Source organism: Streptomyces sp. NPDC127098, from assembly GCF_042722465.1.
GTDB classification, from domain to species: Bacteria; Actinomycetota; Actinomycetes; order Streptomycetales; family Streptomycetaceae; genus Streptomyces; species Streptomyces millisiae.
Window position 1 is genome coordinate 1 of record NZ_JBHXFJ010000025.1, and the last position, 99,573, is coordinate 99,573.

A 99,573-nucleotide genomic window follows, 5' to 3' on the forward strand; every position below is an offset into this window, starting at 1 on the left:
GGCCCCCCCACGCCCCCGCCCCCCCCCCCGGGCCGCCGCCCCCCCGGGGGGGGGGGGCGCCGGGGGGGGGGGGGGGGGCCGCCCCCCCCCCCCCCCCGCCCTCGGTGCTACCGGGGGTTGTCCCGCGGCCAGGTCAGGACCTGTTCGGCGTGTGCGTTGGGCGGGAAGACCGGATAGAAGGCGTGCTCGATCATCCCGTCGCCGGCGAGCAGCGCCTGGTGGTGGTCGCGGAATCCGCAGGCTTCGGGCGTGCAGCCGCGCGCCCGGGGATCGCGTCCCACCCCTCGGACAGGTCGGTCGGCAGGCGATCTCCGCCACGAGCCGCACGTCGCGTTCGGCATAGTCCCGGTAGCCGTTGGCCAGCCGCTCGGGTGTCACCAGGTCAAGCGACTCGTCGTAGCGCACCGCCTTGGTCGTCGCGCCCGCCCGGCGGGCCAGCTCGCCGATCCGCATCCGTCTCGCCTCGAAGAAGCTGGACCTTGCCCCCGACGGTAAGGTCAAGCCGATGAGCCGCGCCCGAAGGAGGCCTCACATGCCCATACGGCCCGCCGCCCACCTGGCTGTCCCGGTCGACGGGCACGCGGTGCCGATCCCGCGGGTCTTCGCGCGATGAGGCGGGTGCTCGTCACCGGGGCGTCGCGCGGGATCGGCCGGGCCGTGGCCCTGGCGTTCGCCGAACGCGGGGACCGGGTGGGAGTGCACTATGCCGCGGGCCGCGCCGACGCGGAGGAGACGCTGCGGCGACTGCCCGGCTCAGGACACGCCCTGCTCGCGGGCGATCTCGGCGATCCGCAGGCGGCGCGGGACGTCGTCGACGGCGCCGTTCGGGATCTCGGCGGGATCGACGTCCTGGTCAACAACGCCGCCGCCGCACCGTCCGACGACACCAGGCACCACGTGGCCGAGGTGTCCTACGAGGACTGGCAACGCAACTGGCGGCGCATGGTCGACGTCAACCTGCTCGGCGCGGCGAACGTGACCTACTGCGTCGCCCGGCACCTCATCGACCGTGCCGGCGCGGGCGGCATCGTCAACATCGGTTCACGCGGCGCGTTCCGCGGCGAGCCCGACTTCCCCGCGTACGGCGCGAGCAAGGCCGCGCTGCACGCGTTCGGTCAGTCGATGGCTGTCGCGCTGGCACCGCACGGCATCGCGGTGACCTCGGTGGCGCCCGGCTTCGTCGCGACGGAACGGCAGGCCCGGAAGCTGGCGGGCAGCGGCGGCGAGGCGTTGCGCGGCCAAAGCCCGTTCGGCCGGGTCGGGACGCCCGAGGAGGTCGCGGCCGCGGTGCTCTACCTGGCCTCCCCGGAAGCCGCCTGGTCGTCAGGAACGGTCCTCGACCTCAACGGCGCCTCCTATCTCAGGACCTGAGGTCACCTCCGGACGTCGAGCGCCCGGCGGAGCAGCGCCGCCGCGACCAACGGGGCGGCCAGCCAGCAGGCGCCGAGGGCCAGCGCCTGCCGAGGTCCGAGGTGCCCCGCCGCGACCCCGCCCATCGAGTTGCCCACCGCCGACCCCAGGAGCCAGACACTCACCATCAGGGTGTAGGCCCTGGTGAGCGCGGACCGGGGAGCCAGTGTGTCGAGGAGCGCCGAAGAGGCGATCGCCGCCGGGGCACCACACACGCCGACGAGAAACAGCGCGGGGAACAACAGCACGAGACTGTGCGCGGCCCACGCCACCAGACCGACGGCCACCGCCGAACCCGCCAGTGCCCCGAGCAGCAGCCGGGCCTGCGACCAGCGCCATGAGATCGCCCCGAGGGCGAGCCCCGCGATGATCTCACCGGCCGCGGACGCGGCCAGGAGCACCCCGCCGGCCCCCGGGCTGCCCAGGGACAGAGCGGCGGCCGGCACCGCGACGGCGACGACACCGGCCGAGACGCCCGCGCCCGCCATGATCGACAGCAGGACGGTGAGGCCGGTGCCCCCACGGACACCGGCGCTTCCGGCCCGGTCCGGCGAGGGCCGCCACGACCGCGACGCCCTGGACCGGGCGAAGAGCAACGCCGCGCCGCAGGCCAGGAGCCCACCCACCAGCACGGCCGCACCGGGCCCGGCCGCCGCCAGCAACAGCGATGTCGCCAACGGACCGGTCAGCACCGCCAGCTGGAACAGCACCGCCAGCAGCGCGTACCCAGCGGTCCTGGCCGTTCCTTCCGCGACCAGCTCGGCGAGCAGCACCCTCATACTGCCGGTCGTCGCGGGGATGCTGATCCCCATGCCCGCGCCGGCCACGACGACGAAACCGGGCCAGTCGACGGCCGGCGCGACGGTGACCAGGAAGAAGCCGCAGGCCGCGCAGGCCACACCCGCGGCCGAGACGACCCTCGACTGTCCGTGACGGTCGATCAACCGCCCCTGCGCGCTCAGGCCGGCGGCGTTACCCAGACCGAACGCGGCCGCCGCGAAACCGCCGACGGCGAGCGAACCGGTCAACTCCTCGGCGTACAGCAACAGGCTCAGACCCAGCATGCCCAGGGGGAGCGCACCGATCACGGTGGCCAGAAGGGGGACACGCAGGCCGGGGGTCCTCAGGACGGCAACATAGCCCTGCACGGGACATGCCTTTCGAGCATGCCCACCCACCCGGGAGCCGGACTCCCAACGGACCACCGTCAGACGTGACGGCGGCTGACCCGGCACACACTACGGCCACACCGGCAGCGCGCTCAATGGCGGGCCGGCGACCTCCGGTGGAAGGGGCCCCCGGTGAATCGGCGGGTCCACGTCGACGGGCCGCGCGGGGCTCCCGCGGCGCGAACGTGGCGCGCGACCGGTCGAGCGCCGCGAAGCCCGTCGGGAGCGCCCCGGTCAGCGGGGCTGGGGCGGGGTGTCCGGCCCTCGGCCCGGCCCGTGCGCGTCCCTTCGAACCGCGGAGCCGGCAGGCGTCAGCGCTTGCGGTCGGTGAGGATGACCGCCGCGGTGATGAGGGCGAAGATCGCGATGGGCGCGGCGACGAAGAGGCTCAGCGTCTCGAAGACGCTCAGGCCCGGGCCCGGGTCGTCGCCGTCGTCGCGGATGAGGGCGAAGGCGGCCGGGGAGGACAGCATCGTCAGCAGGCCCGCGCCGACCGCGCCGGCTGCCGCTCGCTTCGCGTTGCGCTTCATGTTCAGGTTGACCACACAGGCCACAGTAGCCAACGGGTTCCGGCGGCCGTTCAGGGGCCCGCCATCTCGGCGCCCAGAGCGTCGAGCAGCGCCGCCACGCGCGGCGAGGCGGCCAGCGCCTCCAGGGTGGTGGGGCGGCCGTCCGCGTCGGCGATCGGCAGGCGCCAGTTGGGGTACTCGCGCCAGGTGCCGGGCACGTTCTGCGGGCGGCGGTCGCCCGTCGCGTCGGGGAGCCAGACGCCGACCATCCGGGCCGGGGTGCGGGCCAGGAAGCGGTAGGCGGCGGCGATCACCTCCGGTTCCCCGGCGTCCGGCGGCAGCAGGCCGAGCCGGTCGAAGTACGCCAGCCACTCGGCGTTCTCGGCGTGCGCGTCCCGCAGTTCGCCCTCGGCGTCGTCGGTGATGTCGAGCAGCTCCCGCAGCCGCACGTGGTCGGCGGCGAGCCGGGCCGCCGTGGGCGGCAGGTCGTGGGTGGTGAGGGTGGCGAGGCAGTCGGCGCGCCACGCCTCCGGCGGCAGCGGCGGGGCGCCGGGCGCCGACCAGTCGCGTTCGAACCACAGCACGGAGGTGCCGGCGATGCCGCGCGCCGCCAGCTCCTCGCGCACCCCGGGCGCCACGGTGCCGAGGTCCTCGCCGATCACCACGGCGCCGGCCCGGTGCGCCTCCAGGGCCAGCACGCCGAGCATGGCGTTCGCGTCGTAGGAGACGTAGGTGCCGTCGGCCGGGTCGGCGCCCTCCGGGATCCACCAGAGCCGGAACTGGCTCATCACGTGGTCGATCCGCACCCCGCCCGCGTGTCGCAGCACCCCGGCGAGCAGCTGGCGGTAGGGCTCGTAGCCGTGTTCCGCGAGCCGGTCGGGGCGCCAGGGCGGCAGGCCCCAGTCCTGGCCGCGGGTGTTGAACGCGTCGGGCGGGGCGCCGGCCGAGACGCCGGCGGCGAGGATCGGCGCCTGCGCCCAGGCGTCGGAGCCGTGCGGGTGCACGCCGAGCGCCAGGTCGTGGACGAGGCCGATGGGCATGCCGGCGGCGCGGGCCGCCCGCTGGGCGCGGGCCAGCTGGGTGTCGGTGAGCCAGGCCAGCCAGCTGTGGAAGTCGATGCGCTCCAGGTGCTCGGCGCGGGCCCTGGCGGTCGCCGGGGAGCGCGGGTCGCGCAGCCCGGCGGGCCAGCCGCGCCAGTCGGGGCCGTGCACTTCGGCGAGCGCGCACCAGGTGGCGTGGTCCTCCAGTGCCTCGCCCTCGGCCGCGAGGAAGGCGCAGTAGGCGGCGCGCCGGCCGGGGCCGAGGGGAACCGCGGCGCGCAGCGTCTCCAGGGCCTGCCGCTTGAGGTCCCAGACGGCGTCCCGGTCGATGTGGGCGCCCCGGTGCAGGACGTCGGCGCGCAGCTCCGCGGCGCGGGCCAGCAGCCGGTCGGTGTGGTGCCGCGCGTCGCCGTCGAGGTAGGCGTACTCGGGGATGTCCTCGATCCGCAGGTGGACGGGGTCGGGGTAGCGGCGGGTGGCGGGCCGGTAGGGGGACGGGTCTGTGGGCTGTCCTGGGCCGCCGGGCACGGCCGCGTGCAGCGGGTTGACCTGGACGAAGCCGGCGCCGTGCGCGTGTCCCGCCCAGCTCGCGAGGTCGCCGAGGTCGACGAGGTCGCCCATGCCCCAGGAGCGCTCGGAGAGCACCGAGTAGAGCTGGACCAGGAGTCCGAAGGCGCGGCCGGGCGGCGCCGGCAGCCGGGGCGGGACGACGATCAGCGTGGCCTCGGCGGTGCGGCCGTCGGGGGCGGTGGCGTGCAGCGTGTGGTACCCGAGGGGCAGTGGGGCGGGGCCGGTGGGGAGCGGCACGGCGACGCCGTCCTCGGTGTGCAGCCGCAGGGTGGTGCCCGGGGGCAGCGGCGGCGGCTGGTCGCCGTCGCGCAGCACGAGCGTGGGTGGGAGCAGCGGGCCGTGGTCGAGGTCGTCGGGGTCACCGGGGATCTCGTCGGCCTCGGGGTCGACGCCGAGGGCGACGAGGACGGCGGCCACGGTCTCCCGGGGGACCTCGGTCGGCCGGCCGGGCACGGGTTCGTGGACCGTGGCGACGCCGTGCGCGGCGGCGAGCCGGCTGAGCCGCGTCGGCCCCTCCATCAGGGGCCGCACGGCTCCGCGGTGGGGGGCGCGGGCTCGGCGGTGAGCGGCGGGTCGAGCGCGAACGGCCGCTCGGCCGTCAGGGGGATCAGCTGGCCGAGGGGCGGCTCGCTGGTGAGGGGAAGCTCGTGGGCCTCGGCGGCCTCGGCCGGCATCGGGATCAGGACCGGGGGTTCCCGGTCCCACTGTTTGTCGGTCTCGATCTCCATCCGGGCGGCGGCTGGGGCCACGACGTTCTCCGTTCACGAGGGCGGGGGCCTGGGGTGGACACCGCTTGCCCTACCCAGTGAACGCCAGCCCATCCGTTCTCGCGACAGGAAAGCGGCACAGCTCACGCTGGGTGCGGCCGAAATTCTGCCGCCGGAGGCGGCGAGAACCGACCGAATTTGCGGCACGACGGCCGCGGCGCGTGCGGCTGGCCGCCGCACCGGCCACGCATCGCTGCGCGGCGGCTTCCCCGCCACGACCGTGCCAGGCGCTGCTGTGTCCCATGCGGCCGAGCCGCACAGGCGCCTGCGGCGGCCCGCCGCGTCAGCGGTCACGCTCGCTCCCCTCAGAGCCGTGCGGCGGGAAGGTCCGGGACGCCGCCCGATGGCAGCGCACGCGGCGAAGCCGCCGAGCCGCTGCGCGGCGGCCAAGCCGCACGACGCTCGGTGGCCCAGCCCGTTGGGCACGGCCCGGCGTGGCCGGCCACGCCGTCAGCCGGCACGCCCCGCGACGCCGTGGCCAAGGCCGTCGCGGCCAGCGACGCCGCGGCCCTCGATTCTGGCGAGGGCGTCGTCGGCGCCGTAGGGGCGGAGATACGGCAGCCACCGCGGGTCGCGGTGGCCGGTTCCGATGATGCGCCAGGCCAGGCCGGACGGCGGGCCCGGCTGATGGCGCAGGCGCCAGCCGAGCTCGGCGACCTGGCGGTCGGCCTTGATGTGGTTGCAGCTGCGGCAGGCGGCCACCACGTTGTCCCAGGCGTGCTGGCCGCCCCTGCTGCGCGGGATGACGTGGTCGACACTGGTGGCGACGCCCCCGCAGTAGGCGCAGCGCCCGCCGTCGCGGGCGAACAGGGCGCGTCTGGTGAGCGGGACGGCGCTGCGGTAGGGGACGCGGACGAAGCGTTTGAGCCGCACCACGCTGGGCGCGGGGATGGCGTGGGTGGCGCTGCGCATGAGGGCGCCTGTGGACTCCAGGCTGACGGCCTTGTCGTTGATGAGCAGGATGAGTGCGCGGCGGACTGATACGACGCCGAGTGGTTCGTACGACGCGTTGAGGACCAAGACGTGTGGCACGGACGCCCTCCGTTTCCGTCGGCGGCACGTGGCTCGCGCCGGGACGATCTACCTCAGTGTGTCCTGGGCACGGCCGGTAGCGCCACCACGATCGGGAAATGAGCTGATTGTGTCGTTCGCCACGTGCGCCCCGCCCGCCCCTTCCGCAGCCCCGCCGGGTGCGGGCAGCGGGGCGGTGAGATGGTGCTGGATGGCGGCCCCCACGGAGGCGACGAGCGTCTCGTAGTCCATGGACACGACCGGCTCGACGCGCAGCACGTAGCGCAGCAGCGCGGCGCCCACGCTCTGGGTGAGCACGAGGCCGGCCCGCGTCTCCACGTCCGGATCGTCGGGGAAGGCGCCGCGCAGGGCGGGGACGAGCCGCCCCGCGACGGTGGCCTGGATGGTCCTGGCGGCCTCCGGGTGGGTGGGGGCGGCGCGCAGCACGGCGGCCTCGGCGCTGTTGGTGCCCCCCTCCCAGGGGTCGAGCAGCAGGCGGGCGACGTGCCGGCCCATCTCCTCGCGCGGCACCCGGGAGAGGTCGGCCGGTTGCTCGCCGGCCCCGACGGTGGCGGAGAACAGGCCGGCCTTGCTGCCGTAGTACCGCATGACCATGGCCGGGTCGACGCCGGCCTCGGCGGCTATGGCGCGGATGGTGGCCTTCTCGTAGCCGTCCGCCGCGAAGCGGGCCCTGGCGGCATCCAGGATGGCCCGGCGCGCCGCGGCGGAGCGTGGCCCGAACCTGCGGGTCGGGCGCAGCGCCGCGCCCTCCCGGACTTCCTCGCTGTGCTGCATTCCGTCAGGCTAACCAGGGGCACTGACACCGTGTGACCACGCGGCGGGAGAGGCGCGACGGACATCGGGACAAACCGCGAACGGCATGGCGTGCGCCACAGAACCGTCATCGCGTGCTCCCGAGCCGTCCCCACCTTGTTTACCGTGGATCGGTGAACCGAGAGGACCGATGAGCGAGACATGAGCGCTAACTGGGAGACCTGGCTGACGGCCGGACTGCGGATCCTGCTGATCGTCGCGATCGCGCTGACCGTGCGGTGGGTCGTGCGGCGTGCCATCACCCGGCTGATCTCGCGGCTCAACCGCGAGGACCCGGAGAACCGGCGGCTGACGCGGAGCGGGCTGCTGCTCAACTCGGAGCGGCGCAGGCAGCGCTCCGAGGCCATCGGCTCGGTGCTGCGCAGCGCGGCCTCGGTGCTGATCCTGGGCACGGCGGGGCTGATGGTGCTGTCCGAGATCGGGGTGCAGCTCGGCCCGCTGATGGCGAGCGCCGGTGTCGCCGGTGTGGCCATCGGCTTCGGGGCGCGCAGCCTGGTGCAGGACGTGATCAGCGGGATGTTCATGCTGCTGGAGGACCAGTACGGGGTCGGCGACACGATCGACGTGGGCGAGGCCACCGGCACCGTGCTGGAGATCGGCCTGCGGGTGACGACGCTGCGCGGCGACGCCGGCGAGGTCTGGTACGTGCGCAACGGCGAGATCAAGCGGGTGGGCAACCTGAGCCAGGGCTGGTCGACGGCGCTGGTGGACGTGGAGGTGCCGGCGGACACCGATGTCGAGGCGTTGAAGAAGATGGTGGCCGAGGTGGGCGCCGAGCTGTCCCGCGTCGAGCCGTGGCACGAGCTGCTGTTGGAGCCGGTGCGGTACCTGGGCGTGGAGTCGGTCTCCGCCGAGTCGATCATGGTGAAGGTCGCCGCCAAGACACAGCCGGGGCGTGGTCCCGAGGTGGAGCGCGAGCTGCGGTGGCGGTTGAAGCGTGCCCTGGACGAGGCGGGTCTTGCGAACCGCGAGCCGCTGCCGCTCGTCGGCCAGGGCGGGCCGCGCCCCGCGGTGGCGGCGCCGGCCGAGCCGGCCGCCGCGGAGTGAGCCGGCCCGCGGTTCAGGCCTCGGCCGTGCCGCTGCCGTCGTGGCGTGGCCAGGGGCGGCCCTCGGTGCGCTCGACGGCCGTGTTGTAGCGAGTGAGCATGGCGGCGAAGGCGGCCAGCTCCTCCCGCGTCCAGTCCCCCAGGGTGGTGCCGAGGCAGTCGACGAGGCCCTGCCGGTCGGCGCGCAGCCGGCGCTCGCCGTCCGGGGTGATGCGGAGCTTGCGGGCCAGGCCGCCCTCCGGGTCGGGGATGCGCTCCAGGAGCCCGGAGCGCAGCATGGCGGCGGTCTGCCGGTTGAGGGTCGAGGTGTCGAGGCAGAAGGCGTCGGCGAGCTCGCCGATGGACATCGGGCCCTCCGCCTCGATCCGGCTCAGCACGACGTACGCGCTGCGCTCCAGGCGGTCGCCGGAGTAGAACTTCCGGAAACTCCCCATGGTGGCGTGCCGGCGCAACAGCATCAGCTCGCGCTCGATCTCCTCGATCTCCGCGCGCCTCTCGCGCTCTGCCCGCACTTCCGACACTCCCTCGCGACTCGTGAAACCGGGTTGGCGCGGTCTCCTTCATGTGTACTCTACATACGGTGTGCATCATGCACATAGCCGCGCCGCGCGCGGCTCGTGCCCCGGAGCGGAGACCACATGAGCAGCCCCTCGCCCGCGCCGCGCGCCGGCATCGTCGTCGGCGTGCTGTCGGGCGCCGGAATCACCGCCTCGCTGATGCAGGCGCTCATCGTGCCCCTCATACCCGAACTGCCCCTGCTGCTCGACACCTCGGCCGCCAACGCCTCGTGGGCCATCACCGCGACGCTGCTGGCGGCCGCCGTCGCGACGCCCGTCGTCGGCCGCCTCGGCGACCTCTACGGCAAGCGGCGGATGCTGCTGGTCAGCATCGGCCTGCTGGTCGTCGGCTCGGTGGTCAGCGCGCTCTCCGACACGCTCGCCCCGATGGTCGCCGGCCGGGCGCTCCAGGGCGCCAGCATGGGCATCATCCCGCTCGGCATCAGCGTCATGCGGGACGTGCTGCCGGCCGAGCGGCTCGGCTCGTCCATCGCGCTGATGAGCGCCTCGCTCGGGATCGGCGGCGCGCTCGGTCTGCCGGCCGCCGCCGCGGTCGCCCAACACGCCGACTGGCACGCGCTGTTCTGGGGTTCCGCGGCGCTCGGCGCGCTGGTCGCCGTGCTGGTGGCGGTGCTGGTGCCGGAGTCGCCGTCCCGGGTGGGCGGCCGGTTCGACGTCGTCGGCGCCCTCGGCCTCTCGGCCGGCCTGGTGGCGCTGCTGCTGCCCGTCTCCAAGGGCGGCGACTGGGGTTGGGGCAGCGCGACGACGCTCGGCCTGTTCGCCGCGGCCGGCGTGCTGCTCCTCGCCTGGGGCGCCTGGGAGCTGCGGTCGTCCGCCCCGCTGGTCGACCTGCGCGCCACCGCCCGCCGGCAGGTGCTGGTCACCAACCTGGCCACCGTCATGGTCGGCCTCGCCATGTACGGCGGGATGCTGGTGCCGGTCCAACTGCTCCAGCTGCCCGAGGCGACCGGCTTCGGGCTCGGCGAGACCATGGTGACGGCCGGCCTGTGGCTCGCCCCGACCGGCCTGGTGATGATGGTCGTCTCGCCGCTCTCCGCCCGGATCTCCGCCGCCCGCGGCCCCAAGGTCTCGCTGCTCGCCGGCACCCTGGTGCTGGCCGTCGGCTACCTGACCGCGTTCGGCCTCGCCGGCTCGTCCCTCGGCGTGCTGGTCTTCAGCTCCGTCATCAGCGCGGGCGTCGCCCTCGCCTACGCCGCGATGCCGGCCCTGATCATGGGCGCGGTGCCGCCGTCCGAGACGGCCGTGGCCAACGGCCTCAACACCCTGATGCGATCCATCGGCACCTCCACCTCCAGCGCGGTCATCGGCATGGTGCTCGCCCACCTGACCACCGAACTGGCCACCCCGGCGGGCCCGGTGACGCTGCCGTCCGAGGCCGGCTTCCGCGCCACCTTCGCCATCGGCGCGGGTGCCTCGCTGCTGGCCGCGCTCGTGGTGCTCGCGATCCCGGGCCGGGCGCGCCCGGCCGACGCGGCGGCCGGGAAGAACGAGCCAGGGAAGAACGAGGCCGGGAACAAGGAGGCCCCCCGCGCCCGGCGCCGGAGGATCATGTCCGCATGACCAACTCACCCGCCAGTCCACCCGCCGACTCACCCGTCACGATCCGCGGCTACCGGCCGACCGACCTCGCGGCGCTGCACGAGATCTGCATACGCACCGGGCACCTCGGCGGGGACGCCAGTGACCACTTCAAGGAGCCGGCGATCCTGCCGGCCATCTTCGCCGAGCCGTACGCCGAGCTGGAGCCCGAGCTGGTGTTCGTGGCGGACGACGGCGAGCGGGTGCTCGGCTACATCGTGGGCACCGCGGACAGCACCCGCTTCTTCGCCGAGTTCCGCGAGCGCTGGCTGCCGACCGTCGCCGAGCGCTTCCCTGCCCCCGTCGGCGAGCCGGCCGACGCGGACGAGCACCTGCGGCACCTGCTGCACCACGCCGAGCTGATGCTGGTCCCCGAGATCGCCGCCGAGTACCCGGCGCACCTGCACATCGACCTGCTGCCGCCGGGGCAGGGCCGCGGCCTGGGCCGCCGCCTGATGACCGCGTTCCTCGACGCGCTCCGGGAGCGCGGCGTCCCCGGCGTCCACCTCGGCATGAACCCGGCCAACACCCGCGCTCGTGCCTTCTACGACCGCCTCGGCTTCGTCCCGCTCCGCCAGATCGACCCCACCCACCACCTGGGCATGCGCCTCGGCTGACCGACGCCCCCGCCCGGCCGAGCGCCGGTCGCCCGGCCCGACCGGCCGGGCGACCGGTCCTGACTGGTGTTCACCGCCGGACGTCGAACGGCTCTGCGACGGACGGCGCGTCGGCCGCCGGCCACCGCCGCGCCCGCGCCCCGTCCCCGGCCGGTGACCGCGCGCCGGCGATCAGCAACTCCGGCCCGCCCGCCAGGGGTTCGGCCGCTCACCCGGGAACCGCGCGACCGCCGGACGCGTGAGCACTGGAGAACCGGGGCGCCCGGCGAAGATCGCGATCACGAAACAAGATCCTGGCAGGGGCTGTCTGGTTGGCCGAGGCGAGCGGCATACTTCTCGCCGTGTGGCCCGTGCCGAATCGTGAGGGGGAGGGCCCGTACACGTGACTCACCCGCCGATCGCTCCGCCGGCGCCGCCCGCGCCCCGGGCCTCGTCGGCGCCGCCGGCGCCCCCCGCGCCCGTGCCGCCGGCCGAGCCGCCGCGGCGCAGGTCGTGGGCGGAGGGCGCGGCCCGGCTGCGCGCGGCGGCCAGGACGGAGCCCGGCCGGCTGCGGATCATCGGTGTGGTCCTCGCCGGCCTGCTGCTGCTGTTCGGCGCGGCGACGTTCTGGCAGGTCGCCGACCGCTACCGGGCCACCGACACGGTGTTGGAGAGCAGCCAGCCGCTGAGCGCGGGCGCGGCCGAGATCTACCGGCTGCTCGCGGACGCCAACACGGCCGCCGCCACGGGCTTCCTGGCCGGCGCCGACGAGGACCCCGCGGTGCGGCAGCGGTACGAGGAGGACATCGCCAACGCGGCCGGCCGGCTGGCCGACGCGGCGGCCGACACCTCCGAGTCCGACGAGGCGCAGGAGTACATCACGCTGCTCAACGAGCGGCTGCCGGTCTACACGGGGCTCGTGGAGACCGCCCGCGCCAACAACCGTCAGGGGTTGCCGCTGGGCGGCGCGTACCTGCGGTACGCCGACGAACAGATGCAGCAAACCCTCCTGGTGGCCGCCGCCGACCTGTACGTGCTGGAGACCGACCGGTTCCAGCACGACATCGCCGAGGCACGGGCCTGGCCCTGGCTCGCGCTCGGCGCCGGCGGCGCGGCCCTAGTGGTGCTCGCCTGGGCCCAGCGACGCCACTACCTGCGCACCAACCGCCTGTTGAGCCCCGGTCTCATCGCGGCCTCGGCCGCCGCGACCGTGCTCCTGCTGTGGCTGACCGGCGCGCACGCCCTGGCGCGCGACGCGCTCCACGAGGCGGACCGGGGCGCGGCGCGTTCGCTCAGCTCGCTCAACGGCGCGTGGACCGAGGCGCTGCGCGCCAGGGGCGACGAGAACATCACGCTGGTCGCGCGGGGCGCCGACGACGCGTCGGAGGAGAGCTTCCAGGCCCGGCTCGAGGCCCTGCTGGGTCGCGACCCGGACCGGCCTGGCGGCCTGCTCGCCGACGCGGCGGAGCGGGCGGCCGGCGATCCGGCCGGCGAGGCGCCGGTCGAGCGGGCCATCGAGGCGAGCCGCGAGTGGTCGGCGCGGCACGCCGACGCCAGGGAGTTGGAGCTCGCCGGGGACTACGACGGCGCCGTCCACCGGGTGATCGGCGGGCGCGCCTCGACCGGCGAGATGTTCGACCGGGTCAACGACTCGCTGGCCGACGCCGTGGCGCACGAGCAGGAACAGTTCGGGGCGGCGGGCGGCCGCGGCCGGGACCGGCTGGACGGCCTGGCGGCCGGCGCGCTGGTGCTCACGGTGCTGGGCGTCGCCGGCACCGCGCTCGGCATCGGCCGCCGGCTCTCGGAGTACCGGTGAGCGCCGGACGGCCTGGCGGCCGGCCCCGAAGGGGCATCGGGGGTGGGGACGACCTGGCGGACGGACGGAACCGGTCCCGTGTGCGGCCGGACGACGGGGCATCGCCCCGGCCCGGGTGTGGCGCCCGTGATCCCGCTGACGGCACTCGGCGGCCGGCCCTCGGCCGCGCGCTCGCCGAGGACGGCCGGCGCCCCGGCGCGAAAGGAGTGCCGACGATGACGCGCGGGAACAGCGAGCGGGCGACCGCCGCGAAGCGGCGCAGGCGCGCCGCGGCGACGGACGACGCGCGGCGCACCGTGGCCGGACACACGACTCGACCGGCTCATCCGGCCAGCGCGGCGACCACGGCCGGTACCGACGTCCGGCCGCAGGCCGCGCGGGCGCCGAAGTCGGCCCGCGTTCGCTCGCCAGGGGGGTGCCGATGAGGCCGGGAACGAACCAGGGGACGGCGGCCGCCCACCGCAGGGCCTCGCTCTGCGGCGTCTTCGCCGCGCTGCTGCTCGCCGTGGCCTGCGGGGCGCCGCCGCCGGACGCCGGCCCCGCCGGGGCCGCGCCCGCGGCGCGGACCGCGAACGGCCCCGCCAGCGGCAGCGACAGCGGCATCGGACCGCTGGCCGAGCCGGAGCGCTGCGCCGACAACCGCGACGCCGCCGAGAGCCTCCCGGCCGCCCGCGTCAGGGGCGACGCGGTGAACGCCATCAGGGAGCGCGGCCAGCTGCGCGTCGGCATCGACCTCAACAGCTACCTGTGGGGCTACCGCCAACCGGACAACACCGAGATCGTCGGCTTCGACATCGACCTCGTGCAGGCGATCGCCGTCGACCTGCTGGCCGACCCCTCCCCCGACATCACCTACCTCGCCATCCCCACCGACCAGCGGATCGAGGCGTTGCGCACCGGGCAGGTCGACATGGTGGTGCGCACCATGTCCATCACCTGCGAGCGGCGCGAGCGGGTGGCGTTCTCCACCGCCTACTTCGAGACCGGCCAGCAGCTCCTCGTCCCCAACGGCTCGGAGATCACCGGCTTCGACGAGTCGCTCGCCGGCGCCCGGCTGTGCCGCGCCGACGGCTCCACCGCGGAGCGGCTGCTCGAACGCCAGGACCACGGGGCCGAGGTGATCCGGGTGCCCAACCACCTCGACTGCCTGGTCCGCATCCAACTCGGCCTGGCCGACGCGCTGATGACGGACAGCGCGCTGGCCGCGGGACACGTCGCGCAGGACCCGTCGATGCACATGGTCGGCGAGCCGCTGACCCGCGAGTCCTACGGCGTCGCGATGAACCTGGCCAACACCGACCTGGTGCGCTGGGTCAACGCGGTCCTGGAGGACTACCGCGCCGGTGGCTGGCTCACCTCGTACAACCAGTGGCTGGCCGACTACCTCTACGACCCGCGGCGCGACCCGCCCCCGGCGCCGCCGGAACCGCTCTACCGCGAGTGAGTGACGGCGCCCCGGCCGACGGGAAGAGATACGGGAGCAGGACGGACGAGTGACGAGTGACGCGTGACGAGAGGAGAGGGGAGAGAACGATGGCCCCGGAATCCACCGGGAAGGTGTTGAGCCGGGAAGAGGTGGACCGCGCGCTGGCCCGGCTCGGCGCCGAGCACGAGGCGATCGAGTCCTCCCTGCTCGCCCTCCAGGACCACGCCGGCTGCCGGCTGCTCGAGGGCGCCGAGCTCTCCGGCGTCACCCGGGAGCGGTGGGAGCGCGCCGAGCGCCTCGTCCCGCTGCTGTGGTCGCACTTCGACGTCCTCACCAGGGCGCTGCACAACGCCAGGCAGTTGCGGGCGCGCAGCCGCTACCCGGGCGAGGACGAGCTGCGGCGGCTGACGGCGCTGCTCGACGGCGCGCACCTGGAGCTCACCGGCGAGCCCGAGGGCGGTCCTGCCGAGTCGGTCGGCTGGCCCGAGCTGCTCGCCAGGATGAACGCCGGCTACGCCAGTGTGCTCGACGTCGTGGTCGCCGCCGACGCGGTCTGGTCGGCGCTGCCCGCCCGGATAGACCTGCTCTCCGCCGAGCTGCGCCGGCTCTCCGCGCTGGCCCACTCGGTCGGCGTCCGCCCCGGCGAGCACCCGGCCGGCGACGAACTGCGCGAGGTCACCGACGAGTTGACGACGCTGCGGGCCGAGGTGATCGCGGACCCGCTGGCCTTCTGGATCCCCGACGGCGGCAGCAGCGCCCCCGGCGGCGGGCGCCCCGACACCGCGCGCTACGACCGCGCCGCCCGCGCCCTCGACGACATCAGGCGCGAGGTCGACGCCGTCATCGGGGTCCGCAAGGACGCCGAGGAGCGGCTGATCCGGCTGCGCGACGTGCTGGCCAGGGCCGACCGCACCCTGGCCGAGGCGCGCACCGCGCGCGGCGAGGTGCTGGCCAAGATCGCGGCCTCCGAGGTGCCCGCGGTCAGCGGCCCGCCGAGCCTGTTGCACGAGGAGCTGGCCACCGCCGCCGACTACCGGCGCCGCGCCCAGTGGCACCGGCTCTCGCCCCTGCTGGAACGCCTCGAGGTGCGCGCCGAGGAGGAGTTGGAGCGGGCGCGCGACTCGCTGTCCGCGGTGACCGTGCCGCTGGCGGTGCGGGCCCAGCTGCGCGGCCTGCTCGACGCCTGCCGGGCGCGGGCCGCCCGGGGCGGCAAGGCCGAGGAGCCGCTGCTCGTGGAGCGGTACGACGCGGCCCGCCGGCTGCTGTGGACCGCGCCCTGCGACCTGCGCGCCGCGGAACACGCGGTGCTCCGCTACCAGGAGGCGGCGGCCGAGGTGCTGATGACGAGGAGCGACTCGTGAACCCGCTGCCGTCCGACGACCTGGAGGTGCCCTGTCAGCGGCCTGGCTGCCAGGGCAGTTACGAGGACGTCGGCGGCGGCGAGCTGTACTGCGGCGACTGCGGCCTGGCGCCCGTGGTCTCGCCGCTCGGCATGCTCGGCGAGAACGCGACCGGCCTCTCCGGCGCGCTGCGGCCCGGCGCGGCCGGTGCCCTGGAGGACGACCCCTCGTCCTCGCGCCCGTCCCGCCCCTCGCGCTCGCAGTCCTCGCGCCGCTCGGTCTCCGGGCGGCTCTCCCGCTCGCTGAGCGGCGGCCTCGCCGTCGACTCGGTCTCGGTGCGCAGCTCCCGGTCGAGCGCCAGCGGCTCGGCGCGCTCGCGGCTCGGCGCGGGTCTGGTGACGATGCCGGGCGTGCCGCGCCCCGACCCGCTGTCCGCGGTGCTCGAGGACCCGGAGGTGCCGGAACGCAAGCGGTTCTGCGGCAACAGCGACTGCGGCGCGCCGGTGGGGCGCGCCCGTGCCGGCCGGCCGGGACGCACCGAGGGCTTCTGCACCAGGTGCGGCCACCCGTACTCGTTCGTGCCGAAGCTCCAGCCGGGCGACGTGGTGCGGGACCAGTACGAGATCGCCGGCTGCCTGGCGCACGGCGGCCTCGGCTGGATCTACCTCGCCATCGACCGGGCCGTCTCCGACCGGTGGGTGGTGCTCAAGGGCCTGCTCGACACGGGTGACGAGGACGCGATGGCCGCCGCGATCTCCGAGCGCCGCTTCCTCGCGGAGATCGAGCACTCCAGCATCGTGCGGATCTACAACTTCGTGGAGCACCTGGACCGCCGCACCGGCAGCATGGACGGCTACATCGTCATGGAGTACGTCGGCGGCAAGTCGCTCAAGGAGATCGCCAACGAGCGCCGCGCCCCCGACGGCCACCGCGACCCGCTGCCGGTCGAGGTGGCCTGCGCGTACGGCATCGAGGCGCTGGACGCGCTCGGCTACCTGCACAGCCGCAACCTGCTCTACTGCGACTTCAAGGTCGACAACGCGATCCAGCAGGACGACCAGCTCAAGCTCATAGACATGGGCGCGGTCCGGCGGATGGACGACCAGGAGAGCGCGATCTACGGAACGGTCGGCTACCAGGCGCCCGAGGTCGCCGAGATCGGGCCCTCCGTGGCCTCCGACCTCTACACGGTGGCCCGCACGCTCGCCGTGCTGACGTTCGACTTCCAGGGCTACACGACGTTCTACGCGGACAGCCTGCCGGACCCGGAGAACATCGAGGTCTTCCAGCAGTACGAGTCCTTCTACCGCTTCCTGGTCCGGGCCACGGACCCCGACCCGTGGCGCAGGTTCGGCTCGGCGCAGGAGATGGCCGAGCAGCTGACGGGCGTGCTGCGCGAGATCGTCGCCGTCAACACCGGCCAGCCGCGCCCCGCGCTCTCCCAGCTCTTCGGCCGCGAACTCGGCGTCGTCGACACGGAGTTGGTCCCCCGCGCCGAGGGCGAGGTCTCCCAACTCGGCGCGGGACGGCGGCGCGGCGTGGGACTACGGCACCGCCTGCGGAAGCCGCTGCGCGGCGCGGAACCGCTGCGCGGGGCGGCCGAGCCGGCGCAGGGCGCCGGTGCGGCTGCGGCTGCGCCGCAGGCGGGGCCGGCCGGCGGGGGCCGGCCCCGGCCGGCCGACGGCGGCAGCCAGCCGTGGCCGGCGGGCGAACCCGTCGAGACCGGCACCGGCGCCCCACACGGCGGCCCCGCGCCGGACGCCCGAGCCTGGACGCCGGCCCAACACACCACCGCGGGCGGCCCACACGGGCCAGGACCCGAGTCCGCCCCACTCACGCCACCGTCCCTGCCGCCACAGGCCACCGGCGACAGCCGGCCGTGGCCGGCGGGCGAACCCGCCGAGGCCGGCACCGGCGCTCCACACGGAGTCTTCGGGCCGGATACGCGGCCGGGCTGGCCGGAGCCCGGGGAGGGCCCACACGGACCGGGGCCCGATCCCGCCACACCGCCCACCCCCCACGCGCCGGCGGCGCAGCCGACCGACGAGAGCCGGCCGTGGTCGGCGGGCGAGGCAGGCCGACCCGGCGCCCGAGCCTGGACGCCGCCTCAGCACGCCGCAGGCGACCCGCACGGACCGGGCGGGCCCGAGGTCCGGGCGGCCCGGGTGCCACAGGCAACCGGCAGTCGGGGGTGGTCGGAGGCCGAGGCCGCCGCCGCGCGGCGTGGGTTGCGGGATCCTGACGTCCCGCCCGAGCCACCGGCCTGGCCCGCCGCAGGCGAACGCGCAGGCGAACCCGCCGAAGGCCCGGCCATGGCCGGGCCCGCCGGAGGCGACCCGCCCAGGACCGTCCGGCTCGACCTGCGCGCCGTCGCGCTGGCGTTGCCAGTGCCGCGGGTCGATCCCGGGGATGCCAACGCCGGGTTCCTCGCCGGGTTGATGGCCACCTCGCCCGCCGATCTGCTGGTGGCGCTCCGCTCCGCGCCCACCGACTCCATCGAGGTCAGGATCCGCGAGTTGCGGGCCTACCTCGAGGTCGGGGACGGCAGGTCGCTCGCCATCGCGCGAGCCTCGGCGGCCGGGCTCGCGGAGCGCCGCGGCAGCGACTGGCGGGTGGTCTGGTACCGGGGTCTGACCGCGCTGGTCACCAGGGACTGGGAGACGGCCGCGCTCGCCTTCGACGCGATCTACGACGCGTTCCCCGGCGAGTTGGCGCCGAAGCTGGCGCTCGCGGTGTGCGCCGAGGTGCTCGGCCAGCTGGACAACGCCGCCGACTACTACGAGTTGGTGTGGAGCACCGATCCCAGCCACGTCAGCGCCGGCTTCGGCCTGGCCAGGGTGCGTCTCGCGGCCGGCGACCGGCGCGGGGCCGTGGCCGCGCTCGAGTCGGTGCCGGAGACCTCGGCGCACTACACGGCGGCCCGGGTGGCGGCCGTGCGGGCCCGGCTGCGGCAGCGGGCGGCCACCCCCGACCTGCTGCCCGACCTGCTGGCCGCGGGCGCGCAGCTCGCCGCGCTGCGTGGCGCGGGACTGGAACCGTGGCTGGCCGAACAACTGTCCTGTGAGGTGCTGGGTTCCGCGCTCGACTGGGTAATCTCCTGCCCCGGACCTTTCCCAGAGCAAACAGACCAGGGGCGTCAGCTACTCGGCGAGTCGCTGAACGAGACCGGGGTCCGGCTGGGCCTCGAACGCTCGTACCGGCGGTTGGCCCGGCTGGCGCCGACCCGAAGTGAACGCATTGAACTGGTGGAGGCGGCCAACCGCTTCCGCCCTAGGACATGGGTGTGACGATGCCGAGGCTCGACCAACTCTCCGCCTGCCCCGGCTGCGGTGAGCCACTGGAGGACGACGACCGATTCTGTGGCGTCTGCGGTACGGACCTGCAAGCGGTCGGCCGCGTCGCCGCGCCGCCCCCGCCTGCCGCCGGCTACGCGCCCACGCCCACCGAGCACGACTTCACCCTGCCTCCCCCGCGACCGCAGGCGCAGCCGCAGCAGCCGGTGGTCGACCCCAGGGCCCAGCAGGCCGCCCCGCCCCCGCCGGCACCCGGCTACGCCCCGCCCGCACCGCCGGCACCCACCGCGCCGCCGGCCGACCCCCGCGCCGCGCACCCGGCTCCGCCCGCAGCCCCGCAGGCCACCAGGTACGACGACCCGCGCGCCGCCGCGTCCGGTGGCGGCGCCTGCCCGGTGTGCGGTAATGGATACGTGGACGCCGAAGGCCACTGCACCGGGTGCGGGCGCGGCCCCGCCGGGACCCGGGACCACGCGGAGCGCGAGCTGGGCGGCGTGGCCGCCGTCAGCGACATCGGCCTGCGCCACCACCGCAACGAGGACGCGTTCGCCGTCGCCGCCACCGCGCTGCCCGACGGCCAGCCGGCCGTGATCGCCGTGGTCTGCGACGGGGTCTCCTCCTCCACCCGGCCCGACGAGGCCTCGGCGGCCGCCGCCGGCACGGCCCGCGAGTTCCTGCTCGGCGCGCTGCCCAGGGGCGTCCCCGGGCCGCAGGCCATGCACGACGCGCTGCTCGCCGCCGGCACCGCGGTCGCCGCGCTCGCGCAGGGCACCGAGCCGGAGCCGGGACGCAACTCCCCGGCCTGCACCATCGTCAGCGCCGTGACCACGGGATCCACCCTCACGGTGGGGTGGATCGGGGACAGCCGCGCCTACTGGGTGCCGGACGAGCCGGGCGCCGCCGCCGCGCGCCTCACCGAGGACGACTCGTGGGCCGCCCAGATGGTGGCCGCCGGGCTGCTCACCGAGGCGGAGGCGATGGCCGACCACCGCGCGCACGCCATCACCGCGTGGCTCGGCGCCGACGCCCAGGAGATCGACCCGCACACGGCGTCGTTCAAGCCGGACCGGCCGGGCGTGGTGATCGTGTGCACCGACGGCCTGTGGAACTACGCAGAGACCGGGCAGCAGATGGCGCACGTGGTACCGGAGCACGCCAGGCGCGCCCCGCTGGCCACGGCACGGCAGTTGGTGCGGCACGCGCTGGACTCGGGCGGTCACGACAACGTGACGGTGGCCGTGATCCCGTTCCCGCCCGCGGCCCGGGCGTGAGGCAGACCCCAGGGCAGGACCTAGACGTACCGGGCACGACGGCGGGTACTGTTCGTCTGAGGAGGAAGGCCCGCAGACCGATGTCGCCATGGCAGGCGGACGACGTGAGTAACTGGAGGCAGTCACATGCCGACATGCCCTAACGGCCACCAGTCGGTGGCCGAGGACTGGTGCGAGGTGTGCGGTCACCGCATGCTCGCGCCCGCCGCCGCCATGCCGCCGCCACCCGTCGGCTACCCGGGCGCCGGCCAAGGCCCCGGCGGTCAGCTGCCGCCCCCGCCGCAGCCCGGCGGCTACGGCTACCCGGCCCCCCAGCAGGCGCCGCCACCGCCGCCGCCCGCGCAGGGCCACGGCGGCTACGGCTTCCCGGACGCCACGGCGCCGATGCAGCAGCTCAACCCCACCGAGCTGTGCCCGCAGTGCCGTACCCCGCGCGAGTCGCAGGCGCCGTTCTGCGAGGAGTGCCGGTACAACTTCCTGACCAACTCCCCCACCACCTACATACCGCCTGCCGCGCCCGGCGGGCAGCAGTACCCGGGGCAGCACGGGCAGCCGGGACCGCCGCCGATGCCCGGGCAGCGCGACATGTACGGCCAGCAGGCCGCCGCGCCGCAGGCCCCGCCGATGCCGCCGCAGCACCAGCAGCCGCCGCAGCACCAGCAACAGCAGGCGCCCGGCACCAACACGGACTGGATGCTGCCGCCGCCCGGCGGCCCCGGCGCGCCCGCCGGCCCCGGCCAGTACCAGCAGCAGCCCCCGCCGCCGCCCTACCCCGGCCAGCAGCAGCCACCACAGCAACAGCAACGGCCGCCGCAGCCGGAGCGCTGGCTGGTGACCATCGGCCCCGACCCCGAGTACTTCCAGGCGATGATGCGCCGCTCGGGCCCCGAGGCCCACGAGCTCAAGCTGCCGGCCTACGCGCCCGAGCAGCAGGTGCCGCTGACCGGCAACGAGATCACCATCGGCCGCCGCCGGCAGTCCACCGGCGAGGCGCCCGACATCGACCTCTCCCGCCCCCCGGAGGACCCGGGCGTCTCCCACCGGCACGCCGTGCTCGTCCAACAGGCCGAGGGCGGCTGGGCGGTCGTCGACCAGGACTCCACCAACGGCACCACCGTCAACATGGCCGAGGACCCGATCCAGCCGTTCGTGCCCGTGCCGCTGCGCGAGGGCGACCGGGTGCACATCGGGGCCTGGACCACCCTCACCCTCTACCGGGGGTGAGGAGCGCCGTTCGGGCGTTCGAGGGCCACCAGTAGCATCGACCGATGTGACAGAGATAACGGCCGCGATCAAGGTCGACGGGATACGCAAGCGATACGGCGATGTCCAGGCCGTCGACGGGGTGACCTTCGAAGTCGGCCGTGGCGAGTTCTACGGCATCCTCGGGCCGAACGGCGCGGGCAAGACCACGACCATGGAGATCGTCGAGGGGCTGCGCGAGCCCGACGAGGGCACCGCGCTGCTGCTCGGTGAGCCGTCCTGGCCGCGCGACCCGAGGCTGCTGGCCCGGATCGGCGTGCAGCTCCAGGCGTCGGCGTTCTTCGAGAAGCTGACGGCCCGCGAGCAGATCCACACCTTCGCGGCCCTGTACGGCGTCTCGACGGAGCGGGCCGACGCGATGCTGGAGAGCGTCGGCCTCACCGAGAAGGCCAACGTCCGCGACGACAAGCTGTCCGGCGGCCAGGCGCAGCGGCTCTCCATCGCCTGCGCGCTGGTCCACGACCCCGAGCTGGTCTTCCTCGACGAGCCGACCACCGGGCTCGACCCGCAGGCCAGGCGCAACCTCTGGGACCTGCTGCGGGAGATCAACTCCAGCGGCCGCACGGTGGTGTTGACCACCCACTACCTGGACGAGGCGGAGATCCTCTGCGACCGGGTCGCCATCATGGACGCCGGCCGCATCCTGAAGATCGGCGCCCCGGCCGACCTGATCGCCGAGACCGGCGTCGACACCCTGGAGGACGTCTTCCTTCACCTGACCGGACGGGAGTTCCGCGAGTGAGCGCGTTCCGAAGCCTCTCGCGGGCCATGGTCCTCGGCCTGCTCCGCGACCGCACCGCGGTGTTCTTCACCCTGGTATTCCCGCTGATGTTCCTGGCTCTCTTCGGCGCGCTGCTGCGCGACTCGGGGGTCGCCAGCAGCACGGTCGTCCAGGTCGGCGCCGTCGACGTCCTCGACGACATGCCGGCCGACCAACGGGCCGCGCTCTCCGACGCCCTCACGATCATCGAGACCGGCGACCGCGACCAGGCGCTCGAGGACGTCCGCGAGGGCGACGTCGACGCCGCCGTCTGGCAGGACGCCGAGGGCCGGATCGAGCTGCGCTACTCGGCCGCCGACGCCACCACGGCCGGCACCGTGCAGGGCCTGATGCAGTCGATCGTGCAGGGCGCCAACGTGGCCGCGACCGGCCAGCCGCCGGCCTTCCAACTCGCCACCGACCAGGTCGAGGACCACTCGATCAAGCCGATCCAGCAGCTGACCCCGGGACTCCTCGGCTGGGCCATCGCCACCGGCGCCGCGTACATGTCGGCGTTCACACTGGTCAACTGGCGCAAGAAGCGGATCCTGCGGCGGCTCTGGCTGGCCCCGATCCGCCCCTCCACGGTGATCAGCGCCCGGATCGGCGTCAGCCTGGCGATGGCCTTCATCCAGTTCGCCATCTTCATCGGCGTCGCCACCATCCCCTACTACGGCCTCACCCTCTCCGGCTCCTGGTGGCTCTCGCTGCCGCTGGTCGCCTGCGGCACGCTGGCCTTCATGTCCATCGGCCTGCTGATAGGCGCCTGGGCCAAGACCGAGGAGGCCGCCAACGGCGCCCTCCAGATCGTCGTCCTGCCGATGGCGTTCCTCTCCGGCTCCTTCTTCCCCACCGACGGCATGCCGTCCTGGCTGCGGGCCGTCTCCAACGTGCTGCCGCTGAAGCACCTCAACGAGTCCATGCAGGACGTCCTCACCCGCGGCCAGAGCTACGGCGCGGCCCTCCCCGCCATGCTGGGCCTCCTGGCCTTCGCCGCGGTCCTGACCCTGATCTCGGCCCGCCTCTTCCGCTGGGACAACGCGTGACCGGCCTGGCGGCCGGAGCGCCCCGAAGGGACCTTTCCCCACCCGCCTCCCCCACCCACCCGCCCTTTCCGGGGCGGGTGGCCGCCCTGGTCGTGCTCACCGCGGCGGCGGCCCGCCAGGCACCGCGCGCGTGAGCGCGTTGGCGTCCGTCGTCCACTCCCATCCGCTGCCATCCACCGGGCGCAGGTGCGCCTCAACGCGGACGACTTGTCCCGTCCGGCCGGTGACGTGTTCAAGTACGGCCTCCAGCCGGCCGACGCGCCCGGTCGCGTCGGTGACCCACTCGCCCATCAGCTCGTGCGTCCCCCATCGCAGCCTGATGTCCTCCTTCATTGCCCCTGCCCCAGCTCGGCCAGCAGGCAGTCCAGGAGCGCTCCGCCGTGCGTGGTGGGCGTACGGTCGAGTTGCAGCCGGGTGAGCCAACTGCGACCGCAGCGGGCTCGTCGCCCGTCGACCAGCGTCAGGTCGGGCGACGGAAGCTTGCTGCTGCCTTGGCCGACGCAGAAGACGTCGCGCAGCTCTCGGCGGCGCGACGGCCACGTCGCGGCCGTGCCGGGCGGCACCAGGAACTCGACCGCGTTCCGGGCCGGCACCTCAAGCACCGGTCCGATCGCGGCGACGCGGTGCGGAAGTTGAGCGAGAACCGCGACACCGACCGAGCGCGGGACCCGGACGGTGTCCCACAACCGACCCGCTGGCACAGGCACCGCGCGTCGCCATGGCCAAGCTGCGAGAACGTCGTCTTCGCACGCCCCTGCCGCCACCACCCAGGCGACGGCCGCTGCCACGTCCGCCCCGACCGGCGCGGCTGCCGGGCACATTCCGCACACTCGCACGGCCCAGCCGAGACATCCCGTGCGAGTGAGGGTGTAGGCGTGACCGCCGGACCGCAGCCCCACCGCAGACCCGCATCGCACGCACTCGAGCCCGTCGAGCCTCCGCTGTATCGCGGCCGTGACGTCGCCCAACGGCGCGAAGAACGACAACAGATCAGGCGCGTTGGTACGCACGGGCACCCCCGGGTGTCATCGGCGATTGCGATGACAGACCGTAGAAGTCCGGTGACCCGCACTTTATGAACGTGCGGAATAATCCAGGTCAGCCTCGGAAATCAGTTCTCAAGGCGGAAGCGGGTCGACATGCGGCGCAGCCGCTCGGACCCGGCGGCGTGCTCCGCTCGGCGAATCCGGCGGAGGGTCGCGCGCGCGATGGGGTGGTTCCGGATCAGCTGAGGTGCCGTCGCTTCCGCCCGCTCCAACTCAGCGAGCGCCCGGTCCCGGTGGCCCGACCACAGATGGGCTCGGGCCAGGTCGAGGAGGTAGTGGCCGCGTCTCGACTTCGGCAGCGCCGCGATGGCGGCCTGATCCACCTGGCTGTGCAGCCGCAGGGCCTCGTCCTGGTTGCTCATCTCCAACTCGACGTTGACCGCGTGGATGGCTACGTTTCCCGGGCTGAAGGTGAGCGAATGACGATCGAACCGAGGAGCCGATCCCCTCGCTCGTTCGGCCACCTCACGAGCCAGGTCGATACGGTGGCGCGCCTCTCCCGCGCGGCTGCCGCGCGCGGCCGAGACCGCCGCGCGAAGATGCAGCGCTCCCCAAACGTGCATGGCCAGCGGTTCACCACGTTCCTGAAACGGCTCGACGCTTCGCAGTGCCTTGTCCGACAAGGACACCGCGTCGTCCCAGTCGGCGGTGGCCCACATGTCCCACACCCGCATCCAGTGGGCCACGGCGGGCATCAACTCGTCGCCGCTCCGCTCGGCGGCCCAGGCCGCTCGCTCACAGGTCATGGTGACCAACTCGGGGTGGCCGAGCGCATGCGCGCTGGTGTGCCCGAACTTGCAAGCGATGGCGTACACACCGAACGCCTCGTCGCGCTCGCGGCCACTGGAGACCTCGGCAAGGGCGCGGGACTCACGGAGCAGGTCGGGGAGGGCGGCCAGAATCGCGGTGTTCTTGGCGTTGTCCCGCAGTGTGTGCAGCTTCGCCGTCTCCGCCCACAGGGTAGCGGCGGGCCGAGGCGGGCCGTCGAACACCGGGGCCAGGTCATAGCGTCGCAGCTCTCTTATGATCGCCGCCGCCGAGATCTGCCACTGGTTGGCGGCGACGGCTCCGTTGTACGGGCGCTCGATGAGTTCGTTGGGATGGACGTGCAGCACCCCGGCCAGCGCGTTGATGACGCTGGTGCGGTCCAGTTCGATGGTGCCCTTCTCCACCTTCGACACCCACCCCTGGGTGCGTCCGAGCCGTGCGGCGACATCGGCCTGGGTGAGCCCGAGCCGCAGCCGAGCGTCACGCATGCGCTGTCCGATCGTCTGGGCCTCGTCCGGCACCTAACCCACCTCCGTGCCGTGCCCAGCGATCGGGCGGGGCGTCGAGTCGGACATGGCAGCTCCGATGTTCGTCCTGCGGTCGCACTCAGGACCGTACCCTCCGCTGCTCAGCGGGAACAGCCGACAGCGCCGCGTGCCTGGCGCCCGCCTGGATCAGCGCCCTGTCACGTTGAACTTCGCGATCAGCTCCGGCAGTTCGGCCAGCGAGTCGATACGCATCGTCGGCAACCGGGCGGCGTCCGGGTCGTGCTGCTGGATGGTCGCCCATGGTCCTCGGCGAATGAGGGCCGTCCGCAGTCCGGCCTCGGCGGCGGGCCGGATGTCGTTGTCGAGCCGGTCTCCGACGTAGAGCGTCTCCGCCGGCGGCACGGGTACGACATCGGCCACCCGCTCGAAGAACGTCGGGTCCGGCTTGCTCGCTCCCCAGTCGTCCGAGGTACCGATCAGGTCCACGTCGTCGGCGAACAGCGCGCGGAGGATGCCGCCGGCGCGGACCGTCTGGTTGCCGGCGATGCCCAGCCACAGGCCGGCCTCCCGAAGCCGGGCGAGGGCCGGCCGGACGTCCGGATAAAGGTCCTCCTCACCGAACCACTCCGGCTGGCCGGCGGCGGCTCGGCGTTCACGCTCCGCGTCGAGATCGAAACCGGGCCGGAACACCTGGAACGTCTCCCGGTAGTCAAGGCCCCGCGCGATCACGGCCCCGAACTGGGCGGCGAAGGTGTGCCGTGGCACGCCCAGCCAGTCGGCCCAGGTGCCGTACTCCCTCGTCTCGTCGACGAGACACTCACCGACGTCGAACACCACGGCGCGAATCACCCGCTCAGCCTACGGGCGGCGCCCCCACCGCAGTCGAGATGGCCTCGGCTCAGCGGCTCAGGGTGGTCCCCCGCTCCAGGTGGGAGAGTTTCTCGGGGTTGCGCACGGCGTGGAGGCCGGTGACGCGGCCGTCGTCGACGCGCAGGGTCAGGACGGTGCCGATCTCGTCGCCCTGCCGCACGAGCAGCGCCGGGGCGCCGCTGACCTGGGTCGGGTGGAGCGCCGTCGTGGCGGCGATCCTGCCCAGCACGTCGGCCACCTGGTTTCGGCCCCCACGATGGGAGGCCAGCGCGGCCTGGACGACTCCGCCGCCGCCGGTCAGCAGGACGACGTCCGGCGCGAGAACGTCGAGCAGGCCCTGGAGGTCGCCCGTCTCGACCGCCCGGCGGAACGCCTCGACGGCGCGGCCGGTCGCGGCGGCGGACGAGGCCGCGCGCGGGGGCGGCGGGCGGCGACGTGGGACCGCGCGTCCCGTCGGAGCACCCGAGCAACGAGCCAGCGGACAGGGCGCGGTGCGGACGCGTGGCCGGTTCAGCGCATGCGGCCGAGGTGGATGACAGTGACGCGGACGCGTCGGTCGCTGATCTCGTACAGCACGCGGTAGCGTCCAACGTGGATGCGGAGCAGATCGGCGCTGCCGAAAGACTCTTTCGGGCGAGGGTCGTTGGAGAGGCGGTCGACGGCGGCGAAGAGCAGCCGCACTCCCTGTGGGTCGCTCTTCGCGAAGCGCTCAGCCTGGACGAGTGCTTCAGGCTCCCAGATGACCTGATACGTCACGCCACATCGGACCCGAACACGCGCCGGAACGCCTCGTCATGCGGAATGCCGGACTCGTCGCCACGGGCCTGGCGCTCTCGGTAGGCGGCCAGGGCGCGCAACTCGTCCAGTTCCAGGGCATCCGCAGGACTGATCAGTATCGCGACGGTCTGCCCGTGGTCGGTGATGGCCACCGGCTCACGGGTGGCACTCACCTCACGAGCGATGGCACCGAGCCGGGCGCGGGCCTCGACGATCGAGTAGCTGATGTCCGTCATGCACACCACCTTACACAAGTGTGCACTTGCTGGCCCATCCAGCTCCGGGCCAGGGCTCGGCGCTCGGTGATCGTGGACGACTCTCGCAGTGCCTCGCCGCCGCCGTCTCCAGCCGCCGTGAGAGGCGCCGGCGGGCGGGGCGCTCTGGCCGCCAGGTCGGTCACGCGTTGATCATCGAGAACGCGGCGAACGTCAGGTACTTCCAGAGCTCCCGCTCCAGGTCCTCCGGCAGGCCGAGGCCGTCGGCGGCCGCCCGCATGTGGCGCAACCACGCGTCGTGGGCGGCCTGGTCGACGCGGAACGGGGCGTGGCGCATCCGCGGACGGGGGTGGCCGCGCTGCTCGCCGTAGGTGCGGGGACCGCCCCAGTACCGCCCGAACGACCTGTCCGGTCCGACGGCCCCGGATCCCGACGGGCCTTCGACACGTCGTCCGGGACACGGCCCCGATGTCGCCGCTCGGCGGCCCGAGGAAGCGCTCCTAATCGGCGGGGAGGCCGAACCAGCGTAGGAGGATCGGGCGTGCGCCGGGGGGAGCCTCCTCAGGGCCGCGGGAGAAGCGGAGCAGCAGTTCCAGGTAGGCGTCGTGAAAGTCGCTCAGCTCCTCTCTGGTGAGGTGGCTGAGGGCGCGTGAACCGCGCATCCAGCCCTCGGACCGGGCCTGTTCGGCGTCGTAGCGCTGGGCGAGCCTGACGTCCTCGGCCATCCGCATCCGATCGAGGGCGGCGGCGGCGACGCGTTCACCCTCGGTCATCTCCCCCTCCGGCGGGCGGCGCACGTCCAGCCCTCGCACACCGCGCCACCAGCGCTCACGGCCAGTCGCGCGCTCCGGGATGTCCTCGATGAAGCCGCCACGGTGGAGCTGGCGCAGGTGGTAGCTGAGGGTGCCGGTGTTCTCCCCCAGGGCGGCGGCGAGCGTCGTCGAGGTGGCCGGACCCGAGGTGCCCAGGTGACGAAGGATCTTCAGCCGCAGCGGGTGCGCCAGCGCCTTCAGAGCCGCCGGGTCACTGATCGTCCGGCGCTCATCGGATTCCGTCATGGACGGGAGTCTAGCCACCGACGGCAGGTTTGCAGACTTTTCTCTGCAGAGAAAAGTCTGTAGACTCTCGGAGACGCGAGCGGGCGCCTTTCGTCCGCTTCGTCCGACCTTCCCACCTACTCCTCTTGGAGCCGCCGTGTTCATCGGACTCCGCACCACCGCCGTTGCCCTGCTCGCCGCCGCAGCCGCCGCCCTGACGGCCGGTCCGGCGCAGGCGACCCCGTCCGACTTCACGGCCTGCCCGGACGTCTCGGAACTCCCGGCGGGCGCCGATCCGGCGGCCTGGCGCTGCGAGGCCATGACCGCCGTCGGCCACCTGGACATCGGCCGCCTCGACCTGCCGATAACCCACCCCATGGCGATCACCTTCGCTGAGGGCACGATCGACGGCGAGTTCCACCAGGTGTTCGGGGACATGACGGCGGCTCCGCTCGCCATCGCCGGCTCGCCGTTCGCGCTGCGCCCGGAGTACGCGGGCTTCTCGGACTTCCAGTCGAACGACGAGCGCCGTGGGGAGTTGGACCTGACCTTCGCACTCTCCGGCCCCGGCCTGCGGAACGGCTGCTCGATAGGCACCGAGGCCGATCCGGTGCACCTGGCCCTGCGGGACACCGAGCCGACGACCGTGGTCTCGCAGGACCCCCTCGTGGTCCGGTTCGGCGTCGTCGACGACGAGTTCACGGCTCCGCGCAGCTCGGGCTGCGGGCCGCTCGGCCCCGTGATCGACCGGCTCCTCGGCCTGCCCGCCGCGCCCGGGGAGAGCCGCATATCCCTGGACGCCCAGGTGGCGCTGCGCTCGTACGACGAGCTGTGACCGGCGAGAACCAGTAGCGCTTCGTCGGACTGCCGGGCGGGATGGCGCAGCCGTGATCGGGCGGCGCCTCGGCTCAGCGGCTCAGGGTGGTCCCTCGCTCCAGGTGGGACAGTTTCTCCGGGTTGCGCACGGCGTAGAGGCCGGTGACCAGGCCGTCGTCGACGCGCAGGGCCAGGACGGTGTCGATCTCGTCGCCCTGGCGGACGATCAGCGCGGGGGCGCCGTTGACCTGGGTCGGGCGCAGCGACATCATGGCGGAGATCCGGCCCAGCACCCGGGCCACCTGCTCGGCCCCCACGACCGGCGCCAGCGCGGCCCGCACGACGCCGCCGCCGTCGGTCAGCAGCACGACGTCGGGGGCGAGGACGTCGAGCAGGCCCTGGAGGTCGCCCGTCTCGACCGCCCGCTGGAACGCCTCGACGGTGCGGTGGTTGTCGGCGGCGGACGCGGCCGCGCGTGGGCGGCGGGCGGCGACATGAGCCCGGGCCCGGTGGGCGATCTGGCGGACGGCGGCCGGGGTCTTGTCGACGGCCGCGGCGATCTCCTCGTAGGCCAGGTCGAAGACCTCGCGCAGCACGAACACCGCCCGCTCGGTCGGGGTGAGGGTCTCCAGCACCAGCAGCATCGCCATCGAGACGCTGTCGGCCAGCTCGACGTCCTCGGCCACGTCGGGCGCGGTCAGCAGCGGCTCCGGCAGCCAGGGGCCGACGTAGGACTCCCGGCGCCGGCCGAGCGCGCGCAGCTGGGCGAGCGCCTGGCGGGTGGCGATCCGGACCAGGTACGCGCGCTGGTCCCGCACGGTGTCGTGGTCGACGCCCACCCACCGCAGCCAGGTCTCCTGCAGGACGTCCTCGGCGTCGGCGGCCGAGCCGAGCAGCTCGTAGGCGACGGTGAAGAGCAGGTTGCGGTGGGTGACGAAGGCCCGCGTGACGCCGGCCATGTGGTCACCGCGGTCGTTCGTGGTTCGGTCGTCCATCGCCGGCTCCTGCCCGTTCGCTCTCGACTGCGCCGTACACCAGATGCCGGTCCCCGCCGCCCTGTGACAACCGGGGCCGGTGACGTACGCCACATCGCCGTGCCGTCACAGGGCTCCGGCCGTCGGCATCTTGTGTTCGTCCGGCGCGGCTGCGCACGACACGACGAGTGAGGACGACATCAATGGAACCCCGTTTCAACCTGTTCGACAGCCCGACCGCCGCGAAGATCGCCAGGCGGTTCTACAACGTCTCGTCGGTCCTGGACGGGTCGACACTGCCGAAGTCCCTGCGGGAGCTGGTGGAGTTGCGGGTCGGCCAGCTCAACGGCTGCGGCTTCTGCGTCGACATCCACACCAAGGAGGCCGCGGCCGCCGGTGAGTCCGCGCTCCGGCTCAACCTGGTCGCCGCCTGGCGGCACAGCACGGTGTTCACCGAGGCCGAGCGGGCCGCGCTGGCGCTCGCCGAGGAGGGCACCCGGCTCGGCGACCACGGCGTGACCGACGCGACCTGGGCCGAGGTGCGCAGGCACTTCGACGACGACCAGGTCGGGGCACTGGTCTGCCTGGTCTCGCTGATCAACGCCGCCACCCGGATGAACGTCATCGTGCACAACCCGGGCGGAACCTACGAGATCGGCATGTTCGCCGGCACGTCGAACTGACCACGGGCGAAACGCAGCCCGTCGCGGGATAGTTCGATCCGAGCGGCCCCGCGCACCCGACAGGAGGTGCGCCGCGCCGGGATCACGGCAGGACGAGCGGCGGCTGGACCATCCTTCGGGGCGCTCAGGCCGCCAGGCCGGTCACGCGTTGATCATCGAGAACGCGGCGAACGTCAGGTACTTCCAGAGCTCCCGCTCCAGGTCCTCCGGCAGGTCGAGGCTGTCGACGGCCGCCCGCATGTGGCGCAACCACGCGTCGTGGGCGGCCTGGTCGACGCGGAACGGGGCGTGGCGCATCCGCAGGCGCGGGTGGCCGCGCTGCTCGCCGTAGGTGCGGGGACCGCCCCAGTACTGGATGAGGAAGAGCCGCAGCCGCTCCTCAGCCGGGCCCAGGTCCTCCTCCGGGTACATGGGGCGCAGCAGCGGGTCGTCCGCCACGCCCTCGTAGAAGCGGTGGACGAGCTTGGTGAAGGTCTCCTCGCCTCCGACCCGCTCATAAAACGACTGCTGTTCCTCGCTCACCCCCCCATCGTCGCAGACCCGGTGACGCGGGGTCCGGGCAGTCCCCCGCGAGATAACGAAACGGCAACCGAGCGTTCGCCGTACGTCCGTACTCTCCCGCGCATGTCCCTGTGTGTACGCGTCACCCTGCTCGCCACCGTCGTGTGGGCGGTCATGTCCGCCGCCCCGGCGGCGGCCGATGCCGAGCCACGGGACACGCCGCCGCCGGAGCGGGCGTTGAGCCAGCCGTTCCGGCACGGCACCGAGGGCTACGCCTGCTACCGGATACCGGCGATCGTCGCCACCACCGCCGGGACGCTGCTGGCGTTCGCCGAGGCCAGGGTCGCGGACTGCGCCGACGTCGGCGACATCGACCTCGTCGTGCGGCGGTCGACCGACGGCGGCCGCACCTGGGAGGAGCCGACGGTGCTGCGCGGCGCCGGGGACGACGGCGGCTACGGCAACCCGGTGCCGGTGGTGGACGCCGAGAGCGGCCGCGTCACCCTGATGTTCGCGTACAACACGTGGACCCCGAAGCCGGACGACGTCCGCTCCCGCGGACCGCGTTCGCTGGCGCTGCTGCACTCCACGGACGACGGCCTGACCTGGCAGGACGGCGGGCGGCTGCCCGGCCTCAAGCCGCCGTCGTGGACCTGGATCTCGGTGGGTCCCGGCCACGGGATACAGCTGCAACGCGGCCCCCGGGCCGGCCGGTTGGTGGTGGCCGGCGACCACGACACGCACGACGACAGGTCGGGCGGGCAGCTGTACTACAGCGACGACGGCGGGCTCAGCTGGCGGCTCGGCGCGGTGTGGGAGACGGTCGAGGAGCTGCCGCACCCGGTCGAACTCTCCCTGGTGGAGCGGGTGGACGGCTCGCTGTACATCAACGCCCGCGGCCTGGACAACGTGCGGCAGGCGGCGTACAGCGAGGACGCGGGCGAGAGCTTCGCCGCCGGGGGCTTCCGTGAGGTGCGGGACCTGGACACGCCACCGGTCTCCGGTTCGCTGCTGCGGCTGACCGCGACCGACCGGGGCGACGACCGCGACCGGGTCCTGCTGTCCGCGCCGACCAGGCCGGGCCAGGAGGCCGGCAGCCGGCGCCGGATCATGACGATCCGCTCCAGCTACGACGAGGGCCGCACCTGGCACACCGTGGGCACCGTGATCACCCCGGCCAGGGCCGGCTACTCGGACCTGACGCTGCTGCCGTCCGGCGAGATCGGGCTGCTCTACGAGACCGGCCGGCACAGCCCGCACGGCACCCTCAACTTCACGGCGTTCACGGAGCTCTCCCTGGACGCCGGCCGGCGCGAGCTGACCCTGCCGGACATCGTCGGCTGCCCGGTCGCCCGCCACCGGCCGACCGAGACCGTCGCCCCCGCCCGCTACGGGCGGCTGACGCCGGCACGGCTCACCAGCCTGGCGTCCACCGTCAACGCGGTGACCATCCGCTACGGGAAGCGGGACCGGCGGTGAGCCGGCAGAGACGAGCCGCTAGAGCGGCGTCACGCTGAGCCCGGGACCGCCGCCGCCGCGGCGCACCGCGATGGAGCCGAGGAAGGTGCGCAGCCGCAGCCACGCCCCCTTGCTGAGCACCGCGACCGGGGTGGTGGCGCGCAGCATGCCGAGCGCGTGCGCGGCGTGCACGGCGCGCAGCGGCAGCGGGGTGCCGGGCAGCGACCGGGACCAGATCTCCTCGGCCAGCGCGTCCAGCGCCTCGCGGGTGGCCTCGCCCGGCGTCAGCGCCTCCCGCCGGGTGCGGAACTCGGCGACGACGGCCGCCGCCTCGTTCCGCACCCGCCCCACGGGCAGCTCGGACTCGGGCCGCCAGACGCCGCGCGGCGGCAGCACCCCGGCCCAGGAGGGGCCGGTCACCGCCGCCGGCACCGTCATCGCGTCGGCGTCGACCGACTCCAGCAGCTCACCGGCGGAGACGGTGACGTCGAGCGTCGCCGGCTCGCGCAGCCGGAAGGCGCGGACGGCGAGCACGTCGAACCTGGCCGGCCTGGTGAAGACGGAGACGACGGTGCCGTCCGCCTGGAGCCGGGCGGCGGCCGCCCGGTCCCAGCGCAGCTGCCGCTCCAAATAGGCGGCGAACTCTCCGGCCTCACCCGGCTCCGCGAGGGCCAGCCGCGCCGATGCGCTCATGCCGCGGTCGAGCCCTCCGCCAGGCCGCCCACCCCGTCGTCCTGGTACTTGCTCAGGAACTCCCGCTCCTCGGCGGTCAGCCGGCGCGGCCGGGAGTCCTCCAGGCGGTACGGGACGACGACGGTCGCGGCGCGGGCGTAGACCGTCTCGGCGTCCCTGATCTCGTAGGCGACGGTGACGGAGGCGCCGCCGAGCCTGGCCACCCAGGTCTCGATGGTGACCGGCTCGTGCCGGTGCACCATCGGCTTCAGGTAGTCGATCTCGTGCCGCGCCACCACCGAACCGCCGGTGAACGCCCCGGAGTCGGCCTGCCGGGCGAGCCGGAACATGAAGTCGATCCTGGCCTCTTCGAGGTAGCGCAGGTAGACCACGTTGTTGATGTGCCCGAACGCGTCCATGTCGGACCAGCGCAGCGGACACAGGTACACATGCCGCACGGCGTCAGCCCCGGGTCAGCTTCTTGTAGGAGGTCCGGTGGGGGCGCGTGGCCTCCGGGCCGAGCCGGGAGATCTTGTTCTTCTCGTACGACTCGAAGTTGCCCTCGTACCAGAACCAGGTGGAGTCGCCCTCGTACGCCAGGATGTGGGTGGCGACGCGGTCGAGGAACCAGCGGTCGTGGGAGACGACGACGGCGCAGCCGGGGAAGTCGAGCAGCGCGTTCTCCAGGGAGGAGAGCGTCTCCACGTCGAGGTCGTTGGTCGGCTCGTCGAGGAGCAACAGGTTCCCGCCCTGCTTGAGGGTGAGCGCCAGGTTGAGCCGGTTGCGCTCGCCGCCGGAGAGCACGCCGGCCGGCTTCTGCTGGTCCGGGCCCTTGAAGCCGAAGGCGCTGACGTAGGCGCGGGACGGCATCTCGACCTGGCCGACGTTGATGTGGTCCAGGCCGTCGGAGACGACCTCCCACAGCGTCTTCTTCGGGTCGATGTTGGCCCGGCTCTGGTCGACGTAGGAGATCTTGACGGTCTCGCCGACCCTGACGTCGCCGGAGTCGACCGACTCCATGCCCAGGATCATCTTGAACAGGGTCGTCTTGCCGGCGCCGTTGGGGCCGATGACGCCCACGATGCCGTTCCGCGGGAGGGTGAAGGAGAGGCCGTCGACCAGCACCTTCTCACCGAACGCCTTGTGCAGGTTCTCGACCTCGACCACCACGTTGCCCAGGCGCGGGCCCGGCGGGATCTGGATCTCCTCGAAGTCCAGCTTCCTGGTCTTCTCGGCCTCCGCCGCCATCTCCTCGTACCGCTGGAGGCGGGCGCGGGACTTCGCCTGCCGGCCCTTGGCGTTGGAGCGCACCCACTCCAGCTCCTCCTTGAGCCGCTTGGCGCGCTTGGCGTCCCGCTGGCCCTCGACCTTGAGGCGGGCCTGCTTGGTCTCCAGGTACTTGGAGTAGTTGCCCTCGTAGCCGAAGGCGCGGCCGCGGTCGAGCTCCATGATCCACTCGGCCACGTTGTCCAGGAAGTACCGGTCGTGGGTGATCGCGACCACGGTGCCCGGGTACTTGGCGAGGTGCTGCTCAAGCCACTGCACGGACTCGGCGTCCAGGTGGTTGGTGGGCTCGTCGAGCAGCAGCAGGTCGGGCTGCTCCAGCAGCAGCTTGCAGAGCGCCACGCGGCGCTTCTCGCCGCCGGAGAGGTTGGTGACCTGCCAGTCGCCGGGCGGGCAGCCCAGGGCGTCCATGGCCTGCTCCAGCTGGGCGTCCAGGTCCCAGGCGTTGGCGTGGTCCAGCTGCTCCTGCAGCTTGCCCATCTCCTCGCCGAGCTCGTCGGTGTACTCGGTCGCCATCTGCTCGGCGATCTCGTTGAACCGGTCGAGCTTGGCCTTGGTCCCGGCCACGCCCTGCTGGACGTTCTCCAGCACGGTCTTCGACTCGTCGAGCGGCGGCTCCTGGAGCAGGATGCCGACGGTGGCGCCGGGCGCGAGGAACGCGTCGCCGTTGGAGGGCTGCTCCAGGCCGGCCATGATCTTCAGGACGGTCGACTTGCCGGCGCCGTTGGGGCCCACGACACCGATCTTCGCCCCGGGCAGGAAGCTCAGGGAGACGTCGTCAAGGATCACCTTGTCGCCGTGCGCCTTGCGCGCCTTGCGCATGGTGTAGATGTACTCAGCCAAGAGAAACCGTCCGGCGGGTCAGATCAGTGGGCAGTGGGTGCGGAGGAGTCCATCCTGCCGCATGTCCCTGCCACGGCGAAAACCGGAATCGGCCCGCCCGGCCGGGACAGCACGAAGGGGCGGGCCCTGACGGGCCCGCCCCTCACGCTCTGTGCGTCGGCGCTACCGCTGTGCTCAGCTGTCCGAGCCGGCGGAGGCGGTGCGACGGCGCATGAAGAACACGCCCGCGCCACCGACGACCAGCAGCGCCACGGCGATGCCGGTGATCATGCCGACGTTGCTGTCGGAACCGGTCGCGGCCAGGTCGGGCTCGTCGGTGTCGCCACCGCCGGTGCTGGCCGGGGCCGGCTCGTTCTCCTCGTCGATCGGGGTCGGGGCCTCGCCGCCACCGGGGGCGCAGTCGAGCACGCCGGTGAAGCGGAAGGGCTGCTGACCCGGAATCGGGTTGGCGATGCTGATGTCGTACTCCTGGCCGTTCTCGACCGGGACCAGGATGTCCTCGGGGGTACCCGGGGCGACCGTCACCGTCTCGCCGTTCAGCTGGAACTCGAACGGCACGTCACCGGTGTTGGTGACGGTGACCTGGACACCACCCTCGGCGCAGATCTCCTCGGCGTCGACCGCGACGGCCGGGGTGCCGGGGGCGGCCCAGTTGGCGCTGGCGCCCGCGCTGACCGAGGACTCCGAGGAGCCGGCCAGGATCATGGTCTGGGTGCGCACGTCGATGCCGGTGAAGGCACGGCCGATCGGCACCTGGGAGGTGGCGGTGGCGGTCAGCGAGGCGCTGCCGTCCTCGGCGTCCGCCGGCACGTCGAAGAAGAGCTCGGTGCCGTCGGTGACCGGGTCGTCCTCGGTGATGACGTTGCCGGCGCCGTCGGTGATGGTCACGCCCTGCTCGGCCGCGGCCGGGTCAGGGGCGACGGAGACCGCGTCGGCGGTGGTGTCGACCGTGATCGGGCCCAGGCGGTTGCCGGGCTGGCCCGACACCTGGTTCGGGGTGAGGGTCAGCGAGGCGCCCGGCTCGGCGGCCTCCTCGGCGTTCTCGGTCAGCCAGTCGGCGAGGGCCGCGGCGTTCTCGCTCTCCGGATCCGCCTCGACGCCGTCGGAGAACTCCCAGATCGCCGCCTGGGTGCCGGCACCGGCCTCCGCGTCGGTCAGCGACTCGACGCCGGCCTGCTCGGCCAGCGCGAGGCTGTCGACGACCGGGTAGGAGTTCTGCAGGATCCACTGGATCCGGCCCGCGTCGGGGTTGTTGTGCAGCCGGGACTCACTCCACCCGACCTCCCGGTACCGGGCGTTGGACGCCGTGGCGGTGGTGAAGTCGATGCAGTACGTCTGGAGCGTGCCACCGTCGTCGGCCCGCAGGGTGAACAGACCACCCCGGTACGTGTCCGTCTCACCCTCGTGGGTGACGGCGATGGGGCCGGACGCGTCCCGGTCAAGACCGCCGAGCGTGGCGGTGGCACCGCCGTTGTGCGGGTTCTCCTCCGCGGCGGCCGTGCCCGCGGTCGCGAGCGCCCCCGCAGCCATCAGGCTGGTGGCGATCGCGGTGGCCGCAAGGCGGGCAGTGGCCCGCTTGCGCGCAAGAATCATGGTGTGTGTCCCCTCCACGAGATCACAGGACGCAGCCGCAACGTGAGGCGGCGCGCACATCAACATCCCCGTGCGTACGGGGATCGTAGAGAGGGGAGTTCGTCAATGTCCCCACGAGAACGAGGAGTTACACATTCCGAGGTCGAATCGTTACCTCGGATCACGGACGGTTGGCGCAGCCGGGGACAACGCGGACAGCGAAGCCAGTGACGGGAGTTCGACGCCTCCGGTGGGTGAGGCGACCACCACGAACCGCTCCCTGACCTCGCGGTAGCGCATCAGCTCCGCGGCCACCGGTTCGAGCACCTGGCTGTGGCCGCGGTCGGCGGCGAGACGGCGCAGCCGCCACTCCTCCTGCTGCCCGTAGGACCTGGCGGGGCCGCGGGCGGAGATCCGGCAGGCCCAGGCGAGCAGCGGGCCGCCGAAGGAGCCGCAGAGCAGCAGCGCGAGCGGCAGCCAGCGGCTCACCACGGGTTGGCCGGCGACGGCGGCCACCACCCAGCTGACGCCGAGGAGTTGGACCGCGAGCAGCACCGCCTGGCCGATGGCGGCGACGGACCACCAGCGGGGCTTGGGCAGCGGCTCGGTCGACTGCCGTTCGAGGGCGCGTTCCAGGTCGTCCGGCAGCCGTTCGGCGCCCCGCCTGGCGGCGTCCTTCACCGCCCTGCTCCACGGCTCCGGCAGCCCCTCGGTCGCCTCGTCGGCCAGCTGCCGCACCGCCTGTTCGACGACGGCCGTCGCCACCGTGCGGGTGCCGGCGGCGCGCAGCCGCTGAGCGGCGAGCGCCGGCGGCTCGCCGCGCCGCTCGGCCTGCCGGGCGGCGAGGCGGCGCAGCAGCTGCGCCCAGGGGGTGCCGCAGGCCCGGTCGGCGCGGCGCAGCCAGCCGCGTTCGGCGGCCTGTCCTGCGGCCGCCGCGCCGACGGCGGCGGCGAGCCGGTCCTCGAACTCCTCCCTGGCGTGCGGGGTGAGGCCGGCCGGGGCCTCGGAGCCGTCCGCGACGTACTTCGGGCCGAGCCGGCGGGCGACGCCGTCCACGTCCGCGGAGAGCCGGCGGGTGGCCGCGGTGCGGGAGGCGGCCAGCTCGCCGACCGTCTGGCGCAGTTCGGCGACGCCGTCGCCGGTGAGCGCGGAGACGGCGAGGACCCCGGCGCCCGGCTCGCCGTGTTCGCCGAGCGCCACCCCGCGCTCGTCGAGCAGTCGGCGCAGGTCGTCGAGGACGGCGTCGACGGCGTCGGTCGGCAGCCGGTCGATCTGGTTGAGGACGATGAGGCTGACGTCGGCGTGGCCGGCGAAGGCCCGCAGGTAGCGCTCGTGCAGCAGGGTGTCGGCGTACTTCTCGGGGTCGACCACCCAGATGACGGCGTCCACCAGGCCGAGCAGCCGGTCCACCTGTTCGCGGTGGCTGACGTCGACGGAGTCGTAGTCGGGGAGGTCGAGCAGGACCAGGCCGCGCAGCCCGGGGTCGAGGACGTGGGCGCGGCGGCGGGCCCTGGGGGGCACGCCGAGCCGTTCGAGGAGCCCGTCGGGGTTCTGCTCGCGCCCGGCCTCCCAGGCGCAGGAGACGGCGGTGGCGGTGGTGGGGCGGCGCACCCCGGTCTCGGAGAGCTGGGCCCCGGCCAGGGCGTTGAACAGGGTGGACTTGCCGGTGCCGGTGGCGCCGGCGATGGCGACCACGGTGTAGGCGCGCGGCAGCTTGCCGCGGGCGGCGGCCTCGTCGAGCAGCCGGCCGGCCTCGGCGAGGTCCGCCTCGGCGAGGCGGGTGCGGGAAAGCCCGATCAGCTCGCGCAGCGCGCCGAGCCGCCGGCGCAGGGTCCCCTCCTCCCCGGGCCCCTCGGGGCCCGCGGGTTCGTTCGGGGGGTTGGGCCGTGGCTCCTCGGTGGTGTCCCGCCGGGTGCGGGTGATGGTCATGCTCTCCGTCACCGGACTTCTCCTGCCTCTCGGGCTGGTTCTGGCCCCGCTCGTCTGGACGCCGCCGTCCCGCTGTGCCAGCCCTGCACCAGGGACAGCGCGGCGACGAGCTCGACCTGGGGGGTCGGGCTGATCTCCAGGTCGTGCAGGGGCGCGCCGCGGCGGTCCCGCTCGCCGTCGAGCACCCGGTCGACGCAGCCCCTGACCTCCCGGTCGCCCTGCTCGGTCAGCCGGGCCGCGACGCGGGTGCCGAGCGAGCTGGAGAGGGCCTGCCGAGCGACCGTGCCGCCCTTGCCGCCGAGCAGCGCGGCGGCGAGCAGCGCGGCGATCTCCGTCTCGGCCCCGACCATCGAGCGGCCGCTGCCGCCCTGGTCGGGGCGGAGCCCGACGGCCGCGCAGGCCTCCTCGGCCAACTCCTCGAGGCAGCGTCGCAGTCGGCGGACCTGGATGCCGATACGTTCCCGCACCGCCTCGGCTCCGTCGACGCCGCCGGCCGGCGCCCCCGGTTCCTGGGCCCAGGCGTCCTCGACGCGCTCGTCGGCGGCCGACACGGCCTCGACGAGCAGCCCGGCCAACGCCCGGGTCAGCGAGTCGAGCAGCTCGTCGGGGCTGGCGTCGTGCGGGAAGGACAGCCAGTGGGCGCGTGCCTGACCGGTGAGCAGCCCGCCGCCGGCCAGGCAGTCGCGGACCCGGCGGCCGGCCTCGGCGTAGGCGCCGGCGAGCCGCTGGTCGAGGCGGACGGCGGTGGCGTGCTGGGCGGCGCAGGCGCCGGCGAGCGCGCCGACGCGGGCGCGCAGTGAGGCGAGGGCGCCGGCGGCGGTGCGGGCAGCGGCCCGCTGCCGCGCGTCGCCGTCGTGGGCGCGGCGGAACAGCCACTCGCGGAGCGCGGCGACGGCGGTGGCGGGCAGTAGTCCTGAACCGCCGCGGGCCGACTCGGGCAGCTCGGGCACGGTGAACCGGGGCACGCCGCCGAGCCCGGCGCGTTCGAGCAGCGCGTCGTAGTGCCGGGAGACCTCGGCGGCGATCTGGTGCGGCACCCGGTCGAGGACGGTGGCCAGCGTGACGTCGTACTCGCGGGCGCTGCGCAGCAGGTTCCAGGGCAGCGCGTCGGCGTAGCGGGAGGCGGTGGTGACGAGCACCCAGACGTCGGCGGCGCAGATCAGCTCGGCGGCGAGGTCGCGGTTCTCGGCGACCAGCGAGTCGATGTCGGGCGCGTCGAGCAGCGCGATGCCGGCGGGCACGGCCCTGGTGGCGTGGACGGCCAGCGCGGCCGACGCCTCGCCCTCCCCCTCCTGACGCTGCGCCACCACCCGGTCGAGGCGCGGCAGCACCCGCTGGTCGCCGAACCAGTGGCGGTCGTCGGGGTGGCAGACGAGCACCGGGGTGCGGGTGGTGGGCCGCAGCACCCCGGCCTCGGTGACGTGGCGCCCGACCAGCGAGTTGACCAGCGTCGACTTCCCGGCCCCGGTCGAGCCCCCGATGACCGCGAGCAGCGGCGCCTTCGGGCTGCGCAGCCGGGGCAGCAGGTATCCGTCGAGCTGGGCGAGCAACTCCCCTCGCGACCGCCGGGCGCGCTCGGCGCCCGGCAACTCCAGTGGGAAGCGCGCGGCAGCGAGACGCTCCCGCAGTACGGTGAGCGCGTCCAGCAGTTCGGGCCGTGCGTCCAAGATCGCCACATGCGCAGAATGCCCAATTTCAAGCTATTTCCAAAGCATATTCCACCGAACGCGCCTCATTCCGGGCAGCAGCCCCCACCCCCCGGCATAACGACTACGCAACACCCCTCCCCAGGGCCCCCAAAAACGGTGCGCGGCTCGCACTCGCCTGCGATTATCAGGGCTGCTTCACTCAATCTCCACACCACGGTGTTGCCGTGAAGCAACAGGGACGAACCCCTCAAGGCCATATCCTGTGCCACGGCGAGGTCACCAGGGGGCTCCGTCCCGCGCCATGACCGAAGACCGGCCCCCGTAGCTCAGTGGATAGAGCAGGCGCCTTCTAAGCGCTTGGCCGCAGGTTCGAGTCCTGCCGGGGGCGCCACACGGACGTGAGGCGCTCGACCGTCGGGGTGAAAAAGCTCCTCTCCTGCCGCCCGGGGACGACACGCGGGCCCAGAGCCCGGCGCGCCCCCGCGCGGCCGCGGAGGTCAGACGCCGAACGCCGCCGGGTAGCGCACGGTGCCGCCGGGCAGCGGGTGGTCGGCGTCCAGGGTGAGGGCCATCAGGGCCTCGTCCGGGACGTCGAAGGTCACGCCGATGCCGTGCTCGGAGGCGCGCGTGAAACCGAACCTGGGGTAGTAGGTCGGGTGTCCGAGGACGACCACGTGGTGCTCGCCGAGGTCCTCGGCGGCCCGCAGCGCGGCGCGGACGGCCGCGGTTCCGGCGCCGGCGTTCTGCTGTCCCGGCCGGACGGCGACCGGGCCCAGGCACAGGGCCGGGGCCTCGTCGATGTGACAGCGGGTCAGCAGGGCGTGGCCGACGAGCTCGCCGCGCTCGTCCGCGACGACGAGGGAGAGCCCTTCGAGCCACGCGCTCCGGTCGGCGCGCAGGGCGTCGACGAGATCGGCCTCGAGCGCCGTGGGAAAGGCTGCGAGGTCGATCTCACGGATGGCGGAGCGGTCGGCGCCGGTCTCGGCGCGGGTGATCCAGGTGTTGCCCATGGCAGGTGAGAGTCCGTTCCGGAGAAGTGTGTCTGGACGCCTCGCGAGCTCACGCTCCCGGCGAGGCGGGACAGGGCGGGTCAGGCCACGCGCCGGGACGTGAGGGAGACCCGGGCGCCGAACGCGGTGGCCCTGAGCGCGGTCATCAACCTCACCTCCCCGATTCTCACTTCCGAGCGAACACGAACGGGGGCAGCATACCTCTCTCCTGTCAGGTACTTTCGTCCGATGAACAACCGTCGCCCCACCATCGAGCAGGTCGCCGCCCGGGCCGGGGTGGGCCGTGGCACCGTCTCCCGGGTGATCAACGACTCGGGCGCGGTGAGCGAGCGGGCGCGAGGGGCGGTGCTCCGGGCGATCGACGAGCTCGGCTACGTGCCGAACCGCGCCGCCAGCGCGTTGGCGGCGCACCGCACCCGGACCGTGGCGCTGGTCATGTGCGAGACGGACGAGCGGCGGTTCGAGCAGCCGTACTTCGGCCAGATCGTGGGCGGCATCGGGGCGGCCGCCGAGGCGGCGGGTCTCGCGCTGACGCTGCGGCTCACGCAGTCGCCGGCCGAGCGCGCCGCCCTGGTCGACCAGCTGCGCGCGCAGCGGGTGGACGGCGTGTTGATGATCTCGCTGGTGTGCGAGGACCCGCTTCCCGCCCTGTTGGAGAGCCACGGGGTGCCCACCGTGCTCGGCGGCCGGCCGTGCGGGCTCGACGTGGTGCCGACGAGCTATGTGGACGCGGACAACCTGGCCGGCGCCCGGCGCGCCACCGAGTACCTGATCGGCCGGGGCCGCCACCGCGTCGCCACCATCGCGGGCCCGCAGGACACCTCCGCGGGCATCGACCGGCTCGCCGGCTACCGGGAGGCGCTGGCCGGCCGTCCCGAGCTGGTGACCTACGGCGACTTCAGCGTCTCGGGCGGCATGGTGGCGATGCGTCGGCTGCTCGACTCCTACCCGATGCTCGACGCGGTGTTCGCCGCCTCGGACAACATGGCCCTCGGTGCCCTGTGGGCGCTCGAGGAGCGGGGCCTGCGGGTGCCGCAGGACGTGGCGGTGGTGGGGTTCGAGGACGCGGTGGTGACCTCGCACGCGCAGCCGGCGCTCACCACGGTGCACCAGCCCACGGCGGCGATGGGCCGGCGGATGATCGAGCTGCTGCTCGACCGGATGACCGGCGCGCCGGCGGCCGACGCGCCGGTCATCTGCGACACCAGCCTGCTGGTGCGCGAGTCGGCCTGACCCGTCAACCGCCGGCGAAGCGGTCCACCAGGAGGTCGAGCCGTCGGTCGGCCGCCGCCCTGGGCAGCCGGCCGGAGCGGGTGAGGGCGACCAGGCCGTGCAGGGCCGCCCAGAAGACCTCCGCGAAGGTCCGCTGGTCGACGTCGTCGCCCGTGACGTCGGCGAGCGGGTCGAGCAGCGCCTGGAACGCCGCGCGCAGCGGCGCGGGTGAGGCGGCGTCGGCGAAGAGCGGCCCGGTGTCCAGGAGGAACAGCGCGTCGTAGAGGGCGGGGTTGCGCTCGGCGAAGTCGACGTAGGCGCGGGCCAGGGCGGCGACCGCGGCCGGGCCCCTGGGGACGTCGGCCACGGCGTGGGTGAGCGCCGCGGCGAGCTCGGTGGCGCCTTCGAGGGCCACGGCCCCGACGATCTCGTGCTTGCCGCTGAAGTGGCTGTAGAGCACGGGCTGGCTGTACTCGATGCGCTCGGCGAGCCGGCGCGTGGTGACGGCCTCCCAGCCCTGAGCCTCGGCGAGCTCGCGCGCGGTGGCGACGATCAGCTGGTGGCGGTGGGCGCGGTCACGTTCCCTGCGTTCCTGTACCGACATGGCACGAGACTAGCGCCGCTAGACAGACGAGCGAAGGCACCCGATCCGCGACCGCCGCCGAACGACGGCGGCCTCGCCGCCTTCGCGCCGCTGGTGGTGAGCCTGGTGTGACGGCGCCGCGTCCCGGGTACCCGGGGCGTCCCCGCCGCCCAGCCCCGAAGGGATGAGAAGGCATGCGCGTCGTGGTGGTGGGCGCGACCGGCAACGTCGGCAGCGCCCTGGTCCGTGCCCTGGCCGGCGATCCGGCCGTGACCTCCGTGTTGGGGCTCGCCAGACGAACGCCCGACTGGACGGTGGCCAAGACCTCCTGGGACTCGGTCGACCTGCGCACCGAGCGGTCCGCCGTCGAGCTGACCGAGTGCTTCCGCGGCGCGGACGCCGTGGTGCACCTGGCCTGGATGCTGCAGCCGGCCCGCGATCCGGCGCTGACCTGGCGGGCCAACGTGCTGGGCACCACCCGGGTGCTCGACGCGGTGGCCGCGGCCGGGGTGCCGACGCTGGTGGTCGCCTCCTCGCTGGCGGCGTACTCACCAGGACCCAAGGACCGGGCCGTGGACGAGAGCTGGCCGACGCACGGCTGGCCGGGATCCGCCTACAGCCGGGAGAAGGCGTACGTCGAGCGGCTGCTCGACACCTTCGAGCTCAGGTCGCCCGACACCCGCGTGGTGCGGATGCGGCCCGGCTTCCTGTTCTCCCGCGAGTCGGCGGCCGAGCAGCGGCGGCTCTTCATCGGCCCACTGCTCTTCGCGCCCATGGCGCGGCCCGAGCTGAGCCCGGTCGTCCCCGACCTGCCGGGACTGCGGTTCCAGGTGCTGCGCACCGGCGACGCCGCGGACGCCTACCGGCGGGCGCTCACCAAGCCGGTGCGCGGCGCGTTCAACCTGGCCGCGGACCCGGTGGTGGACCCGGCCCTGCTCGGTCGGCTGCTCGACGCCCGGCCGGTCCGGCTGCCAAGGACCGTGCTGCGCGGCGCGCTGGCCGCCGCCTACCGCGGCCGGCTGGCCCCGGTGCCGCCACAGCTCCTCGACGCCCTGCTGCGGCTGCCGCTGATGGACTGCTCGCGGGCCGCGGACGAGCTGGGCTGGCGCCCCAGGTTCGGCGCCGAGGAGGCGCTGCGCGACCTGATCAACGGGCTGCGCCACCGGACCGGCGCGCACACCCCGCCGCTCGAACCCGACCTGCCAGGCGGCCGGTTGCAGGAGCTCGCCACCGGCGTCGGCCGCCGCCCCTGAGCGGCCACGCGCGAGTGAGCGACACACCACACGAACAACGAACGGGAACGAGGTGTCCCAGTCATGACCACGTACGGCTACTTCCTGGCCAGCGAGGACCACGGCCCGCGCGAGCTCGTGGAGCAGGCACGGATGGCGGAGCACGCGGGCTTCGACTCGCTGTGGATCTCCGACCACTACCACCCCTGGCTCGACGCCCAGGGCCAGAGCCCGTTCGTCTGGTCCACCATCGGCGCCCTCGCCGAGGCGACCTCGCTGCCGGTGGAGACCGCCGTCACCTGCCCCATCATCAGGACCCACCCGGCCGTCGTCGCCCAGGCCGTGGCCACCAGCGCCGTGCTGCACCAGGGCCGTTTCCGGTTCGGCGTCGGCAGTGGCGAGGCGCTCAACGAGCACATCCTGGGCACCGCCTGGCCCGAGGCGCCGGTGCGGCTCGAGATGCTGGAGGAGTCCCTGGAGATCATCAGGCGGCTGCTGACCGGCGAGCGGGTGAGCCACCGCGGCCGCTACTACACGGTGGAGAACGCCCGCCTCTACACCGTGCCCGACGAGCCGGTGCCGATCGACGTCTCCGGCTTCGCGCCGGCCGCCACCGACCTGGCGGCCCGCGTCGGCGACGGCTTCGTCACCATGGGCCCGGAGGCCGAACTGCTGCGCCGCTTCCGCGAGAACGGCGGCGGCGACAAGCCGGCGTCCTGCGGGATCAAGGTCTGCTACGACACGGACCAGGACAACGCGGCCCGCACCGTGCTCGAGCGCTGGCCCAACATGTTCCTGCCCGGCGAGCTGGCCGCGGTGCTGCCCGAGCCCAGGCACTTCGAGCAGGCCAGCACCCTGGTCACCGAGGAGCACGTGCGGAACGGCCCGATGCCGCTCGGCGACGACCCCGAGGAGCACGTCAGGTCCCTCACCGCCTGCCACGACGCCGGCTTCGACCACGTCCACGTCAACCAGATCGGCCCCGACATGGAGGGCTTCTTCGACCTCTACCGCACCAAGATCCTCCCCCAACTGCCCCGCTGAGAAGGCGATCCGAGAAGGAGGTACACCATGACCGCCGCCGCACACCCGGAAGACGACGTGATCCGCATCCTGCTCGACCAGCACGCGCGCATCCGCGAACTGTTCACCGAGGTCAAGTCCGTCAGCGGCGTCCACCGACAGCAGGCGTTCGACGAGCTGCGGGCGCTGCTGGCGGTGCACGAGACGGCCGAGGAGATGATCCTGCGGCCGGTCGCCGAGGAGACCGCCGGCCCGGTCGAGGCGGACGCGAGGAACCGGGAGGAGGAGGCCGCCAACCGGGTGCTGGTGATGCTGGAACAGCTGGACGTCGACAGCCCCGACTTCGACCGGACCTTCCTGGAGTTCGAGCAGTCGGTGCTGCGGCACGCCGAGCACGAGGAGCGCGAGGAGTTCCCGGCCGTGCGGGCCGGGCGCACCCCCGCGGAGCTGGAGGACATGGGCCTGAAGCTGCGGGCGGCCGAGAAGGTCGCGCCCACCCACCCGCATCCGTCGACGGCCGGCAGGCCGGCGGCGCAGTGGGCGCTCGGGCCCTTCGCCTCGCTGGTCGACCGGACCAGGGACGCCATCGACGCGGCGGCCCACCGGCCAAGCCGGCCCCGCTGAACCCCGGCCCCGCCGCCCCGGGACAGTCCTCGATCAGTCCCTGGGCAGCAGGGAGCCGAGCGGCCCGAGGTCCAGGTTGAGGTCCTCGGGCCGCAGCCCGTACCGCTCGCGCAGCTCCCCCATCGCGCGGTCGAGCAGCATCAGGGTGGTGCCGATCCGCTCGGTCTGCTCCTCCGTCAGCTCGCCCGAGTCGACCCGGCGCACGGCCTGCCGTTCCATCAGCTGGCGCAGCAGCTCCACGACGGTGAGCACCAGGGCGACCAGGTCCCGGCCGACGGTGTCGGCGTCCAGGTCGAGGCGGCCGGCGGTCACAGCGGCCCGCCGTCGGCCCAGGGCGCCGGCACCCGCTCGTTGACGGAGGAGAGCAGGGCGTGCAGCGAGAGCCTGACCAGCGGCACCTCGGCGATGGCGATCACCAGGTCGCCGCTGATCACCACGCCGGTGGCGAGCACCCGGTCGAGCAGGTCGACCAGCGGCACGCCGATGGGCCCGTGGCGGAGGTCCTCGCCATGCCAGGGGACCGGCTCGGTGGTGGCGGTCACCGCTCCCCGCCCTCGTCGAGGCCCGCGAAGGAGTAGGGGGCCCAGGGCCCGGTGAGCTCCACCGTCACCCGGTCGGCGAGGTCGGGGTCGGCGCGCAGCGCGGCGACGGCGGCGGCCAGCTCGCCGGCCCGGTCGTGGTCCACCAGGTAGGTGGCGTTGAGCAGTTGCCGGTGCGGCTGGCCCGGCGCCGGCTCGTGCGGGCGGAGCCGGCGGGCGGCGGCGGCGATGGGGCGGAGCGCCGCGTCCACCCGCTCGGCCGCCTCGGCGGCCGCGTTCCTGCGCTCCTCGCGGTCCTGCTGCAAGCCTCTGATCCGGTCCAGGTAGGCGCGGCCGGTGAGCGGGGCCCCGGTCGGCTCCTCGGCCGGCCGGGCGGCGCCGGTCGAGAGGACCTTGACGCCCCACTCGGCGCGTCCCGCGACCCGGTCGAGGGCGGCGAGGAAGCGCGGGGCCTCGCGGGCGACGGCCTGGCGAGCGCGCTCCTCGCCCTGGTAGAGGGTGGCGAGCGGCAGCGGCACCACCGGGCAGGCCCCGGCCACGGCCGCCACCACCCGGTGGTGGTCGGTGGCGCACCGCTCGACGAAGGCGCGGTCGCCGAGCCGGTCGCGCAGCGCCGCCTCGGCGTAGTCGGCGGCCGGCAGGTCCTGCACCACGGCGGCCAGCGGCCCGGCGGCGACCAGCCGGACCCGGCCGACGGCGTCCCGGTGCCCTGGCAGTCCGTCGAGCGGGGGCCGGGCGTCGCCCCGGCAGACGGCGAAGACGCAGGTGGCGACGGCGGTCTCGACGGCGCTCGGGGGCCGGGTCATCGCTTGTGGTGCTCCTTCTCCTCCAGGGCGGCGAGCTGTTCGCGCAGCAGCCGGTTCTCCTCGGCCAGCGCGTCGTGGGCGGCGCGGGTGGAGAGCGAGGGCTCGGTCTCCCACCAGTTGATACCGGCCCGCTTCGCGGTGTCCACGGAGGAGACGAACAGCCGCAGGCGCACGGTCAGCAGCTCGATGTCCAGCAGGTCGATCTTGATGTCGCCGGCGATGACGATGCCCTTGTCCAGGACGCGTTCCAGGATGTCGGCGAGGTTGGCGGTCCGCGGCGGATAGGGCTCGAGCGGCTCGTAGTTCTCCAGCGGCTGCGGGATCCGGCTCATCGCCGTCTCCTCCCGCCCCGCGGCTTGCCGCCGCCCTCGTCCTCGCCGTCCTCCTCGTCGCCCTCTTCCTCGTCCTCGCCCTCGTCCTCCTCGTCCTCGAACTCCTCGTCCTCGTCCTCGTGCTCCTCGTCGTCGGCCAGCCCGTCCTCGTGGCTGCGCACGACCTCGCCCTCGCGGATCTCGCCGCGCCAGCCCTCGGCCTCCTCCTCGGCCTCCAGCGTGACGTAGCGCTGGAAGTGCTTGAGATCGAGGCGCAGCCGGCGGCCCTGGGCGCGCCAGAGGTTGGCGGTCTTCTCGAAGAAGCCGGCCGGGTAGTACTGGACGACCACCACGATCCTGGTGAGGCTGGGCGCCAGCTCGTGGAAGGAGACCACGCCGCGGGTGCTGCCCCGGGAGCCCTCCGAGGTCCACTCGATGCGGTCGTCGGGCACCTGCTCCTGGACGGTGGCCTTCCAGTCGCGGGTGGAGGGCCCGATCTTGGCCTTCCAGGAGCTGGTGATGTCGTCGTCCTCGCGGTCGACGCTCTGGACGCCCTTCATGAAGCCGGAGAACTCGTCGTACTCGCACCAGTAGTCGTAGCAGGCGCGCAGCGGCACCCCGACGTCCAGGGTCTCGATGATGCTGGTGAACTTGCCGCCCTTGGCGCCCTTCTTGCCGCCGCCCGCCTTGTCGGCCGCCTCCTTGACCCGGTCGCTGGCCTTGCCGACGGCCGAGCCCGCCGCGTCCTTGGCCCGGCCGCCGACGGCCCCGGCCACCATGCCGGCACGGTCCTTGGCGCCGCCGGTGAGCCGGTGGAGCTGGGCGCCGGCGAACCTGCCCAGCTCCTCGCGGAGCCGTTCCAGGCTCTCCGCCATGACGTCCGGCTGCTGCTCCTCGGTGTCCTTGCCCTGGTCCTGTCTGGCCATGTCGTTCACCGCCCTCCGGACGAGCGGGCCGTGCCGGCCTTGGCGCGCTGCTGGGTGGTCTTCTTCTTGCCGCCCTTGCCCGCGGTGCCCTGCCGGGAGTGCTGGGCGCGCCCGGTGTCCCGCTTCTCCTCCTCGGGCTCCTCCTCGCCGCCGTCCTGCTCGTGGTGGCCGTCGAGGAGGACGCTGCGGGCCTGGAGCGCGTCCGCGAGCGCGTCGATGCGGTGGCCGGCGATGTTCCGCCCGGCCTGGAGCAGTTGTCCGCCCATCTGGCCGAGCTGCGGCATGCCGGGCTGCTTCTCGTCCGAGCCCGATCCCGAGCCGTGCCGGCCGCCGCCGAAACCGCGGCTGACCACATAGCTCGCGATCGCCAGGGCGACCTTGGCCTTCTTGGTGCGGCCCATCAGGTAGCCGCTGGCGATGCCCGCCGCGAGGGCGGCTCTGGTGGTTTCCTTCATCGTCGCCCTCCGGCGTGTCGGGTGTGCCATCCTTCGTCGGCCGTCTGGAGTCGCTGGATGCGGTGGAGGATCGGCTCCTCCTCGCGCTCGAACTCCGCCTGGTCGATCTCCCCCTCGTCCAGGGCCCGGTGCAGCGCGGCGAGCCGCGCCATCAGCGGCGCCGGGTCGTAGTACTCCTTCTCGGCGGCCTCGGCCACCTGGTCGGTCAGCCAGCGGACGCCCCGCACGGGGGCCAGCGGGAGGAGCAGCAGCCCGGAGAGCAGTCCCATTCGCGGGTCACCGCCCGCCGGCCGCTGGCGTGTGCGCGGCGGTGCCGGCCGCCTCGGGTCGGGGCGTCACGAAGCTGAAGCAGGGCAGCGGGCCGCTGAGCCGCAGTTCGGCCCGGTCGCGCAGCTCGGCGGCCCGGCGCTCGGCCGTGGCCCTGAACTCCGGTTCGCGGGCGGCCTCGACCAGGAACGAGACGTTGCCGACGCACTCCGGGAGCTCCGGCCCGGGCGCGGTGGCCTCGGCGAGCGAAGCCAGTTCGCGCAGCGTGGTGGCCGCAGCCTCGGCGGCGCGGCGCCGCAGTCCGGCGGCGACGGCCTCGCCGAGGCGCACGCTCGCCTCGTAGCCGGGGCGGCGCCTGGCCGCCTCCCGCAGTCGGCGGACGGTCCGGTCCTCGCGGACGAGGTCGGCCATGGCCTCCTCCACGGGGAACGCCTTGAGGTTCAGCTCCAGGCGGCCGTCGAGCCGTTCGAGGGTGGCGAGGTGTTCGGCCTCGTCCTCCCGCAGTCGCCGGCGGACGGCCTCGGCGTCCGGCGCGACCACGCCGAAGCGCATGGGGATCACCGGTCCTTCGGCGGCGAGTGCCAGCAGGAGGTCCTGGTGGGCCAGCAGGTCGCGCCTCCGGGCGAGCAGCCGTTCGGGCGGCGCGCTGACGACGGCGGCCAGCGGCCCGGCCCGCAGCACCCGCGGCCTGGCCGGTGGGGAGCCGACGCCCCGGCGGTCCGCCGGTGGCGTGCGGCCGGCGTGCACGACGCCGTAGACGTAGACCTTCCCGGTGGCCATGCTCAGCCCCTGCCGGGGCCGTGTCGGCGGGTCTGGCGGCGCAGCCCCTCGGTGGCGCGCTCGCCGGTCTCCTCGACGGCCTCCCCGGCGTGCTTGAGCTTCTTCTTGACGGAGCGGTGGTGGCCGGGGGTCAGGGCCTCCTTGGCCTTGTGCCCCTTGCGTTTCACGGCCTTCTTCAGTCCCTTGCGGGCCGCCGCCTCGGCCGGGTGCCTCGCCCCGGCCATGCCGCCGAAGAGTTCGGGGACGGTGCGGGAGCGGCTGTCCTCCTCGAGGTCTATCCGGTTGCACGCCTCGGCGAAGCGCAGGTAGGTGTCGACGCTGGCGATCACCACCCGGACGTCGATCTTGAGGATCTCGATGCCCACCAGCGAGACCCGCAGGAAGACGTCGATGACCATGCCGCGGTCGAGGATGATGTCGATGACGTCGTAGAGGGTGCCGGTGCGCGGGACGCAGGCGACGTCGTCGCGGTAGGTGGTGGTGACCGTCATGCCGGGTCTCTCCTTACGCTGCGGGCGTCAGTAGACGCCCTCGGGTTCGGTCGGCGCGGCGCGCCGGAAGCGACGCACCCTGCGGTAGCGCAGGAGCTCCCCGTCCTCGTCGAGGTCGACCTGGTAGGTGGCCAACAGGCTCGTCGTGTCCGGGATCCTGGGCACTTCGAGGACGTCGACGTCCACCCGCCAGCCCTCCTCCTCGCGCGAGACGGCCGAGACGCCGTCCACCGGGTGGCCGACCAGTTGTTCGATGCGTCCGCTGGCCCTGCGGGCGGCCCCGAGCGGGCCGCGTACCGGCTTGGGCCGGCGCCTTGCGTGGCGGCCTGGCCGCTCCGAGTCGTCTCCCATGTGACGAGTCTGCGCACGGTCCTGCCGGCCGCGCGCGCGGTGCTGGGCCGTCCGGGCGGCGGGTTACGGCGTTCGGCGGCCGCGGCCCGCGCGGTACCTGGCGGTGGTCGCGAGGGTCGCGGCGAGGGCGGTGGCCGCCGCGGCGGCGGTCGCGGTCGCGGCGGCCAGCCGGCCGTCCGCGTGGTGGAGTTCGGGGCGCGGCGCGGCGACCGTCTCGGGGCGGTCGGCGGGCGCCGGGGTTGAGCCTGGCAGGCCGAGCGCCAGGGCCTCGGCCAGGTGCATGGCGCGGCGGCCCGTGTCGGACTGGTCGATCTGGGTCCGGCAGCTGAAGCCGTCGGCGAGGATCAGCGTGTCGGGCCCGGCGTCCCGGACGGCGGGCAGCAGCACGCGTTCGGCGCACGCCATCGAAACGTCGTGGTGGCCGCGTTCGAAGCCGAAGTTGCCGGCCAGGCCGCAACATCCGGAGTCGGGGATCTCGGCGTCGATGCCGGCCCTGCGCAGCACCTCGCGGTCGGGGTCCTGGCCGAGCACCGCGTGCTGGTGGCAGTGGGTCTGCACGAGGGCGGCGCGGCGCACGGCCGGCGGGTGCCAGCCGTCCGGGGCGTGCCGCAGCAGCGCCTCGGCGAGCGTGACGGTCTGGCCGGCGAGGCGCCGGACGTCCTCGTCGTGGCTGAACATCTCGGGCGCGTCGGCCCGGAAGACGGCGGTGCAGGAGGGTTCGAGGCCGACGATCGGCGTGCCGGCGGTGAGCCAGGGCCGCAGCGTGTCCACGGTGCTGCGCAACACCCGTGCGGCGCGGTCGAGTTGGCCGGTGGAGAGCCAGGTGAGCCCGCAGCAGACCGGCCGCTCGGGGACGGCGACGCGCAGGCCCGCGGCCTCCAGGACCTCGACGGCGGCCTGGGCGACGTGCGGGTGGAAGTAGGTGCTGAAGGTGTCGGGCCACAGCAGCACGGCGCGCGGGTCGCCGGGGATCGGCTCGGGCACGCCGCGTCCGCGCCACCAGTCGAGGAAGGACCGCTCGGCGAAGAGCGGCAGGTCCCGCTCCGGGGTGACGCCCGCGAGCCGCTTGCCGAGCGGTGCGAGCCCGGGGGCGTGCAGGGCGGCGTTGACGGCGCGGGGCGCGGCCTGGGCGATCCTGGCCCACAGCGGCAGCCAGCCGAGCGTGTAGTGGGCCGCCGGGCGGGGCCGGCCGGCGTAGTGGTGGGCGAGGAACTCGGCCTTGTAGGTGGCCATGTCGACGCCGGTGGGGCAGTCGGACTTGCAGCCCTTGCAGGCCAGGCACAGGTCGAGGGCGTCGCGCACCTCGGTGGAGCGCCAGCCGTCGCTGATCGCCGCGTCGGCGTGGCCGCCCATCATCTCGAACAGCAGCCGGGCGCGGCCCCGGGTGGAGTGCTCCTCCTCGCCGGTGGCCCGGTAGGACGGGCACATCACGCCGCCCTCCTGGGAGCGGCAGTTGCCGATGCCGACGCAGCGCATCACGCCGCGGCGGAAGAGGTGGTCGTCCTCGGGGTAGTCGAAGTGGGTGGGGGTGTCGTGCGGGCGCCAGCGCGGGCCGAGCCGCAGTTGGCCGTCGAGCGGGTTGGGGCCGCGTCCTGGCACCGGCGAGACGATCTTGCCCGGGTTCATCCGGTTGTCCGGGTCGAACAGGCCCTTGAGGGTGGCGAACGCCGCCACGAGCCGCTGGCCGAACATCCGGTCGAGCAGTTCGCCGCGCGCCTGGCCGTCGCCGTGCTCGCCGGAGAGCGAACCGCCGTAGGAGACCACGAGGTCGGCGGCGCGCAGCATGAACTCCCGGAAGCCGGCGACCCCCTGCGCGTTCCTGAGGCCGAACGGGATGCGGGTGTGCACGCAGCCCTGGCCGAAGTGCCCGTAGAGCGACGGGTGGTCGTAGCCGAACTCCTCGAACAGCCGCTTGAGGTCCCGCAGGTAGTCGCCGAGCCGCTCCGGCGGCACGGCCGAGTCCTCCCAGCCCTCCCAGGTCTCGCGGCCGTCCGGCGGCCGGGCGGTGACGCCGAGACCGGCCTCCCTGGCCTGGAGGAACTTCTGCTCCCTGAGCGGGTCCTCGGAGATCGCCACCCGGTCGTCGTCCTCGGCCAGGCCGAGTCCGGCCAGCAGCCGCCCGGCCTCCTCCTGGGCCTCCTCGGGGGTGTCGCCGCCGAGTTGCACGAACAGCCAGCTGCCGCCGCGCGGCAGCATCGCGAGCGAGTCGGCGTGCACCCCCTCCTCGCGCATCAGCTGCGCCATCCGGTCGTCGAGTGCCTCCAGTTGGAGCGGCCGGCAGTGTTCGAGCACCCGCGGCACGTCGTCGGCGGCGGCGCAGACATCGGGGTAGCCGAGCACCACGAGGGCGTCGGCCGCCTCGACCGGCACCAGGTCGAGCTCCGCGCGCAACACCGTGACCAGCGTGCTCTCGCTGCCGACCAGCGCCTTGGCCAGGTCGAAGCCGTTCTCCGGCAGCAGCGAGTCGAGGTTGTACCCGGAGACCCGGCGCGGGATGCGGGGGTAGCCGGCGCGGATGTCGTCGGCGTACTCCTCGGCGAGCGCGCGCAGGCCCCGGTAGAGCCGGGCCGGCTCGCCGCCGGCGGCGAGAATCTCCTGGTAGCGGCGCTCGTCGGTGGGCCCGACCCACATGCGGGCCCCGGTGTAGGTGAGGACCTCGAGCGCCCGCACGTTGTCGACGGTCTTGCCGTACGCCTGCGCCGAGGCGCCGCAGGAGTTGTTGCCGATCATGCCGCCGAGCGCGCAGTGCGTGTGGGTGGCCGGCTTGGGGCCGAACTTCAGGTGATGTTCGGCGAGTTGCCGGTTGAGGGCGTCCAGCGTGATGCCGGGCTCCACGACACAGGTCCTGGCCGCCGGGTCGACGGAGACGAGCCGGTCGCAGTACTTCGTCCAGTCGATCACGACGGCGACATTGGTGCACTGGCCGGCCAGGCTGGTGCCGCCGCCCCGGGAGAGCACGGGCGCGCCCTGTTCGGCACAGACGGCGACGGCCGCGGCGGCGTCGTCGACGGTGCGGGGCAGCACCACGGCGAGCGGCACCTGCCGGTAGTTGGAGGCGTCGGTCGCGTAGGCGCCACGACTGCCCGGGTCGAAGCGGACCTCGCCCTCGACCCGGGCGGTCAACTCGGCCTGTAGCCGGCGCATGTCAAGGCCGGCGAAGTCCTCGGGCCCCGGGTCGCGCACCAGGCGCTCGCTCATCGGATCACCGTCCTTCTTCGATGGCCCCCCGGGGTCGCGCCGCCGGTCGCGGGCTCAGCCCCGGCCGCGGCGGCCGGGCAGGAACTCCTGGACCTTCTGCTTGAGGCCGATCTTGACGACGTCGGCGCGGTCCGGGTCGCCCTGCAGCAGGGCGGACACCGTGGACTCGGCCTGTTCCCAGGTGGCGTGCGGCGGGATCGGCGGGACGGCCGGGTCGGTGACGAACTCCAGCACGCTCGGCCGGTCGGCGGCCAGCGCCTCGCGCCAGGCGTCCCGCACCCCTTCCGGGCTGTCGACCCGCACCGCGTGCAGCCCGATGGAGCGGGCGAACTCGGCGTAGGGCACGTCGGGGATGCGCTGCGAGGGCTCGAACTGCGGAGCCCCCGACATGGCCCGCATCTCCCAGGTGACCTGGTTGAGGTCCTGGTTGTTGAGCACCCCGACCACCAGCCGCGGGTCGCGCCACTCCCGCCAGTACTTGCCGGCGGTGATCATCTCGGCGAGGCCGTTCATCTGCATCGCGCCGTCCCCGACCAGGGCGATGGCCGGCCGGTCCGGGTGGGCGAACTTGGCGCCGATCGCGTAGGGCACGCCGGGGCCCATGGTGGCGAGGTTCCCGGAGAGCGAGCCGCGCATCCGGCCGCGGAACCTGACGTGCCGGGCGTACCAGTTGGCCGAGGAGCCGGAGTCGGCGGAGATGATCGCGTCCTCGGGCACCACCTCGGAGAGGGCGTGCGCCACCAGCTCCGGGTTGATCGGGTCGGCCTCGGTGGCGGCGCGGCGGTCCATCGTCTTCCACCAGCGCTCGACGTTCCGCTCGATGTCGCGCCGCCAGACGTCGTGCTTCTTCTGCTCCAGGCGCGGCAGCAGCAGCCGCAGGGTCTCGCGGGCGTCGCCGATGAGGTTGACCTCGAACGGGTAGCGCATGCCCGCCATGTGCGGGTCGAGTTCGATCTGCACGCCCCTGGCCTGACCGAACCCCGGCAGGAACTGCGTGTAGGGGAAGCTGGACCCGATGGCGAGCAGCGTGTCGCAGTCCCGCATCAACTCGTAGGAGGGGCGGGTGCCGAGCAGGCCGATCGCCCCGGTGACGTACGGCAGTTCGTCGGAGAGCACGTCCTTGCCGAGCAGGGCCTTGGCGACGCCGGCGCCCAGCCGGTCGGCGAGTTCCATCACCTCGTCCCTGGCGCCGGCCGCGCCCTGGCCGACCAGCACCGCGACCTTGCCGCCCTCGTTGAGCAGCGTGGCGGCGCGCTCGATGTCCTGTTCCGCGGGCACGGGCGCGCCGGTCGAGGTGTCGAGGCTGGACGGCACCATCTTGAAGGCGTGCGTCGGCGGCTGGTAGTCGAGCTCCTGCACGTCGGCCGGGATGATCACGGCGGTGACCGTGCGGCGGGCCCGGGCGGTGCGGAAGGCGCGGTCGATGACGTTGGGCAGCTGCTGGGGGACGGTGACCATCTCGCAGTAGTCGGAGGCCACGTCCTTGAACAGCGAGAGCAGGTCGACCTCCTGCTGGTAGGAGCCGCCCATGGCGCTCCTGTTGGTCTGTCCGACGATGGCGACGACGGGCACGTGGTCGAGCTTCGCGTCGTACAGCCCGTTCAGCAGGTGGATCGCGCCGGGCCCCGAGGTGGCCGCGCAGACGCCGACCCGGCCGGAGAACTTGGCGTAGCCGACGGCCTCGAAGGCCGCCATCTCCTCGTGCCGCGCCTGGATGAACTGCGGCTTGTCCTCCGCCCGCCCCCAGGCCGCGAGCAGCCCGTTGATGCCGTCCCCGGCGTAGGCGAACACGTGCTCCACTTCCCAGTCGCGCAACCTGCTCAGCACATAGTCCGCCACCTTCTCGGCCATGAGACGGCTCCATTCCTCCGCGTCGGGGACAGCAATCCGGAGCAAGCCGGACCAAGGACCACAAATGGCCCCCTGCCTTGGTAACACAGACGGAGCAGTCCCGCCCCCCGAGGCCGCTCCCCCACGGCCTCGACCGGGCCGGCCGGATCCCGGGGCGCGCCCCCCGTCGCACAGAAGTCTGATCTTGAGACGCGCCGAACAGGTGCGGAACGCTGTCCGGTGCCGTCCCCGACCCAGGAGATCCGGCCATGAGCAACGAACCGGCCCCAGGACCCAGCCGGAGCGGCGACCTGAGATCCGCCACCGCCGCCCTGGGCGTCGCCCTGTGCGCGGCCCTCTCCGGCACCGTCTCCGTCCTCGTCGCCGGTCTCACGCTGTCCCCGACGGTCATCGCCTTCTGGCGGGTGGTGACCGCCGCGGCGGCGCTCGCGATCCTGCTCGCGCCGTCCCGGCACCGCCGGCTGCTGCGCTTCCCAGGACCTGTGGTCCTCGTGCCCGGGGTGCTGATGGGCGTCCAGTGGGTGATGCACTTCGCGGCCCTGCAGCAGACGTCGATCATCAGCGCCGTGCTCATGACCTCGACGGCCCCGGTCCTGGTCGCCCTGCTGGCCCCGCTGCTGCTGCGGGAGCGGCCGACCCCGCTGTCGCTGACGGCGCTGCCGCTGGCCGTCGCCGCCACGGCGGTGGTCGTGACGGGCGGCGAGGGGGGCGCCGAACTCTGCCCCGTCGGCGTGGCGTTCGGGGCGGGCTCCGCGCTGTCCTACGCCCTGTGGATCATCTGTCTCAAGCGGTACGCCGACGACATCGACCCGACCACCCTGGTGTTCTACCAGACGCTGGTGGCCGCCCTGGTGCTGAGCCCGACGTACCTGCTCGCCAGGCCGGCCCTCACCCGGGACGAGCTGGGCCGGCTCGTCCTGCTCGGCGTCCTCCTCACCGCCTGCCTCGGCATCGCCTACCAGAGCCTGATGCGGCGGGTGACGGCCCTGGAGCTCGGCGTCCTCTCCTACGTGGAGCCCGGCACCGCCGCCCTGTTGGCGGTGGCCCTGGAGGGTGAGCCCCTCAGCCTGGAGATCGTGGCCGGGGGCACGGCGATCTTCCTCGCCGGGGGCCTGGTCACCCTCGGAAACCTGCGGAGCCCCCGGGACCGTGCCCCCGCGCTCACGCCGGCAGGTCGTACTCCGTGAGCGATATCAGCGCGTCCTGCTCGGGGTTGGTGAGCTCGGCGACGCGCATGGCCTGGCGTTCCGTCATGTTCTGGAACAGCTGGCGGGCGGTGCGGCCGTTGCCGAAGCCCTCCCCGCGCGGGATGGCGCCCAGGTAGCCGGTGAGCGCCTTGCGGGCGCCCTCCGTGAGCTGGTACCGGTGCCGGCGGGCGTTGTGCTCCACGATGCTGACCAGCTCCTCCGTCGAGTAGTCCGCGAAGGTCAGGCTGCGGGTGAAGCGGGAGGCCAGGCCCGGGTTGGAGTTGATGAAGCGGCTCATCTCGCCCGGGTAGCCGGCGGCGATGACGACGACCTCGTCGCGGTGGTCCTCCATCAGCTTCACCAGGGTGGCGATGGCCTCGCTGCCGAAGTCCTGCGCCACCCCGGCCGGGGTGAGCGCGTACGCCTCGTCGATGAACAGCACCCCGCCCATGGCCTTCTCGAACGCCTCGGTGGTCTTGGGTCCTGTGTGACCGATGTACTCGCCGACCAGGGCGCTGCGGTCGACCTCCACCAGGTGGCCGCGGGAGAGCAGCCCGAGGGCGCTCAGCAGCCGGCCGTAGAGCCTGGCCACCGTGGTCTTGCCGGTGCCCGGGTTGCCGGCGAAGACCAGGTGGCGGCTGAGCGGCGGGGCCGGCAGGCCGGCCTCCTGCCGCATCCGCACGGTCTGCATCAGCTTGACCAGGCCGCTGACGTCCCGCTTGACGCCGTCGAGACCGACCAGCTCGTCCAGTTCGGCGAGGAGTTCCGGCAGCGACTCCTGGGTCGGGCCGTCCTCGTACTCGTCCCCTGGCCGCTCCGCGGTGGTGGCGGTGGCGGTCGGCCTCGGGGCCGCGGCGGCCGGCCCCTGGCCGCGGTTCCGGTCCCGGTCGTGGTCGTGGTCGCGGGGCCTGCGGCGCCGGTCCTGTCCCGGGCTGTGCGTGGGCGGGTGCTCGGGGCCGCCGTGGCCGCGGTCGAGCCCGGGCAGCCGGGGCGAGCCGACGTTGATCGCGACGCAGTTCTCGAAGACGGCGTGGGCGCCCTCGCCGAGGCCCAGGTCGTGCGCGGAGTCGAAGACCCGGCAGCCGCGGAAGCGCGGCGCCGCGTCCCTGGCCACGTGCAGCGCGGGCAGCGCGCTGGCGATCACGTCGCAGTGGTCGAAGGTGCCCCTGGCGCCCTCACCGACGAACACCCCGTGCTTGCCGGAGCGCGCCACCCGCACCCCGCGCAGCCGCGGGTCGGCGCCCGCCGACAACTCGACGCCGTTGCCCTGCTGCCCGGTCACCGTGCAGTAGAACAGCAGCGACTCCTCGGTGGAGCGCAGCCTGACCCCGGTCTCGCCGCCCGTCACCCGCGCCCCGCGGGCCATCACCCGGGCCTGGTCGCGCACCTCGACGCCGGAGAGCCGGGCGCCGGCCAGCGTCGACTCGTTGATCTCGGCCTTCGCCGTGTGGTCGAGACGCACCCCGGAGCGGGCCGCGTTCTCCACCCGGCAGTCGGTGAGCAGCGCCTCGGCCGCGTCCTGCACCAGCACCCCGTTGCGGCCCGCGCCGAACAGGCCGCTGCCGCGCAGCAGCACCCGGGAGGTGTCGCGGGCGCGCAGCGCGGAGCCGGAGCCGCCGTGCACCCGCAGCAGGTCGGCGCGGAGCACGGCGCTGCCGGAGACGGCGACGCCGATGCCCTCCACGCCGTCGATGGCGGTGTCGTCCAGGCGCGCCAGGGCGTCCCCGGTGAGGTGCAGCGCGGTGTGCCTGGCGGCCCGCAGCCGGGTGCGCCTGGTCACCAGCACGCCGCCGGCGGTGGGGTCGGCGAGCTCGGCCGACAGGTCGTTGTCCAGCGGGATGGTGCCCACCGGGACCTCGGGGCGCGCGGTGAGGTTGCGGGAGCCGAGCACCTCGACCCGGCCGTGGCTGACGACGCAGTCCTCCAGGGTGAGCCCCGAGGCGTCCTCCACTCGCAGCAGCGCCTCGGCCGGGTCCGCGCCGCGCAGCACCAGGCCGCGCATCCGGCAGTCGGGCGCGGCCACGGTCAGCGGCCCGGCGGCCAGCGGCACCGCGACGGTCACCGAGCCGTTGCCGTGCTGCGGCAGCAGCGTCACCCGGCGGGCGAGGCGGAACGACTCGGCGTACTCGCCGGGCGCGACGCTGATCACCGCGCCGGCCGGGGCGACGGCCAGGGCCTCGGTGATCGTGCGGTGCGCGCCCCGGGTGCGGGGCGCGACGCGGATCGGCTCGTCGGTCATCGGACTCCTAGCGTGGAGATCCCGGGTTTCGTCCGGGGGTTGGAGAAGCGTCGGGGCGCTGTGCGCCGTGGTACGCGACGAAGGCTTCGGGCTGGTCGGGCCGCGTGGTGTCGCCCCCTGGGGGGCCTCGGAGGCTCACCACGCGGGTTGGCGCTCCTTCCGGTCACGAGGGGGTGAAGTCGAAGGGCTGTTCGTTGGAAGGGTCGGTCCCGGGCGGGACGATGCCGAGGGATTCGCGAATGGCCGGGCCCAGAGCGAACGCGGCCAGGTTCTTGTCGATCAGCTTGCCCAGGACCGGCATCACCAGGAAGTCGATCACACCGGCACGGTGGTAGAGGCGGGCGGCCGCGGTGTTCTGCATCATGCCGCGGACGGCGCCGACGCTGAACGTGCCGGCGAGGCCGCCCACGAGGCCGACGACGCCGTACATCAGCGCGTCGCCGCCGGAGAGCTTGTGCCGGTCGCCCTCGGAGTCCTTGACGCCGAAGATCGCCGCGCCGGCGGCCGCGCCGACGAAGCCGGACAGGCCGCCGACCCCGGCGTTGACGAAGAAGTCGTAGGTGCCGCCACGCCAGCGCAGTACCTTCTCGTTGCCGGCGAACTCGGAGGCCCAGTTGTCGTCGTTCTGGCGGAAGTGGTAGGCGTAGCCCTGGTCCGCGTTGCCGAAGCCGACCTTCCAGGCGGTGCGGTGGGCACCCCAGTTGTGGAGGCCGACCGAGAGGGACTTGAGGCTCGCGCCGATGGCGGCGCCGAAGGCGGCCTGTTGGACGTCGGTGATGGTGAACGGGGTGCCGGTGGCCGCCGAGACGATGCCGAAGACCGCGAGGTTGAGCAGGAAGTCCAGGGTGAACTCCTGCGTGAACGCGACAGCGGCCGAGCCCATGTTGTTGGCGAGGAACGGCGTGTAGAGGGACTCGGCACCCCGCACCGTGCCCGGCCGGTTGGTGACGGCCGGTCCCCAGCTCCAGCGCAGCGACTCGTTCCACTCGCGGGTGAAGCCGCGGAACTCGTTGGAGAAGTCGATGAAGTGCGTCTCGCGGCCCACGAGATGGGTGGTGCCGAAGGTGTCGCGCTGGAAGATGTTGCCCGGGATGGTGCGCTCGGTGACCACGGTGTGGCCGTTGCCGTCGCCGAAGACGTGCCGGCGCCACTGCTTCTGCCAGGTCTCCGTCTCCAGGAAGGAGCCGTCGGACAGCCGCTTCATCTCGCGCACCACGGCGCCGGCGTCGTGTTCCTTCCAGGCGCGGTAGGCGTCGGCGCCCCGCGCCGCGTCCAGGCCGTCCGGCTTCGCGACGTACTCGCGGACCCGGAACGGCTCGATGGTGAGGATGTCGCGCGCCGGGTTGCCGCTCCTCGCGAACGCCGGGATCTCCTGGATCCGCAGGGTGACGCCGCCCTCGTTCAGGTTGTCGACCCAGCGGGCGCCACGCTGCCAGTCGCCCAGCACGTTCCCCCGGGAGTCGAACCACTGGCGGACTCGTGCGTCCTGGTTCCCGAACCCCCGCACGCTGCCGTCGGCGTCGATCTTGTTCCAGCGCCAGGCCGGCGGCTGGCCCGGGGTGTGAGGCAGCTTGAACGCGTCCAGGGTGGTGCCGTCCGCCAGCAGCCGGTGCTCGCGGACCAGTTGGCCGTCCATGAAGTCCTGGAAGGAGTGGCGGTCCCAGCCCCGGTAGTGGATGTCGTTGGTCGCCGCGTACTTGCGGACGCCGCTTGACCCGTCGGCGCCGACCCACCGGCCGTTGCCGTCGCTCCAGACCCGGAAGGCGTTGGTGTCGAGACCGAAGGTGTCCTGGCGGGCGATCACCGCGCCGTGGTGGTCGAGGAGTATCCAGTCGTTGCCGGCGTTGCCCTGGTGGCCCGTGCGGCGGAAGTCGAGCGTGGTGCCGGCCGGGCTCTCAGTGGGGCGCGGCTTGTACTCGAGGATGGTGCCGTCCTTGAACCCGACCCGGGCGATGTTCCAGTCCCCGGCGTTGGCGGTCGGCGTGAACGGGTTGGCGTGGGTCGCGTCGGTGCGGAACCGGTCCACGAAGAGCACGTCGTTGCCGGTCTTGCCGCTGCGCGGCGGCAGCGTGACGCCGTTGAAGTCCGCCGTGTTGAAGCTGCGGTGGCCCTCCAGTTTGCCGGCGCCCTCGGACCACGCCTGGTAGCCGTTGGGCAGGGTCACGCCGTCCGGCAGCTTGACGTTGTCGCCCACGGTGAGCTCGTTGCCGCCTGTGAGCTTGCGCGTCTCGCCGACGAAGTCGCCGGTGTGGCTGATCCGGAACACGCCGTGGCCGTGCTGGCTGGTGAGCTGCACGCCGTGGTTGACGACGCCCGTGTTGTTGCTCTGCTCCCAGCGGGCGACCTGCATCCTGCTGTCCTTGGCCCAACCGGCCTGGTCCGTACCGAAGTCGGTGCCCCGGAACTCCGAGCTGAGCACCGAACGCCAGGCGTTCGGCGGCCGCTGCTCGGCGATCCGCTCGATGGTGAGGATGTCGCCGTTCTTCAGGGCCGCGGAGCCGCCGACCTCCTTGCCGGTGGGCGCGATGGCCTTCCACTCGGCGCTCCAGCTGCCGTTGGCGTTGATGTCGTGCGCGGTGTAGCGGCGGAGGTTGTCAAGACCCGCGATCCGGCCGACCTTCTGGTGCACCAGCTTGGTCTCGCCGGTGGTGGGGTCGGGCATCCGGTCGATCCACGCCCGGCCCGGGCTCCAGGTCCTGGTGCCGGAGGCGACCTGCTGGTAGTCGGCGTCGAACCGGTACCAGGTGCTGGTGCTGCCGGACCAGTAGTGCGCGTTCATGCCGCGCATGTCGGCGATGACGTGGCCGCCCTGCGGGTTCTCCCGGAAGTGGCGGACGGGGTTGCCGGCGTTGTCGTAGTCGACCCAGGCGCGGCCGCTGACGCTCCACTTGCGGCGGCCGAAGTCGCCCAGGTTGCCGTCGGCCCGGATCTCCGACCAGTGGTCCCGGCTGCCGGGGCCGTAGGGCACGCCGTTCCCGCCGCGCAGGCTGGGGGCGGCGACATGGCTGTCGAGCACGGCGCCGTCGGGCAGCACCCGGCGGTCGAAGACCGGGGCACCGGAGTGGGAGAGCAGCGAGACGTGGCCGCGCTCACCGCCCTTGACGTCGACCTTGCCGAAGTCGAACCACCCCGGGTTCTGCGGGGCGGTGGCGCCGGCGACGCCACTGTTCCTGGTCCAGGTGGGGGCGTCGGGGTTGGTCCGGTAGTCGATGAGGAAGTGCTGGTTGCCGACGGCCCGGCCCTGGTGGAAGACGTCGATCCGCTGCGCGGTGATCTTGCCGGTGGTGCTGTACTCCTGCCACTCGTTGGCCCGGGCGCCGTGGCCGTCGACGCGGTAGCCGCCGTTGCTCGGCAGGGTGTGAATGGTGCCGTGGGTGGTGATCGGCGTGAGCTCGCCGCCACGCAGCTGGAGGGCGTTGACGTTGGTGATGTCGAGGTAGCGGGAGTCGACGCCGTCCGACAGTTCGAGGACCCGCAGGTTGGTCGGGGCGCCGCCGTCCGCCGCGTGCAGCGTGACGTCGCGGACCTTGGTGGTGGCGTCGGGCGCGCTGACGGAGACGTCGAGGTGACCGTCCTGCCGGTAGAGCCGGAAGGCGCCGTCCTCGCCGTTGACGCGGAAGCCGGGGTTGGGGTTGGCCGCCGTCCGGGGCCGGGGCAGCACGGTCCGGTCGGGGACGACGGCGCGGTTGTTGTCGAGCAGTTCGTAGGCGCGGTGGTCGACGTGGTTCTCGAACTGGCGCATCCGCACGAACTGGTCGGTGCCGCCCGCGCCGATGCCGGGCAGCCGGGTGTCCTGGAACTGGAACGCGCCGTCGTTGCCGAACCGGGCGACGATGCCGTTGCCCGGGGTGCTGACCTGGAGATCCCCGCTCGGCAGCCGCGTGATGGTGACGTTGGGCGCGGGGGTGCCGTCCGCGTTCCGCAGTCCGACACCGGCCGGGTTGGTGGTGTCGACGAACGCGTAACGCGCCGGCTGTCCCGGCTGGTTGATGGTGAGGACGTCGTGGGTGACGTTGCCGTGGTTGTCGATGGCCAGGCCGCGGCCGTTGATGTCGAGGCGCAGGCCGGTGCTCGTGCCCACCTGGTCGAACTGCTCGACGACCGTGGCGGACGCCGTGGGGCGCTGGGCTCCCACCGGCGTGATCGTGGCGGTGGGGTTGCCCTGCCGGACCACCAGGTCGTGGCCGTTGACGGAGCCGGGACCGCCGTTGACCCGGAAGGTCTCCTCGATCAGTGAACCGTCGTACCGGTGGACCGTGTTGCCGTGCGGGTTGGGCAGGGTGACCATGCCGCCCCGGACGGTGCCGGCGGGGATCGCGCCGCCGTTGCCGGTGTGCAGGACGGGGGTCGCGCTGCCGGGCGGGACCGGCAGGTGGCCGAAGGCGTCGAGGCCGACGCCGTTGCGCCCGACGAACTGGGTGGCGGTGCCGACCAGGTCGCCGGCCTGGTTGACGATGGCGTGCGGCCCGGTCGGCACCGGGATGCGGAAGGTGCCGGTGGTGCCCTGCGCGACGCCCGGGGTGGTCCCGACGCGGGGCGGGGCGCCGTTGGGCACGGTGACGTCCTGACCGACGAGGGGTCCCCTGGTGTGGTGGACGACGTCCTGGATCAGGGTGCCGTTCGGGTGGTAGGTGCTGGTCACGTTGCCGGCGACCTGCTGGAAGTTGCCGCCCGGCTGGTGGGTGAGGCCGGTGGCCGCGGTGCCGTCCGCGCCGCGGAACGTCGGGGCGGCCCCGTCGCCCACCGGGGTGTGGACGAAAACGTTCCGCGTCGCGCCGCCGTGGCCGGTGAGCTCGACGACCCGGGACAGCTGGGTGCCGGTGGAGTCGACGGAGACGTGGACGCCCGCGCCGACCAGGCGGGTGCCGTGGCCCTGTTGGGGGACACGCGTGACACCGGCCAGCTGCTCCCCGTCGAGCCCGCGGATCGTGGCGCCGCTCGCGGCGTCGTTGATGGGCGCGAAGAGGTGGTAGTCGGCCGCGGTCCGGCCGGCGGGAACGGTCGTCGGCGGCGTCGGCAGGCTCAGCACGTGGTGCGTGGCGGTGCCGCTGCCGTCGACGACGAGCCGGTTCTGGTTGAGCGTGACGAGGTGGTGGCCGTTGATGTGGGTGCCGAGCCCGGTGACACCGCCCGGCACCACGGATCCGTCGGCGCGCACCAGGTCGGGTGCGCCGCCGGCCAGTTCGTCGAAGCGGAGCGAGGAGCCGGTGAAGCCCTGGACGCCGCCGAGGTCGACGTTCCGGTGCAGGCCGAGCGGCTGGGCGTCGTTGATCCGGACCGTCAGGTCGCGCGAGACGCCGCCGCCGAAGTCCCGGTGCACGCGCACCGTGCCCGCCGTGTCGCCCGCCGCGAAGGTGACCGGCACGTTGCCGGGCCCGGTGGCGCCGGTCACGGTCGGCCCGCCGGGGGCGAGATCGTCGATCACCAGGTTCACCTGGCCGAACCGGGCGTCCGCGAGGGACGCGGTGCGTTCGACCGTGACCAGGTGGACGCCGTCGCCGTCCACCCGGAAGCTCAGGTCGCGGGTCACGCCGCCGCCGAGGTTCTGCTGCGCCCGGAACAGGCCCCGCGGGTCGCCGGCGGCATGGGTGGCCTGGATCGGCGCGCCGTTGCCGGTGACGAGCTGGACCTGGCTGACGGCGCCGCTCTCGTCGAAGCTGGTCGCGAAGCGGACGCCGTTGACCTCTGCGGCCTCGAAGGTGACGCTGTGGGCACCCTGCGGCGCCAAGGGGCGGGGCGTGTGCGTGAACGTGGAGCCGGAGCCGCCCGAGCCGCTGGCGTCCTCGGCAGAACGGCCGGGGGGTGGCGGGGGCGCGAGCTCGGTGAGGTCGTCCAGGGCGCCCGTCGAGGACGTGCCGCCGAACCCGTGCGTCGTGAAGTGGGAGGAGGACGAGCCGACCGACGGGAGCGGGCCCGGCTGGGAGGTGCCGAGGTGGCTCGTGGATCCGCTCGCCGGCGGCGGCCCGAGCACCTGCGACGGCGAGTTGACCGTCCCCGGCCCGCCCGGCAGCGGCGTGCCCTGGGTGATGGGCGGGCTGACGTTCGCCACGGGCTGCGCGGTGTTGGTCGTGGTGGTGTTGCTCCCCGAGCCCAGGTTCTGCAGCGGGATGTCGTCCGCGCCGTTGAGCGCGCCCGAACCGTTCGAGGTGAAGGCCGTGTTGACCGTCACCGTCTGGAAGTAGGCCGGCGGCGGGGCGTTGTGGGTGATGCCCAGCTCCTCCAACGCCCGCCACATGGCCACGTCCGGATTGATGTCCCAGAGCTTGCCGCTGAACAGGTCGGAGATCGACCTGCCGCCGCCACCGCCGCCACCGACCGCCTTCTCCAGCGTCGGGGCGGGGGCCGGCGGGGTGACCGTGGTCTCGGGGCGCGCGGCGAGCGGCACGGGGACGGGCTGCGGGGCGGCGGTCACGCCCTCCGCGAGGTGGCTGTCGAGCGTCGGCGGCGTGTACCCGGTGCCGGTCGGCCGGGGGCCGTCCGTCGCCTCGGTGAAGCGGCTGACCCCCGCGTCGTTGGCGCCGTTGGCGGGCACGGCGGCGGAGAACTTGGCGTCGGCGGGCGTCGGGATGTCGGCCGCCCTGATGCCGCCCGGCACGTCGATGTCGCCGGCCCTGACGCCGTTCGAGAGCGACAGGTCGTTGCTGGCCGAGAGTCCGACGGGGCGCGCCTCGATGGAGCTGATCTTGATCGGGGCCACGCCGTTCATGTTCAGCGTGATGTCGCCGAGCGCGGCCGTCTCGGCGCCCGTCGCCCGCACCGTGGGCGGGGTGGCGACCACCGGCGGCGGGGTGACGGCGGCGGCCGGCGGGGCCACGGTGACGTCGAGCTGCGGTGACTGGGCGGCGGGCGTGACGGTCGGCGCGTCGTTGAGTGAGTGCTGGAGCCCCTCGCCGAGGTTGATGGAGAAGGAGTTGGTGTTGCCGAGGTTGACGTCCAGCTGGCTCGGGTTGGGCGCGGCGATGGAGACGCCGTCCGGCATCGCGTTGGCGACGGTGACGTTGTCGATCTGCGCGGCGGTCGGCGGGGCGATGCTGACGTTGTCCGCGAGCGCCGGCATCGAGGTGTTGAGCCCCTGCATGTTGGGCATCTCGACGGGCCCGAGGTCCAGCATCGGGCGGCTGGCCCCGGCGAGGTTGACGTCCGGCATGCTCAGCGACATGCCCTGGTCGGCGAAGTTCAGCCGGAGCGACGGCATCGAGGGCAGGTTGAGGTCGAGCGCGAGCCCGTCGCCGTCGAGTCGGGGTGCCGTCGCCGGCAGGTTGCCGAGGCCCTGGCCGACGTTGGCGTCGACGACCCCGGCGCCCGGGTTGAGGTTGGCCGTCGGGATGTGGATGGCGTTCGGCGACACCACGCTCATGTCCCCGAGCTGCGGCATGTTGGCGATCGAGATGGCGGGCATCCGGCCGTCGGCGGTGGCCGGCGTGATGGTGATGCCGTTCTGCCCGTAGGTGACCCTGATCGGGGTGAACGCGTCCATGTTGATGGTCAGCGTCAGGTCGCCCGTCCTGGTGCCGCCCGCGAAGCCCTCGGGGAGCAGCGGGACGGCGACGCCGACCGGCTGGCCGCCGGGGCCCGGCATGTGCACCACGACGGACGGCGGGGTCGCGCCGACCAGGCCGCCGGTGTTCATCGACGGCATGTCGAAGACGTTGCTGCCGAGGGCGGGGCCTGGCATCCCGGAGATGCCGATGTCCAGGCCACGGCCGGCGAAGTGCAGCGAGATCGGCGGCATCGAGGGCAGGTCGGGAAGGGCGAAGCCGCCGGCGCCGTTGGTGACGCCCTGGCCGAACCGGCCCGCGTCGGCGAGGTTGATCACGTGGGCGATGCCGGAGAAGGACTGGGTGCCGGCGAACCCGGCCGGCTGGTACCTGGCCAGCTTGGTGGCGTCGACGATCGGCAGCCCGTCGGCCCCGAAGCCCCTGATGGCGCGGATGTCGATGACGTTGTCGCCCTGGACGAACGCGCCCGTCCTGAACTGGTTGCCGAGGCCGCGGTTGACGAGCGAGATCCGGAACGCCCGGCCGAGGCCGGTCAGGGAGAAGGTGGCGCCCATCTCGGCGGCGTTGACCGGGGCGATGATCGCCAGCGGGCCGAAGCCCTTGAAGTGCGAGACGACGTAGCCGCCGAACCCGGTGGCGTTGCTGATCCGGTAGAGGGCCGTACTGCCGGTCCAACGGGTGATGTTGACGGCCGACTGGCCGAGCCCTGCCAGTCCGTTGGCACCCCAGCCCGCCTTCAGCGTGTCGAACGCGAACCCGGTGAAGTGGCCTGCGCCACGCAGCCCGTTGAAGCCCGAGACGGCCAACCAGGCGATGCCGCGGCCGAACTGCATCGGCACCCAGAGCATCCCCCGGCCCACCAGGTCCGTCAGGTAGATGAACTTGCCGAGGCTGTTCATGTTCTTCATCGGCGCGAAGGTGGTCTTCCCCCAGTTCTTGAAGGTCGAGCCGATCTTCGTGATGTTGATGCCCCGGGTGGTGGGCACCAGCACACCGATGATGGACAGCACCAGTTCGGTGATGCTGGCGTCGCCGTTGGCGAAGTCGATCGCGGTCTTGACGAGCAGCGCGGCGTTGATGGCGAGGGCGGCGAGCGCGACCGGGCCGCCGAGGATGATGGCCGGCAGGATCAGGGCGATCGCGAAGAAGGTCAGGAACTTCCAGAACTCGGCGCACTCGTCGACGGGCGAGGGGATGTCGTAGGCGGCGGCGTTCAGCGCCTCGCCGGCCGTCTGGGCGGCGCTCTCCAGTGCCTCGCGCGCTTCCTCGGCCTTGCTCTTCTGGGTCTCCCGGCCCTCCTCGTCGTCCTCGTCCAGGCCCTGCGCCGCGGTGAGCGCGGCGTCCGCGATGCCCTGCTGCTCGATCATGGCCGAGCGGTAGGTGACCAGCGCGTCCTGGACGGCCTGGTGGGCGTCGCGGAAGCCGTCGACGTAGTTGCGCAGCCGGTTGTCCATGAGGTCGCGCAGCGCGTCGGCCGTCTTGCCCTTGAACGACTCGCTGTGCTCGTTCATCAGGTTGGTGAGGCCGGTGTCGATCTCGTCGGCGATGGTGAGGAGTTCGGCCTGCGAGTCGATCAGCGCCTGGAGTTCGTCCGGGTCGCCGGGCGTCGGGTCCTCGCCCAGGTTGATCGCGCTCCAGTCCGGTGGGCGTGGCATGACCTGGGTCCCTCTCCTTCTCGCTGCCGCGGGCCGCGGGGGTGCCGGTGGCGTCCCTCGCAACCTCCACGCGCGAACGGCCTCCGGGGTTCACTCCCGCGATCGGCCGGAACCTTCCCTGAACCTTCCCCACGGCTGGTGCGTGGAGGGTGAGAAGGCGCTCCCCACGCGGGGAGTCGAGGAACTCCGGGCCAGGGAGGCGCGTATGCCCGACTTCTTGATGGACTACGAGGAGCTCTACGCCATGCAGCGCGGCATGCACTCGCTCGCCGACCAGGCGGGCGACGGCGGCGGCAGCGGCAAGTTCGCGGAGATGGGGAACCGCTCCGCCTCCGAGAACACCGCGGTCTTCGGCTCCAGCTATCTGGCCACCCAGTTCGGCGTGTTCTTCCGGATGTCGAAGAGCCGCACCGAGAAGGCCACCGAGAAGCTGCGGCAGTTCGGCGACACCTTCGAGGGGGTGGCGACGGCGCTGTTCCAGCAGGACTCGGAGATCGCCGCGGGCGCGGCGGCCGCGTCGGCCAGGTCCGAGTTCAACCGCTGGCTGGACGAGAAGGAACGGCACGACAACTGGGTCGAGGCCAACGAGACCTGGAACGAGTACCTGGAGAGCATCGGCGCCGCCGACTACTTCGACGAGCACCCGGACGCGGTGATGGGCGAGGTGTGCGCGGCGGACGACCGGCCGTCCTTCTGCGACCAGTGGGAGCAGGACCTCGACGACGGCAAGGCACCCCAGCAGCCGAGCCCCGAGGAACCGCCGGTCCCGGGCGAGAAGCCGCCCAGCATCATGGAGTTCACCAACGCGGACGGCTCCACGACCGAGGTCACGCTCGAGTACGACGACGAGACCTACGAGATCACGAGCGAGACCTCGGTCACCACCCTGCCGGACGGCGAGACGTTCACCCAGACCACCGAGTTCACCTACGACGACGACGGCAACGTCACGTCGGAGTCGGTGACCGTCAACCTGCCGGACGACTCGGAGACGAAGACCGTCACGGACTACACGTACGACGAGAACGGCGAGGTCGTCACGGAGACCGCGACGACCACGCACGACGACGAGGAGACGACGTCGGTCACCGAGTACGAGGGTGAGCGGACCCCCGGTCTGCGCTACGACGACCGCGACTACACCGTCACCACCGAGGGCCCGGACGGCACCAAGACCGTCGAGGACATCACCGTCAACGAGGACGGCTCGGGGACCCGCACCGTCACCGAAACCGACGAGGACGGGAACGAGACGACCACCACCTACACCCGTGAGGGCCCCGGGAACCGGTGGGTCGAGGACGACTGACGCCCTGGCGACCTCGCAGCGACCTCTCAGGCGACCTCTCAGCGACTTCTCAACACCGAGCATCCGAACCAGCGACCGAGGGAGACCCGGCCATGCCCAACATCAGCATCACCTACCAGGACGTGGACAGCGCCGCCACGGCCATGCGCACCAGCAACGAGACGGTCATCCAGCCGGCCGCCGACGCGGCCAAGGCGGCGGTCGACGACGCGCTGGCGAACCACCTGATCATGCCGAACACCGGCGGCGTGCTCACCCAGAAGTACACCGAGTTCCACACCCAGTTGACCGAGCTGATCGCCAACATCAGCAACTTCGCCGACCAGTTCGTGGCGATCAAGGACGGCATGATCGACCTCGACGAGCAGATGGCGAACAACCTCAACAACCCGCCGGCGCAGTAACGGACCGCCGCGCCCCACCCCACCCCCATCTCCATCCCCGAACGAAGGAGGCGACCATGGCGGACCTCTCCGCCGACTACGCGGGCATCCTCGACACCACGACGAAGCTCAGCACCCAGTGCGGCATCATCATCCCCGAGATCTACAGCCTGATGGCCGAGGTCAGCACGCTGCTGGACAACGGTCTCTACCTGGAGCAGGCCAGCCCGGCCCTGAAGACCGCGTACGAGGAGTTCAGCAGGTCGCTGCAGTCGGCGGCCGGCAACCTCCAGATATTCGCGAACATCTTCACCGGCATCAAGGAGAGCCTGCAGAACAACGACGCGGAGCTCTTCGCCTCCACGCTCTCCAGCCTGGACGGCGAGGGCGGCTACGAGGTCACGGCCGAGGACTTCACCACCACTCCCCCGGACCCGCCGGCGTGGAACGACGCCAACAACATCGGCGGCACGCCGGTCACCTGGAACGAGGACCGCACGCAGCTCACCGGTCACGGCGGCTGACGACCACCGCCGATGTGACGGCGGCCGGGCCCTACGCCGGGCTCGGCCGCCGCGTGTCGAGCTCCGCATGGGCGGGCGGGGCGCGGCATCGGCTGGACGCCGCCGTGATCAGGGCGCCGAACCGCCCCGGATGTCGGCTGCTTCGTGCTCGTCGTCGACGTGCACATGGCCGTAGGTGTTGAGCCTCTCGCCGACGTGGCAGGCCGCGCCGGGTGACCATCGCCCGCACGCCGAGCCCGGCCGCGGCGCGCACCGTGTCCTCGGCGGCCTCTTGGCGAACGTCGCCCGAACCGCTCAGCTTGAGGCGCTGTCCCCCGAGTCCGACTGCTGAGCGGCGCGCAGGTGTTCCCGCGCCCACTCCTCGAGGGTGGTGAGCGGGATGCCGAGCTCCCGCGCGAACTCGGGGCGGGCCGGCTGGCCGGCCGCGTTCAGCCACGCGCCCGAGGCGCCCATCCCCGGCATGCCGGCGGCGACGGCCTCCGCCTCACTCATGTCCGGCGCGGACAACTCCCTCTCCAGCACCCGGGAGAGCACCTCGGCGACCTCCGTCATCGACAGGTAGTCGCTCGCCAGCTCCAACTCGACCCCGTGGAACCGCTCCGGCGCTGTGAGGGCCGCGGCGGCCGCCGCGCCGATGTCCCGGGCCGCCACCAGCGACAGCCGGGTGTCCGGCTTCAGCAGGGTCACGATGCCGCCCTCGATCCCGCGCGGGAAGAGGTAGGCCATGGACGGCAGGAAGTTCTCCATGAAGAAGGCCGGCTTGATGATCGTCCAGTGCGGGAAGCCGGCCTCACGCACCCGGTCCTGGATCGCGCTCTTGGCGCCGAGGGACGGGGCCATGAAGTCCCAACGTCCTTCCGCCCAGCCGGGCACGGTGGTGTGCTGACCGGCGCCCGAGACGGAGGTGTGCACGAACTGCGGCACGCCGGCGGCCTTCGCGCCCTCGACCAGGTTGACGCCCTGGACCACCTCCCCATCGAAGTCGAAGCCGTCGCCGACGAACGCCGGCATCTGCACCGAGAACACGGCGCGAGCACCCTCGGCGGCCCGGACCACGGAACCGCGGTCGCGCAGGTCGCCGGTGACCAGTTCGGCGCCGAGCGCCTCGACGGCCCTGGCCCGGTCGGCGGCCGGGTCCCGGACCAGGGCGCGGACCGGAACGCCGGCCGCGAGCAGGGCCCGGGCGGTGGCACCGCCCTGCCGGCCGGTGGCTCCGGTGACGAGTACGGGTGCGGGATCAGTGGACATGGCTACTCCTCGAATAAATGGCGGGGCCCGCCGTTTCTACCTCGGTAAGATATGGCGGGCCCCGCCACTTAGCAACCCGGAGGTGAACGCCATGCCCGCCAAGCAACGTGCGGACGCCCGGCGCAACCACGCGCGGATCCTCGCCGTGGCCGAGGCGGAGGTCGCCGAGCACGGCGCCGACGCCTCCCTGGAACAGATCGCCCGCACGGCGGGCGTCGGCTCCGCGACCGTGCGCCGCCACTTCCCCACCCGCCGCGCACTGTTGGAGGCGGTCGCCCACACCCGGATCGAGACCCTGTGCGCCCGCGCCCACGCCCTGAAGGACGCCGAGGACGCGCGGGCCGCACTGCTGGAATGGTTGGGCGAGGTCGTCGCCTACTGCGCGTCCGTCCGGGGCTTCGCCGCCGCGATCGCCCACGACGGCGCCGCACCCGGCTCGGTGTACGAGAACAGCTGCACGACGGCGATCGAGACGGCCGGCACCCCCCTGCTGCGCCGTGCCGCCCGCGACGGCGCGGTGGCGCCCGGCGTCACCATCACCGACCTGATCACCCTGATCGTCGGCATCGCCCTGGCCACGGAACACCACCCCGACCCCGCCACCGAGGCCGACCGCCTCTTCCACCTGGCGGTGGCGGGCCTGAGCCCGGGCTCACCCGCGTAGGTTTGTATAGGTCCGCATATAATAAACGGACCTATACAAATATGGAGCGCGCCATGGACAAGCCCGCCGAGATGTTCGATCGTGATTTCGAGTGGGCCGAGCTGACCCGGTTCGCCGCCCTGCCCGGCCCTCAGGCCACCCTGGGCGTCGTCTCCGGCCGCCGCCGCCAGGGCAAGACCTTCCTCCTCGACGCCCTGACCCGAGCCAGCGGCGGCTTCCTGTTCACCGCCACCGAGGCCACCGAGACCGACGCCCTTCGAGAGTTCGGCGCGGCGCTCGCCCACTACCGCGACCAGCCCACGCCTTTCCGCTTCTCCCACTGGGACGAAGCCGTCACCGAGCTCATGCGCATCGCCGACCGCGGCGGCCCCACCACCGCGGTCATCGACGAATTCCCCTTCCTGGCCAAGGCGTCCCCCTCGCTCCCCTCGATCATCCAGCGTGCCCTCGACCCCACCGCCCAGCGCACCAACACCCCCGTCCGACTCCTGCTGTGCGGATCAGCACTGTCCTTCATGGGCGGGCTGCTCGCCGGCAACGCCCCGCTGCGGGGCCGCGCCGGCCTCGAACTCGTCGTCCCCACCCTGGACTTCCGCCTCGCCGCCGAGTTCTGGGAGATCACGGACCCACGCACCGCGCTGCTCACCAACGCCGTCGTCGGCGGCACCCCCGCCTACCGCCGTGAGTTCACCCAGGGCGACGCCCCCGCCGGGCCCGAGGACTTCGACGACTGGGTCGTCCGCGCCGTACTCAACCCGGCCCGCCCTCTCTTCCGCGAAGCCCGCTACCTGCTCGCCGAAGAGCCCGAGCTCCGCGACACCGCGCTCTACCACTCCGTGCTGGCCGCCATCGCCGCGGGCAACTCCGCCCGCGGCGGGATCGCCGACTACCTCGGCCGCAAGTCCACGGACCTCGCCCACCCACTCAGCGTCCTCCAGGACGTCGGCCTGATCACCCACGAAGCCGATGCCTTCCGGCGCAACCGCGCCGCATACCGCATCGCCGAACCGCTCGTCACCTTCTACCACGCCGTGATGCGCCCGGCCTGGGGCAACCTCGAGCGCCCAGGACGCGCCCCGACGGTCTGGCGCCGCGCCCAGCCGACGTTTCGCAGCAAGGTCGTCGGCCCGCACTTCGAGCAGGTCTGCCGCGAGTGGGCCCGCTGGCACGCGGCAACCGAAACCCACGGCGGGCAGGTCGCCGACGTCGTCAGCGGCCTCGTCAACGATCCGGCGGCCAGGACCAGCCACGAGATCGACGTCGCGGTCCGCGGCGAGACCGCCGACGGCCGCGAGGGACTCCTGGCCATCGGCGAGGCCAAGTGGAACGAGGCCATGGGAACGCACCATCTGGAGCGCCTCCGGCACATCCACGCCCTCCTCACCTCCCGCGGGATCGCCACCGAGACCACCCGGCTCCACTGCTACAGCGGGGCGGGGTTCAGCCCCGAGCTGCGCCGCCTCGCCGAAACCGACCCCCTGGTCGAGCTGATCGACCTGGACCGTCTGTACCGCGGCGAATAGGGGCCGCCGGCACCCGGAGGGTGGCCCGCGCCGCGATCACCAGTGGTCGGGGGTCGGGATCGCCCGGCCGAAGTCGCCGGCGCGCAGGGCGTCGGTGGGTATCGACCAGTGCATCCAGCCGCCCTCGCCGCCGATGGACCACTCGTGGTGGTCGGAGAGTTGGAGCAGGTGGTGGTACCGGTTCGGATCCTCGCCCTCCGGCACGGTGGGGTAGGAGCCGGTCGGGAACACCGGCCGGCCGAAGGCCGTGTCGTCGGCGCAGAGCGCCCCGGGCTGTTCCGGCCAGTCGCTGAGCGCGGTCCTGATGTCGTAGCTGTCCAGGTGCTCGGCCCCCGGACTCCGGGCGAGACTGTCCCAGGCCGGGTCGAAGGCGTCCGGGAGGGAGAACCCCGGCGAGGCCGCCCACGGGACCGGCTCGAAGACGCTCGACCGGGCCGGGGCCCTCGTCTCCACGGCGTGCGCGGCACGCGCCGCGATCACCCGGCCCACCCGCGGGTCGGTGCTGTGGTGGGCGAGCGCCACCTCGTGGGCGGCGGGGTCGCCCTGCTCGGAGTCGCTGTCGAGCGCGAAGAAGTTGAGCAGGCCCGTCCCGGCCGGGAGCAGATCACCGAGCCAGGGCGCCAGCACGTCGGCGTCGAGGACGGCGAGCAGGCTCAGCGGGAAGCCGTCGCAGGTCGGCCACGGCGTGCCCGGCTCCAGCAGCGCCCGCCCGCCGAACCGGCTGTGCCCCGCGGCCTGGCCTGGCTCGGCCTCGGTGAGCGCGAACCCGGGCCGGGCCAGGCCCACGAAGCGGGTGGCCACCCGCGGGCCGAGCCGGTCGGCGCAGAAGTCGTGCAACGTGGTGAGGGTGATCTCGGGGTCCACCACGGCATTCAAGCATCCGTCTGAGACAGCCGGATGAGGCCGAACTTGCCCGGGCGTGCTGCTCATCCATGCGGCGTCCTCTCGTGATCAGGCTGTCGTCAGTCGAAGACCGTGACACCACCGTCCCAACTCCCGCCGCTCCCGCGAGGCATTCGCGGCGTGGACGAGCACCGCTTCAACCGTCAGGCGCAGTCGAGCGCCCCCGACTTCGCGGCCTTGATGAACGCTGTCCAGGCAGCGCAGGAGGTCTGAGTCGAGGGAATGGATCGGTCCTTGGTGTCCCGCACGGCGACCACGGCGATGTCGGAGACCACCGCGACCTCGACGCAGTTGCCATTACTCGCCGTGTAGCTGCTCGTACGCCACAGGGCGTTGCCAAAGGCAGCCGCACGCGACTAAGCCGACTTCGTCATCTCAGAGCTCGCTCTCGATTCGTTGGACCAGCTCAAGCGTAGCCTCGGGAGTAAAGGCCGCGGCACTCAGATTCCGGAACATCCTGTTGAGACGCCTCAGCACCGCTGGGTCGTCACGAAGGCTCGTCGTCGCGTCTGCCGCCTCGGTGAACGCTGCCTCGACGTCGCCGTTCTTCTCCGTGGCGAACAGGCTGAAGGCACCGGTACTGGCACCTTTCTCACCCGCTTCGAACGGGATGACACGGAGGTCCACATGCGGAAGTTCGGCGACCTCGGCCAGCTCGCGTAGCTGCGCCTTCATCACCGCCGGCCCATGGACTTCCTCGTTGATCAGGACGGCGACTGGCACCTCGTAGACGTCAACCCCAACGGCCGGTACGGCTTCGTCCCCGACCTCCGCGGCCCCATCACGCGCGCCCTCGCGACCTGTTGGAAGGACCACACCGATGAGCACAGTGACGACATCCCAGGAGGCCAGGAGCCGCCTGGTCGAAGCCCTGACCGACAACGGCGACCTCCGATCACCGGCGTGGCAGGCCGCCTTCGAGGCTGTCCCTCGCGAGACGTTCACGCCGAACTTCGACATCCGCGACGGCGAGATCAGACGGGCCTACGCCCCCGGGGACTCCGGCTATCTGGAGGCCGTCTACACCGACACCTCGCTCGTGACCCGCTGGGACGGCGCCGGCGTGGCCACGAGTTCTTCCACCATGCCCTCGCTCATGGCCCGCATGCTCGAAGCGCTCACCCTGCCCGATGACGCGAACATCCTGGAGATCGGCACGGGGACCGGCTACAACACCGCCCTGCTGTGCTGCCGACTCGGCGCGGACCACGTGACCAGCGTCGATGTCGAGCCCACCCTGACCGCCGTCGCCCGCGAACGGCTCGCGCGGCTCGGCTACCAGCCAACCGTCGTCACCGGCGACGGCACGGCCGGCTGCTCCGAACGCGCCCCGTACCACGCCATCCTGGCCACCTGCGGCGTTCGACGTATCCCCATCCCGTGGTTGCGACAGCTCCGCCCCGGTGGCGTCGTCGTCACCGACATCGGGGCAGGGATCGTCCGTCTGGTCCGACACGAGGACGGCGGCGCGGAAGGCCGGTTCCTGCCGGAGACCGCCGCGTTCATGCTCGCCAGGTCCGGGCCGGAGCAGGACGCCGAGAACGGCGTGCATCACCTGGGCCTCGCCCTCGGCGAGGAGGGGGAAGCACTCACCGACACGATCCCCACCACGTCCGAGGACGCCGACCGGTTCTTCGCCGATCTCGTCCTGTCCGACTCCCTGGACCTGACCCTCCGCCAGCCGGAGGTGCTGGCGGTCACGCTCACCAGGGACGACGGGAGAACCCACCACTGCCTCATGGACCCGGCGACCCGCTCCTGGGCCCGGGTCACGCCGGTGGGTGGCGTGACCGTGTGCGTCGAGCAGGGCGGGTCTCGGGACCTGTGGCGAGAGCGGGCTGACATCCTCAGCCACTGGATCGGGGCCGGGCGCCCCGGGCCCGCCGGGTATGGCCTGCGTGTCGCGGCGGACGGCCACCACACCCTCTGGCGAGACGGCGCGGAGGGCCGGGAGGCCTGGCGCCTCCCGGGCTGAGGGAGCAAACGGGACGGCCCGGCCGTGAGGGCCGGGCCGGCGCGCGGAGCGGAAAGGGTGGGCGGGTGGGGCTACTCCTGGAGGACCGTCAGGGGGATCTGGATGGCGACCGGGCGGCCCTGGCGGTCGGCGAGCCAGGCGCGTCCTGGGGTGGACGGGGGGCGGAGCTGTTCGGGGGCCAGGCGGACGCCGATCAGTTCGCCCTCGCCCAGGTTCTTCGGCGCGAGGAGCATGCCGCGCCGGGCGCGGCGGGCGATGCCGATCCAGCCCATCGCGGTCATGCCGTCCGCCGGTCCGGCGAGCAGCAGGCCGAGGCCGCGGTCCCGGCCCGCCGAGGCGACGCGGCGCAGCGCCTGGTCGGCGCGGCCCGTCATCAGCATGTCGGCGTCGTCGACGACCACCACGGCCGGCCGGCCCTCCAACGACGAGAGCGCCGCCTCCAGTTCGTCGCCGGTCGGGTCGGTCGCGGTCAGCACCCGGGCCAGGCCGTGCGCCGCGAGGCGGCGCAGCGGCGAGTCGCGGGGGGTGAGGACCACGAGGGCGGTGCCGCCCATCAGCAGCGAGACGGACATCGCGGCGAGCGTGTTGGAGCGGCCGCTGCCGGGCGGTCCAGCGACCATGAACGAGCCGACGTCGGCGGTGAAGTCGTAGCCGATCGGCGCCGCCTCGTCGCCGCCGAGGCCGACCAGCGCCCACATCGGGCGGCGGTTCTCCTCGGGGATGAGGTCGGCGGCCTCCTGGAAGCCGACCACGGCGGGCAGTTCGGTGATCGGGAACGGCCGCAGCTCGTCCGCGATGCCGGAGTCACGGGCGGTGGCGCGGCGGCCGATGGCGCGCAGCGCGTCCGCCTGGTCGCCCGAACCCTTGGGCCCCTTGGCCAGCTTGGACTCGGCCGGCGCGGACGCCGGGAGCAGCAGGATCTGCGCCTCGGTGGCGCCCGGTGTGAACCAGCCGCGGCCGGGAGCGATGCGCTCGGGCACCGAACGCCGGTTGATGCCGGCCGCGGCGAAGTCCATCCGGTCGGTCTGGCGCAGCAGCAGCCGGCGGTCGTTGTGCTGGGCGGGGCGTCCGCCGAGCAGGATCCGTTCGGAGGTGGCGATCACGTGGATGCCGGCCGCGGCGCCCTCGCGCAGCAGCCGCAGCAGCTCCTCCAGCAGCCGGCCGCCGTCGTACTTGTCCAGCATGGCGTTGAGGGCGTCCCAGCCGTCGATCAACACCAGCAGGTGGGCGGGGCGTTCGGCCTTCGACACCTTGGCGCGCAGCTCGGTGATGGAGGCCACGTCGTGGCGGGCGATCTGGCTCTGCCGCTCGGTGAGTTCGGCGAGCAGCCGGCGGACCAGGCGGTCCAGCCGCTCCGGGTCGTGGCGGGAGACGACGGCGCCGCAGTGCGGCAGGGCCTCCAGCGCGGCGAGGCCGCCGCCGCCGGCGTCGATGCCGTAGATGTGCAGTTGGTCGGTGGTCAGGTGCATCGCGGCCGAGCCGGCGATGGTGCGCAGTGTCTGGGTGCGTCCCGAGCGGGGCGCGCCGATCACGTAGAGGTGGCCGAAGGTGGCGAAGTCCAGGTGGCCGAGGCGCTGTTCCTGGCGTCCCGGCAGGTCGAAGTAGGCGTAGGGGAAGGGCGGCAGGCGCAGCGCGCCCGGGGTGGGGTCGGTCTCCGGCTCCGCCATCGTGATGCGCTCGTCCAGCGGCGGGAGCCAGGGGCGGGGCTGCGGCGCGAAGTCGGGCAGCGCCTCGGCCGCCGCCCGCACCGCGGCCACCAGCTCGCTGAGGTCGGTGGGCGGGTCCTGGGCCTCGCCCGACTCCCCGTCCACGGGCACGTCGACGAGGGCGTCGGCGTCGGGCTGCACGGTCACCGGCCTGCCGAGCTGCTGCCAGGTCAACTCGGCGCCGCGCACGGCACGGTGGCCGCCGCCCGGGCGGACGCCAGGGGAGCCGTCGGTGACCGGGCGCTCGGCGCCGACCCAGGCGGTCTGGAACGGCAGCGGCGGTCCGTCGCCGCGTCGGATCAGCGCCCGGCCCGGGGTGGCGGGCGAGATGCCGGCGGCGGCCGGCGAGTTGAGGATGTCGGTGGACTCGGTGCGGTCGGTGACGCGCAGCGCGATCCGCAGGTTGGTGTTGGCGCGGATCTCGTTGCTGACGGCGCCGGCCGGGCGTTGGGTGGCGAGCACCAGGTGCAGGCCGAGGGACCGGCCCCGCTGCGCCAGGCTGATCAGGCCGGGCACGAACTCCGTCAGCTCGCGCACCAGGGTGGCGAACTCGTCGATGACGAGGAGGAGTCGGGGCAGCGGCGGCAGCTCGGGCTCGCGGGCGCGCTTGGCCCGGTACTCGCGGTGGTCCTTGACGCCGACGTCGGCCAGCAGCTGTTCGCGGCGCTTCAGTTCTGCGTCGAGCGAGGCCAGGGCGCGCTGCACCAGGTGACCGTCGAGGTCGGTGATCATGCCCAGGGTGTGCGGCAGTTCCGCGCACTCCCGGAACGCGCTGCCGCCCTTGTAGTCGATGAGCACGAACGTCAGTTCGTCGGGCCGGTTGACGGCGGCGAGCGAGGCGATCATGGTCTGCAGCAGCTCGGACTTGCCGGAGCCTGTGGTGCCGCCGATCAGGCCGTGCGGGCCGTCGGTCGCCAGGTCCAGGTGGGCGGTGCCCTCGAATCCCGAGCCGATGACGAAGGTGGTGCTGGCCGGGTTGCGCTCCCAGCCGCGAACCAGCGTGGCCGGGTCCGGCGGTTCCTGGCCGAGCAGCGGCAGAAGACGTACCTCGGTGGGGAGTCCGGCGTCGGCGTCCACGCTGACGTCGCGCAGCGGCGCGAGGGCGCGGGCGGCCTCCTCGCACCACTCGGGGTCGACCTGGTCGGCGCGCACGCCGCTGACGGTGGCGTGTCCCGAGGAGCGGACGGTGAGCCGGTTGCCGGTGGCGGTGACGACGGCGGAGCACTGCTCCGGCAGCAGCCGTTCGCGTTCGTCGAGGCAGAGGCTGAAGATGCCGACGGCGGGGCCCTCGGTGAGGATCTGGGTGACGCCCGGCACCTCGCGCAGCCGGTAGGCGCCGTCCATCACGACCAGCACGTCGGGGTCGGCGACGGCGACGGCCTGGCGGCCGGCGCCGCCGGTGACGGTCGTCCTGGCCTGGATGTCGGCGAACAGCTCGCTGACCCGGCGGGCGGTGGACTCGGGGTCGTTGCCGAGCGCGATCAGCGGGGCGCCGAAGCCGGCCCGGTTGGGCCGCAGATGGGGCAGCCAGCGGACCCACGCCCAGTCGTCGGCGTGCTGCTCGTCGGTGAGGACGACGATCCGCAGGTCGCGCGGGGAGTGCAGGACGGCGGCCTGGGCGACGGCCCAGCGGGCGACGGCGCGTGCCGTGCGGCTGGTGCCGGTGAGGCCGAGCACGCCGAGTTGGCGCATCTCGGCGCCGATCGGCACGTCGGCGAGGCGCCAGTGCACCTGGCGGTGGTTGGTCTCGCGGGCCTGGTCGCTGATCTTCTTGAGGGAGGCCCGGGCGACGGTGCCGAGCCTGAGGGTGAGGTAGTCGCCGTGGTGCCGGCGGCGTTCCCACAGCTGACGTCCCGGGCCGGTCGCGGTGAGCTGGATCGCCGCCGGGTCGGGGGACGCCTCGTTGCGCAGCCCGCGCTCCTCGACGGTGGCCCGGCGCATCTCCAGTTCGAGGGCGGCGCGGCGCAGGTGGAAGCGGCGCATCTGCTCCTCGTGCCGCTTGCGGTTGGAGCGGCGCCCGGTCAGCCAGTTGCCCACCGCCATCAACGGGGTGAACAGGATGAGGATCATGAAGTAGAAGGAGCGGAAGATCGCCATCATGGCGAGGCCCATGACCAGCGGCGAGAGCATGAGCATGAACGGGAAGGTGCGTGGCCCGGGGGGCGACGGCGGTCCCGGCAGGCTCAGGTTCTCGGCGTCCAGCGGCGGGACGATCCGGGGCGGCCGGTTGTAGTCCATGGTCAGGCCGTCGGCGGCCGGCTTGACGGCGGCGTCCGGCTCGAACGGCGGCGCGAGGCGCAGCAGATGGTCGCCGAGCGACAGGTCGGCGTAGAACGGCCAGGGCCGCGAGCCGTCGGTGGGCGCCGGCAACTGCCCGGGCGGCAGCGGTTCGGGGTCCGCGGGCAGGCCGTCCGGGCCGGCCGGCGGCGGCTCCTCGCTGTGCCCGCCGGGGCCGCCGTCCTCCGCGCCGGCCGGCTCCTCGTCGGTGAGCGGGGTGCCGGTCTCGGGGTCGACGGGCGGCGGCGGGGTGAGGCTGCGCAGTCCGCAGGTGTCGGGGTCGGCGTCCTCGGGCAGCCGGTAGCTGGCCGTGCCGTCGGCGTGCACGGTGATCCAGGTGCCGGTGGGCGGCAGCCCGTCGTCCTCGTCGGGGTCGTCGGCCGAGGTGTCGGCGAGGCGGACGGCGCAGCTGCGGTCGGTGCCGATCTCGTAGGCGCCGGGGCCGAGCCGCCAGACCCGGCCGGCGCCCGGGCCCGACACGTGGCGCAGTTCGAGCAGCGCCGGGTCGGTGGCGGGCGGGGTCCAGGCGCGGGCGGCGCTGGGCTGGGGCGGCGCGGGCGCGCCGCGGCCGAGCAGGACGCCGTCGCGGACGCCGCCGACGCCGAGCGGCGCGTCGGAGTCGAGCAGGCGCTCGCCGAGGAAGAGCCTCGGGGTGTCGAGTGCCGCGGCCAGCTCGGCGACGGTGGCGTCGCCTGGCAGGTCGAGCAGGTGGTCCGTGAGCCGACCCTGCTGGTCGGCGCTGGTCACGGTGAGCTTCACGGGCGGTCCAACCGGCTTCGGTGGGTGGAGTGTTCGGTGGGTGGCGCGTTGCGCGCCGTCAGTGCGGCAGCGTGCGGGTGGCGTCCCGGCCGGTCCCCGCGGACCCCGTGGAGACGGGCGCGCCGCCGCGCGGCGCGGTCTCCGGCTCGGAGCCGGGCTCCGCGAGGCGGTGCTCGCCGGTGTCGTCGGCCTCGTCCTCGAGTTCACCGAGCGGCGGCCGGGGCGCGGTGCGGACGGCGGTGGACCCGGCCCAGCCGTCGGCGTCGCCGCTGGTGCCGCTCGTGGCCTCCTCGTCCGCCTCGTCCTCGTCCAGTTCGGCGAAGGTACGGGTGGTCTCGGCGGCGTCGCCGGCGGGCGGCGCGGGCGGCAGCACGGGCGGGATGGCGGAGAGCACCTTGGCGACGGCCCGGCTGAGGGCGTTGCCCGTGGTGAGCAGCGGGGTCCCGGCGACGGAGATCTGGCCGTGCCGGTCGGTCAGCAGGGTGCGCAGGTGGCCGCGTCCCTCGCCCAGCAGGAGCAGCCGCAGGGCGGGGAACTCCTCGGGCGGCTCGGAGAGTTCGGCCGGCACCGGGTCGGGCAGTTCCGCGGTGACCAGGACCGGCGAGAGGCCGAGCTTGGGCCGCTGCTCGCGCGCGGCCCGGTGCGCGGCGCGCACCGGCATCCCGGCGAAGCCGCGGTGCACGCCCTCGGCGACCACCACGAGCCCCTCGGGCAGCCGGACGTCGAGCTGGGCGGCGACCGCCTGGTGCAGGGCGACGGCGGAGCGCCGGTCGCCCTCGACGGTGATCATCGGCGGCCCCACGGCCAGGTCGAGGAAGGCGCTGCGGCCGCCGACCTCGCCGACCGCGACCAGCACGGGGTGCACCTGGTCGGGGTCGGGCACGACGGGCGGCAGGTCGGCCCGGGCGACGCTCCAGTGGTCGTCCGCGTCGTCGCCGGCGAGCCACCAGCGCTGGTCGTCCGGAAGGGAAACGTTTCCGCTCTCTCCGGCGACGAGGACCGTGACGGTGTCGCCGTCCACCAGCGCCCCGTAGGCCCGGCCGCCGGCCGCGCGCGCGGCGGCCACGGCCCGCTCCGCGTCCCGCCAGGTCGCGGTGGCCCGCAGGCCGCGCACCAGGACCCGGAACGAACGCCGGTGCCGCAGCCAGGCGCGGAAGGGCGCGGCGAACGCGTGCCCGGTGACGGCGAACTCGCGGCGCAGCCGCCGCCAGGCCTTGGCCCAGCCGCCCTGCCGCATCGCCAGGTAGCGGATGATCAGGAAGATCACCAGCAGCACGGCGATGACGCCGAGCACCCGGAAGATGGTGTCCCGGTGGCGATCGATGAACTCGAAGGGATCGGTGGTCCTCATGCCGCCTCCGCCGCGTGCGCGGCCTCGAACTCCGAACGCAGGGCCGCCAGAGCGTAGTGCACGCGGGACTTCACGGTGCCCTTGGGTATGCCCAACAGGCGGGCGGCGTCGGCCCGCGACCGGTCGCACAGGTGCACGTGGGCCAGCACGTCGCGGTGGAGCGGGCTGAGCCGGGAGAGCGCCCGCACCACGGCGACCCGGTCGACCACCGCGTCGGCCACGTCGCCGCCGTCGTCGGCGGCCCGGTGCAGCAGGGCGGCCGGCACGATGCCGATCGGCACGCTGCGGTCGCGGCGGCGGGCGTCGACCGCGAGGTTGCGGGCGACGGTGTGCAGCCAGGCGGCGAGGTGGTCGTCGTCGGCGTGGAACCCGCCCTCCTCGCCGGCGAACTCGTCGGTGGCCAGCCAGGCGCGGAGCATGGTCTCCTGCACGATGTCCTCGGCCCGGTGCGGATCACCGGGGGTGAGGCGGTTGGCGTAGCGCAGCAGGCGGCCGCGGTACCGCTCGGCGGCCGGCTGCTGCCTGCTTCCGGCGCAGTGCGCGGTCCTGGCGACGGGTGCCGGGACGGCGGCGGGTACGGGGGCCGGGGTGGCGGGCCCGGGTATCGGCGAGGCGGCGGGGACCGAAGCTGGCCGGGCGGTCGGCCGGGCCATGGGGTGAGGCGAATGAGCGTCAGGCATCGCTCTTCTCCAACAGCGCTCGGACGGGGCGGCTTTAGAGGCTACGCCACTGTGAATGACCGGGACGTTACCGGAACGTGGCGGCGGAGTCTCGGCAACTCGCGTGTGGCTCAACGGGATTCGAGTCTCCAGGTCTGCGCGGGGGTGCGGTTGCACTCCCACTGGCGCACGTTGGCACCCCAGTCGACGCTGGCGTCCATGACGTCCATGCAGTGGCCGCTGGTGACCGAGATCAGGATGTAGCCGTTCAGGTTGGGCTCCAGCCGGAACCGCTGGGACATGCCACCATTGCAGCCCCACATGTGAATGTTCGCACCCGCGTCGAGCGAATCGTTGGCGATGTCCACGCAGTTGCCGCCGAGACCGATGAGGTTGTACGTGTTCAGCTCCCCGGTCGACCGCAGGGCGAAGTTCTGGGCCGAGGTCTCGTTGCACTCCCACTGGCGGACGTTGGTGCCCGCGCTCGTGCCGCTGCTGTCCACGTCGAGACAGCGGTCGTCGGTCGTGTTGGCCACCAGCCGGTAGACGTCGTCGGGCAGCACGTTCTCCTGCCTGACGGTCTCGGCCTCCTCGGTCTCCGGCTCCGGCTCCTCCTCGCGCTCCGGCTCCGGCTCCTCCTCCGGCTCCGGCTCCTCCTCCTGCTGCGGCGGGGGCGGCGGCTGCTGTTCCTGGGTCTGCTCCGGCTGCTCCTCGCGCTCGGGTTCCGGCTCCTCCTCGGGCTCCGGCTCCGGTTCCTCGGTGGTCGGCTCGGGCTCGGGCTCCGGAGCCGGCTGCTGCGGGCGGTCGGCCGCCACGGTCTCGGTCGGTCCTTCGTCACCGGACAGGACGGTCCCCATCGACCATCCGGTGACCGACACCACGGTGGCCACCGCGACCGCCCAGCCGAGGGAGGTGAACACCCGCCGTCCAGGCAGGAGTCCACGACGGGCCACGGCCGGCCGGTCTGCGAAGGCGTCGACGAAACGCTGGGGCTGTTGCTTCGGCATCGGTTCGGTGCCTCACGGGTGGGGTGGACGGGCAGGGTGAACAGTGGCTTTCTGATGGGGCGTTGGAAACAGGTCTACTCCAACGGCGGCCAGCGGTACACCCCGAGACTAGGGTTCTTTACGTTGTCGAACGTTGCGTTTGCGTTGCGGGTGGTCCTCGGATCGGTCAACCCGGGGTGAAAGGGGCCCACTTGAGGAGTCGCCGGGGGCGGCTCCGGAGTTCCCTGTCGGCCGCCGCTTTGCTCGGCTGAGGATAAATTAACGTCCGCGCCACTGCGCTCTCCGGCCCCCGCTGCCACGATGTGGCTGTCATGAGAGCGGGCCTGGCATTGCGAGCAGCGCGGGCGGCCGTGTTCGCCGCGCTCTGTGTGCTGCTCGCCTCCTGGGGCCACGTGGCGATGTCCGGGGTCCCGGTCGCCCACTGGGCGGTACTCCTCGCGCTGACCGTGGTCGGCTCCGGCGCCTGGCTGTTCGCCGGCCGCGAGCGCGGGCCGCTCACCGTGATGGGCGCGAGCCTGGCCACGCAGGCGCTGCTGCACCGCCTGTTCTCCTTCTTCCCGGCCACGCCTGACCCCGCCGCGCCGCTCGGCCCGGCGCACGCCGCGCACGCCCGACACACGGCGCCCTTGGCCGAGTTGGACGGCGGCGCGGGCGGCATGACCGCCGTACACGTGGGTCTCGCGCTACTGAGCGCGGTGTGGCTGTGGCGCGGCGAACGGGCCGCGTTCCGTCTGTTGCGCTCGGCCGCGTGGCGCGTGCTGCGGCCGGTCCTGTGCCCGCCGCGCACGGCGGCGCCGCCCACGGCCCGTCCGGCCCCACGCCCGGCCGGGGCCCGATGGGTGCCGCGCCGGCCGCCGTTGGTGTACGCGCTCTCGTCCCGTGGTCCGCCGCCGGCCGCCCTGACCTGACGGCCGGCACCGATCGGCCCTCGTCGGCAGCCGCGGCACTCCCCCGCCATCGTCCGGGACGCCATCCCGGTCGCGCCGTTCGGCGCGCCCCGGGGCACGTGCCCGGCGATCCGGTCGCACGGCGAGCCGCCGCGAGCGCCGTCGTGGGCCCGAGGCCGCGACCCGACCGGTCAGGTCCCCGCACCGTGCCACGGCCGGCGTCGCCCCGTCTGATCTGCCTCGCTGATCACAGCAACTCCCTTTCGGGGTCCCGGCCTTCCCCTGCCATGCCCTGACGACTCGGCATGGCCTCCGCGAAAGGCGACAGGGACGTTGACCACGACCACACTCACCCCGCGACGCCCGCAGGGTCCTGGACCTGACGACGAGGACCGCTCCGTCACCGACTGGGCGCTGGCCGCCAGGTCCGGCGACCGGCACGCGGTCGAGCACTTCCTCCGCGCGGTGCGCGCGGACGTCCAGCGCTACGTCACCCGGCTGAGCGGCGACGCGCAGGCCGCCGAGGACCTGACCCAGGAGACGCTGCTGCGCGCCCTGCGCGCCCTGCCGGCCTTCGAGGGCCGCTCCTCGGCCCGCACCTGGCTGCTGTCCATCGCCCGCCGCACGGTGGTCGACCGGATCCGCTACGAGCGCTCCCGGCCCCGACTCGCCGACACGGCCGACTGGTTGACGGCGGTCGAGGGCGCCCAGTGCCGGGCGCAGCCCGGCTTCGAGGAGGGTGTGGCCCTCGCCGAACTGCTCGCCGAGCTCCCCTCCGACCGGTCCACCGCGTTCACCCTCACCCAGATCCTCGGCCTGCCCTACGCGGAGGCGGCCCGCGCCACCGGCTGTCCCGTCGGCACGGTCCGCTCCCGCGTGGCACGGGCCAGACAGACCCTGATATCCCAACTCGCCGAGTAGTCACGCCACTTGTCTGGGGCGGCGGCCGGACCCGTTTCCGGCCGCCGTCCGGGGGCCGCTACCGGTCCCGCCCCTCCCCGATCCTGGGTGGCGCCCCCTCGACCCGGCCCAGCACGGCGTCGACCAGCAGGAAGCCCACCAGGGTCACGCCGAACACCGGCAGGAACCAGCCGACCAGCGCCACCCCGACGGCCAACGGCACGAGCAGAACGGGCGGTACGCGCCGCCAGACGCCGCGCGGCAGCGGCCGGCCGAAGGAGCCGGCACGGCCGCGCTGCCACCACATCCGGTAGCCGAGCACGATCAGCGCGATCAGGGACAGCGCCAACGCGGCCAGGGCCAGCTGGTTGACCAGGCCGAAGAGCACCCCGGTGTGCAGGTCGATGCCCCACCGGCTGAGCTTGGCGAGCAGCGGGAAGTCATCGAACCGCACCACGTCCAGGACCTCGCCCCCGTTGGGGTTGATGGCCACGGCGTCCTGCTTCTCCGGCCAGCCGCGCTGGATCTGGCGCACCACGTAGGCGGACTCCTCGTCGGCCGGCGGCACCAGTTCCACCGGGTTGGAGAGCCCCTGGGCGCGGGCGATCGCCAGCACCTCGTCGACCCAGAGCCCGGAGGCCGGCCGGTCGCCCTCGCCGGCCTCGCCCGACACGTCCGGGTGCCCCTCGTGCCCGGCGCCCGCGTCCTCGGCGGCGTCGCCGACCGTCGGGCTGACGTCGGGGGTCTGCTGGCCGAGCGACGCGCGCAGCTCGGTGACGTTCTCGCCGGCGAAGGTGGACCAGGTCAGGCCGGTCGCGGAGAGGAAGAACAGGCCGGCCGCCACGGTGACGCCCAGCGTGCCGTGCCGGCCGAGCGTGCGGCGCCGCCCGGCGGCCGGGCGCTTGTCGCCCCTGGCGCGGCGGGCGCGCCACCTGGACAGCCACAGCAGCAGCCCGCCGCCCGTCACCACCCACAGCCAGCTGGCGGCCAACTCGCTGTAGAGCCGGCCCGGCGCGCCGAGGTGCAGGTCGCGGTGGAGCTCGTCGATCCAGGTCCTGACGGGCAACGCGCCGGTGGAGCCGTACTGTTCGAGCGCGCCGCGCACCTCCGCGGTGTACGGGTCGACGAACACGGCGAGGGTCTTGTCGTCGTCGATGCCCGGCGTCCCGGCCAGCAGCACCCGGGTGGTGGCGCCGGCCTCCGGCGACGGCCGGATCGCGGAGATCGTGCCGTCCGGGTACGCCTCCCGCGCCGCCGCGACCTGCGCGGACAGCGGCAGTTCGACCCCGTCGCCGACCGGCACCGTCAGCTCGTCGGCGTAGACGACCCGCTCCAGCTGGAAGGAGAGCGCGTACAGCAGCCCGCTCGCCGCCGCGACCAGCAGGAACGGCGCGACCAGCACGCCCGCGTAGAAGTGCAGCCGCAACACGAGCGGCCGCAGCGCCGCCCAACCGGCCGAGCGGCTGGGCGGCTTGCTCGTCACCTCGGAGGACGGTTCTGTGGTCTCGGTCGACTCGCTTGACTCGGTGACGGACATGAGCACTCCCGGGTCGGAACCGGGCCACGTCCGTGGCCCTCACTCACGACAGTCGGAAGCGGAACGGCGCGGGTTCCCGCCGATCACGGCTTGCGGGCGACGCCCCCGTACTGGTGGACCTCGTCGGGCAGCCCCCAGGCGAGGGCGTCGGGGCGCCAGCGGGAGCAGGAGACGACGCCGGGGTCCAGCAGTTCGAGCCCGTCGAAGAAGCGGGCGATCTCCCCCGGGCCGCGGAGGATGTAGGGGACGGAACCGCCGTCGTTGTACTGGCCGATGGCCGCGAGGTACTCCTCGCTGGTGCCGGTCGAGTCGTAGTGCACCAGGTAACTGCCGGACGGCAACGCCGCGACCAGCTCCTTCACGATGGCGCGCGCCTGGTCGTAGTCCTCGACGTGGCCGAGGATGCCCATCAGCATCAGCGCGACCGGCTGGTCGAAGTCGAGGATGTCCTTGGCCTGTTCGACGATGGAGTCGGGCTCGAAGAGGTCGGCGTGGAGGTAGTCGGCGCTGCCCTCCGGCGTGCTGACCAGCAGGGCGCGCGCGTGGGCGAGCACGAGCGGGTCGTTGTCGACGTAGACGACCTTCGACTCGGGGGCCACCCGCTGGGCGATCTCGTGGGTGTTGTCGACGTTGGGCAGCCCGGTGCCGATGTCGAGGAACTGCCGCACGCCCTCCTCGCCGGCGAGGTGGCGCACGGCGCGCGCGAGGAAGTACCGGGCGGCCCGCGCGCCGTCGACGATCCCCGGGAACACGTCCCGGAACGCGTCGCCGGCGACCCGGTCCACCTCGTAGTTGTCCTTGCCGCCCAGCCAGTAGTTCCAGATCCTGGCCGAATGCGGCACCGTGATGTCGATCGCGGCCCGCGCGGCGGCATCGGGGTACGACGGCTCGTCGGTCATGCTTCTCCTCGTCCTCGGTGGTGGGCCACACGCTAGGCCGACCGCACCGTCCGGGGCCACCTGCGGCGCGCTACTCCCTTACGGGGCAGGGCAGTTCGGGCCGGCTGTGGTTGGGCGAGCAGGTGATGAGGTCGAGGGTGGTGTAGCCGGTTCCCTGGATATACCAAGCGGCGTGTGCGTCACCTCCCTGGTGGAGGGTCACGGCGACGTGCGCCACCTTCGCGGCCAGCCGTTCCGGCTCCCGCTCCCCCGGTGACGCGAATCCGGGCGCGGCGCGCGTCATCTGCTCCTCGAACCAGCGGACGGCGGCATCGACGTCGTGGAACGTGCCGGCGATGGCGCTGGCCGGCCGCAGCAACCAGTTGGCGATAAGAATCGGCGTGCAGCCGTTCGTCGCGAACACGGGCGACTCCGGCCGGCGGGGGCCCTCCGGGTCGTAGGTGCGGCGGTCGCCGGTCCAGCGGTAGGCGTGGATGTGCCGGCGGGGCCGGCCCCCTTCCGGGGGCCGGCCGTCGTGCGGGTTACTGGCGTCCACAGCCGTCGCCGTCTCCGCAACCGCCGGACTGCCCGCCCTCGGTGGGCTCGTCGTCGTCTCCCGGATCAACGCGCACGTCAGTTACCGTTCCTTTCATGCCGAAGGCGCGAGGACTCTCCTCGTGCCGGTGGTGCGGCCGTTCCGGGCGGGGACGGCCAAATCCAAACGCCCGGAACGGACAACTCGAAGAGAGGCGTGCGCAAGCACGCCCGCTCGGCTCATCTCGGCTCGGCTGAACGCCGGTTCGCCTCGGCCACCAGCAGGCTCAGCGACTCGCTCAGCCTGACCGGCTCCACGTCCTCCGGCGCGGCGGCCCACTCACACCCGCCGCCCAACGGCCGCAGCCAGACCCGGCCGCACTCGTGCGCCATCACCCGGCCGACCTCGGCACGGGACGTGTCACGCGCCATCGCCCCAACAGCCGCAAGCTCGCTCTCCGTATACATGTGATTACGGTGACGCGAGGGGCGCGAAAAGCCCAGGGACGGAACGTCCCAGTTACGACGCGTTAAGCGTCAAGGCCGAGGAAATCCGCGATCCGCCGGAGGCCGGGTGGGTGAGAGGGGCCCGCTCGCAGGTCGAGCACGATGCTCACGGCAAGCGTGTGGTGCCGCATCCACTCCGGGGCGAATCGGCGCAGGGACTCCAACGCCCTGACCGCGCCGACCGCGTCGCCGAGGTCCGCGCGCGCGCGGGCCACGTCGAGCAGCAGCCAGGTTCGCCATGAGGGCGGTGTCGACCCGCTGACCCGCATACCCCGGGCGAGCGTCAGGGCCTCTTCCGGCCGGCCGTGCTGCACGGCGAGTCGAACCCGCTCGATCCGTACGGAGGATCGGCTGAACACCGACACCAGCCGGCCGTCCGTCGGCGCCGGGAGCCGGCTGAGCCGCCCCGCCGCGCGTTCGGCCGTGGTCATCATGTCGGTGGCCTGGTCGTAGTCGCCGGCACGGGCCGCGCTGGTGGCGGCCGACATCAGGAGCCCACCCCACACGCGCCACTCGGTCGCACTCTCCGGGCCGCCTCGCTGCACGGAATCCGCCGCGCGAAGGGCGAGTTCCGAGGCGTCCGCCAGCCGGTTCTGACGCTGGTAGGCCCAGGCAACGGAGTTGCAGATCATCGGGGGAAGCAGCGGGTCCGATGAGGCCTCGGCCGCGGTCATCGCCCGTTCGAGACCGGCGAGTGCGATGTCCGTCTTCCCCAGCCTGATGGCCAGGTGGCCGGCGAGTTGGAGCGTCTTCCCCAACAGCGCCTGACCCTCCGCGCGCTGATCCACGTCCCCGGCCGCGGACACCAGCCTGGTACGCGCGATCAGATCGGGCAGCAGTTCCATCACACGGTCGAAGCCCGCGCCGTGGTACAGCGTCCACCCCTCGGCGAGCTCGGCTCGCAACGCGTCCGACGACAGCCCGGCCACGGACTCCGGGACCGGCGGCACCGAGAACATGGGCGGCGTCATCGCACGCCGCAGGGCGACCAGTTGGGGAGACTCCACCTCTCCTGTGGACGGGACTCCCGGTGGGTCGCCGAGCAGCGCGGTCACCTCGACGCCGAGCCCCCTCGCCAGGGCGTGGAGCGTCGGCAGTCGCGCCGAGTGCTTGCGCCGCTGTTCCAACTTCCGCACGACATCGACCGACACGCCCGACCTCGCGGCCAGCCCCTCCTGGGTCTGCCCGCCCAGTCGCCGTAGCCGCACCACCCGGTCGCCCAAGTGCTCCGCCACCATGCTCATCACGGTACCCACGTCGCGCCGATATGGGACGTTGGTGCGGAAGAAGGACCACCGACGGGGTGAGAGGAACAGCGTGGTGCCCAAGCGGGATCAGGTCGTGGTCACGGACGCCCAGTGGAGCGACGCCAGGCTGATCTGGGACTACCACCTGATGGGACACGAACCGCGGCCCTGCTCCGTCGGCATCGGCCTCGGGAGCCACGATCTCGGCGTGGCCACGCGTGCCGCCGAACTGTACGCGGCCGAGCACTTCCCCACCCTGGTCTTCAGCGGAGGCAACAGCCCCACCACCCTCGCCCGGTTCCCGCGTGGCGAGGCAGTCCACTACCGCGAGCACGCCCTGGCGCTTGGCGTGCCGGACGAGTCCATCCTGGTGGAGCCGCTCGCGGCCAACACCGGCCAGAACATCGAGTTGTCCCGCCGGCTGCTCCAAGGAGCCGGCATCACGGTCGACTCGGTCCTGTTGATCTGCAAGCCCTACATGGAGCGGCGGGCCTTCGCCACCTGTCGTCAACTCTGGCCGGCGGTCGAGGTCGTGTGCGCCTCGGAGCCGCTGTCCCTCGATGACTACGTCAAGTCCATCGGAAACGAGAAGCTGGTGGTCGACATGATCGTCGGCGACCTGCAACGCGTGATCGACTATCCGGCGCGCGGCTTCGCCATCCCGCAACGCGTCCCCGCAGCGGTGCACGCGGCCTACGACCGCCTGCTGCGGGCCGGCTTCGACTCCCGGTTGGTCAAGAGCGAGCGGTGACGGCGGGGCGCGGTCGTCACCACTGTCGTCGGACGGTGGCCTTGGTGCCCGTCACCAGGCTCGCCGGTGGGACGTCGTCGGCCACCACCGCGCCGGCGGCGACCACGGCGTCGCGGCCGATGCTGACGCCCGGGAGGATGGTCGCTCCGGCGCCGATCCACACGTTGTCCGCCACGTCGATGGGCCCACCGCTCAGCCAGCCGCGTCGTTCCTGGGGGTCGACCGGGTGGCCGACGGTGATGAACGTGGCCTTGGGGCCGACCATCACACGTTCGCCGAGCCGGATGCCGGCGTAGTCCAGGAACGTGCAGTTCTGGTTGATGAACACCCGCTCGGCGAGGTCGAGATGGAGGCCGTGGTCGGTGTAGAAGGGCGGGTAGATGGTGACCCGTGCCGGCAGCGGCCTGCCGAGTATCTGTTCGAACAGCGCCGCCCTGCCGGCCTCGTCCTCGAAGGGCAGGACGTTCAGCCGGGAGGTGAGCTCGGTGGTCCGCAGCACCCGTTCGGCCATGGCCTGGAACTCGGCGCTGTGGATGCGCAGGAAACGGTCGTCGGTCATGGCCTCGCCGCCCAGGTCGGGCGCCAGACCGGCTCCGGGAGCTCCGGCAGGTTGCGGAGGTGGGTGATGAGCCCGCGCAGTGCCGGATGGGGGTTGGTCCTCGGGAGGAGGAGCGCGAGGGGGTAGGCGAGGGTCGGGTTGACGACGGGGATGCGGCGCAGGTCGTGGCTGGTCGGCCAGAGGTAGCGGTCGCGTGCCCCGACGAGCGTGGCCACGTCCGCGGACTCCGCGAGGACGTCGAGGAGCACCTCGTCCCCGAAGTGCGGGCCCGCCGCGTCGACGCGCAGGTCGAAGGCGGTGGCGAGCTGGTCGTAGTACTCCGACCACTCGCTCCCGGGCGCGATGCCCGGCACCCAGATCCGGTGGCCGCGCAGCCGCGCCGGGGTGAGACTTCGTGCGGCGGCGAGCGGATGTCTGGGGCCGACGAGGAGTTCCAGCGGTGAGTCGAACGCGTGGATCGTCCGCACGTCGGGCGGTCGCGCGGCCGGTTCTGTGACGGTGCGGAACGAGGCGTCGACGTCGCCCGCCGCGACGGCGGCGGCCGCCACGCGCGGGTCGTCGACCCGGAGGGTCACCACGTCGAGGTCGGTCCCGGGCCGCGACCGCCAGTAGTCGTGCAGCACGACGGCCTGCGCGCTGCGCCGGCCGAGCACGTCGATCCGCAGGGCCCGCGCGCCGGGCCGGACGGCCGCGACGGCACGCTCGACGCCCGCGACGATACTCCGCGCGTGCGGGAGGAACGCCTGGCCGTCGAGCGTCAACTCGACCCCGCGCGCGGTGCGGGCGAACAGCCGGACGCCCAACTCGCGCTCCAGGGCGGCGATCCGCTTGGAGACCGCCTGCTGGGTCACGCCCGACTCCTCGGCCGCAGGGCGCAACTGTCCGAGCTCGGCCGCCCGGACGAACGATCGCAGTGCCTCGCTGTCCACCGGTCGATCGTAGGCGGGTACAACCGATCGTTGTGGCTCGTGGTGGATCGGTTGTCGGGCTCGGGCCGGGCGGCCCGAGCCCGGACAGGGCCTACAGGCCGTCGGCGACCATCGCCGCGACGATGCGGACGTGGCGGTCGGCGTTGGTGGTCGACCACTCGTTGTCGTAGTTGAGGCCGTACGGCCAGAAGTGGCCGCCGCCGGTGGAGATGCGGGCGCTGGAGCCGTCGTACTGGCGGACCAGCGCGGTGGCCTGGGCGCCGGTCCAGGTGCCGCTGCCGCCGAGGCGGCTCCAGCCAGAGCTGGTGCCGACGCCGATGGTGTGGGCGATCTCGTGGAGGGCGGTGCGCTCGCTCATGTAGGAGCGGTTGGCGCCGAAGCGGATCGTGCCGTTGATGTTGCCGTCGGCGGTCGGGACGCTCGGGTCGTAGCGGACGGTGATGTCCTTGCCGAGGCCGCCGCTGAGCGCGTTGTAGCGGGCCACGGCCGCGTTCATGGCGCTGGTGATGCGGTTGTAGGCGTCCTGTTGGTCGGCGGTGGGGTTGGCGGCGCGTTCAAGGCGCCAGGTGATGGTGGCGGCGGTCGACTGCTCGCTCGCGACCGGTGGTGGGGCGGGTGCGGCGATGGCGGGGGCCGGCGCGGCCAGCGCCAGGGCGGCCAGGGCGGCTACGGCCGCGAGGCGGCGGAGCAGGGATGAGGTCACCGGAGTTGCCCTCTCGCTCGGAATCGCTCACGATTCAAAGTGGCAGGTGCACGTCATTCAAGAAAAGCGCGCACCGGCGAACAGTCAACCCCCGCGTCGACATCACCCCGACATCTGGCGGACACCCAACCGCCGTGTGTGCGTGGCGTGTTGTGAGGACGCTTCGACCGTGCGACGAATATGGGGGATCGTCCTCGCCGCGCTGCTGCTCGGGGGCGTCGGCGTCGCCCTCGTCCAGGGACGTGACGACGGGGGAACGGCCACGACGACGGTGCGTGGCGTGATCGGGTCGGAGAAGGCCGAGTTCTTCGCCGACCCCGAGGTGATCGACGTCCTGGCCGAGCGCGGGTACGAGGTCGGAACCGACTCGGTCGGGTCCTGGGCCATGGACGACGTCGACCTCGAAGGCTACGACTTCGCCTTCCCGTCCAGCCAGGGCCCCGCCCAGGAGTTGGCCGCGCGGGCCGGCTCGCCGGGCGCGCCGCTGCGGCCGTTCTACTCGCCGCTCGTGGTGCTGGCGCGTGGCGCGGCGGCCGAGGTGCTGGCCGCCGAGGGCCTGGCCACCCTGGAGGACGAGCACCGCGGCCTGCTGTCGATGAGCGGCCTGCTGAACGCGATCGAGAACGGGGTGGCCTGGGGGGACCTGCCGGGCGCGGAACCCGCGGACGGTCTTGCCGGCGCGCTGTACGTGTCCAGCACCGACCCGCTGACCTCCAACTCCGGCGCCCTCTACCTGGCCGCCGCCTCCTACGTCGCCAACGACGGCACCGTGGTGGCCGACCCGGCGGGCGTGGAGCGCGTGACGCCCCTGCTGCGGACCCTGGTCCAGGTGCAGGGCACCCAACAACCCAGCTCCGACGGCCCGTTCCGGGACTTCGTCAGCGGCATCGGCAACCCGCTGGTGCTCGCCTACGAGTCGCAGATCGCCTCGTTGCTGCTGGCCGACCAGGACCCGGGCGACGTGGTGGTGCTCTACCCGGACACCACGGTCTCCAGCGACCACACCCTGGTGCCCGTCACGGACGCCGGCCAGGAGTTCGGCCGACTGCTCACCGAGGACCCGGAGTTGCGGCAGCTCGCGGTGCGGCACGGCTTCCGGCCACAGGGCGCCACCGCCGAGTTCACCGAGGCGGCCGGCGCGCACGCCGCCCACCTCAACGCCGGCCTCGCCGGGGTCAGGCAGGCTCCGCCGCCGACCTCCGACGTGCTGCGGGAGCTGGCGGAGCGCGCCACCGGGCGCACCGAAGGGAGCTGACCATGGAGCTGAATCCCCCGAGGCAGGACACCCCGCTGATCCTCACCCCACCGGAACCGGTGCCCGAGGTGAAGGCGGAGCAGGCGTCGGGACTCGTCCCGATCGACGCCGCCGCCCGCGAGGAATTGGCCCGCCGAGCCGCCGCCTACATCGACTCGCTCACCGAACTCGACAGTCGCTCCCCGGAGTTCGCCACCCGGGTGGGCGAGGTGACGGCCCTCGGCGGCGAGGAGATGCGGGCCGCCGCGGCGCAGTCCAACCGGATGCTGGACCGCAGCGTCCGCTCGCTCTCCAGGGGCGCCGGCGGGGAGGCGGGCGACGCCCAGTCCCGGGTCGCCGGCTCGCTGGTCGAACTCCGCCGCACCGTCGAGGACCTGGAACCGCGTGACGCCACCACCGGCGGGGTTCGCCGGCTGCTGTCCAGGCTGCCCGGCGGCAACCGCTTCCGCGACCACCTGGCCCGTTACGCCTCCGCGCAGGGCACGCTCCAGAAGATCGTGCATTCGCTCCGCTCCGGCCAGGACGAGCTGCGCCGGGACAGCGCGGCCCTGCACACCGAGCGGTCCAGGCTCTGGGACACCATGGGCAAGCTCCAGGAGTACGCGGTGCTCACCGAGGCGCTGGACACCGAACTCCAGCGCCGCGTCGACGCCTTGGAGACGACCGCCCCGGAGCGGGCGGCGGCGATGCGGGCCGACGTGCTCTTCCCGGTCCGGCAGAAACACCAGGACCTGCTGACCCAACTCGCCGTCTGCGCCCAGGGATACCTGGCCATGGACGTGGTCAGGCGCAACAACGACGAGCTGGTCAAGGGCGTGGAGCGGGCAGCCACCACCACCGTGTCGGCGCTGCGGATCGGCGTGATACTCTCCGCCGCGCTGGAGAATCAGCGCCGGGTCACCGAGCAGGTCAACGCGTTGCGCTCGACGACCGAGGACCTGGTGCGGGCCAACGCCGACATGCTGGCCACCCAGAGCGGCGAGATCCAGCGCATCGCCGCCGACCCGGCGGTCGGCGTCGAGACGCTGCGGGCCGCGTTCCAGCAGATCTACCGCACGCTGGACGCGATCGACACCTACAAGGCGCAGGCCACCGAGTCGATGGCGGCCACGGTGCGGGCCCTGTCCGGCGAGCTGGCCGACGCCTCGGCGCAGCTCGAACGCTCCCGGGAGCGGGACGCGGCGCACGGCGAAGGGAGACGGAGATGAGGGGCAGGCTCGCCGCGCTGCTGGCGGCCGTCGCGCTCACCGCCGCCGCCTGCTCCGACAACCCGGAAGGACCAGACGGCCCAGACGGCGGGGAAGGCTCCGTCGTGCGGATCCTCGCGAGCAGCGAACTCGCCGACACCGAGGACGTGTTGGCGCGGGCCCAGGAGGAGACCGGGGTCGGGGTCGAGATCACCTGGTCGGGCACGCTGGACGCCACCCGGCTCGTCGCCTCGGGCGAGGCCGAGGAGTACGACGCGCTCTGGCTGGCCACCAACGACTACCTGCGGCTGCGGCCCGAGGCGGCCGACCGGATCCTGACCGAGACCTCCGTGATGACCTCCCCGGTCGCGCTCGGCATCAGGACCGAGGTGGTCGAACGGCTCGGCTGGAACCCGGAGGAGGTCACCTGGGCGCAGGTGCACGCGGCGGCGGCCGCCGGCGAGCTGACGTTCGGCATGACCGACCCGACCCGCTCCAACTCCGGCTACAGCGCGCTGATCTCGGTCACCTCGGCGCTGTCCGGCGCCGAGGCGGCGCTCACCGAGGCGGACGTCACCGGCAGCGCCGAGCGGCTGCGGGAGTTCTTCACGGGTCAGCGGCTCACCTCGGGGTCCTCGGGCTGGCTGGCGACCGCCTTCGCCGGCCGGACGGACGTCGACGCGCTGATCAACTACGAGTCGGTGCTGCTGTCGTTGGTACGGGACGGCACCGCCGAGCTGACGGTCGTCCGCCCGCTCGACGGCGTGGTGACGGCGCGCTACCCGCTGACGACGCTCACCTCCGCCTCGCCCGAGGCCCGCGACGGGCTGCGGGCGCTCACCGAGCACCTGCGCGGCCCGGAGGCGCAGCGAACACTGACCGAGGAGACGCTGCGCCGCCCGGTCGCCGGCGGCGTCGCGCCGGCCGCGGCCATCCCGGAGGGACAGCGGCGCGAACTCCCCTACCCCGGCACGCTCGCGGTCGCGGACGGGCTGCTCGACGCGTTCGACAACGAGCTGCGCCGACCGTCGCGCACCGTGTACGTGCTGGACACCTCGGGCTCGATGGAGGGCGAGCGGATCGAGTCGCTGCGGGCCGCGCTTGGCCGGCTCACCGGCACCGGCGGCGCGGGCGCGGGCGAGCGGTTCAGGGAGCGGGAGCGGGTGACGCTGATGCCGTTCGCCGGGCAGGTGGTCTCCGTCGACACGTACACCGTCGAACCGGCCGACCCCGAGCCGGGGTTGGGCCGGATCAGGGAGGGCGTCGAAGGGCTGCGGGCGGAGGGCGACACGGCGATCTACCTGAGCCTGATCGAGGCCTACCGGCTGCTGGCCGAGGAGGACACCGAGGACGCGTTCACGTCCATCGTGCTGATGACGGACGGCGAGAACGGCGACTCGATCGGCGCGGACGGCTTCGCCGACTTCCACGAGACGCTGCCGCCCGCGCTACGGACGGTGCCGGTGTTCACGGTGCAGTTCGGGGACTCGGACCGCGGGGAACTCGAGGGCATCGCGGAGCGGACCGGCGGCCGGCTCTTCGACGCCGTGGAGGGCTCGCTCGATCAGGCGTTCCAGGAGATCCGTGGCTACCAGTAGAGCGCTGAGGTACCTGGAGTCCCGCAAGAACCTGACCGGCTGCGTCTGCGGCCTGGCCGGCCTGGCGCTCACGCTGGCCGGCCAGGCCGGCGCGCTCTGGCCGGTCGTGGTGGGCGGACTCTACGGGGCGGGCGCACTGCTCGCCCCACCGGACCGCGCGGCGCCGCCGCCGATCTCCGAGACGTCCGAACTCGCCTCGATCCGCGCCGACTTCACGGCGCTGCGGAGCTATCTGGACGCCTTCGACGCGCCGCCGACGGCGGCCGGCACACTCGCCGAACTCGACGAACTGCTGACCGCGCTGCTCGACCCCGGCTGGGTCGCCGACGAACTCACCACCAACCCGGACGACGTCTACAAGCTCTCCCGCGCCGTCCGGCACGACGTGCCGGACGCCGTGGACGCCTACCTCCGCACCCGCTGGTGGTCCCGCCTCACCCCCGGCAACGAACCACCCGAACGCCACCTCGAACGACAACTCACACTGATCCTCCGCGAGTTGAACGCGGTGGCCGGCAGCCTGCGGGACTCCCAGGAACGCCTCCAGCAGACGCTCACCACGGAGCTGGAGAGCCGCGACCCGAAGGATGTTTGACGCCCGGGGCATTTTCCCCACCCGCCCGCCCTTTCCGCCCGCTCCGAGTACGAGCGCGGAGCGCCGGACGCGGT

The 99,573-nt window shown here is 73.4% G+C and carries 89 protein-coding genes, 1 tRNA gene and 2 pseudogenes; 34 read left to right on the forward strand and 58 right to left on the reverse strand.

Features of this window, described 5'->3' with window-relative positions:
- Positions 1-107: 107 nt before the first annotated feature.
- Together ACFWI8_RS17645 and ACFWI8_RS17650 are read right to left on the reverse strand one after the other, a co-directional pair.
- The gene (locus ACFWI8_RS17645; RefSeq protein ID WP_387092168.1) at positions 108-281 is read right to left on the reverse strand and encodes a hypothetical protein; all 174 of its coding nucleotides are present in this window, start codon (positions 279-281) and stop codon (positions 108-110) included.
- A gap of 85 nt (positions 282-366) precedes the next feature.
- Positions 367-453, reverse strand: a pseudogene (locus tag ACFWI8_RS17650) (MerR family transcriptional regulator); the annotation flags it as partial.
- A gap of 156 nt (positions 454-609) precedes the next feature.
- Between ACFWI8_RS17650 and ACFWI8_RS17655 the strand changes: the two are divergent.
- Positions 610-1,371 (forward strand): SDR family NAD(P)-dependent oxidoreductase, encoded by a 762-nt coding sequence (locus ACFWI8_RS17655; protein ID WP_387091933.1) that lies wholly within the window; start codon positions 610-612, stop codon positions 1,369-1,371.
- Between the two features lie 2 nt (positions 1,372-1,373).
- Here the strand turns inward: ACFWI8_RS17655 and ACFWI8_RS17660 are convergent, their stop codons facing one another.
- The 6 genes from ACFWI8_RS17660 to ACFWI8_RS17685 form a co-directional block, all read right to left on the reverse strand.
- Entirely contained in the window at positions 1,374-2,558 is a 1,185-nt protein-coding gene (locus tag ACFWI8_RS17660; RefSeq protein ID WP_387091936.1) for an MFS transporter, read from the reverse strand.
- Positions 2,559-2,890: 332 nt separating this feature from the next.
- A complete protein-coding gene (locus tag ACFWI8_RS17665; protein WP_387091939.1) occupies positions 2,891-3,124 on the reverse strand; it encodes a hypothetical protein in 234 nt (77 codons plus the stop codon).
- Positions 3,125-3,159: 35 nt separating this feature from the next.
- Positions 3,160-5,217, reverse strand: a complete 2,058-nt coding sequence (gene malQ, locus ACFWI8_RS17670; protein WP_387091942.1) for a 4-alpha-glucanotransferase — start codon at positions 5,215-5,217, stop codon at positions 3,160-3,162.
- Positions 5,217-5,447, reverse strand: a complete 231-nt coding sequence (locus tag ACFWI8_RS17675) for a hypothetical protein (RefSeq protein WP_311600491.1) — start codon at positions 5,445-5,447, stop codon at positions 5,217-5,219. Before ACFWI8_RS17675 ends, malQ begins: the two co-directional genes overlap by 1 nt.
- Positions 5,448-5,915: 468 nt before the next feature.
- The gene (locus tag ACFWI8_RS17680) at positions 5,916-6,497 is read right to left on the reverse strand and encodes an HNH endonuclease (protein WP_311600390.1); all 582 of its coding nucleotides are present in this window, start codon (positions 6,495-6,497) and stop codon (positions 5,916-5,918) included.
- Between the two features lie 48 nt (positions 6,498-6,545).
- On the reverse strand, positions 6,546-7,271 hold the full coding sequence (locus tag ACFWI8_RS17685) for a TetR family transcriptional regulator (RefSeq protein WP_387091945.1): 726 nt from the start codon (positions 7,269-7,271) through the stop codon (positions 6,546-6,548).
- 180 nt (positions 7,272-7,451) lie between these two features.
- Here ACFWI8_RS17685 and ACFWI8_RS17690 point away from each other — a divergent pair, with 180 nt between their 5' ends.
- Positions 7,452-8,357 carry a mechanosensitive ion channel family protein gene (locus ACFWI8_RS17690; RefSeq protein ID WP_387091949.1) on the forward strand — a complete coding sequence of 302 codons (906 nt, stop codon included), beginning with the start codon at positions 7,452-7,454 and terminating at the stop codon, positions 8,355-8,357.
- Between the two features lie 13 nt (positions 8,358-8,370).
- Here the strand turns inward: ACFWI8_RS17690 and ACFWI8_RS17695 are convergent, their stop codons facing one another.
- Positions 8,371-8,814, reverse strand: a complete 444-nt coding sequence (locus ACFWI8_RS17695) for a MarR family winged helix-turn-helix transcriptional regulator (RefSeq protein ID WP_387092150.1) — start codon at positions 8,812-8,814, stop codon at positions 8,371-8,373.
- A 180-nt stretch (positions 8,815-8,994) separates the two neighbouring features.
- Here ACFWI8_RS17695 and ACFWI8_RS17700 point away from each other — a divergent pair, with 180 nt between their 5' ends.
- The 10 genes from ACFWI8_RS17700 to ACFWI8_RS17745 all read left to right on the forward strand — a co-directional run bounded on the left by ACFWI8_RS17700 (position 8,995) and on the right by ACFWI8_RS17745 (position 23,323).
- Positions 8,995-10,494 carry an MFS transporter gene (locus ACFWI8_RS17700; protein ID WP_387091952.1) on the forward strand — a complete coding sequence of 500 codons (1,500 nt, stop codon included), beginning with the start codon at positions 8,995-8,997 and terminating at the stop codon, positions 10,492-10,494.
- On the forward strand, positions 10,491-11,129 hold the full coding sequence (locus ACFWI8_RS17705; protein ID WP_387091955.1) for a GNAT family N-acetyltransferase: 639 nt from the start codon (positions 10,491-10,493) through the stop codon (positions 11,127-11,129). The genes ACFWI8_RS17700 and ACFWI8_RS17705 overlap by 4 nt, the downstream gene beginning before the upstream one ends.
- 382 nt (positions 11,130-11,511) lie before the next feature.
- Positions 11,512-12,924: a hypothetical protein gene (locus ACFWI8_RS17710; RefSeq protein WP_387091958.1), complete on the forward strand. Its 1,413-nt coding sequence runs from the start codon at positions 11,512-11,514 to the stop codon at positions 12,922-12,924.
- Between the two features lie 421 nt (positions 12,925-13,345).
- Complete coding sequence (locus tag ACFWI8_RS17715; RefSeq protein ID WP_387091961.1) at positions 13,346-14,368, forward strand: glutamate ABC transporter substrate-binding protein; 1,023 nt, start codon at positions 13,346-13,348, stop codon at positions 14,366-14,368.
- 89 nt (positions 14,369-14,457) lie between these two features.
- On the forward strand, positions 14,458-15,711 hold the full coding sequence (locus tag ACFWI8_RS17720) for a hypothetical protein (protein WP_387091963.1): 1,254 nt from the start codon (positions 14,458-14,460) through the stop codon (positions 15,709-15,711).
- Between the two features lie 20 nt (positions 15,712-15,731).
- Complete coding sequence (locus ACFWI8_RS17725; RefSeq protein ID WP_387092153.1) at positions 15,732-18,977, forward strand: tetratricopeptide repeat protein; 3,246 nt, start codon at positions 15,732-15,734, stop codon at positions 18,975-18,977.
- Between the two features lie 2 nt (positions 18,978-18,979).
- On the forward strand, positions 18,980-20,254 hold the full coding sequence (locus ACFWI8_RS17730; protein WP_387092156.1) for a PP2C family serine/threonine-protein phosphatase: 1,275 nt from the start codon (positions 18,980-18,982) through the stop codon (positions 20,252-20,254).
- Positions 20,255-20,380: 126 nt separating this feature from the next.
- Positions 20,381-21,478 (forward strand): FHA domain-containing protein, encoded by a 1,098-nt coding sequence (locus ACFWI8_RS17735; protein ID WP_387091965.1) that lies wholly within the window; start codon positions 20,381-20,383, stop codon positions 21,476-21,478.
- Between the two features lie 46 nt (positions 21,479-21,524).
- Positions 21,525-22,259, forward strand: a complete 735-nt coding sequence (locus tag ACFWI8_RS17740; protein ID WP_387091968.1) for an ABC transporter ATP-binding protein — start codon at positions 21,525-21,527, stop codon at positions 22,257-22,259.
- Entirely contained in the window at positions 22,256-23,323 is a 1,068-nt protein-coding gene (locus ACFWI8_RS17745; RefSeq protein WP_387091971.1) for an ABC transporter permease, read from the forward strand. The genes ACFWI8_RS17740 and ACFWI8_RS17745 overlap by 4 nt, the downstream gene beginning before the upstream one ends.
- A 96-nt stretch (positions 23,324-23,419) precedes the next feature.
- Here ACFWI8_RS17745 and ACFWI8_RS17750 read toward each other — a convergent pair whose 3' ends face one another.
- The 9 genes and pseudogenes from ACFWI8_RS17750 to ACFWI8_RS17790 form a co-directional block, all read right to left on the reverse strand.
- On the reverse strand, positions 23,420-23,656 hold the full coding sequence (locus ACFWI8_RS17750) for a hypothetical protein (RefSeq protein WP_387091973.1): 237 nt from the start codon (positions 23,654-23,656) through the stop codon (positions 23,420-23,422).
- Positions 23,653-23,925, reverse strand: a complete 273-nt coding sequence (locus ACFWI8_RS17755; RefSeq protein WP_387091976.1) for a hypothetical protein — start codon at positions 23,923-23,925, stop codon at positions 23,653-23,655. Before ACFWI8_RS17755 ends, ACFWI8_RS17750 begins: the two co-directional genes overlap by 4 nt.
- A 509-nt stretch (positions 23,926-24,434) precedes the next feature.
- The gene (locus ACFWI8_RS17760) at positions 24,435-25,625 is read right to left on the reverse strand and encodes a helix-turn-helix domain-containing protein (protein WP_387092159.1); all 1,191 of its coding nucleotides are present in this window, start codon (positions 25,623-25,625) and stop codon (positions 24,435-24,437) included.
- A gap of 186 nt (positions 25,626-25,811) precedes the next feature.
- A complete protein-coding gene (locus ACFWI8_RS17765) occupies positions 25,812-26,474 on the reverse strand; it encodes an HAD family hydrolase (RefSeq protein ID WP_387091979.1) in 663 nt (220 codons plus the stop codon).
- A 49-nt stretch (positions 26,475-26,523) separates the two neighbouring features.
- Positions 26,524-26,724: a hypothetical protein gene (locus ACFWI8_RS17770; RefSeq protein WP_387091982.1), complete on the reverse strand. Its 201-nt coding sequence runs from the start codon at positions 26,722-26,724 to the stop codon at positions 26,524-26,526.
- 281 nt (positions 26,725-27,005) lie between these two features.
- Positions 27,006-27,251 carry a type II toxin-antitoxin system RelE/ParE family toxin gene (locus ACFWI8_RS17775; protein ID WP_387091985.1) on the reverse strand — a complete coding sequence of 82 codons (246 nt, stop codon included), beginning with the start codon at positions 27,249-27,251 and terminating at the stop codon, positions 27,006-27,008.
- Positions 27,248-27,508 (reverse strand): type II toxin-antitoxin system Phd/YefM family antitoxin, encoded by a 261-nt coding sequence (locus tag ACFWI8_RS17780; RefSeq protein ID WP_387091988.1) that lies wholly within the window; start codon positions 27,506-27,508, stop codon positions 27,248-27,250. The genes ACFWI8_RS17775 and ACFWI8_RS17780 overlap by 4 nt, the downstream gene beginning before the upstream one ends.
- Before the next feature lie 160 nt (positions 27,509-27,668).
- A pseudogene (locus ACFWI8_RS17785) lies at positions 27,669-27,881 on the reverse strand (globin); the annotation flags it as partial.
- A gap of 106 nt (positions 27,882-27,987) precedes the next feature.
- Positions 27,988-28,545 carry an ArsR/SmtB family transcription factor gene (locus tag ACFWI8_RS17790; protein WP_387091991.1) on the reverse strand — a complete coding sequence of 186 codons (558 nt, stop codon included), beginning with the start codon at positions 28,543-28,545 and terminating at the stop codon, positions 27,988-27,990.
- A gap of 136 nt (positions 28,546-28,681) precedes the next feature.
- Between ACFWI8_RS17790 and ACFWI8_RS17795 the strand changes: the two genes are divergently transcribed.
- Positions 28,682-29,359: a hypothetical protein gene (locus tag ACFWI8_RS17795; RefSeq protein WP_387091993.1), complete on the forward strand. Its 678-nt coding sequence runs from the start codon at positions 28,682-28,684 to the stop codon at positions 29,357-29,359.
- A gap of 73 nt (positions 29,360-29,432) precedes the next feature.
- Here the strand turns inward: ACFWI8_RS17795 and ACFWI8_RS17800 are convergent, their stop codons facing one another.
- The gene (locus ACFWI8_RS17800) at positions 29,433-30,335 is read right to left on the reverse strand and encodes an RNA polymerase sigma-70 factor (protein ID WP_387091995.1); all 903 of its coding nucleotides are present in this window, start codon (positions 30,333-30,335) and stop codon (positions 29,433-29,435) included.
- 182 nt (positions 30,336-30,517) lie between these two features.
- On the opposite strand from ACFWI8_RS17800, the gene ACFWI8_RS17805 reads away from it, so the two are divergent.
- Complete coding sequence (locus ACFWI8_RS17805) at positions 30,518-30,997, forward strand: carboxymuconolactone decarboxylase family protein (protein WP_387091998.1); 480 nt, start codon at positions 30,518-30,520, stop codon at positions 30,995-30,997.
- A 141-nt stretch (positions 30,998-31,138) separates the two neighbouring features.
- Here ACFWI8_RS17805 and ACFWI8_RS17810 read toward each other — a convergent pair whose 3' ends face one another.
- Positions 31,139-31,519, reverse strand: a complete 381-nt coding sequence (locus ACFWI8_RS17810; RefSeq protein ID WP_387092001.1) for a globin — start codon at positions 31,517-31,519, stop codon at positions 31,139-31,141.
- 102 nt (positions 31,520-31,621) lie between these two features.
- Here ACFWI8_RS17810 and ACFWI8_RS17815 point away from each other — a divergent pair, with 102 nt between their 5' ends.
- Positions 31,622-32,977 (forward strand): exo-alpha-sialidase, encoded by a 1,356-nt coding sequence (locus tag ACFWI8_RS17815; RefSeq protein ID WP_387092004.1) that lies wholly within the window; start codon positions 31,622-31,624, stop codon positions 32,975-32,977.
- 18 nt (positions 32,978-32,995) lie between these two features.
- Here ACFWI8_RS17815 and ACFWI8_RS17820 read toward each other — a convergent pair whose 3' ends face one another.
- The 6 genes from ACFWI8_RS17820 to ACFWI8_RS17845 form a co-directional block, all read right to left on the reverse strand.
- Positions 32,996-33,649, reverse strand: a complete 654-nt coding sequence (locus tag ACFWI8_RS17820) for a hypothetical protein (RefSeq protein WP_387092006.1) — start codon at positions 33,647-33,649, stop codon at positions 32,996-32,998.
- Complete coding sequence (locus tag ACFWI8_RS17825) at positions 33,646-34,086, reverse strand: acyl-CoA thioesterase (protein ID WP_387092008.1); 441 nt, start codon at positions 34,084-34,086, stop codon at positions 33,646-33,648. Before ACFWI8_RS17825 ends, ACFWI8_RS17820 begins: the two co-directional genes overlap by 4 nt.
- 4 nt (positions 34,087-34,090) lie before the next feature.
- Positions 34,091-35,755, reverse strand: coding sequence for an energy-dependent translational throttle protein EttA (gene ettA / locus ACFWI8_RS17830; RefSeq protein WP_387092011.1), 1,665 nt, complete (start codon positions 35,753-35,755; stop codon positions 34,091-34,093).
- 174 nt (positions 35,756-35,929) lie between these two features.
- Positions 35,930-37,348, reverse strand: a complete 1,419-nt coding sequence (locus ACFWI8_RS17835) for a Cys-Gln thioester bond-forming surface protein (protein ID WP_387092014.1) — start codon at positions 37,346-37,348, stop codon at positions 35,930-35,932.
- Positions 37,349-37,498: 150 nt separating this feature from the next.
- Positions 37,499-39,268, reverse strand: coding sequence for a GTPase (locus tag ACFWI8_RS17840; RefSeq protein WP_387092016.1), 1,770 nt, complete (start codon positions 39,266-39,268; stop codon positions 37,499-37,501).
- Positions 39,265-40,923 (reverse strand): dynamin family protein, encoded by a 1,659-nt coding sequence (locus tag ACFWI8_RS17845; protein ID WP_387092162.1) that lies wholly within the window; start codon positions 40,921-40,923, stop codon positions 39,265-39,267. Before ACFWI8_RS17845 ends, ACFWI8_RS17840 begins: the two co-directional genes overlap by 4 nt.
- A 297-nt stretch (positions 40,924-41,220) precedes the next feature.
- Between ACFWI8_RS17845 and ACFWI8_RS17850 the strand changes: the two genes are divergently transcribed.
- Positions 41,221-41,296: transfer RNA gene (locus ACFWI8_RS17850), tRNA-Arg, on the forward strand.
- 106 nt (positions 41,297-41,402) lie between these two features.
- Here ACFWI8_RS17850 and ACFWI8_RS17855 read toward each other — a convergent pair.
- Positions 41,403-41,915, reverse strand: a complete 513-nt coding sequence (locus ACFWI8_RS17855; RefSeq protein WP_387092019.1) for a GNAT family N-acetyltransferase — start codon at positions 41,913-41,915, stop codon at positions 41,403-41,405.
- A 228-nt stretch (positions 41,916-42,143) separates the two neighbouring features.
- Here ACFWI8_RS17855 and ACFWI8_RS17860 point away from each other — a divergent pair, with 228 nt between their 5' ends.
- On the forward strand, positions 42,144-43,148 hold the full coding sequence (locus tag ACFWI8_RS17860) for a LacI family DNA-binding transcriptional regulator (protein ID WP_387092022.1): 1,005 nt from the start codon (positions 42,144-42,146) through the stop codon (positions 43,146-43,148).
- A gap of 4 nt (positions 43,149-43,152) precedes the next feature.
- Here the strand turns inward: ACFWI8_RS17860 and ACFWI8_RS17865 are convergent, their stop codons facing one another.
- Positions 43,153-43,731 (reverse strand): TetR/AcrR family transcriptional regulator, encoded by a 579-nt coding sequence (locus ACFWI8_RS17865; RefSeq protein ID WP_387092024.1) that lies wholly within the window; start codon positions 43,729-43,731, stop codon positions 43,153-43,155.
- 173 nt (positions 43,732-43,904) lie between these two features.
- On the opposite strand from ACFWI8_RS17865, the gene ACFWI8_RS17870 reads away from it, so the two are divergent.
- The 3 genes from ACFWI8_RS17870 to ACFWI8_RS17880 all read left to right on the forward strand — a co-directional run bounded on the left by ACFWI8_RS17870 (position 43,905) and on the right by ACFWI8_RS17880 (position 46,589).
- Positions 43,905-44,963, forward strand: coding sequence for an NAD-dependent epimerase/dehydratase family protein (locus ACFWI8_RS17870; RefSeq protein ID WP_387092026.1), 1,059 nt, complete (start codon positions 43,905-43,907; stop codon positions 44,961-44,963).
- Between the two features lie 63 nt (positions 44,964-45,026).
- Positions 45,027-45,986, forward strand: coding sequence for a TIGR03557 family F420-dependent LLM class oxidoreductase (locus tag ACFWI8_RS17875; RefSeq protein WP_387092028.1), 960 nt, complete (start codon positions 45,027-45,029; stop codon positions 45,984-45,986).
- A 27-nt stretch (positions 45,987-46,013) separates the two neighbouring features.
- Entirely contained in the window at positions 46,014-46,589 is a 576-nt protein-coding gene (locus tag ACFWI8_RS17880) for a hemerythrin domain-containing protein (RefSeq protein ID WP_387092031.1), read from the forward strand.
- Positions 46,590-46,622: 33 nt separating this feature from the next.
- On the opposite strand, the gene ACFWI8_RS17885 is transcribed toward ACFWI8_RS17880, so the two are convergent.
- The 12 genes from ACFWI8_RS17885 to ACFWI8_RS17940 all read right to left on the reverse strand — a co-directional run bounded on the left by ACFWI8_RS17885 (position 46,623) and on the right by ACFWI8_RS17940 (position 56,564).
- Positions 46,623-46,901, reverse strand: coding sequence for a gas vesicle protein K (locus ACFWI8_RS17885; protein ID WP_387092033.1), 279 nt, complete (start codon positions 46,899-46,901; stop codon positions 46,623-46,625).
- Complete coding sequence (locus tag ACFWI8_RS17890; protein WP_387092036.1) at positions 46,898-47,131, reverse strand: gas vesicle protein; 234 nt, start codon at positions 47,129-47,131, stop codon at positions 46,898-46,900. The genes ACFWI8_RS17885 and ACFWI8_RS17890 overlap by 4 nt, the downstream gene beginning before the upstream one ends.
- A complete protein-coding gene (locus ACFWI8_RS17895; RefSeq protein ID WP_387092039.1) occupies positions 47,128-47,934 on the reverse strand; it encodes a GvpL/GvpF family gas vesicle protein in 807 nt (268 codons plus the stop codon). The genes ACFWI8_RS17890 and ACFWI8_RS17895 overlap by 4 nt, the downstream gene beginning before the upstream one ends.
- Entirely contained in the window at positions 47,931-48,266 is a 336-nt protein-coding gene (locus ACFWI8_RS17900) for a gas vesicle protein (protein WP_311600452.1), read from the reverse strand. The genes ACFWI8_RS17895 and ACFWI8_RS17900 overlap by 4 nt, the downstream gene beginning before the upstream one ends.
- Positions 48,263-49,171: an SRPBCC family protein gene (locus tag ACFWI8_RS17905; RefSeq protein ID WP_387092042.1), complete on the reverse strand. Its 909-nt coding sequence runs from the start codon at positions 49,169-49,171 to the stop codon at positions 48,263-48,265. Before ACFWI8_RS17905 ends, ACFWI8_RS17900 begins: the two co-directional genes overlap by 4 nt.
- A 5-nt stretch (positions 49,172-49,176) precedes the next feature.
- A complete protein-coding gene (locus ACFWI8_RS17910; RefSeq protein WP_387092044.1) occupies positions 49,177-49,626 on the reverse strand; it encodes a hypothetical protein in 450 nt (149 codons plus the stop codon).
- Entirely contained in the window at positions 49,623-49,895 is a 273-nt protein-coding gene (locus tag ACFWI8_RS17915; protein ID WP_311600458.1) for a gas vesicle protein GvpG, read from the reverse strand. Before ACFWI8_RS17915 ends, ACFWI8_RS17910 begins: the two co-directional genes overlap by 4 nt.
- Positions 49,896-49,902: 7 nt before the next feature.
- Positions 49,903-50,673, reverse strand: a complete 771-nt coding sequence (locus ACFWI8_RS17920; protein WP_387092047.1) for a GvpL/GvpF family gas vesicle protein — start codon at positions 50,671-50,673, stop codon at positions 49,903-49,905.
- Between the two features lie 2 nt (positions 50,674-50,675).
- Positions 50,676-51,164, reverse strand: coding sequence for a gas vesicle protein GvpJ (gene gvpJ, locus ACFWI8_RS17925; RefSeq protein WP_387092051.1), 489 nt, complete (start codon positions 51,162-51,164; stop codon positions 50,676-50,678).
- 27 nt (positions 51,165-51,191) lie between these two features.
- Positions 51,192-51,515 carry a gas vesicle protein gene (locus ACFWI8_RS17930; RefSeq protein WP_387092054.1) on the reverse strand — a complete coding sequence of 108 codons (324 nt, stop codon included), beginning with the start codon at positions 51,513-51,515 and terminating at the stop codon, positions 51,192-51,194.
- Between the two features lie 63 nt (positions 51,516-51,578).
- Entirely contained in the window at positions 51,579-54,713 is a 3,135-nt protein-coding gene (locus tag ACFWI8_RS17935; RefSeq protein ID WP_387092056.1) for an FAD-binding and (Fe-S)-binding domain-containing protein, read from the reverse strand.
- A gap of 54 nt (positions 54,714-54,767) precedes the next feature.
- Positions 54,768-56,564 carry a thiamine pyrophosphate-requiring protein gene (locus ACFWI8_RS17940; protein WP_387092059.1) on the reverse strand — a complete coding sequence of 599 codons (1,797 nt, stop codon included), beginning with the start codon at positions 56,562-56,564 and terminating at the stop codon, positions 54,768-54,770.
- Positions 56,565-56,812: 248 nt separating this feature from the next.
- On the opposite strand from ACFWI8_RS17940, the gene ACFWI8_RS17945 reads away from it, so the two are divergent.
- Positions 56,813-57,751 carry a DMT family transporter gene (locus ACFWI8_RS17945; protein ID WP_387092062.1) on the forward strand — a complete coding sequence of 313 codons (939 nt, stop codon included), beginning with the start codon at positions 56,813-56,815 and terminating at the stop codon, positions 57,749-57,751.
- On the opposite strand, the gene ACFWI8_RS17950 is transcribed toward ACFWI8_RS17945, so the two are convergent.
- A complete protein-coding gene (locus tag ACFWI8_RS17950) occupies positions 57,726-59,990 on the reverse strand; it encodes a right-handed parallel beta-helix repeat-containing protein (RefSeq protein WP_387092066.1) in 2,265 nt (754 codons plus the stop codon). The two genes, ACFWI8_RS17945 and ACFWI8_RS17950, sit on opposite strands and share 26 nt — an antisense overlap.
- 163 nt (positions 59,991-60,153) lie before the next feature.
- A complete protein-coding gene (locus ACFWI8_RS17955) occupies positions 60,154-69,144 on the reverse strand; it encodes a hypothetical protein (protein ID WP_387092068.1) in 8,991 nt (2,996 codons plus the stop codon).
- Between the two features lie 205 nt (positions 69,145-69,349).
- Between ACFWI8_RS17955 and ACFWI8_RS17960 the strand changes: the two genes are divergently transcribed.
- The 3 genes from ACFWI8_RS17960 (at position 69,350) to ACFWI8_RS17970 (ending at position 71,360) form a co-directional block, all read left to right on the forward strand.
- Entirely contained in the window at positions 69,350-70,453 is a 1,104-nt protein-coding gene (locus ACFWI8_RS17960; protein WP_387092070.1) for a hypothetical protein, read from the forward strand.
- Between the two features lie 92 nt (positions 70,454-70,545).
- The gene (locus ACFWI8_RS17965) at positions 70,546-70,857 is read left to right on the forward strand and encodes a hypothetical protein (RefSeq protein ID WP_311600470.1); all 312 of its coding nucleotides are present in this window, start codon (positions 70,546-70,548) and stop codon (positions 70,855-70,857) included.
- A gap of 56 nt (positions 70,858-70,913) precedes the next feature.
- Entirely contained in the window at positions 70,914-71,360 is a 447-nt protein-coding gene (locus ACFWI8_RS17970; protein WP_387092072.1) for a hypothetical protein, read from the forward strand.
- A gap of 294 nt (positions 71,361-71,654) precedes the next feature.
- Here the strand turns inward: ACFWI8_RS17970 and ACFWI8_RS17975 are convergent, their stop codons facing one another.
- A complete protein-coding gene (locus ACFWI8_RS17975) occupies positions 71,655-72,608 on the reverse strand; it encodes an NmrA family NAD(P)-binding protein (protein ID WP_387092075.1) in 954 nt (317 codons plus the stop codon).
- A gap of 91 nt (positions 72,609-72,699) precedes the next feature.
- On the opposite strand from ACFWI8_RS17975, the gene ACFWI8_RS17980 reads away from it, so the two are divergent.
- Positions 72,700-73,272 (forward strand): TetR/AcrR family transcriptional regulator, encoded by a 573-nt coding sequence (locus ACFWI8_RS17980; RefSeq protein ID WP_387092078.1) that lies wholly within the window; start codon positions 72,700-72,702, stop codon positions 73,270-73,272.
- Between the two features lie 53 nt (positions 73,273-73,325).
- Complete coding sequence (locus ACFWI8_RS17985; protein ID WP_387092081.1) at positions 73,326-74,795, forward strand: ATP-binding protein; 1,470 nt, start codon at positions 73,326-73,328, stop codon at positions 74,793-74,795.
- 36 nt (positions 74,796-74,831) lie between these two features.
- Here the strand turns inward: ACFWI8_RS17985 and ACFWI8_RS17990 are convergent, their stop codons facing one another.
- The 3 genes from ACFWI8_RS17990 to ACFWI8_RS18000 all read right to left on the reverse strand — a co-directional run bounded on the left by ACFWI8_RS17990 (position 74,832) and on the right by ACFWI8_RS18000 (position 76,526).
- Complete coding sequence (locus tag ACFWI8_RS17990) at positions 74,832-75,662, reverse strand: DUF1963 domain-containing protein (protein ID WP_387092084.1); 831 nt, start codon at positions 75,660-75,662, stop codon at positions 74,832-74,834.
- A 179-nt stretch (positions 75,663-75,841) separates the two neighbouring features.
- Positions 75,842-76,027, reverse strand: coding sequence for a DUF397 domain-containing protein (locus ACFWI8_RS17995; RefSeq protein ID WP_387092165.1), 186 nt, complete (start codon positions 76,025-76,027; stop codon positions 75,842-75,844).
- Positions 76,028-76,073: 46 nt separating this feature from the next.
- Positions 76,074-76,526 carry a Scr1 family TA system antitoxin-like transcriptional regulator gene (locus ACFWI8_RS18000; protein WP_387092087.1) on the reverse strand — a complete coding sequence of 151 codons (453 nt, stop codon included), beginning with the start codon at positions 76,524-76,526 and terminating at the stop codon, positions 76,074-76,076.
- Between ACFWI8_RS18000 and ACFWI8_RS18005 the strand changes: the two genes are divergently transcribed.
- Positions 76,519-77,673 carry a methyltransferase domain-containing protein gene (locus tag ACFWI8_RS18005; protein WP_387092090.1) on the forward strand — a complete coding sequence of 385 codons (1,155 nt, stop codon included), beginning with the start codon at positions 76,519-76,521 and terminating at the stop codon, positions 77,671-77,673. The two genes, ACFWI8_RS18000 and ACFWI8_RS18005, sit on opposite strands and share 8 nt — an antisense overlap.
- A gap of 71 nt (positions 77,674-77,744) precedes the next feature.
- Here the strand turns inward: ACFWI8_RS18005 and ACFWI8_RS18010 are convergent, their stop codons facing one another.
- The 4 genes from ACFWI8_RS18010 to ACFWI8_RS18025 form a co-directional block, all read right to left on the reverse strand.
- Positions 77,745-82,415, reverse strand: coding sequence for an FtsK/SpoIIIE domain-containing protein (locus ACFWI8_RS18010; RefSeq protein WP_387092093.1), 4,671 nt, complete (start codon positions 82,413-82,415; stop codon positions 77,745-77,747).
- Between the two features lie 58 nt (positions 82,416-82,473).
- Positions 82,474-83,766 (reverse strand): hypothetical protein, encoded by a 1,293-nt coding sequence (locus tag ACFWI8_RS18015; protein WP_387092096.1) that lies wholly within the window; start codon positions 83,764-83,766, stop codon positions 82,474-82,476.
- Complete coding sequence (locus tag ACFWI8_RS18020; RefSeq protein ID WP_387092099.1) at positions 83,763-84,419, reverse strand: sigma-70 family RNA polymerase sigma factor; 657 nt, start codon at positions 84,417-84,419, stop codon at positions 83,763-83,765. Before ACFWI8_RS18020 ends, ACFWI8_RS18015 begins: the two co-directional genes overlap by 4 nt.
- Positions 84,420-84,556: 137 nt before the next feature.
- Complete coding sequence (locus tag ACFWI8_RS18025) at positions 84,557-85,432, reverse strand: RICIN domain-containing protein (protein ID WP_387092101.1); 876 nt, start codon at positions 85,430-85,432, stop codon at positions 84,557-84,559.
- Between the two features lie 311 nt (positions 85,433-85,743).
- On the opposite strand from ACFWI8_RS18025, the gene ACFWI8_RS18030 reads away from it, so the two are divergent.
- Both ACFWI8_RS18030 and ACFWI8_RS18035 read left to right on the forward strand, forming a co-directional pair.
- Complete coding sequence (locus ACFWI8_RS18030) at positions 85,744-86,340, forward strand: hypothetical protein (protein ID WP_387092104.1); 597 nt, start codon at positions 85,744-85,746, stop codon at positions 86,338-86,340.
- A 312-nt stretch (positions 86,341-86,652) separates the two neighbouring features.
- A complete protein-coding gene (locus tag ACFWI8_RS18035) occupies positions 86,653-87,240 on the forward strand; it encodes a sigma-70 family RNA polymerase sigma factor (RefSeq protein WP_387092107.1) in 588 nt (195 codons plus the stop codon).
- Positions 87,241-87,298: 58 nt separating this feature from the next.
- Here ACFWI8_RS18035 and ACFWI8_RS18040 read toward each other — a convergent pair whose 3' ends face one another.
- The 5 genes from ACFWI8_RS18040 to ACFWI8_RS18060 all read right to left on the reverse strand — a co-directional run bounded on the left by ACFWI8_RS18040 (position 87,299) and on the right by ACFWI8_RS18060 (position 91,913).
- Positions 87,299-88,756, reverse strand: coding sequence for a PepSY-associated TM helix domain-containing protein (locus ACFWI8_RS18040; RefSeq protein ID WP_387092110.1), 1,458 nt, complete (start codon positions 88,754-88,756; stop codon positions 87,299-87,301).
- 83 nt (positions 88,757-88,839) lie between these two features.
- On the reverse strand, positions 88,840-89,655 hold the full coding sequence (locus ACFWI8_RS18045; protein WP_387092113.1) for an SAM-dependent methyltransferase: 816 nt from the start codon (positions 89,653-89,655) through the stop codon (positions 88,840-88,842).
- A 70-nt stretch (positions 89,656-89,725) separates the two neighbouring features.
- Positions 89,726-90,190: a hypothetical protein gene (locus ACFWI8_RS18050; RefSeq protein WP_387092116.1), complete on the reverse strand. Its 465-nt coding sequence runs from the start codon at positions 90,188-90,190 to the stop codon at positions 89,726-89,728.
- A gap of 218 nt (positions 90,191-90,408) precedes the next feature.
- A complete protein-coding gene (locus ACFWI8_RS18055) occupies positions 90,409-90,600 on the reverse strand; it encodes a hypothetical protein (RefSeq protein WP_387092119.1) in 192 nt (63 codons plus the stop codon).
- A gap of 98 nt (positions 90,601-90,698) precedes the next feature.
- Complete coding sequence (locus tag ACFWI8_RS18060) at positions 90,699-91,913, reverse strand: helix-turn-helix domain-containing protein (RefSeq protein WP_387092122.1); 1,215 nt, start codon at positions 91,911-91,913, stop codon at positions 90,699-90,701.
- Between the two features lie 82 nt (positions 91,914-91,995).
- On the opposite strand from ACFWI8_RS18060, the gene ACFWI8_RS18065 reads away from it, so the two are divergent.
- Complete coding sequence (locus tag ACFWI8_RS18065) at positions 91,996-92,673, forward strand: YdcF family protein (RefSeq protein WP_387092125.1); 678 nt, start codon at positions 91,996-91,998, stop codon at positions 92,671-92,673.
- 16 nt (positions 92,674-92,689) lie between these two features.
- Here the strand turns inward: ACFWI8_RS18065 and ACFWI8_RS18070 are convergent, their stop codons facing one another.
- The 3 genes from ACFWI8_RS18070 to ACFWI8_RS18080 form a co-directional block, all read right to left on the reverse strand.
- Complete coding sequence (locus ACFWI8_RS18070) at positions 92,690-93,232, reverse strand: DapH/DapD/GlmU-related protein (RefSeq protein ID WP_387092128.1); 543 nt, start codon at positions 93,230-93,232, stop codon at positions 92,690-92,692.
- A complete protein-coding gene (locus tag ACFWI8_RS18075) occupies positions 93,229-94,161 on the reverse strand; it encodes a LysR family transcriptional regulator (RefSeq protein ID WP_387092131.1) in 933 nt (310 codons plus the stop codon). Before ACFWI8_RS18075 ends, ACFWI8_RS18070 begins: the two co-directional genes overlap by 4 nt.
- A 91-nt stretch (positions 94,162-94,252) precedes the next feature.
- Entirely contained in the window at positions 94,253-94,864 is a 612-nt protein-coding gene (locus tag ACFWI8_RS18080) for a hypothetical protein (RefSeq protein ID WP_387092134.1), read from the reverse strand.
- 169 nt (positions 94,865-95,033) lie between these two features.
- Here ACFWI8_RS18080 and ACFWI8_RS18085 point away from each other — a divergent pair, with 169 nt between their 5' ends.
- The 4 genes from ACFWI8_RS18085 to ACFWI8_RS18100 are packed head-to-tail and all read left to right on the forward strand — an operon-like array spanning position 95,034 to position 99,499.
- Positions 95,034-96,119: a hypothetical protein gene (locus ACFWI8_RS18085; RefSeq protein WP_387092137.1), complete on the forward strand. Its 1,086-nt coding sequence runs from the start codon at positions 95,034-95,036 to the stop codon at positions 96,117-96,119.
- A gap of 2 nt (positions 96,120-96,121) precedes the next feature.
- Positions 96,122-97,327 carry a toxic anion resistance protein gene (locus tag ACFWI8_RS18090; protein WP_387092140.1) on the forward strand — a complete coding sequence of 402 codons (1,206 nt, stop codon included), beginning with the start codon at positions 96,122-96,124 and terminating at the stop codon, positions 97,325-97,327.
- Positions 97,324-98,904 (forward strand): substrate-binding domain-containing protein, encoded by a 1,581-nt coding sequence (locus tag ACFWI8_RS18095; protein WP_387092143.1) that lies wholly within the window; start codon positions 97,324-97,326, stop codon positions 98,902-98,904. Before ACFWI8_RS18090 ends, ACFWI8_RS18095 begins: the two co-directional genes overlap by 4 nt.
- Positions 98,891-99,499: a hypothetical protein gene (locus tag ACFWI8_RS18100; protein WP_387092147.1), complete on the forward strand. Its 609-nt coding sequence runs from the start codon at positions 98,891-98,893 to the stop codon at positions 99,497-99,499. The genes ACFWI8_RS18095 and ACFWI8_RS18100 overlap by 14 nt, the downstream gene beginning before the upstream one ends.
- Positions 99,500-99,573 lie beyond the last annotated feature (74 nt).

Bases quoted from the DNA above. Each gene is read 5' to 3' on its own strand.
- ACFWI8_RS17865 (WP_387092024.1), bottom strand. From the start codon at position 43,731: ATGTCGGTACAGGAACGCAGGGAACGTGACCGCGCCCACCGCCACCAG.
- ACFWI8_RS17655 (WP_387091933.1), top strand. From the start codon at position 610: ATGAGGCGGGTGCTCGTCACCGGGGCGTCGCGCGGGATCGGCCGGGCC.
- ACFWI8_RS17905 (WP_387092042.1), bottom strand. From the start codon at position 49,171: ATGGCCAGACAGGACCAGGGCAAGGACACCGAGGAGCAGCAGCCGGAC.
- ACFWI8_RS17980 (WP_387092078.1), top strand. From the start codon at position 72,700: ATGCCCGCCAAGCAACGTGCGGACGCCCGGCGCAACCACGCGCGGATC.
- ACFWI8_RS17780 (WP_387091988.1), bottom strand. From the start codon at position 27,508: ATGACGGACATCAGCTACTCGATCGTCGAGGCCCGCGCCCGGCTCGGT.
- ACFWI8_RS17965 (WP_311600470.1), top strand. From the start codon at position 70,546: ATGCCCAACATCAGCATCACCTACCAGGACGTGGACAGCGCCGCCACG.
- ACFWI8_RS17685 (WP_387091945.1), bottom strand. From the start codon at position 7,271: ATGCAGCACAGCGAGGAAGTCCGGGAGGGCGCGGCGCTGCGCCCGACC.
- ACFWI8_RS17860 (WP_387092022.1), top strand. From the start codon at position 42,144: ATGAACAACCGTCGCCCCACCATCGAGCAGGTCGCCGCCCGGGCCGGG.
- ACFWI8_RS17945 (WP_387092062.1), top strand. From the start codon at position 56,813: ATGAGCAACGAACCGGCCCCAGGACCCAGCCGGAGCGGCGACCTGAGA.
- ACFWI8_RS17720 (WP_387091963.1), top strand. From the start codon at position 14,458: ATGGCCCCGGAATCCACCGGGAAGGTGTTGAGCCGGGAAGAGGTGGAC.
- ACFWI8_RS17975 (WP_387092075.1), bottom strand. From the start codon at position 72,608: ATGTCCACTGATCCCGCACCCGTACTCGTCACCGGAGCCACCGGCCGG.
- ACFWI8_RS18090 (WP_387092140.1), top strand. From the start codon at position 96,122: ATGGAGCTGAATCCCCCGAGGCAGGACACCCCGCTGATCCTCACCCCA.
- ACFWI8_RS17870 (WP_387092026.1), top strand. From the start codon at position 43,905: ATGCGCGTCGTGGTGGTGGGCGCGACCGGCAACGTCGGCAGCGCCCTG.
- ACFWI8_RS17750 (WP_387091973.1), bottom strand. From the start codon at position 23,656: ATGAAGGAGGACATCAGGCTGCGATGGGGGACGCACGAGCTGATGGGC.
- ACFWI8_RS17835 (WP_387092014.1), bottom strand. From the start codon at position 37,348: ATGATTCTTGCGCGCAAGCGGGCCACTGCCCGCCTTGCGGCCACCGCG.
- ACFWI8_RS17985 (WP_387092081.1), top strand. From the start codon at position 73,326: ATGGACAAGCCCGCCGAGATGTTCGATCGTGATTTCGAGTGGGCCGAG.
- ACFWI8_RS17790 (WP_387091991.1), bottom strand. From the start codon at position 28,545: ATGACGGAATCCGATGAGCGCCGGACGATCAGTGACCCGGCGGCTCTG.
- ACFWI8_RS17960 (WP_387092070.1), top strand. From the start codon at position 69,350: ATGCCCGACTTCTTGATGGACTACGAGGAGCTCTACGCCATGCAGCGC.
- ACFWI8_RS17910 (WP_387092044.1), bottom strand. From the start codon at position 49,626: ATGAAGGAAACCACCAGAGCCGCCCTCGCGGCGGGCATCGCCAGCGGC.
- ACFWI8_RS18060 (WP_387092122.1), bottom strand. From the start codon at position 91,913: ATGGTGGCGGAGCACTTGGGCGACCGGGTGGTGCGGCTACGGCGACTG.
- ACFWI8_RS17730 (WP_387092156.1), top strand. From the start codon at position 18,980: ATGCCGAGGCTCGACCAACTCTCCGCCTGCCCCGGCTGCGGTGAGCCA.
- ACFWI8_RS18095 (WP_387092143.1), top strand. From the start codon at position 97,324: ATGAGGGGCAGGCTCGCCGCGCTGCTGGCGGCCGTCGCGCTCACCGCC.
- ACFWI8_RS18055 (WP_387092119.1), bottom strand. From the start codon at position 90,600: ATGGCGCGTGACACGTCCCGTGCCGAGGTCGGCCGGGTGATGGCGCAC.
- ACFWI8_RS17950 (WP_387092066.1), bottom strand. From the start codon at position 59,990: ATGACCGACGAGCCGATCCGCGTCGCGCCCCGCACCCGGGGCGCGCAC.
- ACFWI8_RS17695 (WP_387092150.1), bottom strand. From the start codon at position 8,814: ATGCTGTTGCGCCGGCACGCCACCATGGGGAGTTTCCGGAAGTTCTAC.
- ACFWI8_RS17915 (WP_311600458.1), bottom strand. From the start codon at position 49,895: ATGGGACTGCTCTCCGGGCTGCTGCTCCTCCCGCTGGCCCCCGTGCGG.
- ACFWI8_RS17935 (WP_387092056.1), bottom strand. From the start codon at position 54,713: ATGAGCGAGCGCCTGGTGCGCGACCCGGGGCCCGAGGACTTCGCCGGC.
- ACFWI8_RS17735 (WP_387091965.1), top strand. From the start codon at position 20,381: ATGCCGACATGCCCTAACGGCCACCAGTCGGTGGCCGAGGACTGGTGC.
- ACFWI8_RS17895 (WP_387092039.1), bottom strand. From the start codon at position 47,934: ATGACCCGGCCCCCGAGCGCCGTCGAGACCGCCGTCGCCACCTGCGTC.
- ACFWI8_RS17805 (WP_387091998.1), top strand. From the start codon at position 30,518: ATGGAACCCCGTTTCAACCTGTTCGACAGCCCGACCGCCGCGAAGATC.
- ACFWI8_RS18030 (WP_387092104.1), top strand. From the start codon at position 85,744: ATGAGAGCGGGCCTGGCATTGCGAGCAGCGCGGGCGGCCGTGTTCGCC.
- ACFWI8_RS17705 (WP_387091955.1), top strand. From the start codon at position 10,491: ATGACCAACTCACCCGCCAGTCCACCCGCCGACTCACCCGTCACGATC.
- malQ (WP_387091942.1), bottom strand. From the start codon at position 5,217: ATGGAGGGGCCGACGCGGCTCAGCCGGCTCGCCGCCGCGCACGGCGTC.
- ACFWI8_RS17820 (WP_387092006.1), bottom strand. From the start codon at position 33,649: ATGAGCGCATCGGCGCGGCTGGCCCTCGCGGAGCCGGGTGAGGCCGGA.
- ACFWI8_RS18015 (WP_387092096.1), bottom strand. From the start codon at position 83,766: ATGAGGACCACCGATCCCTTCGAGTTCATCGATCGCCACCGGGACACC.
- ACFWI8_RS18070 (WP_387092128.1), bottom strand. From the start codon at position 93,232: ATGACCGACGACCGTTTCCTGCGCATCCACAGCGCCGAGTTCCAGGCC.
- ACFWI8_RS17690 (WP_387091949.1), top strand. From the start codon at position 7,452: ATGAGCGCTAACTGGGAGACCTGGCTGACGGCCGGACTGCGGATCCTG.
- ACFWI8_RS17900 (WP_311600452.1), bottom strand. From the start codon at position 48,266: ATGAGCCGGATCCCGCAGCCGCTGGAGAACTACGAGCCGCTCGAGCCC.
- ACFWI8_RS18045 (WP_387092113.1), bottom strand. From the start codon at position 89,655: ATGACCGACGAGCCGTCGTACCCCGATGCCGCCGCGCGGGCCGCGATC.
- ACFWI8_RS17815 (WP_387092004.1), top strand. From the start codon at position 31,622: ATGTCCCTGTGTGTACGCGTCACCCTGCTCGCCACCGTCGTGTGGGCG.
- ACFWI8_RS17940 (WP_387092059.1), bottom strand. From the start codon at position 56,564: ATGGCCGAGAAGGTGGCGGACTATGTGCTGAGCAGGTTGCGCGACTGG.
- ACFWI8_RS18020 (WP_387092099.1), bottom strand. From the start codon at position 84,419: ATGGCCCGGCCGACCGCCCGGCCAGCTTCGGTCCCCGCCGCCTCGCCG.
- ACFWI8_RS17855 (WP_387092019.1), bottom strand. From the start codon at position 41,915: ATGGGCAACACCTGGATCACCCGCGCCGAGACCGGCGCCGACCGCTCC.
- ACFWI8_RS17715 (WP_387091961.1), top strand. From the start codon at position 13,346: ATGAGGCCGGGAACGAACCAGGGGACGGCGGCCGCCCACCGCAGGGCC.
- ACFWI8_RS18005 (WP_387092090.1), top strand. From the start codon at position 76,519: ATGAGCACAGTGACGACATCCCAGGAGGCCAGGAGCCGCCTGGTCGAA.
- ACFWI8_RS18040 (WP_387092110.1), bottom strand. From the start codon at position 88,756: ATGTCCGTCACCGAGTCAAGCGAGTCGACCGAGACCACAGAACCGTCC.
- ACFWI8_RS17920 (WP_387092047.1), bottom strand. From the start codon at position 50,673: ATGGCCACCGGGAAGGTCTACGTCTACGGCGTCGTGCACGCCGGCCGC.
- ACFWI8_RS17800 (WP_387091995.1), bottom strand. From the start codon at position 30,335: ATGGACGACCGAACCACGAACGACCGCGGTGACCACATGGCCGGCGTC.
- gvpJ (WP_387092051.1), bottom strand. From the start codon at position 51,164: ATGACGGTCACCACCACCTACCGCGACGACGTCGCCTGCGTCCCGCGC.
- ACFWI8_RS17760 (WP_387092159.1), bottom strand. From the start codon at position 25,625: ATGCGTGACGCTCGGCTGCGGCTCGGGCTCACCCAGGCCGATGTCGCC.
- ACFWI8_RS18025 (WP_387092101.1), bottom strand. From the start codon at position 85,432: ATGCCGAAGCAACAGCCCCAGCGTTTCGTCGACGCCTTCGCAGACCGG.
- ACFWI8_RS17880 (WP_387092031.1), top strand. From the start codon at position 46,014: ATGACCGCCGCCGCACACCCGGAAGACGACGTGATCCGCATCCTGCTC.
- ACFWI8_RS17930 (WP_387092054.1), bottom strand. From the start codon at position 51,515: ATGGGAGACGACTCGGAGCGGCCAGGCCGCCACGCAAGGCGCCGGCCC.
- ACFWI8_RS17970 (WP_387092072.1), top strand. From the start codon at position 70,914: ATGGCGGACCTCTCCGCCGACTACGCGGGCATCCTCGACACCACGACG.
- ACFWI8_RS17700 (WP_387091952.1), top strand. From the start codon at position 8,995: ATGAGCAGCCCCTCGCCCGCGCCGCGCGCCGGCATCGTCGTCGGCGTG.
- ACFWI8_RS17875 (WP_387092028.1), top strand. From the start codon at position 45,027: ATGACCACGTACGGCTACTTCCTGGCCAGCGAGGACCACGGCCCGCGC.
- ACFWI8_RS17955 (WP_387092068.1), bottom strand. From the start codon at position 69,144: ATGCCACGCCCACCGGACTGGAGCGCGATCAACCTGGGCGAGGACCCG.